The 114,343-nt window shown below is 57.8% G+C and carries 123 protein-coding genes (2 of these 123 only partly in view); 104 read left to right on the top strand and 19 right to left on the bottom strand.

Annotation, left to right across the window (positions count from 1 at the left end; translation table 11 throughout):
* Positions 1-526, top strand: the 3' portion of a protein-coding gene (gene speD, locus GXP70_RS18480) for an adenosylmethionine decarboxylase (protein ID WP_162358202.1). The gene continues 287 nt to the left of window position 1, outside the view; the window shows 526 of its 813 coding nt (coding positions 288-813); its start codon lies beyond the left edge, outside the window; its stop codon occupies positions 524-526.
* Between the two features lie 158 nt (positions 527-684).
* On the opposite strand, the gene ytxJ is transcribed toward speD, so the two are convergent.
* The 4 genes from ytxJ to GXP70_RS18460 all read right to left on the bottom strand — a co-directional run bounded on the left by ytxJ (position 685) and on the right by GXP70_RS18460 (position 3,931).
* Positions 685-1,032 (bottom strand): bacillithiol system redox-active protein YtxJ, encoded by a 348-nt coding sequence (gene ytxJ / locus GXP70_RS18475; protein WP_162358201.1) that lies wholly within the window; start codon positions 1,030-1,032, stop codon positions 685-687.
* 105 nt (positions 1,033-1,137) lie between these two features.
* On the bottom strand, positions 1,138-3,063 hold the full coding sequence (locus tag GXP70_RS18470) for a glycosyl hydrolase family 18 protein (RefSeq protein WP_225442466.1): 1,926 nt from the start codon (positions 3,061-3,063) through the stop codon (positions 1,138-1,140).
* A gap of 140 nt (positions 3,064-3,203) precedes the next feature.
* Positions 3,204-3,482 carry a YxcD family protein gene (locus GXP70_RS18465; RefSeq protein WP_162358200.1) on the bottom strand — a complete coding sequence of 93 codons (279 nt, stop codon included), beginning with the start codon at positions 3,480-3,482 and terminating at the stop codon, positions 3,204-3,206.
* Between the two features lie 2 nt (positions 3,483-3,484).
* Positions 3,485-3,931, bottom strand: a complete 447-nt coding sequence (locus tag GXP70_RS18460; protein WP_162358199.1) for a hypothetical protein — start codon at positions 3,929-3,931, stop codon at positions 3,485-3,487.
* A 131-nt stretch (positions 3,932-4,062) separates the two neighbouring features.
* On the opposite strand from GXP70_RS18460, the gene GXP70_RS18455 reads away from it, so the two are divergent.
* On the top strand, positions 4,063-4,614 hold the full coding sequence (locus GXP70_RS18455; protein WP_162358198.1) for a DUF309 domain-containing protein: 552 nt from the start codon (positions 4,063-4,065) through the stop codon (positions 4,612-4,614).
* A gap of 383 nt (positions 4,615-4,997) precedes the next feature.
* Here GXP70_RS18455 and GXP70_RS18450 read toward each other — a convergent pair whose 3' ends face one another.
* Together GXP70_RS18450 and GXP70_RS18445 are read right to left on the bottom strand one after the other, a co-directional pair.
* Positions 4,998-5,555 (bottom strand): beta-class carbonic anhydrase, encoded by a 558-nt coding sequence (locus GXP70_RS18450; RefSeq protein ID WP_162358197.1) that lies wholly within the window; start codon positions 5,553-5,555, stop codon positions 4,998-5,000.
* 73 nt (positions 5,556-5,628) lie between these two features.
* Positions 5,629-5,955, bottom strand: a complete 327-nt coding sequence (locus GXP70_RS18445) for an iron-sulfur cluster biosynthesis family protein (RefSeq protein WP_162358196.1) — start codon at positions 5,953-5,955, stop codon at positions 5,629-5,631.
* Positions 5,956-6,148: 193 nt separating this feature from the next.
* On the opposite strand from GXP70_RS18445, the gene GXP70_RS18440 reads away from it, so the two are divergent.
* Both GXP70_RS18440 and mraY read left to right on the top strand, forming a co-directional pair.
* Complete coding sequence (locus GXP70_RS18440) at positions 6,149-7,660, top strand: carboxypeptidase M32 (RefSeq protein WP_162358195.1); 1,512 nt, start codon at positions 6,149-6,151, stop codon at positions 7,658-7,660.
* 241 nt (positions 7,661-7,901) lie between these two features.
* Positions 7,902-8,852, top strand: coding sequence for a phospho-N-acetylmuramoyl-pentapeptide-transferase (mraY, locus tag GXP70_RS18435; RefSeq protein ID WP_162358194.1), 951 nt, complete (start codon positions 7,902-7,904; stop codon positions 8,850-8,852).
* Positions 8,853-9,116: 264 nt separating this feature from the next.
* Here mraY and GXP70_RS18430 read toward each other — a convergent pair whose 3' ends face one another.
* Entirely contained in the window at positions 9,117-9,983 is an 867-nt protein-coding gene (locus GXP70_RS18430) for a helix-turn-helix transcriptional regulator (protein ID WP_162358193.1), read from the bottom strand.
* Positions 9,984-10,123: 140 nt separating this feature from the next.
* Here GXP70_RS18430 and fabF point away from each other — a divergent pair, with 140 nt between their 5' ends.
* The 18 genes from fabF (at position 10,124) to glnA (ending at position 33,997) form a co-directional block, all read left to right on the top strand.
* Positions 10,124-11,365, top strand: coding sequence for a beta-ketoacyl-ACP synthase II (gene fabF / locus GXP70_RS18425; RefSeq protein WP_162358192.1), 1,242 nt, complete (start codon positions 10,124-10,126; stop codon positions 11,363-11,365).
* Between the two features lie 142 nt (positions 11,366-11,507).
* Positions 11,508-12,503 (top strand): aromatic acid exporter family protein, encoded by a 996-nt coding sequence (locus GXP70_RS18420; RefSeq protein ID WP_162358191.1) that lies wholly within the window; start codon positions 11,508-11,510, stop codon positions 12,501-12,503.
* A gap of 373 nt (positions 12,504-12,876) precedes the next feature.
* Positions 12,877-13,440, top strand: coding sequence for an outer spore coat protein CotE (locus GXP70_RS18415; protein WP_162358190.1), 564 nt, complete (start codon positions 12,877-12,879; stop codon positions 13,438-13,440).
* Between the two features lie 115 nt (positions 13,441-13,555).
* Positions 13,556-15,226 carry a putative amidoligase domain-containing protein gene (locus tag GXP70_RS18410; RefSeq protein WP_162358189.1) on the top strand — a complete coding sequence of 557 codons (1,671 nt, stop codon included), beginning with the start codon at positions 13,556-13,558 and terminating at the stop codon, positions 15,224-15,226.
* Between the two features lie 417 nt (positions 15,227-15,643).
* The gene (gene mutS / locus GXP70_RS18405) at positions 15,644-18,451 is read left to right on the top strand and encodes a DNA mismatch repair protein MutS (RefSeq protein ID WP_162358188.1); all 2,808 of its coding nucleotides are present in this window, start codon (positions 15,644-15,646) and stop codon (positions 18,449-18,451) included.
* 304 nt (positions 18,452-18,755) lie between these two features.
* Positions 18,756-21,140, top strand: a complete 2,385-nt coding sequence (gene mutL / locus GXP70_RS18400; protein WP_162358187.1) for a DNA mismatch repair endonuclease MutL — start codon at positions 18,756-18,758, stop codon at positions 21,138-21,140.
* Positions 21,137-21,907, top strand: a complete 771-nt coding sequence (locus tag GXP70_RS18395; RefSeq protein ID WP_162358186.1) for a class I SAM-dependent methyltransferase — start codon at positions 21,137-21,139, stop codon at positions 21,905-21,907. The genes mutL and GXP70_RS18395 overlap by 4 nt, the downstream gene beginning before the upstream one ends.
* A complete protein-coding gene (gene miaA / locus GXP70_RS18390; RefSeq protein WP_162358185.1) occupies positions 21,904-22,911 on the top strand; it encodes a tRNA (adenosine(37)-N6)-dimethylallyltransferase MiaA in 1,008 nt (335 codons plus the stop codon). The genes GXP70_RS18395 and miaA overlap by 4 nt, the downstream gene beginning before the upstream one ends.
* On the top strand, positions 22,908-23,147 hold the full coding sequence (hfq, locus tag GXP70_RS18385; protein ID WP_090635997.1) for an RNA chaperone Hfq: 240 nt from the start codon (positions 22,908-22,910) through the stop codon (positions 23,145-23,147). Before miaA ends, hfq begins: the two co-directional genes overlap by 4 nt.
* 257 nt (positions 23,148-23,404) lie before the next feature.
* Positions 23,405-26,164, top strand: coding sequence for a transglycosylase domain-containing protein (locus GXP70_RS18380; protein ID WP_162358184.1), 2,760 nt, complete (start codon positions 23,405-23,407; stop codon positions 26,162-26,164).
* Positions 26,165-26,214: 50 nt separating this feature from the next.
* Positions 26,215-26,916: a peptidylprolyl isomerase gene (locus tag GXP70_RS18375; RefSeq protein ID WP_162358183.1), complete on the top strand. Its 702-nt coding sequence runs from the start codon at positions 26,215-26,217 to the stop codon at positions 26,914-26,916.
* A gap of 223 nt (positions 26,917-27,139) precedes the next feature.
* Entirely contained in the window at positions 27,140-27,694 is a 555-nt protein-coding gene (locus GXP70_RS18370; RefSeq protein WP_162358182.1) for a ribonuclease FAU-1 family protein, read from the top strand.
* Positions 27,691-28,380: a YdcF family protein gene (locus GXP70_RS18365; protein WP_162358181.1), complete on the top strand. Its 690-nt coding sequence runs from the start codon at positions 27,691-27,693 to the stop codon at positions 28,378-28,380. Before GXP70_RS18370 ends, GXP70_RS18365 begins: the two co-directional genes overlap by 4 nt.
* A 115-nt stretch (positions 28,381-28,495) precedes the next feature.
* On the top strand, positions 28,496-29,479 hold the full coding sequence (locus GXP70_RS18360; protein WP_162358180.1) for an AAA family ATPase: 984 nt from the start codon (positions 28,496-28,498) through the stop codon (positions 29,477-29,479).
* A 52-nt stretch (positions 29,480-29,531) separates the two neighbouring features.
* Positions 29,532-30,824 (top strand): GTPase HflX, encoded by a 1,293-nt coding sequence (gene hflX, locus GXP70_RS18355; protein WP_162358179.1) that lies wholly within the window; start codon positions 29,532-29,534, stop codon positions 30,822-30,824.
* Between the two features lie 34 nt (positions 30,825-30,858).
* Positions 30,859-32,142: a methionine gamma-lyase family protein gene (locus tag GXP70_RS18350; RefSeq protein ID WP_404822261.1), complete on the top strand. Its 1,284-nt coding sequence runs from the start codon at positions 30,859-30,861 to the stop codon at positions 32,140-32,142.
* Between the two features lie 61 nt (positions 32,143-32,203).
* Positions 32,204-32,617, top strand: coding sequence for a MerR family transcriptional regulator (locus GXP70_RS18345; protein ID WP_162358177.1), 414 nt, complete (start codon positions 32,204-32,206; stop codon positions 32,615-32,617).
* A 51-nt stretch (positions 32,618-32,668) separates the two neighbouring features.
* The gene (gene glnA, locus GXP70_RS18340; RefSeq protein WP_162358176.1) at positions 32,669-33,997 is read left to right on the top strand and encodes a type I glutamate--ammonia ligase; all 1,329 of its coding nucleotides are present in this window, start codon (positions 32,669-32,671) and stop codon (positions 33,995-33,997) included.
* Positions 33,998-34,074: 77 nt separating this feature from the next.
* Here glnA and GXP70_RS18335 read toward each other — a convergent pair whose 3' ends face one another.
* From GXP70_RS18335 to GXP70_RS18325, 3 genes are all read right to left on the bottom strand, one after another.
* Positions 34,075-35,235, bottom strand: a complete 1,161-nt coding sequence (locus tag GXP70_RS18335) for a tyrosine-type recombinase/integrase (protein WP_162358175.1) — start codon at positions 35,233-35,235, stop codon at positions 34,075-34,077.
* A 73-nt stretch (positions 35,236-35,308) separates the two neighbouring features.
* Positions 35,309-35,800, bottom strand: a complete 492-nt coding sequence (locus GXP70_RS18330; RefSeq protein WP_162358174.1) for an ImmA/IrrE family metallo-endopeptidase — start codon at positions 35,798-35,800, stop codon at positions 35,309-35,311.
* A complete protein-coding gene (locus tag GXP70_RS18325) occupies positions 35,801-36,127 on the bottom strand; it encodes a helix-turn-helix transcriptional regulator (protein ID WP_162358173.1) in 327 nt (108 codons plus the stop codon).
* A gap of 155 nt (positions 36,128-36,282) precedes the next feature.
* On the opposite strand from GXP70_RS18325, the gene GXP70_RS18320 reads away from it, so the two are divergent.
* The 7 genes from GXP70_RS18320 to GXP70_RS18290 are packed head-to-tail and all read left to right on the top strand — an operon-like array spanning position 36,283 to position 38,500.
* On the top strand, positions 36,283-36,474 hold the full coding sequence (locus tag GXP70_RS18320) for a helix-turn-helix transcriptional regulator (protein ID WP_162358172.1): 192 nt from the start codon (positions 36,283-36,285) through the stop codon (positions 36,472-36,474).
* Positions 36,475-36,525: 51 nt separating this feature from the next.
* Positions 36,526-36,804 (top strand): group-specific protein, encoded by a 279-nt coding sequence (locus GXP70_RS18315; RefSeq protein WP_162358171.1) that lies wholly within the window; start codon positions 36,526-36,528, stop codon positions 36,802-36,804.
* On the top strand, positions 36,801-37,580 hold the full coding sequence (locus tag GXP70_RS18310; RefSeq protein ID WP_162358170.1) for a Rha family transcriptional regulator: 780 nt from the start codon (positions 36,801-36,803) through the stop codon (positions 37,578-37,580). The genes GXP70_RS18315 and GXP70_RS18310 overlap by 4 nt, the downstream gene beginning before the upstream one ends.
* A gap of 52 nt (positions 37,581-37,632) precedes the next feature.
* Positions 37,633-37,782, top strand: a complete 150-nt coding sequence (locus GXP70_RS18305) for a hypothetical protein (protein ID WP_162358169.1) — start codon at positions 37,633-37,635, stop codon at positions 37,780-37,782.
* Positions 37,779-38,027 (top strand): DUF7667 family protein, encoded by a 249-nt coding sequence (locus GXP70_RS18300; protein WP_192043368.1) that lies wholly within the window; start codon positions 37,779-37,781, stop codon positions 38,025-38,027. The genes GXP70_RS18305 and GXP70_RS18300 overlap by 4 nt, the downstream gene beginning before the upstream one ends.
* Complete coding sequence (locus GXP70_RS18295) at positions 38,024-38,293, top strand: helix-turn-helix domain-containing protein (RefSeq protein WP_162358168.1); 270 nt, start codon at positions 38,024-38,026, stop codon at positions 38,291-38,293. The genes GXP70_RS18300 and GXP70_RS18295 overlap by 4 nt, the downstream gene beginning before the upstream one ends.
* Positions 38,294-38,323: 30 nt before the next feature.
* Positions 38,324-38,500, top strand: a complete 177-nt coding sequence (locus GXP70_RS18290; RefSeq protein WP_162358167.1) for a hypothetical protein — start codon at positions 38,324-38,326, stop codon at positions 38,498-38,500.
* Here the strand turns inward: GXP70_RS18290 and GXP70_RS30340 are convergent.
* Positions 38,485-38,709 carry a YozE family protein gene (locus tag GXP70_RS30340; protein WP_162358166.1) on the bottom strand — a complete coding sequence of 75 codons (225 nt, stop codon included), beginning with the start codon at positions 38,707-38,709 and terminating at the stop codon, positions 38,485-38,487. The genes GXP70_RS18290 and GXP70_RS30340 overlap by 16 nt on opposite strands.
* Before the next feature lie 100 nt (positions 38,710-38,809).
* Here GXP70_RS30340 and GXP70_RS18280 point away from each other — a divergent pair, with 100 nt between their 5' ends.
* The 14 genes from GXP70_RS18280 (at position 38,810) to GXP70_RS18220 (ending at position 47,234) form a co-directional block, all read left to right on the top strand.
* The gene (locus GXP70_RS18280) at positions 38,810-38,986 is read left to right on the top strand and encodes a hypothetical protein (protein WP_162358165.1); all 177 of its coding nucleotides are present in this window, start codon (positions 38,810-38,812) and stop codon (positions 38,984-38,986) included.
* A gap of 46 nt (positions 38,987-39,032) precedes the next feature.
* Positions 39,033-39,959, top strand: a complete 927-nt coding sequence (locus GXP70_RS18275; RefSeq protein ID WP_162358164.1) for a DUF7666 domain-containing protein — start codon at positions 39,033-39,035, stop codon at positions 39,957-39,959.
* Positions 39,956-40,159, top strand: coding sequence for a hypothetical protein (locus tag GXP70_RS18270; RefSeq protein WP_162358163.1), 204 nt, complete (start codon positions 39,956-39,958; stop codon positions 40,157-40,159). The genes GXP70_RS18275 and GXP70_RS18270 overlap by 4 nt, the downstream gene beginning before the upstream one ends.
* Positions 40,152-40,454 (top strand): hypothetical protein, encoded by a 303-nt coding sequence (locus GXP70_RS18265; protein WP_162358162.1) that lies wholly within the window; start codon positions 40,152-40,154, stop codon positions 40,452-40,454. Before GXP70_RS18270 ends, GXP70_RS18265 begins: the two co-directional genes overlap by 8 nt.
* A 24-nt stretch (positions 40,455-40,478) precedes the next feature.
* Positions 40,479-40,904: a hypothetical protein gene (locus GXP70_RS18260; protein ID WP_162358161.1), complete on the top strand. Its 426-nt coding sequence runs from the start codon at positions 40,479-40,481 to the stop codon at positions 40,902-40,904.
* The gene (locus tag GXP70_RS18255; RefSeq protein WP_162358160.1) at positions 40,901-42,097 is read left to right on the top strand and encodes a DUF2800 domain-containing protein; all 1,197 of its coding nucleotides are present in this window, start codon (positions 40,901-40,903) and stop codon (positions 42,095-42,097) included. The genes GXP70_RS18260 and GXP70_RS18255 overlap by 4 nt, the downstream gene beginning before the upstream one ends.
* Entirely contained in the window at positions 42,094-42,477 is a 384-nt protein-coding gene (locus GXP70_RS18250; protein ID WP_162358159.1) for a beta-sandwich lipoprotein, read from the top strand. Before GXP70_RS18255 ends, GXP70_RS18250 begins: the two co-directional genes overlap by 4 nt.
* 47 nt (positions 42,478-42,524) lie before the next feature.
* The gene (locus GXP70_RS18245; protein ID WP_162358158.1) at positions 42,525-43,106 is read left to right on the top strand and encodes a DUF2815 family protein; all 582 of its coding nucleotides are present in this window, start codon (positions 42,525-42,527) and stop codon (positions 43,104-43,106) included.
* A 66-nt stretch (positions 43,107-43,172) separates the two neighbouring features.
* Positions 43,173-43,571, top strand: coding sequence for a nucleoside triphosphate pyrophosphohydrolase family protein (locus GXP70_RS18240; protein WP_225442465.1), 399 nt, complete (start codon positions 43,173-43,175; stop codon positions 43,569-43,571).
* A complete protein-coding gene (locus GXP70_RS18235; protein ID WP_162358157.1) occupies positions 43,568-44,194 on the top strand; it encodes a beta clamp domain-containing protein in 627 nt (208 codons plus the stop codon). The genes GXP70_RS18240 and GXP70_RS18235 overlap by 4 nt, the downstream gene beginning before the upstream one ends.
* The gene (locus tag GXP70_RS18230) at positions 44,191-46,155 is read left to right on the top strand and encodes a DNA polymerase (protein WP_162358156.1); all 1,965 of its coding nucleotides are present in this window, start codon (positions 44,191-44,193) and stop codon (positions 46,153-46,155) included. The genes GXP70_RS18235 and GXP70_RS18230 overlap by 4 nt, the downstream gene beginning before the upstream one ends.
* Positions 46,156-46,162: 7 nt before the next feature.
* Positions 46,163-46,651, top strand: coding sequence for a hypothetical protein (locus tag GXP70_RS29890; RefSeq protein ID WP_225442464.1), 489 nt, complete (start codon positions 46,163-46,165; stop codon positions 46,649-46,651).
* Positions 46,652-46,665: 14 nt separating this feature from the next.
* Positions 46,666-46,869, top strand: coding sequence for a hypothetical protein (locus GXP70_RS18225; RefSeq protein ID WP_162358155.1), 204 nt, complete (start codon positions 46,666-46,668; stop codon positions 46,867-46,869).
* Between the two features lie 152 nt (positions 46,870-47,021).
* On the top strand, positions 47,022-47,234 hold the full coding sequence (locus tag GXP70_RS18220; protein WP_162358154.1) for a hypothetical protein: 213 nt from the start codon (positions 47,022-47,024) through the stop codon (positions 47,232-47,234).
* Positions 47,235-47,405: 171 nt separating this feature from the next.
* Here GXP70_RS18220 and GXP70_RS18215 read toward each other — a convergent pair whose 3' ends face one another.
* Both GXP70_RS18215 and GXP70_RS18210 read right to left on the bottom strand, forming a co-directional pair.
* On the bottom strand, positions 47,406-47,768 hold the full coding sequence (locus GXP70_RS18215; protein WP_162358153.1) for a hypothetical protein: 363 nt from the start codon (positions 47,766-47,768) through the stop codon (positions 47,406-47,408).
* Between the two features lie 52 nt (positions 47,769-47,820).
* Complete coding sequence (locus GXP70_RS18210; protein ID WP_162358152.1) at positions 47,821-48,015, bottom strand: hypothetical protein; 195 nt, start codon at positions 48,013-48,015, stop codon at positions 47,821-47,823.
* Positions 48,016-48,138: 123 nt separating this feature from the next.
* Between GXP70_RS18210 and GXP70_RS18205 the strand changes: the two genes are divergently transcribed.
* The 27 genes from GXP70_RS18205 to GXP70_RS18080 all read left to right on the top strand — a co-directional run bounded on the left by GXP70_RS18205 (position 48,139) and on the right by GXP70_RS18080 (position 73,568).
* Complete coding sequence (locus GXP70_RS18205; protein WP_162358151.1) at positions 48,139-48,606, top strand: hypothetical protein; 468 nt, start codon at positions 48,139-48,141, stop codon at positions 48,604-48,606.
* Positions 48,607-48,703: 97 nt separating this feature from the next.
* The gene (locus tag GXP70_RS18200) at positions 48,704-48,934 is read left to right on the top strand and encodes a DUF3310 domain-containing protein (RefSeq protein ID WP_225442463.1); all 231 of its coding nucleotides are present in this window, start codon (positions 48,704-48,706) and stop codon (positions 48,932-48,934) included.
* Positions 48,935-48,940: 6 nt separating this feature from the next.
* Entirely contained in the window at positions 48,941-51,307 is a 2,367-nt protein-coding gene (locus GXP70_RS18195) for a virulence-associated E family protein (protein ID WP_162358149.1), read from the top strand.
* A gap of 282 nt (positions 51,308-51,589) precedes the next feature.
* Positions 51,590-51,871, top strand: a complete 282-nt coding sequence (locus tag GXP70_RS18190; RefSeq protein WP_162360540.1) for a VRR-NUC domain-containing protein — start codon at positions 51,590-51,592, stop codon at positions 51,869-51,871.
* Positions 51,868-53,244: an SNF2-related protein gene (locus tag GXP70_RS18185; protein WP_162358148.1), complete on the top strand. Its 1,377-nt coding sequence runs from the start codon at positions 51,868-51,870 to the stop codon at positions 53,242-53,244. Before GXP70_RS18190 ends, GXP70_RS18185 begins: the two co-directional genes overlap by 4 nt.
* A 15-nt stretch (positions 53,245-53,259) precedes the next feature.
* The gene (locus GXP70_RS18180; protein ID WP_162358147.1) at positions 53,260-53,679 is read left to right on the top strand and encodes a transcriptional regulator; all 420 of its coding nucleotides are present in this window, start codon (positions 53,260-53,262) and stop codon (positions 53,677-53,679) included.
* Between the two features lie 278 nt (positions 53,680-53,957).
* Positions 53,958-54,392: a terminase small subunit gene (locus GXP70_RS18175; RefSeq protein WP_318652381.1), complete on the top strand. Its 435-nt coding sequence runs from the start codon at positions 53,958-53,960 to the stop codon at positions 54,390-54,392.
* 215 nt (positions 54,393-54,607) lie between these two features.
* On the top strand, positions 54,608-56,005 hold the full coding sequence (locus GXP70_RS18170; protein ID WP_162358146.1) for a PBSX family phage terminase large subunit: 1,398 nt from the start codon (positions 54,608-54,610) through the stop codon (positions 56,003-56,005).
* Positions 56,002-56,250 (top strand): hypothetical protein, encoded by a 249-nt coding sequence (locus GXP70_RS18165; RefSeq protein ID WP_162358145.1) that lies wholly within the window; start codon positions 56,002-56,004, stop codon positions 56,248-56,250. The genes GXP70_RS18170 and GXP70_RS18165 overlap by 4 nt, the downstream gene beginning before the upstream one ends.
* A gap of 11 nt (positions 56,251-56,261) precedes the next feature.
* The gene (locus GXP70_RS18160) at positions 56,262-56,456 is read left to right on the top strand and encodes a hypothetical protein (RefSeq protein ID WP_162358144.1); all 195 of its coding nucleotides are present in this window, start codon (positions 56,262-56,264) and stop codon (positions 56,454-56,456) included.
* 15 nt (positions 56,457-56,471) lie between these two features.
* Positions 56,472-58,577 carry a portal protein gene (locus GXP70_RS18155; protein ID WP_162358143.1) on the top strand — a complete coding sequence of 702 codons (2,106 nt, stop codon included), beginning with the start codon at positions 56,472-56,474 and terminating at the stop codon, positions 58,575-58,577.
* Positions 58,578-59,003, top strand: a complete 426-nt coding sequence (locus tag GXP70_RS18150) for a hypothetical protein (RefSeq protein WP_162358142.1) — start codon at positions 58,578-58,580, stop codon at positions 59,001-59,003. It begins immediately after the preceding gene.
* On the top strand, positions 59,003-59,197 hold the full coding sequence (locus GXP70_RS18145) for a hypothetical protein (RefSeq protein ID WP_162358141.1): 195 nt from the start codon (positions 59,003-59,005) through the stop codon (positions 59,195-59,197). Before GXP70_RS18150 ends, GXP70_RS18145 begins: the two co-directional genes overlap by 1 nt.
* A 117-nt stretch (positions 59,198-59,314) precedes the next feature.
* Positions 59,315-60,076, top strand: coding sequence for a hypothetical protein (locus GXP70_RS18140; RefSeq protein ID WP_162358140.1), 762 nt, complete (start codon positions 59,315-59,317; stop codon positions 60,074-60,076).
* Between the two features lie 17 nt (positions 60,077-60,093).
* Entirely contained in the window at positions 60,094-61,275 is a 1,182-nt protein-coding gene (locus GXP70_RS18135; RefSeq protein ID WP_162358139.1) for a phage major capsid protein, read from the top strand.
* A gap of 54 nt (positions 61,276-61,329) precedes the next feature.
* Complete coding sequence (locus GXP70_RS18130; protein WP_162358138.1) at positions 61,330-61,677, top strand: hypothetical protein; 348 nt, start codon at positions 61,330-61,332, stop codon at positions 61,675-61,677.
* 14 nt (positions 61,678-61,691) lie between these two features.
* Positions 61,692-62,270, top strand: a complete 579-nt coding sequence (locus GXP70_RS18125; RefSeq protein ID WP_162358137.1) for a phage adaptor protein — start codon at positions 61,692-61,694, stop codon at positions 62,268-62,270.
* Positions 62,267-62,446, top strand: a complete 180-nt coding sequence (locus GXP70_RS18120; protein ID WP_162358136.1) for a hypothetical protein — start codon at positions 62,267-62,269, stop codon at positions 62,444-62,446. The genes GXP70_RS18125 and GXP70_RS18120 overlap by 4 nt, the downstream gene beginning before the upstream one ends.
* Entirely contained in the window at positions 62,443-63,093 is a 651-nt protein-coding gene (locus tag GXP70_RS18115; RefSeq protein WP_162358135.1) for a hypothetical protein, read from the top strand. Before GXP70_RS18120 ends, GXP70_RS18115 begins: the two co-directional genes overlap by 4 nt.
* The gene (locus GXP70_RS18110; protein ID WP_162358134.1) at positions 63,094-64,662 is read left to right on the top strand and encodes a hypothetical protein; all 1,569 of its coding nucleotides are present in this window, start codon (positions 63,094-63,096) and stop codon (positions 64,660-64,662) included.
* Entirely contained in the window at positions 64,662-65,807 is a 1,146-nt protein-coding gene (locus GXP70_RS18105) for a hypothetical protein (RefSeq protein ID WP_162358133.1), read from the top strand. Before GXP70_RS18110 ends, GXP70_RS18105 begins: the two co-directional genes overlap by 1 nt.
* A gap of 11 nt (positions 65,808-65,818) precedes the next feature.
* A complete protein-coding gene (locus tag GXP70_RS18100; protein WP_162358132.1) occupies positions 65,819-66,124 on the top strand; it encodes a hypothetical protein in 306 nt (101 codons plus the stop codon).
* The gene (locus tag GXP70_RS30090; RefSeq protein WP_263864020.1) at positions 66,124-66,255 is read left to right on the top strand and encodes a hypothetical protein; all 132 of its coding nucleotides are present in this window, start codon (positions 66,124-66,126) and stop codon (positions 66,253-66,255) included. Before GXP70_RS18100 ends, GXP70_RS30090 begins: the two co-directional genes overlap by 1 nt.
* A gap of 50 nt (positions 66,256-66,305) precedes the next feature.
* The gene (locus tag GXP70_RS18095) at positions 66,306-67,076 is read left to right on the top strand and encodes a trypsin-like peptidase domain-containing protein (RefSeq protein ID WP_162358131.1); all 771 of its coding nucleotides are present in this window, start codon (positions 66,306-66,308) and stop codon (positions 67,074-67,076) included.
* A gap of 54 nt (positions 67,077-67,130) precedes the next feature.
* Positions 67,131-69,407, top strand: coding sequence for a hypothetical protein (locus tag GXP70_RS18090; RefSeq protein WP_162358130.1), 2,277 nt, complete (start codon positions 67,131-67,133; stop codon positions 69,405-69,407).
* Between the two features lie 89 nt (positions 69,408-69,496).
* A complete protein-coding gene (locus tag GXP70_RS18085) occupies positions 69,497-69,781 on the top strand; it encodes an aggregation-promoting factor C-terminal-like domain-containing protein (RefSeq protein WP_162358129.1) in 285 nt (94 codons plus the stop codon).
* Between the two features lie 10 nt (positions 69,782-69,791).
* Positions 69,792-73,568: an LPD38 domain-containing protein gene (locus GXP70_RS18080; RefSeq protein WP_162358128.1), complete on the top strand. Its 3,777-nt coding sequence runs from the start codon at positions 69,792-69,794 to the stop codon at positions 73,566-73,568.
* Positions 73,569-73,694: 126 nt separating this feature from the next.
* Here GXP70_RS18080 and GXP70_RS18075 read toward each other — a convergent pair whose 3' ends face one another.
* On the bottom strand, positions 73,695-73,856 hold the full coding sequence (locus GXP70_RS18075) for a hypothetical protein (RefSeq protein WP_162358127.1): 162 nt from the start codon (positions 73,854-73,856) through the stop codon (positions 73,695-73,697).
* Between the two features lie 99 nt (positions 73,857-73,955).
* Between GXP70_RS18075 and GXP70_RS18070 the strand changes: the two genes are divergently transcribed.
* The gene (locus GXP70_RS18070; RefSeq protein ID WP_162358126.1) at positions 73,956-74,450 is read left to right on the top strand and encodes a phage holin family protein; all 495 of its coding nucleotides are present in this window, start codon (positions 73,956-73,958) and stop codon (positions 74,448-74,450) included.
* Positions 74,428-75,255 (top strand): glycoside hydrolase family 25 protein, encoded by an 828-nt coding sequence (locus GXP70_RS18065; RefSeq protein ID WP_162358125.1) that lies wholly within the window; start codon positions 74,428-74,430, stop codon positions 75,253-75,255. The genes GXP70_RS18070 and GXP70_RS18065 overlap by 23 nt, the downstream gene beginning before the upstream one ends.
* 49 nt (positions 75,256-75,304) lie before the next feature.
* Here GXP70_RS18065 and GXP70_RS18060 read toward each other — a convergent pair whose 3' ends face one another.
* Positions 75,305-75,628, bottom strand: a complete 324-nt coding sequence (locus tag GXP70_RS18060) for a hypothetical protein (RefSeq protein ID WP_162358124.1) — start codon at positions 75,626-75,628, stop codon at positions 75,305-75,307.
* An 84-nt stretch (positions 75,629-75,712) separates the two neighbouring features.
* On the opposite strand from GXP70_RS18060, the gene GXP70_RS18055 reads away from it, so the two are divergent.
* Both GXP70_RS18055 and GXP70_RS18050 read left to right on the top strand, forming a co-directional pair.
* Positions 75,713-75,910 (top strand): hypothetical protein, encoded by a 198-nt coding sequence (locus tag GXP70_RS18055; protein ID WP_162358123.1) that lies wholly within the window; start codon positions 75,713-75,715, stop codon positions 75,908-75,910.
* Positions 75,911-77,099: 1,189 nt separating this feature from the next.
* Complete coding sequence (locus GXP70_RS18050; protein WP_162358122.1) at positions 77,100-77,681, top strand: hypothetical protein; 582 nt, start codon at positions 77,100-77,102, stop codon at positions 77,679-77,681.
* A 127-nt stretch (positions 77,682-77,808) separates the two neighbouring features.
* Here GXP70_RS18050 and lexA read toward each other — a convergent pair whose 3' ends face one another.
* The gene (gene lexA, locus GXP70_RS18045) at positions 77,809-78,432 is read right to left on the bottom strand and encodes a transcriptional repressor LexA (RefSeq protein WP_162358121.1); all 624 of its coding nucleotides are present in this window, start codon (positions 78,430-78,432) and stop codon (positions 77,809-77,811) included.
* Positions 78,433-78,713: 281 nt separating this feature from the next.
* On the opposite strand from lexA, the gene GXP70_RS18040 reads away from it, so the two are divergent.
* The 5 genes from GXP70_RS18040 to GXP70_RS18020 all read left to right on the top strand — a co-directional run bounded on the left by GXP70_RS18040 (position 78,714) and on the right by GXP70_RS18020 (position 81,881).
* Positions 78,714-79,019 carry a LysM peptidoglycan-binding domain-containing protein gene (locus tag GXP70_RS18040; protein ID WP_162358120.1) on the top strand — a complete coding sequence of 102 codons (306 nt, stop codon included), beginning with the start codon at positions 78,714-78,716 and terminating at the stop codon, positions 79,017-79,019.
* A gap of 185 nt (positions 79,020-79,204) precedes the next feature.
* Positions 79,205-79,408 (top strand): DUF896 domain-containing protein, encoded by a 204-nt coding sequence (locus GXP70_RS18035; protein ID WP_162358119.1) that lies wholly within the window; start codon positions 79,205-79,207, stop codon positions 79,406-79,408.
* A gap of 103 nt (positions 79,409-79,511) precedes the next feature.
* Positions 79,512-80,498: an aldo/keto reductase gene (locus GXP70_RS18030; protein WP_162358118.1), complete on the top strand. Its 987-nt coding sequence runs from the start codon at positions 79,512-79,514 to the stop codon at positions 80,496-80,498.
* A 55-nt stretch (positions 80,499-80,553) separates the two neighbouring features.
* A complete protein-coding gene (locus tag GXP70_RS18025) occupies positions 80,554-81,072 on the top strand; it encodes a hypothetical protein (RefSeq protein ID WP_162358117.1) in 519 nt (172 codons plus the stop codon).
* A 23-nt stretch (positions 81,073-81,095) separates the two neighbouring features.
* Positions 81,096-81,881, top strand: coding sequence for an HAD family hydrolase (locus tag GXP70_RS18020; RefSeq protein ID WP_162358116.1), 786 nt, complete (start codon positions 81,096-81,098; stop codon positions 81,879-81,881).
* A 178-nt stretch (positions 81,882-82,059) separates the two neighbouring features.
* Here GXP70_RS18020 and GXP70_RS18015 read toward each other — a convergent pair whose 3' ends face one another.
* Complete coding sequence (locus GXP70_RS18015; protein ID WP_162358115.1) at positions 82,060-82,599, bottom strand: 1,2-dihydroxy-3-keto-5-methylthiopentene dioxygenase; 540 nt, start codon at positions 82,597-82,599, stop codon at positions 82,060-82,062.
* Positions 82,600-82,828: 229 nt separating this feature from the next.
* Here GXP70_RS18015 and metH point away from each other — a divergent pair, with 229 nt between their 5' ends.
* From metH to GXP70_RS17925, 18 genes are all read left to right on the top strand, one after another.
* Positions 82,829-86,266, top strand: a complete 3,438-nt coding sequence (gene metH, locus GXP70_RS18010; RefSeq protein WP_162358114.1) for a methionine synthase — start codon at positions 82,829-82,831, stop codon at positions 86,264-86,266.
* Between the two features lie 98 nt (positions 86,267-86,364).
* Entirely contained in the window at positions 86,365-87,303 is a 939-nt protein-coding gene (gene rnz, locus GXP70_RS18005; protein ID WP_162358113.1) for a ribonuclease Z, read from the top strand.
* 84 nt (positions 87,304-87,387) lie between these two features.
* On the top strand, positions 87,388-88,362 hold the full coding sequence (locus GXP70_RS18000) for a metal-dependent hydrolase (protein WP_162358112.1): 975 nt from the start codon (positions 87,388-87,390) through the stop codon (positions 88,360-88,362).
* A 382-nt stretch (positions 88,363-88,744) separates the two neighbouring features.
* Positions 88,745-90,994 carry a DEAD/DEAH box helicase gene (locus GXP70_RS17995; RefSeq protein WP_162358111.1) on the top strand — a complete coding sequence of 750 codons (2,250 nt, stop codon included), beginning with the start codon at positions 88,745-88,747 and terminating at the stop codon, positions 90,992-90,994.
* Positions 90,995-91,084: 90 nt separating this feature from the next.
* Entirely contained in the window at positions 91,085-92,596 is a 1,512-nt protein-coding gene (locus GXP70_RS17990) for a ribonuclease H-like domain-containing protein (RefSeq protein WP_162358110.1), read from the top strand.
* A gap of 5 nt (positions 92,597-92,601) precedes the next feature.
* Entirely contained in the window at positions 92,602-93,429 is an 828-nt protein-coding gene (locus GXP70_RS17985) for a TIGR01457 family HAD-type hydrolase (RefSeq protein WP_162358109.1), read from the top strand.
* A 16-nt stretch (positions 93,430-93,445) separates the two neighbouring features.
* Complete coding sequence (locus GXP70_RS17980) at positions 93,446-94,288, top strand: Fpg/Nei family DNA glycosylase (protein WP_162358108.1); 843 nt, start codon at positions 93,446-93,448, stop codon at positions 94,286-94,288.
* A 6-nt stretch (positions 94,289-94,294) separates the two neighbouring features.
* Positions 94,295-95,125 carry a deoxyribonuclease IV gene (locus GXP70_RS17975; RefSeq protein ID WP_162358107.1) on the top strand — a complete coding sequence of 277 codons (831 nt, stop codon included), beginning with the start codon at positions 94,295-94,297 and terminating at the stop codon, positions 95,123-95,125.
* A gap of 8 nt (positions 95,126-95,133) precedes the next feature.
* The gene (locus GXP70_RS17970) at positions 95,134-95,442 is read left to right on the top strand and encodes a cyclic-phosphate processing receiver domain-containing protein (RefSeq protein ID WP_162358106.1); all 309 of its coding nucleotides are present in this window, start codon (positions 95,134-95,136) and stop codon (positions 95,440-95,442) included.
* Positions 95,443-95,460: 18 nt separating this feature from the next.
* The gene (locus GXP70_RS17965) at positions 95,461-96,240 is read left to right on the top strand and encodes an ABC transporter ATP-binding protein (RefSeq protein WP_162358105.1); all 780 of its coding nucleotides are present in this window, start codon (positions 95,461-95,463) and stop codon (positions 96,238-96,240) included.
* Entirely contained in the window at positions 96,241-97,260 is a 1,020-nt protein-coding gene (locus GXP70_RS17960; protein ID WP_225442462.1) for an SAM-dependent methyltransferase, read from the top strand.
* A gap of 132 nt (positions 97,261-97,392) precedes the next feature.
* The gene (locus tag GXP70_RS17955; protein ID WP_162358104.1) at positions 97,393-99,075 is read left to right on the top strand and encodes a serine/threonine-protein kinase; all 1,683 of its coding nucleotides are present in this window, start codon (positions 97,393-97,395) and stop codon (positions 99,073-99,075) included.
* A gap of 343 nt (positions 99,076-99,418) precedes the next feature.
* Positions 99,419-100,117, top strand: a complete 699-nt coding sequence (locus GXP70_RS17950) for a response regulator transcription factor (RefSeq protein WP_162358103.1) — start codon at positions 99,419-99,421, stop codon at positions 100,115-100,117.
* Positions 100,114-101,472 carry a HAMP domain-containing sensor histidine kinase gene (locus tag GXP70_RS17945; RefSeq protein ID WP_162358102.1) on the top strand — a complete coding sequence of 453 codons (1,359 nt, stop codon included), beginning with the start codon at positions 100,114-100,116 and terminating at the stop codon, positions 101,470-101,472. Before GXP70_RS17950 ends, GXP70_RS17945 begins: the two co-directional genes overlap by 4 nt.
* Positions 101,473-101,513: 41 nt before the next feature.
* Complete coding sequence (locus GXP70_RS17940) at positions 101,514-102,377, top strand: carbon-nitrogen hydrolase family protein (RefSeq protein ID WP_162358101.1); 864 nt, start codon at positions 101,514-101,516, stop codon at positions 102,375-102,377.
* Positions 102,378-102,413: 36 nt separating this feature from the next.
* Positions 102,414-103,076, top strand: coding sequence for a GNAT family N-acetyltransferase (locus GXP70_RS17935; RefSeq protein ID WP_192043367.1), 663 nt, complete (start codon positions 102,414-102,416; stop codon positions 103,074-103,076).
* A gap of 35 nt (positions 103,077-103,111) precedes the next feature.
* Positions 103,112-103,780, top strand: a complete 669-nt coding sequence (locus tag GXP70_RS17930) for a GNAT family N-acetyltransferase (RefSeq protein WP_162358099.1) — start codon at positions 103,112-103,114, stop codon at positions 103,778-103,780.
* 49 nt (positions 103,781-103,829) lie between these two features.
* Entirely contained in the window at positions 103,830-104,603 is a 774-nt protein-coding gene (locus GXP70_RS17925; RefSeq protein WP_162358098.1) for an MBL fold metallo-hydrolase, read from the top strand.
* A 175-nt stretch (positions 104,604-104,778) separates the two neighbouring features.
* Here GXP70_RS17925 and GXP70_RS30085 read toward each other — a convergent pair whose 3' ends face one another.
* Complete coding sequence (locus GXP70_RS30085) at positions 104,779-104,901, bottom strand: hypothetical protein (protein WP_263864019.1); 123 nt, start codon at positions 104,899-104,901, stop codon at positions 104,779-104,781.
* A gap of 154 nt (positions 104,902-105,055) precedes the next feature.
* Between GXP70_RS30085 and GXP70_RS17920 the strand changes: the two genes are divergently transcribed.
* The 3 genes from GXP70_RS17920 to GXP70_RS17910 all read left to right on the top strand — a co-directional run bounded on the left by GXP70_RS17920 (position 105,056) and on the right by GXP70_RS17910 (position 108,333).
* The gene (locus GXP70_RS17920) at positions 105,056-107,047 is read left to right on the top strand and encodes an endonuclease MutS2 (protein WP_162358097.1); all 1,992 of its coding nucleotides are present in this window, start codon (positions 105,056-105,058) and stop codon (positions 107,045-107,047) included.
* A gap of 120 nt (positions 107,048-107,167) precedes the next feature.
* The gene (locus GXP70_RS17915) at positions 107,168-107,851 is read left to right on the top strand and encodes a trimeric intracellular cation channel family protein (RefSeq protein WP_192043498.1); all 684 of its coding nucleotides are present in this window, start codon (positions 107,168-107,170) and stop codon (positions 107,849-107,851) included.
* Complete coding sequence (locus tag GXP70_RS17910; protein ID WP_162358096.1) at positions 107,848-108,333, top strand: low molecular weight protein-tyrosine-phosphatase; 486 nt, start codon at positions 107,848-107,850, stop codon at positions 108,331-108,333. Before GXP70_RS17915 ends, GXP70_RS17910 begins: the two co-directional genes overlap by 4 nt.
* An 800-nt stretch (positions 108,334-109,133) precedes the next feature.
* On the opposite strand, the gene GXP70_RS17905 is transcribed toward GXP70_RS17910, so the two are convergent.
* Positions 109,134-109,874 (bottom strand): alpha/beta hydrolase, encoded by a 741-nt coding sequence (locus GXP70_RS17905; RefSeq protein ID WP_162358095.1) that lies wholly within the window; start codon positions 109,872-109,874, stop codon positions 109,134-109,136.
* A 325-nt stretch (positions 109,875-110,199) separates the two neighbouring features.
* On the opposite strand from GXP70_RS17905, the gene pdhA reads away from it, so the two are divergent.
* The 4 genes from pdhA to lpdA form a co-directional block, all read left to right on the top strand.
* On the top strand, positions 110,200-111,267 hold the full coding sequence (pdhA, locus tag GXP70_RS17900; RefSeq protein ID WP_162358094.1) for a pyruvate dehydrogenase (acetyl-transferring) E1 component subunit alpha: 1,068 nt from the start codon (positions 110,200-110,202) through the stop codon (positions 111,265-111,267).
* Between the two features lie 44 nt (positions 111,268-111,311).
* Positions 111,312-112,289 carry an alpha-ketoacid dehydrogenase subunit beta gene (locus tag GXP70_RS17895; RefSeq protein ID WP_162358093.1) on the top strand — a complete coding sequence of 326 codons (978 nt, stop codon included), beginning with the start codon at positions 111,312-111,314 and terminating at the stop codon, positions 112,287-112,289.
* A 61-nt stretch (positions 112,290-112,350) separates the two neighbouring features.
* Positions 112,351-113,670 carry a dihydrolipoamide acetyltransferase family protein gene (locus GXP70_RS17890; protein ID WP_162358092.1) on the top strand — a complete coding sequence of 440 codons (1,320 nt, stop codon included), beginning with the start codon at positions 112,351-112,353 and terminating at the stop codon, positions 113,668-113,670.
* 4 nt (positions 113,671-113,674) lie between these two features.
* Positions 113,675-114,343, top strand: the start of a protein-coding gene (lpdA, locus tag GXP70_RS17885; RefSeq protein WP_162358091.1) for a dihydrolipoyl dehydrogenase. The gene runs 747 nt beyond the window's last position; 669 of the gene's 1,416 nt are visible here — the first part of the coding sequence; its start codon is at positions 113,675-113,677; the stop codon falls past the right edge of the window.

Below are 114,343 nucleotides of genomic sequence, written 5' to 3'. Positions count from 1 at the left end.
GAACGAATCGTTCGAGGAATCGCCGGGACCGCTGCCGGACGCGGTCGTCATGCACCTCAGCACGAGCCATATTACCGTGCACACCTACCCCGAGTATCACCCGGACGAAGGCATCAGCACGTTCCGCGCGGATATCGACGTGTCCACCTGCGGCGAGATCTCGCCGCTCAAAGCGCTCCATTACCTGATCCGCTCGTTCGATACCGATATCATGACGATGGATTACCGGGTTCGAGGGTTTACGCGCGACATTAACGGCCACAAGCTGTTCATCGACCATGAGATCAGTTCCATCCAGAACTACATTCCGGATGAAATCAAAGATTCGTATCACATGATCGACGTCAACGTGTACCAGGAGAACATTTTCCACACCAAATGCAAGCTGCGCGAATTCGATCTGAACAATTATTTGTTCGGCTACACGAAGGATACGCTGAGCGCGGAAGAGCAGGCGGAGATCGAGAAGAGCGTCAGGTGGGAAATGGACGAGATTTTCTACGGTAAAAATATGATATTCGCCTAAGCGGGATATGGATTGGCCCGCGCACGGCGCCATACCTTCCCATACCGCTCGAGAAGGACTCTGTCCCGCGGGCGAACATGCAGCAAGCCCCGGTCACTAAGAGGCGATTACGCTTCTTCTTGACCGGGGCTTGATCATTGTGCCTGTTCGCAGTCTGCCTAGTTCATGACCGCCTTCATATGCGCTTCCGTAATGGACCAGTGCGAAGCCGTCCAGTACTTGGCTTTATCCTTCACGAGGATGATTTGCGGCGATTCATGCTTCACCGCGACGTCTTCGGCGATCTGGTTGGAGACGGGACGGGATTCGATGACTTTCACGAGCACATAGTCCGTGTCTTCGGAAGCGGCATCGCTGTTCAAGTAGTTCGCGAACTCGTTGTACGCGTTCGCGCTTACCGGACAAGTCGTGCTGTGCTTGAACACGACGAGCGGGCGGGAAGCGGAGCCTTCCAGCGCGGCATTCCATTCTTCGATCGATTGAATTTCTTTGTATGGTCGGGACATTGCGGCTGCTCCTAACTGTTATGAAATGAGTTACAGTACTCCTGTCTCAACATCATACCATAACATGCGGAGCGGCACCACTCCGAAAGATCGTCCCCAGCTTGTCTACTTCTGCCGCAGCATCTGCTGCCATAGTTCGGGCTGCTCGAATCCGAGCCGCCAGGCGGCGACGCCGGCCAAATCGTATTTCTTCGCGATTTCCACGCGCGCCTTGGTCGTGTCCGCCGATTCCGCCCAGAAGACGTGCGTATAGCCGTCAAGGCCGTTATACATGTATTTGACCTGCCCGGAAACGGCGTCGTAGCTGCCTTTCGCGCCGGTCGACAGCACCAGACCGGGTATATTTTTCATCAGAATCGCCTTGCTGTCGACGAGCTTGCCCGCAGCCGAGACCCGCCATTCGCGGACGTAGAACGGAATGCCGAGCATCAGCTTGTCGCGCGGGATGCCGTACGTCAGGAACTGCCGTACGCCTTCCTCCGTCCATGCCAGCTCCGAGACGGAACCGGCTTCGCCGCCGCCTTGCCAATGCTGGTCGTAAGCCATCATCATGATCATGTCCACAATGCCGGCGAGCGCGGTATGGTCGTAAGCGGTTTTCGCGTCCCAGAGCACGTCGCCGCGCGGCAAATCGATCGAAACCGTCAAGCCTGCCTTATGGGCGGCGCTCGTCAACGAGCGAATGAACGCGGTGTACAGCGACCGATCGCCGCCGGCCAGACCTTCGAAATCGACGTTCACGCCGGCAACGTGCAAGGCTGTCAGCCTGGCGACCAGTTTCGCGATGAATGCCGACTTGGCGGCGGAATCCCGCAGGAAGGCGCTCGTCAGCTTGGCGTCGAATTGATTGCTGACAAGCGGCGTCAGCTGGATGCCCGTTGCGCGGAGCGACTCGACGAGCGCCGGGTCGGAATGATCGGTCAGCGTCCCGCTCGCGTCGGCCAGCTCGAACCACGAAGGCGAATCGATATCGAGGCCCTGCGTCTGGCCGAGCTGACTCAGCACTGTCTGCGTGCTGTACGTGCCGTTCCATCCGAGATAGATCAGGCTCGCATTGTTCCAGATCGAGCGGTTGTCGGCCGTGACGACGAAGCTGTTCTTGTATTGGGCGGCGAACTGCACCGCGCTCTGGCGAGTATTGAAGTTCCGCAGCAGCTTGTCGCCTTGCAGAACGGACAGATAAGGCTTGTTCGTCCACCAAGTCGCGCCGTCCTGCAGCACGGAAGCGCCGGCTAACGTTTTGGCGTAGGCGATCGCGCTGTAAATGCTGAAGAACGAAGCGATCTCCGGCCCCGACTGAATGACGGTAAACAGCGGAATATTGCTATGTACGACCTGCCCGGTCTGCTCGTTGACGACCACGACGCCGGATTTGCCGGCGGATGCGCGAATGGCATCCAGCAGGAAGCCGTATGTTCCGCCGCCGAGCGGCGCGCCGTCCTTGTACAAGGCGTACTTCGCCCCGGAAGCCCGCTGCGCGGTTTCTTGAGCAGCCGACAAATTATCCCATACCCATTGGTTGGTCGCAAGCTCCATGATATGAGCGTTGGCATAGGATCGAGCCGTCTTCTTCGCGTCCGCCAATGTGGCGAACGACCAGTCGGCAAGCGTCTTGTCCCCCTGGTACAGCCGATAGTTCGGATAATTCGCCGAGACGTATCCCGCCGTTTCGAGATCGCGGATTTGGGCGAACCGCGTTTTGCTTGCGAATTGCTTGGCTTCCGCCAGCGTTCGGAATTCCCGGCCGGCCGACGATACGCCGTTCTCGTACACTTTGTATCTCGGGAAATTGTCCCACACCCATTGACGGCCCGTTATCTTCTCGACATGGGCGTACGCGAATGATTCGGCATAGTTGACGGCGCTCGCGCTGGTCTTGAATTCTCGCAGCGCTTTGTCGTTCTGATAGACGCGATAGTAGGTCGTGTTGTCCGCGGCGGCTTGCGCATTCGTAACGGCAAACGTCGTCAAGCCTGCTTGCAGTGCCAGCGAAACGGCAGCAACGGCGGTCCATTTGATTCGATTTTGCATAGGCTTAGGTGTGCACTCCTCTCCAAATCTATGCCATTAGACGCAGAGAATTGGTAGAGGTTGCGCAAATTCGACAATATTTGCGAAATAAAAAACGGGGCAGCCGTTACGCTGCACCCGTCTAGTGTTGCCATGCCTTATTAATCTTCGATATCCGCCCAGAACTCTTCGTCCGCATCGAGCGTGATTTGAGAACGGAACTTGCGAAGCTGATATTGCTTATGCAAATATTGCTCGATCGCTTCCAGCAGATTCGCTTCCACCAGGTACTGACTACGGCCGCTCACCCACACTTCGGCGGTAAAGCCGTATTGCTCCTCCCAGGACAGCTGCACTTCGACATCTGTCGGCGAGACGCCTTTGCGTTCGGCGATATGGAGACAAACGGCATTAATGATCTCGTCCGTATAAATCCGCATCGTTAGTACGGTCTCCGGTTATCCGGATGCGTCGGCCGGTTCCGGGTTCGGAAGTAGCGGACGATCCCCATAATAAGCGTGATCACGACATAGATGGCCAGAATGTTGATCAGCATGCCGAAAATATTGCCGAGGAAGCCCATGTTGCCGAACAGTCCGCCGAACAGCATGCCCGCCAGGCCGCCGATCATAAGTCCTTTCATGAAGCTGCCGCCGCTAAAAAATCCGCGCTGCGGCGTCGTCGTGCCGGATTTCGCCGTACCGGATTTCGTCGTGCCCGTGCCCCCGGACGTACTCTTGTTAACGTTGTCCGCCGGCTTGGACGGCGTCGTCGTGAAGCTCTTCTTCGGTGACGAGATTTTACCGCCGCGCGGTCTTGCGTCTGCGGCCCCGGCACTGAACACGAAGAACAGCGCGAAAGCCATGAAAACCAAAATCCCCTTCTTCATATGTCGTTCTCCTCCTGTTATTGTGAAGCTATGAAGTTAGTTTGCGCTTCAGTACAATTACGTCTAATATGATCAAAGGTTTCAATTTTCATTCCCGTCTACGAATATTGACGAAAAATTGGGGGATTAGGATGGAGAACGGACGGTATCCGGACGCATACGAGTCGTTTCTGTTCGAGTTTCACGCGACGCGGGATTATTTCGAATGCCATGAGCTGCTGGAGGAGTATTGGAAGGCGCATCCTGACGACGGCTTCGGAGATACCTGGGTCGGACTGATTCAACTGGCCGTAGGCGCGTATCACTTTCGAAGGGATAACCGGCGCGGAGCCGTGAAAATGCTCGGGCAATCGCGCCGGCGTCTCGATCCTGCGCGGCTGGCGGAGCTCGGCATCGAAGGCGGGGAGCTGCTGGAGCTGATCGACGGCGCGCTTGCAGGCGCGGAGCGGGGAGCGGCATTCGCGGATGTGAACATCCCGCTGCGGGATGAACGGCTCGCGGAGCGTCTGAAGCTTGCCGCGGCGGAGCAGGGGCTGGCGTGGGGAGCGCCGAGCGGCATGGACCCTGCGCTCGTGGACCGGCACACGCTTCGCGACAGGAGCGAAGTCGCCGCGGCGCGAGCGGCCGCCATGGCGGCGAAGAACGACGAACGCGGGAGCGGTAGAGGAGCGGCGGATGCCTGAACGGAAGGGCGACAGCGGCGTGAATCTAGCATTCGCTGACTGCGAGTACCGCCAGCTGAACGGCAATAGCGCTCGCTGAACGTAACGGCGTCTGCAGAACCGAACGTGCACGCGTGAAATAGCAGGGCATCGTTGAACGAAACACTCTTCGTCAGAAAGCCGGATTGTCGAGAAACATATAAGCTGCTTCGAGCAGACACGCGAGACCTGCGCCCTGGAACACGAACAGATCCTGTCGGCGCTTCGCCGGCGTGGCAGGACGGCTGGTACTGTTCCGAACGAACTTTCTTGACAGCCTGACCTTCGCTTGAAAGCAAACAAGCTTCGCCATGCCGGGCGCTGCCCGTGCAAGCGAAGCTTGTTGTCGTTGATTCGAACGGCGATCAATACCCGTCCACGATGAGGTCCAGCTTGCCCGTCGTCGGATGGATGATCATGCCGTGCACTGGCGTGCCCGGCGGGAGGAGCGGGTGGTTCTTGATGATGCCGACGCTTCGCACGACGCTGTCATGCACGTTGTCGAAGCCGGTCAGCCACCGTTCCAGATGCATGCCGGAATTGGTCAGGGTGCGGATCGTTTCTTCCGTTACGCCGCTGTCGCGCATATGGCCGAGCACGATTTCCGGGTCCAGGCCGGTCATGCCGCATTCGTGGTGGCCGATGACGAGCACTTCGTTGGCGCCCAGCTCGTACAACGCGACGAGCACGCTGCGCATAATATTACCGAACGGCTGCGTTACGATCGCGCCGGCGTTTTTTATGATTTTGGCATCGCCGTTGCGCAGGTTGAGCGCTTTGGGCAGCAACTCCGTCAGGCGCGCGTCCATGCAGGTGACGATGACCATCCGTTTGTCGGGGAATTTATCGGTCACGTACTTCTCGTAGTCGCGGTTCTCCACGAATTGTTCATTGAAAGCCATAATGTCCTGAATTCTGTTCAAGCTAGCTCCTCCTCCAAAATCTCTGCAGTATGATAGGGATGATACCTTCTCTGATCTGTGTACCGATCCGGCTTCAGCCATTGCCGCGCAGCAAACGCAGGTTCGGCGTGTAAATCTGATTGGCGCTCTTCAGGACGAACGCGCTGCGCGCCCTGTTGTAATCGATCGTGAGCTCCGGTTCGAAGAACACCTCGTAATTGGGCTCGTACCATACCGGATACGGCGAACCTTCTCCGAGCTTATCGGTCGGCTCCGGCTCAGGGACGACAAGCAGCGTCGGCACGCCGTTCATGACGCATCCGCAGCCTTCGGTGTCGTACAGCAGCTTCAGGCCGCGAGTGCCGTCCGCCATCGTGTCGGCCAACCGTTCCACGGCGCTGAGGGTAAACGTAAAACGCATGCGCAAGGGCTCCTTTCCGCGTAAATGGACGGCATTGACCGGCATAGCCGCACGTTCCGACGAAAGGAAGAAGGATCGCCGCGAAGGGCCGGCCCGTTCATCTTCCCGTACAGGATTAAAGTTGATTATACGGTTTGCAAAAAGTATGATCAAGTAGCAGCCGAATAACGTGAATGGAAAGGTGAGGATAGCAATGACGACAACAGGCGACACACTGGCCTTATTTACCGAGCGAATCGGTCTTATCAAGAGCTATGAGGAAGCGCTGGCCGTGCTTTATTGGGATTTGCGCACGGGAGCGCCGCGCAAAGGCATGGACGTCCGTTCGGAGGCGATCGGCAACCTGTCCGGGCAAATGTTCAAGCTGTCCACCGCGCCCGAACTGGGCGAATGGCTGACGGCGCTCGAAGAGCCCGCTACATACGAGGGATTAAGCGAGATCAACCGGAGGCTCGTCAAGGAAACCCGCAAGGAGTACGACCGCAGCGTCAAGATTCCGCCGAAGCTGTATCAGGAGTACGTCGTTTTGACGTCGCAGGCGGAGTCGATGTGGGAGGAAGCGAAGCGGAACAGCGACTATGCTTCCTTCGAGCCTTATCTCGATAAAATCATCACCTTCACGAATCAATTCATCGATCTGTGGGGCGTCAAGGGCACGCGCTACGATACGCTGCTCGATATGTACGAGCCGGGCATGACGACGGAGCAGCTCGATCGCGTATTCGGCGGCTTGCGCGAGAAGCTCGTGCCGCTGTCCGCCTCGATCGCCGCGTCGCCGCATCAGCCGGAAACGGGGTTCCTGGCGCAGACGTACGCGAAGGAAGCGCAGAAGAAATTCAGCCTGTTCATTCTGGAGCAGATGGGCTTCGACTTCGCCGCCGGCCGGCTGGACGAGAGCGCGCATCCGTTCGCGACGGGCCTCAACCCGGGCGACGTGCGCATTACGACGCGTTATCTCGAGAACGATGTGACGAGCGCGCTGTTCGGCACGATCCACGAAGGCGGCCATGCGCTGTACGAGCAGAACATCAGCAAGGACCTGGTCGGAACGACGCTGGCGACCGGAACGTCGATGGGCATTCACGAATCGCAGTCCCGCTTCTGGGAGAACGTGATCGGCCGCTCGATGAGCTTCTGGAACCGGTACTACGGCGATTTGCAGCGGCATTTCCCGGGCCAGCTGGACGTGCCGGTAGAAGACTTCTACCGCGCGACGAACGTCGTGGAACCGTCGCTCATTCGGATCGAAGCCGATGAGCTGACGTACAACCTGCATATTATCATCCGCTACGAGATCGAGAAGCAGATCTTCAACCAAGGCGTGAAAGCGGCCGAGCTGCCGGCGCTCTGGAACGCGAAATACAAGGAATACCTCGGCATCGAGCCGTCCAATGACGGCGAAGGCGTACTGCAGGACGTGCACTGGTCCGGCGGCGCGTTCGGCTACTTCCCGTCCTACTCGCTCGGCAATATGTACGCGGCGCAGTTCACCGACACGCTGGAACGCGAGCTGCCGAATTTCTGGGAGCTGGTCGGGAAGGGCGATTTGCTGCCGATCAAGCAGTGGCTGTCGGAGAAAATCTACCAGTACGGCAAGCTGAGAACGCCGTCCGAGCTGATCGAAGGCATCACCGGCAAGCCGCTCGATCCGGAGTATCTCGTTCAGTATCTGAAGAAGAAGTATACGGGGATTTACAAGCTGTAAGGAACGAAAGCGCGTGCGCTTCGCGATTCAAACGGAAACGGCGCCGCCGGGAGTAATGCCCGGCGGCGCCGTTTGTCTGTTTCAGGGCAGCAAATGTCGGTTTGAGCGCGATGGCGTAATTGACCGATCCAACCGCAAGTTGAGCGGAGGCGAGAGGAATATTTGTCCATCATGTAGAACTAGAATAGCAATAGAAGACTATTCCAAGACTTGAAATTGGAAAAGAAAGCGGTGTTCTGGCATGTCCGGCATATACGGAATTTCCGGTTTATCCTTCCTGATCGTGGCTTTATTAACGCCGCTGCTCATCCGGGCGCTGCGCGCGCTCAAGCTGACGCAGCCGATTCGGGCCGAGCTGCCCCCGGATCATCAGGCGAAGCGGGGCACGCCGCTGATGGCCGGCTTGATCCTGCTGGTCGGGGTAGCGACTTCGCTGCAATTCCATCCCGAGCCGTTGATGGTGTTCCTGTGCGCCGCGTTCCTGCTGTTCAGCTCGATCGGCTTCATGGACGACTTCAAGAAGGCGGCATGGCAGGATCCGTCGGGCATCTCCGGACGGATGAAGCTCGTGCTCCAATTCGCGTTCACCGGCATGCTGCTGTTCGTCTTGTTCCGTTCGTTCTCCCTGACCAGCGACATCGCGGTGTTCCACGGGTTCCTGCTGCATCTGCCCGTGTTCGTCTACATCGCCGTGATGTTGCTGTTCGTGGTCGGCTCCGCGAACGCGATTAATTTCACGGACGGATTGGACGGACTGTTGATCAACGTTGCGATTCCGACGTATTTCTTCTTCTTCATCATCTCGGACAAGCCCGAGGTACAAATCTTCTCGCTGATCATGATCGGCTGTCTGCTCGGGTTGTTTCTATACAACATTTATCCGGCCAGAGCGTTCATGGGCGATACGGGTTCGCTGGCCATCGGCGGTTCGCTGTCGCTGCTGGCGGTCATCGAGAAGGTGGAGATTCTGATTCCGATTCTGTTCTCGGTCTACTTGATCGAGCAATTGTCCGTTATTTTGCAGGTCTGGTATTACAAACGCACCAAGCTGCGGCTGTTCAGGATGGCGCCGATCCATTATCATTTCAGTCTCAAATACGGCTGGAGCGAAAATAAAATCGTCATGATGGCCGGATTCACTTCATGGGCCTCCGTTCTCGTATGCTGGCTGCTGTGGAAGTTCGTTCTTTGAGCTGCTAAATGATGCATGATGTTCTTGTCGGCATCGCATGGATCGAGCCTTCGACATGAATAACGGTGGGCGTCATGCCAATCGGCCTGATGGGAATTGGATTCGGAGTTGGTTACGACGATTATATGGAAACGGATGATAACGGCGTCGCGAGGTCTTGTCCTTGCGGCGCCGTTTTGCCGCCTTAAGCCTTGTCTCCCTATCGACGGCAGCGCGGTACCGACGATGCGTCGGAGAAAGCCTCGTGCGGTCGTCTGCGTCAGCCTATCGTTCGGTCGGCGTAGGCGCTTTGAGTTCTTTCTCCATCAGCCGGCGAAGCTTGGTCTCGGTCGGCGAATCCGGCGCGGGCGTATAGATGCTGCAGCGGAGGTCGGCGTTCCCTTGCAGCTGCAGGGAGGTGAGGTGGAACAGCATCTTGCCTGCCTTGGCGTGCCGGAATTCGATCAGCACCTCAGGCGCGGCGCTCACTCTGCTTTCCTCCCATAGCGGCCGAAACTCGGGATGCGCGGCCGTCATATCCCGCTGGAATGCATCGTACCAGTCGTCGTCGACGTATTGGCCGTAATATGCGCGGAAGATCGCGAGGAACCCGCCGACGAAATGTTCCCAATTGACGGCCAGCCGGCGGAATTCTTTGCGTTCGAACAGCAGGGCGATCATGTTGCGCCGCTGCTCCGGGATGCGTTCGAAATCCATGAAGACATGCGCGGCCGCTTCGTTCCAGCCGACGATATGGCAGTGACGGTCCGAGATGATCGTCGGGCACGCGCGCAGCTCGTCCAGAATTCGCCGCAGCGGCGGGCTGATGCGGGCCGTTTCCTCGCGCAGCGAGGAGGCGCCGGCGCCCGTTTCAAGCGCGAGCGCGAACAAATATTTGCGCTCGTCGGCATTGAGAAGCAGCGCGGCGGAGATGGATTCGAGCACGGAGGCGGAGACTTTGATGTCCCGTCCCTGCTCCAGCCATGTGTACCAGGTCGTGCTGACGCCCGCGAGCTGGGCGACCTCCTCGCGCCGCAAGCCGGGCGTCCTGCGGCGCGTGCCCGCCGTCAGGCCGACTTCTTCCGGCGTCAGCTTGGCGCGCTGGGCCATCAAGAAGCTGGAGAGAGCTTTCAATCGTGTCGGCTGATTCATTAAGTCACGCTCCTTTCGATGCATATATGGTACGCCAGCCTGTTACTGGTAGTGATTATACTAGGATAAACGACAACTTGTAATAGGATATCATGTATGGCAACATAGCACCACAAGGTTCGTTTAAGGAGGAAGCAACGATGGAGAAAGTAATGATCACGGGCATGGGCGTCGTGTCTCCGCTGGGCAACGACGTCGGCACGTATTGGGAAGCGTTGAAACGGGGAGAGTCCGGCATCGCCTCGATCGACCGGTTCGACGTATCGCAGCAGCGCGCGCGAATTGCGGGGCTGGTTCAAGATTTCGACGCGGACGCGCTGTTCGGCAAGAAGGAAGCCCGGCGGATGGACCGCTTCTGCCAGTATGCGCTGGCGGCGGCGGATCAAGCGTGGGCGGATGCGGGGCTGGACGCGGAGAAGCTCGATCCCGAGCGCGCCGGCGTGTACGTCGGCTCGGGCATCGGAGGGCTGGAGACGCTGCTTGCGCAGGATGCGGTGCTTCAAGGGCGCGGCCCGGATCGCGTCAGTCCGACGCTCGTGCCGATGATGATCGCCAACATGGCAGCGGCGATGATCAGCATCCGCTACCGGCTGCACGGCCCGACGATGGCGCCGGTTACCGCCTGCTCGATCGGCAACACGTCGATCGGCGAGGCGTTCCGGCTCATTCGCCACGGGTATGCCGACGTCGTCATCGCCGGCGGGTCGGAAGCGGCCGTCACGGAAATATCGCTGGCCAGCTTCGGTAACGCGACGGCGCTGTCGACGCGCAACGAGGAGCCGCGCAGGGCGAGCCGGCCGTTCGACCGCGGCCGCGACGGCTTCGTCATGGCGGAAGGCGCGGGGATTCTGGTCCTGGAGTCCGAATCGCATGCCCGCAAGCGGAACGCGCGCATGTACGCGGAAGTCATCGGTTACGGCGCAAGCTCCGACGCCTACCATATGGTAGCGACGCATCCGGAAGGCTACGGGCCGTATTTGGCGATGAAAGCGGCGCTGCGCGAAGCCGGTATCGGCACGGAGCAGGTGGACGTCATCTTCGCGCATGCGACGAGCACGGAGCTCGGCGACCGGTCGGAGACGCTTGCGATCAAGCGGCTGTTCGGCGAGAGTGCCGGCGCTATTCCGGTATCGGCGGTGAAGTCGATGACCGGCCATATGCTAGGCGCGGCCGGCGGCACGCAGGCGATCGCGCTGGTCAAGAGCCTGCAGGAAGGCATTATTCCGCCGACGATCAATCTCGACGAGCCGGATCCCGAGTGCGACCTCGACTATGTGCCGAATGAAGCGAGGCGGGCGAACTTGACGATCGGCGTCAGCAACTCGTTCGGCTTCGGCGGACATAACGCCGTCATCGTCGTTCAAGCGGTTGACGCTGAGTAAGCGCAAAGGGTACCATTGTTTGATAGACAAGGTACCGGTAACCGATAATAACGGGAATAAGCGAGCCGGAGCGACATGCTCGCGGCTCGTTTCCTATTCCGGTTCCGGTCAATAGTCGTCATCACGAGGAGCGTCGCTGCATATGGGGATTCGAGTCATCAAAACCGCGCTGGCCGCGCTCGGCGCGTTGTACACCGCCCATTATTTGGGGCTGAACCCGGCGCTGTCGGCCGGCCTGCTCGCGATTCTGGGCGTGGAAGCGACGCGGCTGAAGGGGCTGAAGAGCGCCTTCGAACGGTTCGCGGCTTCCGTCATCGGATTGTTTTTCGCGTCCTTGCTGTTTATGGCGCTGGGGTTTCAGCTGTGGACGATCTCGCTCTTCGTCCTGGTCTCCATCCCGATCCTGACGAGGGTCGGCTTGAAGGACGGCATCGCGACGAGCGCCGTCATCGTCTTCCATGTGTACGCCCGCGAAGAGGTGACGGCGAGCTTGATCGGCAACGAAATCATGCTGCTGCTCGTCGGCCTCGGCTGGGCGACGGTCATTAATATGATCTACATGCCGACGGAAGAGCATAAGCTGGCGCAGCTCCGGCATGCGACGGAAGCGCAGTTCGCCGCGATTTTCCTCGCGCTCGCGCAGACGCTGCGGACGCCGGAACATGTCTGGGACGGGCAAGAGCTGCTGAACGCGGGCCGGCTCATCAAGGAAGGGCAGCGGCTTGCGGAGACCGATCGGGAGAACCGGATTTGGGGACAGGGAACTGCGATGAGCCGCTATTGGCCGACTTACTATGAGATGAGGCAGCAGCAGCTGGAGTCGATCGGCCTTATGCTGGAGCAGGTCGCGTTCGTATACGAGCGGCTGCCGCAGGGAGAACTGACCGCCGAGCTGTTCGATCTCTTGTCCGGCGACGTGAAATCGGACGTGTACGAAGGCGGCGTGGAGGAGCGGATCACGGTGCTGGAAGCCAAGTTCAAGGCGATGCCGCTTCCAGGGACGCGCGACGAGTTCGAGATGCGGGCCGCCTTGTTCCACCTGCTGATTGAACTGAAACGGTATCTGGCGATCGCCAAACGATTCAAGAAGCAGCGGGACAGCCTGACGGATGCGGTCATGCATCGCATGGAACGATAGCCTGAAACCCTCCTTTTACCGCTGACGATAATAGTAGTTCCGAAGTCTCCTTCTATTACTAAGCCGTATTTTGGCGGTCGGCGGAAAGATTGCTGGCTGCGATTATTTTCGGCGCGCTTGCGTTCAAGTGTTATGGAAACGGGTCCGAAGCCATAAGATTTATTGAAGGCAAACGTAAAAAGCAGCCCTTTGCAAGGCTGCGATAAGCATGATTCGCGCTGACGCAAAAGCTGGAACGCACGGAGATGAAGGCGATTCCGGACAAATCGGCATGCCCGAAACAATATCTATTTGTTCTTCGAGAGTTTAATCAACAAACGCCTATGTCCTGCATACACTTTAATTGAATGATTGTATGGAGGAGGTTAGATCGATGGCTTATGCAGATAAACAGCTTAAGGCTAGAGAAATAATTACCAAAGCTGTCTGCGGAAAAGGTCGTAAGTTTTCCACAGTAACCCACCACGTTACGCCGCCTCACCACCCGACGAGCATTTTGGGCGCATGGATTATCAATCATCAATACGAAGCGGTCCGTTCCGGAGACGGGATCGAGGTTATCGGTACTTACGATATCAACATTTGGTATTCCTACAACAAAAACTCGCAAACCGACGTAGCAAAAGAAACGCTGTCGTACGTTGAGCATGTGCCGCTGTCCTATCTGGATCCGAAGCACCGGGCTTCGACCGAGGAAGTATCCGCGGAGTCAACGCAAGAGCCTAACTGCATCGAGGCGAACATTTCGTCCAGCGGTTCCGGCGTCGTTATTCGCGTGGAGCGCGAATTCGCGGTCGAGCTGGTGGCCGAGACGAAAATCTGGGTAGCGACACTGCCCGGAGCCGACGATGACGGGAAAGAATTCGAGTACGGGGACGACGGGGATTTTGAAGATTTGGATCCGGAATTGCTTGAAGACGGTGACGACGAACTGTAATTGTAGCGAATTACAGGTATGTTGTATCGTATGCGCGGGCAGTGAGAGATTCGAGGGCGAGAGCCCTCTTTTTTTTCCGAAAATATGCGGTTGCGGAAGGACGGGGCGTGGAGCCGTGGCAGGCAATGTGTGGCTGTGGGATGGCAAAGCCTGCCGGCGGATCGCCGGCATGGCGGAAGCGGGCGAGGCATCGGCAGATGATAGGCACGTCAAGTGTGATAACGGAATTGCTGAAGCGAACGGGCGGGCTGCCGAGCGGGAAGCTGGCCTGGAGACGGTGAACGGAAGAGGCGTTGGACTGACCGGGAGCTTGGGGGGGAAACGAGGAAGCGGCGATGGGCTTGCCGAGGGCTTGGTGGAGGTGCATCGCCGGGGCGCGGAGCGGAGAACGGTGCTGTCGGAAACGTCCCGGTGCGGCAACGAACCGGGAGCGGGAGATGCCATTATCGTTGCCGGTTCGGTTCCGGCGTGGCAGGTTGACGTCGGATACGGGGGACGGCGCGTGCTTGTGCTGAATGCGAACGCAGCCGATTTCGCGGAGCGGGGCCGGGACGAAGCAGAGCGGCGGATGCGGCGGGCGGGCGCGCCGGTTTTCTCGCCCGAGCAGAGGTCGCTTCGCCGATATGACGTCTCGCTGTTTCAGCTGCAGCCGCTGGCGGTCGAACAGCTGATGACGAACGGACGAGCTCCGGTTGCGGCAAGCGCCGCTCGTACCTCTGCAACCGGAGCGCCTGCAGTTTCGGTTATCCGTGCCGAATCGCGGGCTATTCAAGTGCAGGACGCGCGTTATCGCCCGCTCGCGCGCCTTGCCGCGCGGGCGCTGCACGCTTGCGGCTTGGACAACGGCATCGTCGAGCTTGCGGACGACGATGCCGGCAAATGCTATGTCGCCGGCATCCGCCTGCCGTCTGCGGCGGCTTACCGCGCCGGCATCTGGCGGGAAGCGGCGGCGTCGCTGGCGGTTCAGCTGCGGCAAGCCGGTCGCGCCGGCCGCGGCCCAGGAGCGCAAGACATTCTGCTCGGCGCGGATCCGGAGTTTCTGCTGCTCGCCGAGAACGGCCGCATCGTATCCGCCGCCCGCTACTTGGACGGCGGGCATGGCGCAGGCTGCGACGCGATGGTCGTCGGCGGGACGATCCGCCGCCCGATCGCGGAGCTGCGCCCCGCGCCTTCGCCGACGCCGGCCGGCTTGGCGCGCAATCTCCGCCGGCTGCTGCAGCAAGCCGCGCGGCGCATACCGGATCAGCCGCCGCTGCGGTGGGCGGCCGGCGGCATGCCGGCCGCCGGCTTCGCGCTCGGCGGCCACATCCATATCAGCGGGGTGCCGCTGACCGGCCGGCTGCTGCGTCAGCTTGACAGCTACGCGGCGTTCCCGCTGGCCATGATCGAAACGCCGTCCGAGCAGGCGCGGCGCCCGCGTTACGGCGCGCTCGGCGATTTCCGGCTGCAGCCGCACGGCGGGTTCGAATACCGCACGCTGCCAAGCTGGCTCGCCTCCCCGCTGGCCGCGAAGGCGGCGTTCGCGCTGGCGCTGCTCTGCGCGCGAGAGACCGACGTCCTCGCGTACATGCCTTCCGAGGACGACAAGTACGTCGCGGCTTACTACGCGGGGGATCGGGCCGCGCTGGCCGGCTGCATGGAGGAGCTCGCCGCATCGATGGCGCGCACGGCATCGTACGCAGAGCTCGCACGCTGGATCGAGCCGCTGCTGCAAGCGATCCGGGAAGGCCGCACCTGGGACACGGCCGGCGATTTCCGCCCGAAATGGCGGATCGGCACGCCATAGTCGGAACGTGCGGCGTTCGATGCGGAGGTGCGATGAATAGCGCCCCAAGATATTAGGGCTGCCAATCTGCATGATGCCTATTGGGAATCCCTTCTGAGCGTCAGAGGGCAGAAGCCCCAATGTGATCTCCTCGTTCAGGGCTGCATGAAGCTCAGTGAGAGAAGCTTATGCATCCTTATATAAATGTCAGTGTCCACTGGGCTAGTTGAAAGGCGGAAAAGCAAATGGGGGAGGGACATTGAACGTCCGCTCCTCTCCGGACCGTTCGCTAAGCGATCCCAACTAAAAATCCGCTTTCAGGCGCCTCGCCGCAGGGCGCTTTTTCTTGCGTTCCCGATGCTCCATGCGGGCTGGCTTTTCTGCTATAATGGAGTTCTGGTGTTCATAAACTAGCTATTTTACGACAGGAGGGGCCGCATGTCTGCTTATACCCCGATGATTCAACAATATTTGGCGATCAAAGAAGGCGCGCAGGACGCGATTCTTTTTTTTCGCCTTGGCGATTTCTATGAAATGTTCTTCGACGACGCGATCAATGCGTCGCGAGAGCTTGAAATAACGTTAACGGGCCGGGAAGGCGGCGGAGACCGCAAAATCCCGATGTGCGGCGTACCGTATCACTCGGCCGAAGGCTACATAGCCCGCTTGATCGAAAAAGGGTTCAAAGTCGCCATCTGCGAGCAGGTCGAGGACCCCGCGGCGGCCAAAGGCGTCGTGCGCCGCGAAATCATCCGCGTCGTGACGCCGGGCACGGTCATGGAAACGAAATCGCTCGCCGAGAAAGCGAACAATTTCATCGTGTCCGTCTCGGAGCTGAAGGGCGTCTACGGCGTGGCGGCGTGCGATCTGACGACCGGCGAGCTATATGTTACGTCGTTCGCGTCGTCCGCCGAAGCGTTGACCGATGAAATCAACGTCTACCATCCGTCGGAGATCGTCGGCGACGCTGCCGTCCTGGAACGGCTGCGCGCGGCTGCCGCGGGCTGGAACCGTCCCGTCCTGTTCACGGACCGGGAACCGATGGCGGACGAGCTGCTGCGCAAGCAATTCGGCCAGCTGGAGCTGTCGGCGCTCGCGCCGGCAAGGCATCGGGCCGTAAGCCTGCTGACGGGCTACCTGGACGAGACGCAGAAAAGATCCCTCGGCCATATGCGCCGAATCTCGGTGTACGAGCCGAACCAATACATGGTGCTGGATCCGTTCACGCGCCGCAATCTCGAATTGACGGAGACGGTGCGGGACCGCAGCAAGAAAGGCTCGCTGCTCTGGCTGCTCGACCGGACGCGCACGTCGATGGGGGCGCGGCTGCTTCGCCGCTGGATCGACAAGCCGCTGCTCTCCAAGGCGATGATCGACGAGCGGCTCGAAGCGGTGGAGAAGCTGTACTTGAGCTTTATTTTGCGGGACGAGCTGCGGCAGGAATTGAACGAAATTTACGATCTGGAGCGCCTCGTCGGCCGCGTTGCGTACGGCAGCGCCAACGGGCGGGACTTGAACGCGCTCAAGACGTCGCTCCAGCATGTGCCGGCGCTGACGGCGCTGTGCGCGGAATCCGATTCGGCGACGCTGCGCAAGCTGGTGAACGGCGTGGACGGCTGCGCGGATCTGGCCGAGCTGATCGAGACGGTCATCGTGGAGGAGCCGCCTGTTTCCGTCCGGGAAGGCGGATTGATCCGCTCCGGCTACGATGCTTATCTGGACGAGCTGCGCGAAGCGAGCGTGAACGGGAAGAAATGGCTTGCCGAGCTCGAACGCAAGGAGCGGGAAGCGACCGGCATCAAGTCGCTCAAGATCGGTTATAACAAAGTGTTCGGCTACTATCTGGAAGTGTCCAAGGCAAACGTCGGCAGCCTGCCGGAAGGCCGTTACGAGCGCAAGCAGACGCTGGCGAACGCGGAGCGGTACGTGACGCCGGAGCTGAAGGCGAAGGAAGCGCTCATTCTGGAAGCCGAAGAGAAAATGGTCGATCTCGAATACGCCAAATTCATCGAGCTGCGCGACCACCTGACGGCGCATTTGCACCGGCTGCAGAAGCTGGCCGAGGTGATCGCCGAGCTGGACGTGTACCAATCGCTGGCAACCGTGAGCGGCGAGCAGCGGTACGTGAAGCCGAACGTGACGGAAGGGTATGATTTTGTCGTAGCCGAGGGCCGGCATCCCGTCGTGGAGACGGTCATGGAGGGCGCCGCGTTCATCGCCAACGAGACGAAGCTCGTGAAGGACGGCTCTTCGATGCTGCTCATAACCGGTCCGAACATGGCCGGCAAAAGCACCTACATGCGCCAGGTGGCGCTTATCGGCATCATGGCGCAGATCGGCTGCTTCGTGCCCGCGAAACAGGCGGAAGTGCCGCTCATCGACCGGATTTTCACGCGTATCGGGGCCGCGGACGACCTGATCGGCGGCCAGAGCACGTTCATGGTCGAGATGAAGGACATCCAGATCATGACGGAGAAAGCGACGGCGCGCAGCCTCGTCATTATCGACGAGCTGGGCAGGGGAACGTCGACGGGCGAAGGGATGGCGATCGCGCAGGCCGTCATCGAGTTCGTCCATCACGAAGTCGGCTGCAAAGCGCTCGTGTCGACGCATTTTCACGAGCTGGCGCATCTCGGCGATACGCTGCCGCATCTCGCGAACGCGTGCATGGCCGTGCAGGAAACGGGCGACAACGTCACGTTCCTCCGCAAGCTCGTGCCAGGCGCGGCGGGCAGCAGTTATGGGATCTACTGCGCGCAGCTGGCAGGACTGCCGGGCAGCATCATCAAGCGCGCGTATTCGCTGCTCGATCTTCATACGGCGCACGAGTCCGCTGCAGCAGCCGCCGAACTGCCGTACGTTTCGAACGCACACGGGTCAAGCGACGTGCCGCTTGCGGAAGCCGCGCTAAGCGGCCGGGCCGAAACGAGTTTCGCCAGCCAAGCGATCGAAACAAGCTTCGCTGCAGCCGCAGCCGAGGCGGCCCCGGCCTATGCAGCGCCGGAATCGGCCATGCTTAACGCGTCGTTAACGTCGGAGCCGGCTGCGCCTGCCGCCGGAAGCGTCGTCCAGCTCTCGATCTTCGAAGAGCCCGCGCCGGCGCCCGTCGACACGGGCAAAGCGCGCAAAGCGAGCCCGCGCGCGGAGCTGTTGGCCGATCAGCTGCGCAAGCTCGACTTGTTCAACATGACGCCGATGCAGGCGATGCAGTGGCTGAACGAAATGAAACTAAAGCTGAACGAATAGCGCCGGCGCTTGATTCGAACGAATCAGTTCCGAACGAATCAGTTCCAAGCGAATCAGTTCCAAGATCCTTCGGTTACACGATAGGAAATACTTGGTTTCAAACGAAATAACAGCACAGCAATTAAGGAGCATCTCATGTACCCGTATGTGCCGGGAGAGCATCAAGCAGCATCCCGCGCACTAGTATACCGGGATCGTATTAAGCAGCCCCCGTATACCGGGACATCTAAGGCAGCATCCCGTGCACCTGTACGCCGGGATCCGAATGCCATCGATTCATCATCGCAAAGGAGGGTTCGGCTTCATGAGCAAAATCCGCATATTGGACGAGCAGCTGGCCAACCAAATCGCCGCGGGCGAGGTCGTGGAACGGCCTTCCTCCGTCGTGAAGGAGCTCGTCGAGAACGCCGTGGACGCGGGCAGCACGACGATCGACATCGTCATCGAAGAAGGCGGGCTGTCGCTGATCCGGGTAACGGACAACGGCTCCGGCATCGAGGGCGACGATATCGAGACGGCGTTCTTCCGCCACGCGACGAGCAAAATATCCTCCAGCAAGGATTTGTTCCGCATCGCCAGCCTCGGCTTCCGCGGCGAGGCGCTGCCGAGCATCGCGGCGGTCGCGAAGGTGGAATGCGTGTCCGCCCCGGACGGCGGCGGCCTCGGCCGCAGGCTGGTCATCGAAGGCGGCACGATTACGGCCAACGAAGAGACGAGCTCGCCTCAAGGAACGGATATCAGCGTGCGGGAACTGTTCTATAACACCCCCGCGCGCCTCAAATATATGAAAACGATTCAAACGGAGCTCGGCCATATCGCCGACTACGTCAACCGGCTTGCATTGGCGCATCCCGGCATCGCCTTCACGGTAAGGCATAACGGCAATATGCTGCTGCGCACGCTTGGCAGCGGCGACCGGCTGCAGACGTTCGCGGCCATCTACGGCTCCGCGACGGCCAAAGCGATGCTGCCGGTGGAAGGCGAGCATCCCGATTACGAGCTGCGCGGCGTCATATCGAAGCCGGAGCAGACGCGCTCCAACCGCAACGGCATCACCATCGTCGTCAATGGCCGGTATATCAAGAGCTTCGTGCTGAACCAGGCCATGCTGCAGGCGTATCATACGCTGCTGCCGATCAATCGGTTTCCGCTCGCGGTGCTGGAGCTCGGCATGCATCCGTCCCTGCTCGACGTGAACGTGCATCCAGCGAAGATGGAAGTCAGATTCAGCAAAGAAGCCGAACTGCGCGAGTTCATCGAGGACGCGATCAGACGCGCGCTCGGCAAGCAGCGCCATATTCCGGGGCCGGCCGCGCCGGCCGAACGGTCGAAGCCGGCATTCGTCCAAGACCGGATTTCGTTCCATCAGCCTGAGCCCGGCATCGGGCAAGGCCACCAGCCAACGGCGGCGGACGGCCAACATGCGATGCCGCAGACGGTTTCCGGCAGCACGCCGTTCGCGAGCGGCTATGGCGCAGCAGCCCGCCAGCCTGCATCCGCCGGCGCAAACGTTCCCGGCCGGCCGCCGCTCGGGCAATCCGGGCAGGCGCCGTCTGCCTCGGAAGTCGCAGCCGCGCTCGACAAGGCTGAATCGAGCTTCGGCAGCCGCATGTCCGATGGGCCTTCCGCAAGGGACAGGTTCGCCGCCGAGCCGCCGTATCGCAGCCAAGCTGCGCTTAATCGGCCGAACGGCGATGCGGCGATTCCGCGCGACGCGACGGAACGGCTGTACGCGCCGCCAGGCGCGCAGCGGAATCCATGGGGCGCGCGGGAAACGGGCATCTCCGCCGATCGATACGACGCCGCTCTTCGGCGTGCCGTCGACGCGAGCGCGGGCGCCGGCTTGCCGTCCGCCGATACCGCCCGCATGGCAGCAAGCGGCGAGACAGGTTCATCCAGCGAAGCGGCCGAGATCGCGGACTCCGTCCCGGCACACGAACGTCAAGCGTCCGAAGCTGTACTGTCCGCAGCTGCTTCGTCCGGAACCGGGCCTGTGGTAACAGTGCCTCTCGACTCCGCGCCTTCCGAAGCGGCACAGACATATGCAGCGCCGTCCGATCCGAGGCCGTCTGAATCGGCACAGCCGCATGCGGCATCGCCGGCATTCCCGGAGCTGTATTGGATCGGGCAGCTGCATGGCACCTATATCGTCGCCCAGAACGAAGAGGGCTTGTTCCTCATCGATCAGCATGCGGCGCATGAACGGATCAATTACGAGTATTATTTGGATAAATTCGGCCGTCCCGAACAAGCGAGCCAGCAGCTGCTCGTGCCGCTGACGCTGGAATTCACGGCGGCGGAAGCGGCCTCGCTGCAGAGCAAGCTGCATGTGCTGCAGGAAGCGGGCGTGGAGCTGGAGCCATTCGGCGCCAACGCGTTCCTTGTCCGGTCTTATCCGGAATGGCTGCCGTCCGGCGAGGAAGGCGAAGTCATCGAGGAGATGGCGGAATGGCTGCTGCAGGAGCGCGGGGCCGTCGATATCGGCAAGTTGAGGGAGAAGTCGGCGATCATGTGCTCGTGCAAAGCATCGATCAAAGCGAACGACAGGCTGACGCGAGAAGAAGGCGAAGGTCTGCTGCGCCGCCTCGCAGCCTGCTCGCAGCCGTACACCTGCCCGCACGGCAGGCCGATCGTCGTCCATATGACGACGTACCAGCTCGAGAAAATGTTCAAGCGGGTGATGTCATGATCGTCACGACGCCGCAGAAGCCGTCGGAGGCGCAGACCGCCTATGCCCAGCGTATCGCCCTCGAGGTCGGCGGACGCTTCGTTCCGCGCAAGCAGGACTCGCTGCAGACGCTGGGGCGCAAATACGGGGACGCCCGGCTCCTTGTTGCAGACGATCGCGGACTGCGCTATTATGAGGATTCGGAGGAGCCGTTATATTTTCACCCCAGCATGGCGTACGTCCGCGTCAAGCGGATGCGCAAAGGGGAACGGGACCCGCTGATCGCGCTGACCGGCTGCATGCCGGGCGATTCCGTCATCGACTGCACGGCAGGACTCGGATCGGATTCGATCGTCTTCTCCTACGCCGTCGGAACGGAAGGCAGCGTCATCGCGCTGGAGAGCGAACGCATGCTGTACACGGTCGTTCGCGAAGGGCTGCGCGCGTACCGGACGGAGCACGAAGACGTCAACGAGGCGCTGCGGCGCATCGAGATGCGCTGTACCGACCATCTAACCTATCTAACGCAATTACCGGACAAGAGCGCGGACATCGTTTATTTCGATCCGATGTTCCGCCACCCGCTGCACGATTCTTCGGCTTTGGCGCCGCTTCGCGGACTTGCTAACGGCTCGGCGCTCCAGGAAGCGTCGGTGCGGCAGGCATTGCGCGTTGCGCGCAAATGCGTCGTGCTGAAGGAGCACGGCGACAGCGGGGAATTCGAGCGGCTCGGCTTCGAACGCCGCCATCGCAACAAAATCGCATACGGAGTGATCTACCCAACATGAATCCAGCATCCATAGCGACTGACAAGCCGAAGCTGCTCGTGCTGATCGGACCGACGGCCGTCGGCAAGACGCGCATGAGTCTGGATATCGCCAAGGCGTGGAACGCCGAAATCATATCCGGCGATTCGATCCAGGTCTACAAGGGCATGGATATCGGCACGGCCAAAATCAAGCCGGACGAGCAGGAAGGCGTTCCGCATCATCTGATCGACATCTGCGATCCGGCGCATCCGTTCTCGGTCGCCGAATTTCAGGAACGGTGCGCCGCGCTCATTCCGGACATCGGAAGCCGCGGCAAGCTCCCGTTCATCGTCGGCGGAACCGGACTGTACGTCGAATCCGTCGCTTACGGCTATGATTTCGCCGAAGTCGGCTCCGACGACGCTTTCCGCGGGGAGATGGACCGCTTCGCGCTGGAGAATGGCGCGGATGCGCTGCACGATAAGCTGCGGGCCGTCGATCCGGAAGCTGCGGAGCGTCTGCATCCCAACGATCGGCGCCGCGTCATTCGGGCGTTGGAAGTCCATCATTTGACGGGCGTCACGTTCACCGAGCAGCAGAAGGGACAGAAAAAAACGTCCCCGTACGAACTGTGTATCATCGGGTTGACGATGGACCGCGCCGTTCTGTACGACCGGATCAACGAACGGGTCGACGCGATGATCGAAGCCGGCCTCGTCGAGGAGGTCCGGGGACTGCTCGAACGCGGGGTGCCGGCCGATGCCGTTTCCATGCACGGACTCGGCTACAAGGAGATCGCGCATTACTTGCGGGGCCATCTGTCGTTGGACGGGGCGGTCGAGCTGCTGAAACGCGACACGCGGCATTTTGCCAAGCGGCAGCTTTCCTGGTTCAGGCATATGCCGGACATTCATTGGATCGACGCCGGTGAAAATTTTAACAAGAATTTGCAAGCGATTCATGCTATAATAGCAGGAAAGTTTAGGATGGAACTTGAATATACTTTTAACCAACCTTTTGACGATGGGGGTAACGCGCAATGAACAAATCAATTAACATTCAGGATACATTCTTGAATCAACTTCGCAAAGACAGCGTTCCGGTAACCGTATATTTGACGAACGGTTTCCAGATCCGCGGTGTCATTAAAGCATTCGACAACTTTACGATCGTCATCGACAGCGAAGGCCGCCAACAAATGGTGTACAAGCATGCGATCTCGACGTTTACCCCGCAGCGCAACGTCTCCCTCATGCAGGTGCAAGACAACGAAGCGTAACCGACCGGCAGGCATATTTTGAAACCTTTTCGGAATATGCTTCGTTTAATTGGATATCGGCACGAAAGAGCAGCCCTTGCGACGTGCGGGGCTGTTTTTTCTTTGCGGGCCTGCGGCGCTATCGAGCCTGCGGCTCGGCAGACGCATGCATGGCGGGATTTGCATGTTTATAATGCCGACGTTGCCGTTTACTCATATAGGGTATAAATAGAGAGAAGAGCGTAACGCGCGATTTGAACTGGAGGGGAACCTGACCCATGACTGAAGAACCACGCAGCAGGAACAACGGAAAGCCGGAGAAGAAAGGCAAAGTCAAGAAGAAACGGAACAAGCGAAAGCTTGCCGTCTGGATGTTTTTTACGGCGGCCATTGCGGTTGTATGCGGTATCATCGGATATATGCTTATTATTCTGAACGGCGAGCGGATTCTCGCCGACAATCAAGATAAACTTACGCTGCCGGAAGCGTCGACGATTTACGACGGCCAAGGCAAGGAAGTGGCGAAGCTTGGCGCGAACCGCGAGAGCGTGGAGTTCAACGAGATTCCGGAGCTTATGCGCGATGCCGTCATCGCGACGGAGGACCAGCGTTTCGAGAAGCATTTCGGGATCGACCTCTATTCGATCGGCCGGGCGATCGTGAAGGACGTCGTCGCGCGCAGCGCCGTCGAGGGCGGCAGCACGATTACGCAGCAGCTGGCGAAGAACTTGTTCCTGACGCAGGACAAGACGTTCTTCCGAAAGGCGACCGAAGCTTCGATCGCCGTCGCCATCGAGCATAAAATGACGAAGGACGAAATCATCACGATGTACCTGAACCGGATCTACTTCGGCAAAGGCGCGTACGGGGTGAAGGCGGCGGCCGAGTATTATTTCAATACCGACCTCAAGGATCTGAAGCTGTGGCAAATCGCGACGCTCGCGGCGATTCCGAAGGCGCCTTCCACGTACAATCCGGTCAATCATGCGGACAAGTCGAAGGAACGCCGGGCCGTCGTCCTGCAGCTGATGCACGACCAGGGCTACATCACGCAGCAGGAGATGGACGAAGCGAAAGCGGTCGACTATGTCCCCGTTCAGCATGCGAAAGAAACGGAGACGTACCAGGCGTTCATCGACTACGTCATCGACGAGGCGGAGAAGCTTGGCGGGGTTTCCGAAGAACAACTGCGCATCTCCGGCTATAAGATCTACACGACGCTGAACACGCAGGCCCAGTCGGCGATCGAGAAAGAATTCGAGGACGACGGCAATTTCGAGAAGAGCGTCGACGAGCAGCAGGAGCAAGCGGCGATGATTATCGTCGATCATCGGAACGGCGAGATTCAAGGTCTTCTGGGCGGCCGCGATTACGTCAACAAAGGCTTCAACCGGGTGACGATGATGACCCGCCAGCCGGGCTCGTCGTTCAAGCCGATCGCCGTATACGGGCCGGCCATCGAGACGGGCGACTGGTCCCCGTCATCGACGCTGCAGGACGTGAAGACATGCTACGGCTCCTACTGTCCATCCGACTCCAACAAAGTCAAATATGTCGGACCGATCAGCATGCGCCAATCGCTCAAGGAGTCCCGCAACGCCTCGGCCGTCTGGCTGCTTAATCAAATCGGCGTGAAGACGGGGCTTAATTTCGCGAAAAACCTCGGCTTCGAGCTGGATAGCTCGAAAGACCGCAACCTCGCGATCGGCCTCGGCGGTTTGACGTACGGCGTGACGCCGTACCAGATGGCGGCCGCGTACAGCGCGTTCGCCAACGACGGGAAGAGCGTCGACCTGCATGCGCTCATCAAGATTACGGATAAGGAAAACGATCCGATCTATACGTACAAAGCGCCTGAAGGCGAGCAAGTGATGAAGCCGTCTACGGCGCAGAGCATGACGGATATGATGCAGGGCGTCCTGGAGAAGGGCGGGACGGGCGTCAATGCGCGCATCGACCGTCCGGTCGCCGGCAAGACGGGCACGACGCAGAACGGGATTCCCGGCCTCAGCAACGGTTACAACCGCGATGCATGGTTCGCGGGATATTCGCCGGAATGGACAGCCGTCGTCTGGATGGGCTATGATCAGACAGACAAGAATCATATGATCAAGAAGAGCAGCGAGCAAGCGGCGGCCATGTTCGGCAAAGTCATGCGCCAAGCGATGAAGGGCGTTCCGAAGGGCAGCTTCACGAAAGCGGCCGAAGAGAAGCCGGAGGAGCAGCCGCCGGCGGGCATCGCGAATTTCAGCGCCGTCTACAACGAACAGAAAGCAGCCGTGCAGTTGGCCTGGTCGCCTGTAGTAGGCGAAGGAATGACTTACCGGATCTATCGCAAAGCGACGGGAGAGACGGAATTCACCAAGCTGCTCGATTCGTTGACGACGACCGGGGTCGACGACTTGAACATCGCGCCGGGCATGGATTACGAGTACTATGTTCTGGCTTACGATCCGGCGAAAGACTTGGAAGGCGCGCCGTCCGCCACGGTGAAGGCGAATATTCCGGCCGCCGAGATCGAGCCGCCGCCGACGGACGAAGGCAATCTGCCGGGGAATGGCGGCAACCCAGGCAACGGCAATAACGGGCAAAGCAATAACGGGCAAGGCAACAACGGCGGAGGCGGTATCGAACAGCCGCCGGGCAGCGGGAACGGCGGCCAGGGCAATGAAGGTACGCCTCCGGATAATGGCAGCGGCGGCGGCCCGTTGCCGGGGAACGGCGGCGAAGGAATGCCGGCTCAGCCGGGAGCCGGCGGCGGAACGAACGGCGGTTCCGGGAACGGCGGCAACGGAGGAGCGGGAACCGGTACCGGAACCGGTACAGGAACAGGGAACACGCCTGCTACGGGAACGGAAGGCGGGACTTCCGGAACGCCGGACAATAGCGTGAATAATGAATCGAGCGGTCAAAGCAATCTCGTCGACAGTGCCGCTGACGGGCCGGCCGACGGCTCCGTTCCTGCGGACACGACGCCTCAGGGTCCTGCCAACGGCACGAAGAACGCGGGCGACAAGCCGGCGATCACCGCTCCTTGACCGGCAAGCAGCGCGACCATCACGAACTTAAATGCGGAGGTTAATCGAAGATGAATATGAAGAATCGGACGGCGCTTACCGTCGTCCTGTCCGCCATGCTGCTCGTAGCATCGGCATGCGGAACGAAACCAGACAACGCGGCACAAAACCAAAACGCAGCGAACTCCCAGACGGAAACGTCCGCCAGCGGCAGCAACGCAGGTCAATCGGGTACGCCGAAGCAGTGGTCGGAGAAGCCGAAAATGGCGATTGACACGAACAAGTCGTACAGTGCCGTATTCAGCACGAACAAAGGCGACTTTACCGTAGAATTGTATGCCAAGGACCGGCCGGAAACGGTCAACAACTTCGTCTTCCTGTCCAAGGAGAAGTTCTATGACGGCGTGAAGTTCCACCGGATTATCCAGACGTTCATGATCCAGGGCGGCGATCCGACCGGCACCGGAGCGGGCGGTCCGGGCTATAATATCCCGGATGAGCTGGACGACAAGTACAAGTACGACGAGGGCGTCATCGCGATGGCGAATACGGGGCAGCCGAATTCCGGCGGCAGCCAGTTCTTCATCTGCACCGGGGCGGACGCAGCCGGCTTGAACAACATGCCGAACTATACGATTTTCGGCAAGGTGACCGACGGCATGGACACCGTGAAGGCGATCGCCGCCACGCCGGTCACGACGAGCGCGCAAGGCGAAGCGAGCGCGCCGACGGAAGACATCGTGATCAAGACGATCACGATTTCGGAGAAATAAGCTTGACCAAGGGGAGAACGGATGAATGCCGTTCTCCTTTTGTCGTTCATCCGGCCGGCCGAACGTCTGCCGGACAGGCCGGGCCTGGTTTATTTGCGGGGTTCGCTGGTGATGGCCGTTAGATTGTGGTAATCTTTTTTTAATGAGGGAAATCTGCCCTGCCTGCTTGTTTACATGTCCGCGCAGCAACTGAAGCGAGATCCTAACGGAAAGGTCGTTCCGTATGAAACGTAAATTTTCTGACCGAGCCAACTGGCGCCGCATTCTGCGTAGAAGCTATACGTGCTTGACCATGGACGGGGATGAGTTCAAAGGACTGGTGACGTTCTACCGGATTCATGAATTGCGCGAGCCGTTGTGGAAAGAATACAACGGACGCAAATTATGCCTGGCCGACCGTGGATATTTGTGGATGCAGCATTTTCCCCGGGGCGAGCATTTCGTCGTGACGACGATGTTTGACGATAAGAACCGCGTTGTTCAATGGTACATCGATATTTGCAAGACGCAAGGACTGACCGATCAGCAGGTGCCGTGGTTCGACGATCTGTATCTCGATGTCGTCGTGCTGCCGAGCGGAGAAGTGTTCCTGCTGGACGAGGATGAGCTGGAAGAAGCGGTTATTCAAGGCGCGGTGACGAACAAGGACGCCGCTCTGGCACGGAAGACGGCGGGCAGACTGCTCTCCACGATACGAAACGGACGGTTTCGTTATTTCACGCTTAGTCTGAAGCATCGCAAGACGCTGGCGCAGAGCGGGGAATTAAGCGAGTCGTGAAATCGGCCGCGGTTCCGAAGCGCACGCCCAAACGCCCGAAACGCAGCTCCCGCAGACGATTCCGTCCATTCGTCCTTCTTCTGCGGATCTGCGCTTGGGTCGCGGCGTTGGGCGTATTCTGGTGCGCGTATCTGCTGTGGCTGATAACCAGCTACGATGCGCCGAATCCGGTCCCGAAAGCGGATGCCGCCATCATACTCGGCGCGGCGCTATGGGACGATCAGCCAAGCCCCGGCTTGCGAGAGCGGCTGGAGAGCGGTTACGAATTGTACAAGCAGGGCACGGTGCGGCATTTCATCTTGACCGGCGGCCTGGATCATAACGGCTCCACCCTGACAGAGGCGGAAGGCATGCGCAATTATTTGCGCTTGAAAGGCGTGCCGGATAGCGCGATGGTGCTCGAGAACGATGCCCGCAGCACGTACGAGAATTTGCTGTTCAGCAAGCCTCTTGCGGCTAAGCGAGGCTGGACGAAGCTGCTGATCGTGACGCATGATTATCATGCGCCGCGCGCGGGCGATATCGCGAGCTACTTGAAATATCCATCCGGCACGACGGCCGTCGGCTACAAATCGAAAGTGCTGAACTTGACGTTCAACTACTCCCGCGAAGTGCTTGCCTTCACCAAATGGAAAGCCGACGAGCTGATCATGCGAATGGGCTTCCATCTTCCGGATTCGTTCTGAAGCAGCTCCGCTTCGCGGCGGAAATCTGTTAATATGGCTGTCATCGCTAGAATACAATGGATTATATGCGCAGCAGTTGCTCATGATCCTTTGAAGGATAGGTGATGAAGCAGATATGGACGATCGAGTCGTAACGTCGGGCGGAAGCGGAAGCGGCCGGCCTGCCCGTCAAATCAATATTGTCCTTCGAAGCAGCGATACGCTCGCCCTTACGGGCAGTTCGCCCCCGCAGCTCGAGAGCGAGCCCGCGCACTCGGCGCGGCCGCTGCCGCCGGGCGACCCGTATCTGGACATTCAGCGCGAGCTGGAACCGATGGTCGGACTGGAGAACGTCAAGCAGCTGATCTATGAAATCTATGCGCTGCTGCAAATTAGCCGCATGCGTTCGGAAGCCGGTTTGTCGGGCGGCTCGCATGTGTATCATATGATTTTCACCGGTAACCCGGGCACGGGCAAGACGACGATCGCACGGATCGTGGCGAAGCTTTTTCAGAAGATGGGCGTTCTCTCCAAGGGCCATATGATCGAAGTGGAGCGCGCGGACCTGGTCGGCGAATACATCGGCCACACGGCGCAGAAAACGCGGGATCTCGTGCGCAAGGCGCTCGGCGGCGTGCTGTTTGTGGACGAAGCGTACAGCCTGGCGCGGGGCGGGGAGAAGGATTTCGGCAAAGAGGCGATCGACACATTAGTCAAGGCGATGGAAGATTACAGGAACCAGTTCGTGCTCATTCTGGCCGGGTACCCGCTGGAAATCGAGCAGTTTCTGATGACGAATCCGGGCCTGCCGTCGCGGTTCCCGATCCAGATCGAATTCCCCGATTACTCGGTCGACCAGCTTATTCAAATTGCCGAGCTGATGGCCAAGGACCGCGATTACACGCTGATGCCGCAGTCGATCTTCAAGCTCCGCCAGCATTTGATGCTGGAGAAGACGATGTCGATGTTCGCCTTCAGCAACGCGCGGTACGTGCGCAATATTATCGAGAAGGCGTTCCGCTATCAGGCGGTTCGGCTCATGACGCAGTATCCTACGGGATCGCCCGGCAAGCAGGAATTGATGTCGGTGCGTCCCGAGGATCTGAAGTGGGAGAAGTAACGGCGTCCGGCATCGCGATAGACGTGAAACAAAGGAGCGGTACGATAACTGCATGCGCCAACCATCTTACGATACCGATACGGATCTGCGTGACCGGGCAATACTGGTCAGCCTCGTGACGCCGGATATCAAGCGCGGTTCCGGAGATCCGGAGCACTCGCTGCGCGAGCTCGTCAATCTGGCGGAAACCGCGGGCGTCGAGGTGCTCGCTTCGATGACGCAGAACAAGGACAGCGTCGATGCGAAATGGTTCATCGGCAAAGGCAAGGTCGAAGAGCTTCGCCTGGCCGCGGATGAACTTGGCGCCACGACGGCAATCTTCGATCAGGAGCTGTCGGGCGCCCAGGTGCGCAATCTGGAAGAAGCGCTCGATTTGAAGATCATCGACCGGACGCAGCTCATTCTGGATATTTTTGCGCAGCGAGCCAAAACTAGAGAAGGCATTATTCAAGTCGAGCTGGCGCAGCTCAGCTATCTGCTGCCGCGTCTATCCGGGCACGGACGCAATTTGTCCCGTCTGGGCGGCGGGATCGGTACGCGGGGACCGGGCGAATCGAAGCTGGAGACGGATCGCCGCCACATACGCGGACGGATCACGGATTTGAAGCATACGCTGGAGGAGATCGTCCGCCATCGCACGCTTCACCGCGAGCGCAGACGGAAGTCCGGCGTCCAGCAGGCCGCCTTGGTCGGCTATACGAATGCCGGCAAGTCCACGCTGCTGCGCGAGCTGACCCAAGCGGACGTCTATGTGGAGAACCAGCTGTTCGCCACGCTGGATCCGACTTCCCGTCTCTTGGAGCTGCCAAGCGGCAAGGAAGTCATCCTGACGGACACCGTCGGCTTCATACAGAATTTGCCGCATGATCTGATCGCCGCTTTCCGGGCGACGCTGGAAGAGGTGTGCGAGGCGGATCTCGTTCTTCACGTTATCGACGGTTCCTCCGCAATGCGAGACGAGCAAATCGCCGTCGTGGAGCGCATTTTGGGGGATCTTGGCGCCGCGGATAAGCCGCAGCTCAAGCTGTATAACAAGATCGACCTGTGCGTGCAGGACCGCCCCGGGCTTGTTCCGGCCAATGGACCGGGTGTGCTGGCCATTAGCGCGTATAACGCGGGTGATCTGTCCCGGCTTCGCCAAGCCGTTCAGGACAAGCTGGTCGGCAGCACGCTGACATTCGCCGTCCCCGCCGAACGCGGAGACCTGATCGCGCTCGCTTATCGAACGGGCGAGGTGCTGGAGCAGTCGGTCGATCAGGATCGGATGGTATTGAAAGTGCAATTGAATAAGCAGGACTACGAGGTGCACGGACATAAGCTGGAAGCTTATGTGCTTCACCGTTGACGCAAGCTTGCGATTAAGAGGAGAGACTTGGACAGTGAAACGTCAAGGTGACAACTGGTTGGCTTTAACGAAGTGGGCGGAGGCTGCGGAGCAGCAGGCCGCCCCTGTTTTTCGTTCCATTGACGGTATCGCCGAACGCAATCAATGGAAGGTGATCGATGCGTTCCAGCAGCATCGGGTAAGCGATTTTCATTTCAACGGCTCGACGGGCTACGGTTATAACGATACCGGCAGGGAAGTGCTCGATCTCGTATACGCGGACGTAATGGGCGCCGAGGCGGCGCTCGTCAGGCCGCATTTCGTATCCGGCACGCACACGATCAGCTGTGCGTTATTCGGCCTGCTTCGGCCGGGGGACGAACTGCTCTATATCACGGGCCGGCCGTACGACACGCTGCATAAAGTCATCGGCGAGCCAGGGGACGGCAAAGGCTCGCTGCAGGACTTCGGCATCGGCTATGGCGAAGCGGCGCCGCTGCCGGATGGCTCGATCGACTGGGAAACCGTCGCGGCAAAGATCACCGGCCGGACGCGCGTCATCGGCATTCAACGCTCGCGCGGCTATGATTGGCGCGCCTCTTACACGGTCGCCCAGATCGGGGAGATGGTCGAGCGGGTCAAAGCGTTGAAACCGGACGTCTACGTCTTCGTAGATAACTGTTACGGCGAATTCACGGAAGAGCTGGAGCCGACCCAGGTCGGCGTCGATCTGATGGCCGGCTCGCTGATCAAGAATCCGGGCGGCGGCCTGGCGCCTACGGGCGGATACGTGGCCGGCACCAAACACGCGGTGGAATTGACGTCTTACCGGTTAACCGCGCCGGGCATCGGAGGCGAGGTCGGCGCAACGCTCGGAACGCTGCGCGCGATGTACCAGGGCTTGTTCCTTGCTCCTCATCTCGTCGGACAAGCGCTCAAGGGCAGCGTCTTCGGAGCGGCGATGTTCGAAATGCTCGGCTTCGAAAGCAACCCGCGCTACGACGCTCCGCGAACGGACCTGATCCAGGCGATCCGCTTCAAGGAAGCGGAGCAGCTGATCGCGTTCGTGCAGGGCGTGCAGCGCGCATCTGCCGTCGATGCCCATGTCGTTCCCGAGCCGTGGGACATGCCGGGGTACGAACATCCCGTCATCATGGCTGCCGGTACGTTCATGCAAGGCGGCAGCTTGGAGCTGTCCGCGGACGCTCCGATTCGCGAACCGTATATCGCCTATATGCAAGGCGGTCTCACCTATGCCCATGTCAAATATGGTGTTCTGAATGCGTTGTCCATGCTAGCCGACCGTAAGTTAATTGTAATTAAACCTTACACAACTTGACATGTTTTTGGCGTAGCGTTACAATGGAAGCATATATCAGACACTGGAAGGTTGATGCGATATGGGTGACGAAATACGCAGAAATATGGCGCTTTTTCCGATCGGCATCGTCATGAAGCTGACGGATTTGACCGCACGGCAAATCCGTTACTACGAACAGCATGAGTTGATCGTGCCTGCACGTACGTCCGGCAACCAAAGGTTATTCTCGTTCAATGACGTGGAGCGGCTGCTCGAAATCAAATCGCTGATCGAGAAGGGCGTTAACATTGCCGGCATTAAGCAAGTCATGAATCCGGTTTCCAAGGAATCGGAGGATGCAACCGTCGTGAGCGAGCTTTCCGAAGTGAAGCGACGCGAGCTGTCCGACGCCCAGCTTCACCGCCTGTTGAAACAACAGCTGATTGAGAAGAGGCCCGGGAACAAGGCCTCGCTTATCCAAGGTCAATTGTCCCACTTCTATAACAAAAGATAATCGAATGCCATTCGCCATAATTCCAACCACCACTATTAAGGAGCTGATCGCGTGAGCTACACGAAAGATGACATCAGACGTATCGCACAGGAACAGAATGTTCGGTTTATTCGACTGCAATTCACGGATTTGCTCGGCACGATCAAGAACGTCGAGATTCCCGTCAGCCAGCTGGAGAAGGCGCTTGACAACAAAATGATGTTCGACGGCTCTTCGATCGAAGGCTACGTGCGTATCGAAGAATCCGACATGTACCTGTATCCGGATTTGGATACGTGGGTCGTATTCCCATGGGTAGCGGAAGACCGCATTGCCCGTTTGATTTGCGATGTGTATATGCCGGACGGCACGCCGTTCGCGGGCGATCCGCGCGGTATCCTGAAGCGCGTGCTGAAAGAAGCGGAAGAAATGGGCTTTACGTCGATGAACGTCGGTCCGGAACCGGAATTCTTCCTGTTCAAAACGGATGCGAACGGCAATCCGACGACGGAGCTGAACGACCAAGGCGGTTATTTCGACCTTGCGCCGATGGATCTCGGCGAGAACTGCCGACGCGAAATCGTGCTGACGCTCGAAGAGATGGGCTTCGAAATCGAAGCTTCCCACCACGAAGTGGCGCCGGGCCAGCATGAGATCGACTTCAAATACGCGGACGCCATCAAAGCGGCCGACCAAATTCAAACGTTCAAGCTCGTCGTCAAGACGATCGCGCGTCAACACGGCCTGCACGCGACGTTCATGCCGAAACCGCTGTTCGGCGTAAACGGCTCCGGCATGCACTGCCATCAGTCGCTGTTCCAAGGCAATGTCAACGCGTTCTATGACGAGAGCGACAAGCTCGGCCTGAGCCAAACGGCGCGTTATTACATGGCTGGCGTGCTGAAACACGCCCGTGCTTTCGCGGCTGTAACGAACCCGACCGTCAACTCGTATAAGCGTCTGGTGCCCGGCTACGAGGCGCCGTGTTATGTGGCATGGTCCGCGAGCAACCGCAGTCCGATGATCCGTATTCCGGCTTCCCGCGGACTGAGCACGCGGATCGAAGTGCGCAGCCCGGACCCGGCGGCGAACCCGTATCTCGCGCTTGCCGTTATGTTGAAAGCCGGCTTGGACGGCATTCAGAACAAGACGCCTCTTCCGGCGCCGACGGACCGCAACATCTACGTTATGACCGACGAAGAGCGGATTGAAGAGGGCATCCCGAGCTTGCCGGACGACCTGAAAGAAGCGCTCTCCGAGCTGCTTCGCAGCGAAGTCATCTGCGACGCGCTGGGCGAACACGCGCTGTCTCACTTCTACGAGCTGAAGGAAATCGAATGGGATATGTACCGCACCCAGATTCATGAGTGGGAACGGGATCAGTATCTGACGCTGTACTAGAATGACGAATGCAGTAATGGCGCGGGTTTGAGGGGCTTTTTATTCTGGGGGCATTTTGGAGTGTGCAGGTTGTACTATCAATCTGCCCCCGAAATGCCCCCCGTCTTTTGAGTCAGACCATCTACGTAGGCATCAATTTTATCGGTGTTTTTCGCCTCGAGTTTTTTGGAGATGTGTGAGTAGACGTCGGATGTGATCTGAATGCTCCCGTGTCCGAGCTGCTCCTGGACATACTTCATATCGGCTCCGGCCTCGAGCATGAGGACCGCGCGTGTATGGCGCAGCGCATGGATCGGTAGAGCTGGAAGCTTTGCCCGAATAAGTATCCGTTCAAATGCGTTAAATAGGCTGGAGTTTCGCATCGGCGAGCCGTCTGGTCGGCACAGGACCAGATTAAGCTTATGGTAGTACAAATCACCCGAGTTGAGTTTGTTTTGGTTTTGCCAAGCAAGATGGAACCGCAAGTCGCTCGCGAGCCCCTCGCTGATTTTTACGATCCGCTCGGAATGCATCGTCTTTGTATCCCCAAACATCGCTTCATTAATCTTTGCTTTGAAGTCTAATGTCTTATTTATGCGAATCGACAGGTTTTTAAAATCGATATCGCTCCATTGAAGTGCCCCGGCTTCGCCTTTTCGCAGACCTGTTCCAATGAGCAGCCGGAAAAATATCCAGTAGATATAACCGTAATTGTGAGCTGCTTGCAGAAAATGAGGGACATCCGATGACTCGATAAACTGCACTTCTCGTTTTCGCTTGATGCCTTTGTTAATAGCGCCTACGCAAGGATTACGATCGATCTTACCCTGAATTAGCGCCCGACTCATCGCGGAATTGACTGTAGTATGGATGATCTCGACAGTCCGACGACTCAATCCTTTGCTCAGGCAGTGATCGAGGAATTTCTGGTACATGTCCGGTTTCAATTCTCGAAGCATTAGTTTTTTAAAATACGGCTTAATGTGATTTTTAACGTTTAATTCGTGCAGTGCCGCCGTATTTTTTCTTTTTACACCCTTTTGGTAATTCTCAATCCAGTGATCCAGATAATCGGATAGCGGCAGATCAGATTGCTCCGAACCCTCCTTAAGCTTCCGTAAAAACTCCGCAGCCGCCAGTTCGGCCTCAGGTTTTACCCTAAAACCTCGTTCCGATTTCTCGCGGACTTTTTTTGTAAAAGGGTCTGTGTACTTTAAACGGTACTCCCATCCGGTCGAGTGTTTCTTGTAACTTGCCATTTCTTTTCCACCTTTCAGAACATATGTTCGTTTTGTATCTATAGTAAACCGCCTCACGGCAGGAAAGCGCGAGTCAGCAAACAAAGCATGTATAGTCAAACAGGTCTAGCACTCCCAATGGCTCAAAAACTACGGTTCGATGACCGACCTGTGCGGACAGGCCGTACTTATCTATGTAGTAGCTGATGGCCTGTTGCAAAAAATCCTCGGTGACACCTAAAAATGCTGCGAGCTCATGTCGGCTCCGTACACCTTTATGGTGGGCTTGTGCAATTGTAGAGAGCGGAACGAGGCGCTGGTACGCCCAGCCTCGGGCGCGGCGCTCTTGCTTACGGTTTCGAACGTCTGCCTGGTCGAGGATATTGCCGAAAGAAGTGTGGTGGTGCCCTAGTTCCTCAGCGAGGACACAAATGCGCTCTTCTTTGCTGCAGACCGCTGCCGCATTGATGGTTATGACATTGTCTGAGTACAATCCCTTAATCCGTTTGGATTTAAACCGGTAATCGACCACTTTAATCCCTTCGCGCTCGGCCTCGGCGTAAAGCGGGAGAAGATGCATAAGCATTCAGTCCTTCCGCTTGGATTTGATATATTTTGCGTATTCCAAGATCTCGTCCATTTCTTCTTTGGTATAATCTTCGCCATCAAAATGAGCTGCCAGCGTTTCTGGCTTGTCGTCAGTGATCAGGTCCAAGCCGTTTTCTTCTATAATGTTACTCTTTTTTATTCCGAAACGGTTCGCGATCTTCTCGATTGCGCCCATTCTCGGCTCCTTTAGGCCTGTCTCCCATGCGGAGACCGCTTTATTCGTTACACCAGCAATCTCGGCGAGCTGCTGTTGGGTTAGATCATATCGCTCCCTTAACTTTTTGATGTTATCCGCGATACTCACAATCATCACTCCAAATTGGTTTATGTCCAGAGTATACATAGTATGTCGATAAAAATCAACTCAAAGATAGATTAATTGTGATTTAGGTCGTTGACATTCTACTTTAGGTAGATTATTATTGGATTCAACGGCAGCAGAGAGGAGGTGTTGCAGCGATGACACTGACCGTTAAACAAGCAAGACAGCTAAAAGGCTGGACGCAGAAAAGAGTCGCCGCCGAACTTGGGGTGCACCGCCAAACTTTTAGTAAATGGGAAAGCAATCCTGACGAAATGCCTGTCGGGAAGGCAAAGCAGTTCTCAAAACTTGTTGATCGCAGTGTAGATGAAATTTTTTTTATCGCATAGTCTACTTTAAGTAGACAATTATCGCGAAAGTAGAATGAAAGGAGGAGCAAAATGATCTCTGTGAGTGTAGATGCGGCAGAAGCAAAAGCAATCATCCATAAACACATCGCTGAGCTAATCAAAGAGGTCGACGCCGAGAAAGTATTTTGGGACACAGGAGAGCTCAAACGGCGCACTTGTATGAGTTGGGAGACGATCCAGAGTCAATTTTTTTACGACTCGCGTTTTCCAAAATTCAAGCTTGGCGGGAAGTGGTACTTCCCGACTAAGGCCACTAGGGAGTTCCTGCTGATGTGGCTACATGAACAAGGAGGCAACGAACTAATATGACTCAACTCGTATTTATCGACAATGGTAAGCCTGTCACGGATAGCCTGGCGGTGGCCGAGACGTTCAGCAAGCGGCACGATGATGTGTTAAAAGCAATTCGAAACTTGGAGTGTAGTGATGATTTCCGCCTCCGCAATTTTGCGGAGACCCCCTACACTCACCCGCAGAACGGTCAGACCTACTCGAAATACCTCATCACACAAGATGGATTCTCGTTCCTGGTCATGGGTTTCACCGGCAAAGAGGCGGCACGCTTCAAGGAGATGTATATCGGAGAGTTCAACCGGATGCGCGATCAACTTTCCGTGCCGATGCCTAAAGTGCCTCTAGCCAACATGGAGCACGACAAGATTACGAAGCTGCTCCAAATGGTTCGGATGGCAGAGCAGGGAGATCTCTTTACCCCTGAAACGGATCGTGCGATTCGGAAGCAGATTGCGGAGATGATTACGGGGCAACCGAGAGTCGAAACGGCTCCACAGCCCGCTAGATTACCTCGCCCTGCTGGTAACTGGTATACGACAAAGGAAGTCGCCGCGATTGCTAAAGTAACGGTTCATCTGATATCAAAGCTTTCCAGTGAACACGGGCTTCGAACTGAGCAGTTTTGCCGCCTTGAATCCAACCGCTCTGGAGAGAACAGCACCGGGCTGACCTGGGTCGTATACAACGAAACGGCCAAAGACCTGCTCGTAGAGTATGCGAACGAGCGCATTGCTCTCGGGTACACTCCTCGGCTTGGTCAGAAGTGGAGCCGCAAGAGGGCTCGGGGATAAGCGGACTTCGTAACTGTCGCTCAAAGCAACCGCGTAAGGAGGGAATTGCATCGTGCGCATTAAGATCAACGGCAAGGATATTGACCCTGGCGACCGCGTCACTTTTGAATCGTCTGACTATCCAGACAGCCTGGCGCTCGTAATCGCGCTAATCGGCTTGGGTATCATCTTTTGGATTGCGTCGGGAGGGCTGCTGTTATGATCGGCATCCATCCCGTGCACCGCCGCCTGGCGGAGCTGCTTGAAAAGTCTACCAGGCTGGGCGGGCTCATCTACCTGTCAGGTGCAGAGCAGGCCGAGATCAGTCATTGCCTGCACATCAACGCCAAACTCGTCCGCGAGCTCGATCAGCTTAAGCAATTGGCGTGGATCGCCTGCGAGGCCGGGGATGTGGAATGGCAATACGAGCTGTGCGAGCGGATCGACAAATTGGAGGCAACGCTGTGAATGGGACGGAATTCGGAGCCTACTTGAAGCAGCTGCGGAAGCGTAAAGGGCTGACAATGATGGATGTAAAGGATCTGTGCGGCATATCTACCCCCTACATGTCGCAGTTGGAAACAGGATATAAAGGCGTACTACCGTCACCTGAAATCCTCCGCAAACTATCCGCCGCTCTTGGCGTGACTCACATCGGCATGATGATCAAAGCCGGCCACGTCACAGAAGACGAAGTGCTGACGATGCGTCGGGAGCACGGCATCTATGATTGATTGTAGTAACGAGAGGAGGTGTGAGGAGAGATGGACCTTTCTAAAGTCAGCATTGCCGATCTAGTTGCAGAGCTGGCAAGCCGAGATGGGGTTGATCGGATTTCAGTCGGAGCGTATCAGCAGTATGAGTTGCGGAAGAAGTACGGCGCCGACCGCGATCAGATCAGCGCCGAAACGGTTCTGGTTGTAAATTACTTGGAGACTTGATAGAAGCTCCAAACAAGCGCGAACGTCTCCAAAACGTTAGAATTCCCCTTTGACTTGGTACTCAGGTGTTCGAGTATTAAGCCGAAATCGTCTTCATCTGGAAAGCTCGAATCGCGAAGTATGTCGTCTGCTAGGTCGCCAATTGGGAGATCAACGCCCTTAAAGCAGGCAATCCAGGTTTTAAACGTCCAGGGAATAGGAGTGGGCATATTGACTCGCCTCCTTTCTGCAAGAATCTGATTACGCATCTATCATTTTACAGTTAAACAGGATTTCCGGGAAGAAGCACGAGAGGAGGTGAGAAGAAAGGTGAACGAAGCTCAACGGCCTCAGGATGAAATACCATGGGTCAACATCGTGTGTGACGGTGATGCAGATCGGAGCACGATGGGCCTGCTGACTGTAGGGGATATGCAAGTACTGTACAAGGTGCAGGAAATGAAAAACGATCATCGCGGGGTAGGAGCCGCAATGATCGCACGATAATCAAAACATATTACCGCTATTTTACCTTACAAGGAGGCAATTATCAATGGTTAAAGGCGTAAAAGCATTTGGCGCGGGGTTCCAGTGCCGCGGATTTCAGTTCAAGGAGAATGAAGTATTCGAGGTGACAGACCTTCCGAGGGCTTGCCGAAGAGGTTTCCATTTCTGCGAAAACCCTCTCGACACGTTGGATTATTACCCACTGATCGACGATGCCGGCATTGTCACGGAGTTCGCCGAAGTTGAAGCGCTTGGCGATGTCGATACGGAAGAAAACAAGATTTCTACCAATAAAATCCGCATCGGTGCAAAGCTCGGCCTGGCCGGTTTTGTAAAAGCTTCGTTCGACTTCCTGTGGGAAAAGTGCTGGACCGATCCGCGAGCCATCACCAATGAATCCGGCGATTCCGAGGGCAACCATACCCAGCTCGCCAGCAGCGGCGACGGTGCCCGGCTCGCCAGCAGCGGCAACCATGCCCAGCTCGCCAGCAGCGGCAACCATACCCAGCTCGCCAGCAGCGGCAACCATGCCCGGCTCGCCAGCAGCGGCGACGGTGCCCGGCTCGCCAGCAGCGGCGACGGTGCCCGGCTCGCCAGCAGCGGCGACGGTGCCCGGCTCGCCAGCAGCGGCGACGGTTCCCAGCTCGCCAGCAGCGGCGACGGTGCCCGGCTCGCCAGCAGCGGCGACGGTGCCCGGCTCGCCAGCAGCGGCAACCATACCCAGCTCGCCAGCAGCGGCAACCATGCCCGGCTCGCTCTGCAAGGTACGCAATCTGTCGGCGCGGCGATCGGCCGGGGCAACAACCTCATTCGCGGTAAAGTCGGCAGCTGGATCACTCTTGCGGAATGGGCGCGGGCCGGCGCTACCTATAAGCCCGTTTGCGTTAAGTCCGCGCTGATCGATGGCGAGACCATCAAGGCCGATACCTGGTATGCATTGCGAGACGGCGAGTTTGTCGAGGTGCAGCTATGATCGCCGCCAAGCGGTCGGCGCGGCCGCTCGAACGGCAGCTCCGCGCGATGGTAGCCAAGGTCATTCTGCTCGATGCAGAGTGCCAGGTGTGCGGCGGCCGGATGCATGACAAGTTTCTGCAACCTTTCCCCGGCGCGCCGGAAGTTAAGGCATGCCATCACTGCATCGACGAGACGGCGGGGGTGGATGTCGATGCTTAAAGACCAAGCACGCGATCTTGAGGAGGACCTTGCGCTTTGTGAGGCAGCGACACCGTCTCAATGGAGCTCGATTCCGTGCCGGTGCGGTGAATGCAACATGCAGTTTATCAGTGTGGCATGGTCCGAAGGAAGATTTGAGCCGGCGGACGCTCGATTCATTACTGCCGCACGCGAGGGCTGGCCGTACGCGATCCGCCGCGCGCTGGAGCTGGAAGTCGAAAATGATCGGTTGCGCGAGGAGATCAGCTTAATGCAAGAGCAGGTGCAGCAACACCGTAGCCTTTGCTACGACTAACATACACCAGGAGGCAAGATCATCATGTCCGTACAAATCATCATTAACAGCGAAACCGCCGAAGAAGCACTGCTTAAAATCGCCGCTTTAGCGGCAGGGCTGACAACTGGCCGTGTGGAGCCGATCACAATCCCTGCGCCAGCGGCGGAGCCCGAGAAGCCGAAACGGCAGCGTCAGACGAAAACGGAAACTCCAAAGCAGCCAGAACCGCCTGCCGAGGAAGACGACCAGGCAGACGATGTCGAAGAGCATCTCGACCAGCAGGACGCAGGTGACAACGAGGACGTCCCGACCGATGTCGATCTGCGCGCGGCAGCGAGTGAAGCCGGCAAGCGTGTCGGCGCTGCGCAGGTCAAGGGGCTGCTGAATAAATATGGCGTTCCGAATGTGACAGCCATTCCGGCATCGGACCGGAGAGCGTTCCTGAGAGATTTGGAGGGCTTGAAGTGAGTCAGGCGCATGCGCAGAGAGCACACGCCCTGCTCGGCGCGTCCAAGGCGGCGCAGTGGATCAACTGCCCGCCGAGCGCCCGGCTGCAGGAGAGCATACCTGACAAGCGCAGCGATTACGCAGACGAGGGTACGGCGGCTCACGAGTATAGCGAGTGGAAGCTGCGGCGACAGCTGCTGCCGTGCGATTCGAAACAGCGCGCGAAGCTCCAGACAGCGATGCAGTATTTCGTAGCCGGCAACCAGTACTATTCATCCGAGATGGAAGACGCCGTCGAGTCCTATGTCGAGACGGTAAGTGAGCGCTTTATGGCCGCGCTCGCCCGCTCGCCGGACGCGGTGCTGTTGCTGGAGGAGCGATTGGATTTTAGCGAGTGGGTGCCTGACGGCTACGGCACTGGCGACGTCGTCATCATCGCCGATCAGGTCATGGAGATCATCGATCTTAAATACGGCAAGGGAGTGCCAGTCAGCGCGGTTGGTAACTCGCAGATGAAGCTGTACGCGCTGGGAGCCTTGTCCGCTTACAACTATCTGTACGACATACGGGAGATCCGCATGACGATCGTGCAGCCGCGACTTGACAGCGTCAGCACGGACACGATCCTGGTTGATGATCTGCTGGCGTGGGCTGAGAGCATCGTCCGGCCGGCGGCCGCGCTGGCCGATGCCGGCGAAGGCGATCTGGCGTCGGGCGATCACTGCCGCTGGTGCAAGGTCAAGGCGACCTGCCGCGCCCGCGCCGACGCCGCTATGTCGGTCCTTGCTCACGAGTTTCAAGATCCGCGTCTCATGACACTGGAGGAGATCGGCAACACCCTGTATATCGTTGAGCAGATGCAGACGTGGGCCAAGGACGTGCAGGAATACGCCTATGAGCAGGCCAAGAGCGGCACGGCCGTACCGCGGTGGAAGCTGGTCGAGGGTCGGAGTGATCGGAAGATCGCCGACATCGAGGCGGCGAAGGCCAAGCTCACAGCAGCCGGCTACGACGAGACGAAGCTGCTGAAAGACCCGGTGCTGCGCGGGATCGGCGAGCTAGAGAAGCTCGTAGGCAAGAAGCAATTCGCAGAGCTGCTAGAGGGCATTGTGATTAAGCCACCAGGCAAGCCGGTCCTCGTGCCGGAGACCGACCCGCGGGCGCCGGTGAACAGCGTCGAAAATGATTTCGCTGGGGAGGATTTCGAAAAATGAAACTAGTTTTTGTCCTTTTAATGAGCGTACTCCTGTTGTCTGCATGTTCTGAGGCCGATACCGTCTCCAAAAACATCTCCAAGTCAGCCGATTCGTTCGAAGTGCAACGCAGGATTGTCTTCTTCAACGGCATCACTGACAAGTACCTTTTGACGATCGAGGGATTATGCTCGCTCGGGAATGATGACGATCCTCGGGAGCTAAGCGTCACATGCAAAGTTGGCCCGAAATCTTACAAGAAGCACTTCTTGGGATTAAGTGACAACGTGAGCTACCTGGTGGAACAGACTGACGCAGTTAACGTGGATCCGTTTCACTACCGTATCGTGTTCCGTCCTGAGACCATCGTTCCAGACATCGATTTGCAGACCAGTAAGTAAGCGCGGTTGATTTTTAATCTGATTCACTACAAGGGAGAGCTGACAACATGGCAAACGATCAATCGACGAAAGTAGTAACGGGCAAGGTGCGTCTGTCCTACGCAAATATCTGGGAGCCAAAGGAAAATGACCAGGGGCAGCTCAAGTACAGCTGCGCGCTGCTCATCCCGAAGACGGATAAGGAGACGCTCCGCAAGATCAAAGCGGTCGTCGACGCACTGAAGGCTGAGGCAATGACGAAATACAAAGGCAAGCTGCCTGCAAATTTCAAGTTGCCCCTGCACGACGGCGACGAGGAGAAGCCTGACGATCCAAATTACGCCGATCATTTCTATGTAAACGCGTATGCCAACACGAAGCCTGGTATCGCGAAGCCCGTCGGTAAAGACGCTGTGGGCAACACCAAGTTTGTTGAGATTACGGACACGACGGAGGTCTACTCGGGCTGCTACGCTCGCGTCTCCCTTAATTTCTACAGCTACGACAACAAGAGCAAGGGGATCGGGGTCGGCCTTAACAACATCGTCAAAGTCCAAGATGGGGAGTCTCTGGCAGGACGCAGCAGTGTAAACGAAGACTTCGCCGAAGAAGAATTCGATGTCGACGGCGAAGACGACTGGATGAATTAAGCTTCTATTAACTATGCATAGGGGATTGGGTAACTGATCCCCTTTCCTATACAGGAGGGTTTGACAATGAGTGAAAGCCCAGTTCAACCATTTATGATCAGCACGTTGGTCGAGGCCGCACACCGCAACGCCGTAAGCAAAGGATGGCACGATGAGCCGCGAAGCTTCGGCGACATTATCTCTCTTATTCACTCGGAGGCATCCGAGGCGTTGGAAGATCACCGGAACGGTCACGAATACACCGAGGTTTGGTACACCAAGAAAATCAACGGTGAAGAGATTCGGACCTATGAGCAGCCGGACGAGACATGGAAGCCCTGCGGCATCCCTTCCGAGCTGGCCGACGTCGTGATTCGCGTGTTCGACGCCTGCGGGCTGTACGGCATCGATCTGGAGACGGCGATCCGCGAGAAGATGGCCTACAACGCGACGCGGCCGCATCGGCATGGAGGCAAGGTGCTATGAGCAAAACACTTTCTAAAGTTGATATTCTTAGTAAATTTGGAAAGCTGTTTGCTTATACCGGAGAATCTCGTCCCATATTACAGGGGATTCACTACGGGACGAACGGGATAGCTTTTGTGACAAATGCTCATTTCGCGCTCCGGGTATCAGGCATGCACAACTTTCAGCAGCCAGTAACACTTAACGCTAAGACAGGGCAACCGATCGAAGGTGTATATCCGGACCTTAGCCGGATTTTTCCTACAGACTTTCTTGAGGAGTTCGAGATCTCGCAGGCAGAGGTTCCGGAAGCGCTGCTCGCCGCGCAATGCACTGCCGCGGTCGCTGTGAGGCTAAGCAAAAAAGTGCCAACAGCCAGATTGGAGATCGACGACGGAATCATTTATCTTAGCGTTGATAGTCAATATCCAGACCTTACTCTGTCCGCTAAGATAGGCGACGCTCCAGTGAAGAGTAAATCGCTTAGAACGTTCAATGCTGAATACTTTTCGACCGCGCTTGCTGTATTTGAAGCCGCTAATACAGCCGTTACGCTGAGACTTCGTGGGCCGAACGACCCGATCGTTCTTTCAAGCGATACAGGAATCGACGTCCTGATTCTTCCATATCGGGTATCTTCATGACCGTTCTCCGCATCGACATCGAGACATACAGCTCTGTCGACTTGATCAAATGCGGTGTTCATCGGTACGTCGAGGCGCCGGACTTTGAGATTCTGCTGTTCGCGTACACCTACGACGACGAGCCAGTGCAGGTGGTCGATCTGACAGCCTTCGAGGACGTTCCTACTCAGGTTATGCGGGACATGGTCGACCCGAACATCATCAAGTCAGCTTTTAATGCCGCATTCGAGAGGACGTGTATCCGGAGGCATTTCGGCATTGACTGCGACCCAGCCCAATGGCGCTGCTCCGCCGTCCACGCGCTGACGCTCGGCCTGCCGGGGAATCTCGGCGGCGTCGCTGAAGTGCTGAAGCTGTCAGCGGAGAAGGACGCCAAGGGCAAAGCGCTGATCAAGTATTTTTCCGTTCCGTGCAAGCCGACGAAGGTCAACGGGCAGCGCACCCGCAATCTGCCGCACCATGAGCCAGAGAAGTGGGCGCAGTTCGTGGAGTACTGCCGGCAAGACGTTGTCGTTGAACGGGAGGTCGCTCGGAAGCTGGAGCGCTTCCCGGTGCCGGAAAGGGAGTGGCGGCTCTGGGCGCTCGATCAGCGCATCAACGATCAAGGTGTCCGGCTCGACCCGGAGCTCGTCCGACAAGCGATTATCTGCGCGGAGAACTACACGGAGCGCCTCACGCAAGCGGCGAAGGAGCTGACCGGGCTGGATAACCCGAACAGTCTAACACAGCTGAAGGCATGGCTCGCTGACCGCGGGCTGGAGACGCCGGACGGCCTCGGCAAGGACTTCATGCCTGTACTGCTCGACGCGGCGCCGGACGAAGACACCCGTCGCATGCTAATGCTCCGGCAGGAGATGGGTAAGACCAGCAACAGCAAATACGACGCCATGGCGCGCACGATCTGCGCGGACGATCGGGTTCGCGGCATCCTGCAATTCTGCGGCGCGAACCGGACGTGGCGGTGGGCTGGCCGGAACGTGCAGATGCACAACTTGCCTAAGAACGAGCTGGAAGACCACGGCGACCTGGCACTCGCGCGGGAGACACTGCGGAGTGGCGATCATGAGATGCTGGAGCTGCTGTACGGAGCGCCGCCGTTCATCCTTTCCCAGCTCGTGCGCACCGCGCTTATTCCATCGGACGGCTGCCGCTTCCTCGTCTCGGACTTCAGCGCTATTGAGGCGCGCGTCATCGCATGGCTGGCCGATGAGCAATGGGTGATCGACGTTTTCCTCGGTCACGGCAAAATCTATGAGGCGACCGCGGCGCGCATGTTCGGCGTCCCGTTTGAGACGATCGTCAAGGGACACGCCAATTACAGCTACCGGGCGCCGGGCAAGGTGGCAACGCTCGCCTGTGGCTTCGGCGGCGGCCGGGCCGCGCTGGAGAAGATGGATAAGAAGAAGGAGATCCCGCCGGACGATTATGACGGCCTTGTGCGGCAATGGCGAGAGGCAAACCCGAAGATCCGCAAGCTATGGTACCGTGCCGAGGAAGCCGCGATGCAAGCAGTTCGGGAGAAGCGGACGGTTAAGCTGGCACACGGTGTCCAGTACCGGTATGCTGCCGGCTTCCTGTTCGCCGACTTGCCGAGCGGTCACAGCCTCGCCTACCCGCAGGTCGAGATTCAACACGATAAGAAATTCGGCAAGGACGGCCTGACGTTCTTCGCGCAGGATGATCGAGGTCAATGGAGCCGACAGCGGACATGGGGCGGGACTCTCGTGGAGAACCTGGTGCAGGCGATCGCCCGTGACTGCCTCGCCGAGAACATGCTTCGGCTGGACGACGCCGGCTACCCGATGCCACTCCATGTGCATGACGAAATCGTCGGCGATTGCCCAGTAGGCTTCGGCGACGTGGATGAGATGACGACGATCATGGGGCAACCAATCGACTGGGCGCCCGGACTGCCGCTGAAGGCCGCCGGGTTTGAGACCTCATTTTACTGTAAGGACTGATGACATTATGACCCGTCACTATTACATCACGCCGGAGGATTACGCCACGGCAGCCGAGTGCGGGATCTGCGCGCGAACGCTGGAGAGTCGAGTGCGCGGGCTTGGCTGGGACGTCGATCGGGCGATCAGCGAGCCGCCGAAAGTGCAACGCTCCTATCCGGAGTGGCGCGAGCTGGCAAAGCAAAACGGAGTATCGAGCGACACATTTTACTACCGGTTTGGGCGCGGCTGGGAGCTGGAGAGGGCGGCTACAACGCCGCCTCTCACTCGCCAGGAGGCAATGACGAGGGCAGCGAGTACCCGGCGCAAAATCCCGGCTAAGATCAGGGCGCTTGCTGACGCCAATGGCATCAAGCGGAGCACGTTCTATGGCCGCATCCGCGATTGTGGCTGGACGCCTGAGCGAGCAGCGACGGAGCCGGTATGGACTCAGGAGCAAGCCAGTGTGTATGGCAATGCCCGGCTCCGGGAGCTTCGCTATCATACAACATATTGAATAGGAGGCTGTACATGCCAAGCTGGGAATCTCTGATTAAGAAACGCATCCGTGAGCTTGAGGAAACACTTGATTCTCCTGTCTGTCGATCCGAGAAAGATAGATCCGGAGTCCAGCAGCAATTGTTTTGCATCTATGGTTTAGCAATCGATAAGGGCGACAAGGTTATCAAACAGCGAGCTGGTGAAGTACTGAGGCGAAAGTTTGTAACAAAATGAATAATCAAATACATGGGAGGGTGAATTTGGATGGAAGCGAAACAATGCGGCCAATTGTATGTATTTGGAAAGTGAAGAATGGCGGGAAAAATATGTGGCCCTATCAAAAAACGCCAAGGACATGAACATTGGATGAACACGGAGGAACATGAGTGGAAAAATTCATAGTCAAGCTGCAACGGGCACTGTTTCCTGAAAATTCGTCTTTGCTTATCAGTAACCGCGATAAGACATTATACCAGCAGCTTCCGTACGAGGGGCCGCTTGTAAAAGCTATTGGGGACAGAGACAAGGTTTATCTTGAAGTAAGTCAGCGAGCAGACGGCGTATTGGTTTTGCATCGTGAAGTCAAAGCAAAATGGTGAATACGGAAGGACATGAGGTGGCTTTGATCGTGAATTGGATTAAGCGATTATTTTGCCGTCATGAATGGGAACACAATCTCGAAGAAAGAAATAAAACCTGCCGCAAATGTAGAAAGACAGAAGAAGTATTCATGGGCTGGGTCTGAATACGGAAGATCATAAGAAAGACGCTCAGCTACGAGCGTCTCGGTATTTTTCAATTTGCTCAATGGTCCAAAGTGGGCCGCTGGCAAGTCTCAGGGCAGGCTCTGGAAACTTATCGCGTTTGATGTATTCAGAGACTTGTTGCTTCGACCATCCAAGCATTGCAGCAGTTTCCGCCAGGCCGACGACCAAAGGCTCCATCCTGTTGGCGATTAGTCGGTTTTGTGGATCGACGTATACGACGCGACCGAGTCCATTACCAAAGTCCTTGACGACATTCCGGATAGCTGTTTTGGGGAGTTTCATTGACTCGTAGAGAGGGCTCAAACCAGTCAAGGAAAGGCCGTACTCTTGGTTCAAAGAGTTAATGTAATCTTCCGCTTCGCTCATTTTATGTTACGTCCTTTCGACCTCATCCGGTTTCCCCGGCTTGTTGGTTAGATCAGTAATATTCGTCAACAAGTTTGAAAGCGACGTGGTGGATAACGGAATCTCTGCCTTTTTCTTTAATAGCGGACTGAGCCTCCTCACTATTTAGTACACGTATTCCCTTTTCAAGCATATTAGGCAATGCGCGTACGGCCCAATTTGCATTCTCTGTCATTCGAAGGATATGTGCTTTCAGTTCTTTTTCCACTTACAACCATCTCCTTTGTTTAACTTTATAAATCAATAATACAACAATTGTTTTACTTTGTCAAACACTTTAATTTAAGAACATGTCCGAATAAAACGCTACGTAAAGGAGAGTCAGTCATCCATGAGCATCTATATTTCTCCTGAGCATTACGAGCAAGCGGCAGCGATCGGCATCTCCAGCAAGAATGTATATCAACGTGTGCACCAGTACGGATGGAGTGTCGATCGGGCGATCAGCGAGCTGCCTATGAAGCGCAGTCTCGAGTTACCCGAACACTGGCTGGTCGTCGCGGCGGCCAACGGCATCAGCCGCCGCAAGTACGCCCGCCGGATCGCGGCCGGGTACACCGAAGAGGACGCGGCCACGCTTACTCATGAAGAAGCGATTAAGCTCCGGGCGGAACGTCAGCGCAAGGTATCGCTTGCGGACATCGAGCGTGCGGAGGCGTTGGGTCTGACGGCACACAGCCTGCGAGAGCGCCTTCGCAATGGCTGGAGCAAAGCGGACGCGTTGACGCTGCCCAAGTTTGAACGGTGCGCCCGCGGAGACTTTGGCGGTTTACGCCGCAAGGAGGCAAAGCATTTGTGAGACGTGTGAACTGGATTTTGCTGGTCGCTCTCGTGTACTGTGCCGGCTTTTGGTTCTTTATGATCCTATTAATCTTACATCTATGGAGGTTAGCATCATGAACGATCCAGTAAATCACCCAGCGCATTACACGGCCGGCGGCATTGAGTGCATCGACGCGATCGCCGCAGCGACGACTGGCCTGACGGGCGAGGAAGCGTATGACACCGGGGCGGCGATTAAATACCTGTGGCGCTGGAAGCGCAAGAATGGTGTCGAGGACTTGCGTAAGGCCCGCTGGTATATCGACCGATTGATCAAGAAAGCGAGAGAAGCAGAGCAGAGGTGACAAGACATGAACGATCTCGAACTGGATATATCGATCGGCAAGCACCGGGCGGATCTCAACTGGAAGGCGCAGTACATGACCTGGCCGGAGCTCTGCGACCGGCTGCGACAGGTCCGCCGGACAGCGGAGAGCATGGCGGAGTACGACAAAATGGACCGCAACGCCCGTGGCAACGCCAAGGACGGCCCCGGCTTCGTCGCCGGGATGCTCGATGGCGGACGCCGGAAGAAGGAGGCGGTCAGCTCGCGCAGCGCGATCACGCTCGACGCGGACTTCGCCGACGACGGCTTCTTGTTCGCCGTCGAGCTTGTCCTTGGCGGCTATGCCTACGCGGTCTACAGCACGCACAGCCATCGCCCGGAGAAGCCGAAATACCGCGTCATCGTGCCGACGGACCGCCCGATGAGTCCCGACGAGTATGCGGCCGCCGCGCGCAAGCTGGCGGAGCAGATCGGCATGAGCTATTTCGACAAGACTACATTCCACATCCACCGCCTCATGTACTGGCCGAGTTGTAGCAGTGATGCCGACCCTGTCCTCGAGATCGCCGATGGCGCCGCGCTGCCGGTCGACAGCCTGCTTGACCAGTATGCGAACTGGCAGGACGTCATGTCATGGCCGCGGCACGCCGATGACAAGGCGCCGGTGCTCGCCGGGAAGCGCGCGCAGGATCCGCGGGAGAAGTATGGCACGATCGGCTTGTTCTGCCGGGCTTACCCGGCCGAGGACGGCATCGCTGAGTTCTTGGACGACGTCTACTCAGTCGGCACGATGCCGAACCGATATACGTACGTCCGCGGCAGCTCCGCGAACGGCCAGGAGCTCTACCCCGGCCAGGAGCTGGTCTACTCGCACCAGGACTCCGACCCGATCGCCGACGGCCGGACATACAACCTGTTCGACCTGGTCCGCGTACACAAGTTCGGCCATCTCGACGAGCGCGTGAAGGATCATACGCCGGATGCCAAGAAGCCAAGTCACATGGCGATGGAGCACTGGGTGGCGAGTCTGCCGGAGGTCAAGCGGATGAAAATGGGGGAGCTCGAGGCGGCGTTTGCTGACGACTTCGGCGACGAGGAGTACGACGATACGCCGGACGCCGCCACGGCCGAGCCGGAGGATAGTTGGAAGGATCAGCTGGAGGTACACCACAAGACGGGTGTACCTCTTGGCACCGCCGGCAATGTCGAGCTATTGCTATCGCACGGCCCGTGGCATGGCGTTCTCGGTTACGACGCGTTCGGCAACGCTGAGGTCGTACTGCGCAATCTACCGTGGCGCGCGCGGGATCGCCGGACCCGTTCGTATGAGCCTTGGCTTGGCGCGGACGACAAGCGCCTGCAGCACTGGCTCTCGAAGACGTATGGCATCAAGGGGGCGGCGATGGTGCAGAATGCCTTCACGGAAGTCGTCCACCGCAATACGTTTCATCCGATCAAGACGTTTTTGGAGGCGACGGAGTGGGACGGCACCGCGCGTGCCGAGCGCTTGTTTATTACGTACCTCGGCGCCGCCGACGCGCCGTATACGCGCCAAGTGACGCGGAAGATGCTGCTGGCGGCCGTGACGCGGCTGTATCGCCCCGGGTGTAAGTTCGACCAGATGCTTGTCCTTGTCGGCCCGCAGGGCGCCGGCAAGAGCTCGCTGCTTGCTAAGCTTGGCCGGGAGTGGTTCTCGGATAGTTTACGGACGTTTGAGAATAAAGAGGCCGGCGAGCACCTGCAGAGCGGCTGGATCTTCGAAATCGGGGAGCTGTCGGCGATGAAGCGTTCAGAGGTCGAGGAGGTCAAGGCGTTTTTATCGAAGACGGAGGACCGGTACCGCGTGGCGTACGATCGCCAGGTGTCAGAGTTTCCGCGGAAATGCATCTTTTTTGGGACCACGAACAACCGGGAGTTTTTGAAGGACGCGACAGGGAATCGCCGTTTTTGGCCAGTGGACGTTGTGCCGGAGCAAGCGGGGCGCAGCCATTGGGACGATTTGACCGACTACGAGGTCCGGCAGATCTGGGCTGAGGTGATGTGCTGGTACAAGGCGGGGGAATCGTTGGAGCTGGATCGCGAGGCCCGCGAGGAGGCAGATCGGCGGCAAGCCGCGCACATGGAGTCCGATCCGCGGGAGGGGCTTATTCAGGAGTGGCTGGAGTCCGAGGAGGTTGACGAGCTGGACCGGCCGACCGGCCAGCAGCGGGACCGCGTCTGTGCGGCCCAGATTTGGACGGAATGTCTCGGCAAACGCCGCGGCGATATGAAGCCATGGGACTCTAAAGAGATCATGGATCTGATGCGGAACATGCACGGGTGGGCTGAACGAAAAGGCAAGGTGCGAGTAGGTGAGTACGGCGTTCAGCGGGTATTTGAACGATCGTTATGACGTTGCCGTGCGTTGCCGTGCGTTGCCGTGCGTTGCCGTGCGTTGCCGTGAGGTGTTGCCGTTGTTGCCGTGATGTTGCCGTCAAACAGAGTTCACGGCAACGTCTCAACCCCTTGCGTGCCAAGGGTTTCAGCGGTTTGTTGCCGTTGTTGCCGTAAAATCCCTAGTAGTAGTAGTAGTAGTAGTATTTAACTATATAGCGGAGCCCGTGAATATAAGTTAAACGCGTAATACAGGAGTACGCGCGAAATGACGGCATCGGCAACAGGAGGAAAAGACATCATGAGAGAATCCCCACTGGAACGAAAGGCGCGGCTGGCGGTGGAGCGGATCGGCGGTAAAATGCCGAAGTGGGTGAGCCCGGGCAACCGAGGAGTGCCTGACCGCCTGGTCATCCTGCCAGGTGGCCGCACCGTTTATGTCGAGATGAAGGCACCGGGTAAGCCGCTGGAGCCGATGCAGCGGAAATGGCGAAAGACGCTTTTGGCAATGGGCCACACCCATTACAAACTGGACTGTGAAGCCGACATCGATCGGTTTATTGCGGAGGTGATGCCGAAATGAAGTTCACCCCACATACCTACCAGCAGCACGCCATCGAGCGGATCCTGGACACACCATACATCGCCTTGCTACTTGAGATGGGCTTGGGTAAAACGGTATCCACGCTGACCGCGATCGACATGCTGATCAACGACTACTTCGACGTCGCGAAAGTATTGGTCATCGCGCCGCTGCGGGTAGCGGACGACACCTGGCCGCGGGAGGTCGGTAAGTGGGATCACCTGAAGCACCTGCGAGTCTCCAAGGTCCTGGGTGGCGCGGAGGCGCGGCGGAAGGCGCTGCGAGCGGACGCCGACATCTGGGTCATCAACCGCGAAAATGTGCCTTGGCTGGTGCAGGAGTACGGCAGCAAGTGGCCGTTTGACATGGTTGTCGTCGACGAGATGAGCAGCTTCAAGAGCCACCAGGCCAAACGGTTCAAGGCGCTAAAACGCGTCCGGCCGCTGATCAAGCGGCTCGTCGGATTGACTGGGACGCCGGCGCCGAACAGTCTGATGGACCTGTGGGCGCCGATCTACCTGATCGACCAAGGCGAGCGGTTGGGTAATACGATTACCGCCTACCGGGACCGGTACTTTACACCCGGCGAGCGTGACGGACATATCGTCTACCATTGGCGGCAAAAGCGTGAGGCCGAAGAGCGGATCTACGAGGCCATCGCCGATGTTGCCGTGAGCATGAAGGCCGCCGACTGGCTGGAGCTGCCTGAGCGAATCGATCGGATGATGCCGGTCAAGCTGGACGCGAAGGCGACGGAACTCTATCGGACTCTCGAGCGAGATCTGCTGCTGGAGTACGTCGATGCGGACGTCGTAGCGGCCAGCGCGGCCGTGCTGAGCAACAAGCTGTTGCAGATGGCGTCTGGCACCGTCTACGACGAGCAGCGCGGGATGAAGTGGATTCATGATGCGAAGCTGGACGCGCTGGAGGACATCATCGAGGCGGCGAACGGGAAGCCGGTCATGTTGTTTTATAACTTCAAGCATTCCCTGGCACGCATCCAGCAGCGGTTCCCGCAAGCACGCATTCTTCGCAAGGGTAGAGACGGGAATGACGACATCGCCGCATGGAACAACAACGAGATTCCGCTGCTTCTGCTGCACCCGCAGTCGGCCGGCCACGGCCTGAACCTGCAGGAGTCGAGCTGCCAGACGGTCGTATGGTTTGACCAGATCTGGAGTTTGGAGTACGAGCAGCAGGCGAATGCGCGCGTTCATCGCCAGGGCCTCCGGCAGAGCGTCGTCATTATCAAGCTGATCGCCGAAGGCACGATGGACATGGACGCTGCGGCCGCACTGGAACGTAAAGCAGCAGGCCAAGAAGAGCTGATGCAAGCCTTGAAAGCCCGCATCGACAAGATCAAAGCAGGATAGAGAGGAGCAGCACGAATGCTTAAAATAAAACGAGGGACCTTTTTACACGTCGAGTCCGAGCTGTACGCCTACCACGACACGCTACGAGAGATTGTTCGGATTAAGAACGATCTGTTGCAAGGCAAAACGTCAGAGGACGAGAATGTCGGAGGTGGCAAGAGTAATCTGCCAGGCGACCCCACAGGACGAACGGCTATACTGCTTGTCAGCCATAAACGTTTAGAACAGATGATGAACGTCGTGGATGCCATTGAGTCGGTTGTCAGCGGACTGCCTGATGACCGGCAAAAACTCATCCAGTTGCGATACTGGACGCGGCCGCAAACCTTGACGTGGGACGGAATTGCGGCGGAGATCCCCGCGCACCGGGCAACAGTGTTTCGGTGGCGGGACGGGATCATTACGGCGATTGCTGCGCGAGCTGGCTGGAGATAAATGCTACACCGATGCGACTTTTGGCCCCGAAATCCGTGTTATTATGCTAGTATCGAATAATTTAAAGCGAGCCGTCCATTCGTGGGCGGCTTTGTTCATGCAAATAAAAAGGGCCGCGGGGATGCCTTCCCACAACGGCTTAACGTCATAGTACCATATTGTGGAAAAATAGTAAAGTGAGGTGGCCCTGGTGGTGAAAGGCAATTATCATGAATGGCTGACAGCCGAGGGGCTGCTGAAACTTGAAGGCTTGACTTACGACGAGAGAGCGGGGCGAGGTGAGCCATGTGAAACTGACGGAGAAACAAAAACAGTTTGCGGATTTTTACCTTGAGACTGGAAACGCCACGGAGGCGGCCGTCAGAGCAGGGTATAGCGAAAAAACAGCAAGAGTCATCGGGCAAGAGAACCTGCTAAAACCTGCCATTAAGACCTACATCGACGCCGCAATCGCCGAGAAGGACGAGAAGCGCATCGCCAAGCAGGACGAAGTGCTGGAGTTTCTGACGAACGTGCTGCGCGGCCAAGTCAAAGAGCAGTTCCCGCTCGGCATGGGCATGGGCGAGCAGTCACTCGTCAAGAAAGAGCTCGACGGCAAGGACCGCCTTCGGGCCGCGGAGCTGCTCGGTAAACGGTACAGCATGTGGGTGGATAAGCAGCAGGTCGAAGGGCAGGTTGTCGTCTTCAAGGGAGAGGAGAGCCTGCCGGATTAGGCTACCTCGCAAAATGTGTATTTTGACGTAAAGTCCGAAACCTTGACATATAAGAATCAGCCGTATTCGACCGTGAGCGCCGATTAGCTAAAAATCAAGCGCTCTTTTTACTGTCCAGATGGCGGCGAATTCGCGCATCCCGTGCGAAATGACGATCTCCGTTTTACTCGCGATTTCTCGTGTTTACGCATAGGTCCATTTTGAAGGTGATTAGCATGGAAATAAATCTACCTGACATGGTTGGCCGCGGATACGGCTCTTTCTGGCGGTCGAAGAAGCGGTACCGCGTCCTGAAGGGCGGCCGGGCGTCCAAGAAGTCCCGGACGGTGGCGCTTTGGTACATCTACAACATCATGAAGCACCCCCAGGCGAACGCCGTCGTTGTCCGCAATACGTTCAACACGAACAAGGACAGCACGTATGCGGTGCTGAAGTGGGCAGCGCGCCGGCTGGAAGTATTCCATCTCTGGAAGTTTACCGAATCGCCGCTGGAGGCCAAGTACCTGCCGACAGGGCAGAAGATCCTGTTTCGAGGCTTCGACGATCCACTTAAGATAACGTCGATCACGGTTGACGTCGGGGTGCTCTGCTGGGCCTGGGTGGAGGAAGCCTTCGAAATCGAGAAGGAAGAAGAATTCCGAACCTTCGATGAGTCTATTCGTGGTGAGATGCCTGACGGGCTCTGGAAGCAGGTGACGCTGAGCTATAACCCGTGGATCGACTCGCATTGGACAAAGAGCCGTTTCTTCGACAATACGGACCCGGATGCTGACACGTACACGACGACCTATAAGTGCAACGAGTGGTTGGATGACGCGGATAGACGGCTCATTGAAGACCTGGAGCGCACGAATCCAGCGCGGTACAAGGTTGTCGGCCTGGGTGAATACGGACTGCCTGGCGGCACGTACTTCGAAGAGTTCAGCGAATCGGTACATGTCATCCAGCCGTTCGTTATCCCGGATGACTGGCAACGGTTTAGAGTGCTCGACTACGGATTGGACATGCTGGCTGCGTACTGGATTGCCGTCGATATGCAGGGCTTCGCCTACGTGTACAAAGAGGTCTACGAATCGGATCACATCATCAGCGCGGCGGCCAAGCGGCTGAAAGAGATGACGCTGCCGTCCGAGCGAATCAAGCTCACCTACGCGCCGCCCGATCTGTGGAACCGCAGGCAGGACACTGGCAAGAGCGCGGCGGAGATATTCCAGAACAACGACGTGACGCTCATCAAGGCGGGCAATGAGCGCATCCAGGGCTGGCTCAACCTTAAGGAGTGGCTGGCACCATACGAGACGTTCGACGAGCAAACAGGCGAGGCCAAGAAGACGGCACGGATTAAGTTCTTCTCGAACTGCAAGAACATCATCCGCACGCTGCCGGCCGTGCTAAAGGACGAGAAAGACCCGAATGACGTGGCTACTGAACCGCATGAGCTGACACACGGGCCGGACGCGATCCGGTACTTCTGCGGCATGCGGACGTTGCCGTCGAAGCCGAGCGGCGCGCCGAGGCATCCGACGAAGGAAGAACAGGTGCAGCAGCATATCGACAAGCTGGACAAGCAAGCGCGGTCGAAGCGCAAGCGGAAAGGGGAGTATGCGGGATGATGAGTACGATCATTATCACGATGGGAGCTATCGTGTTTCTGCTCTTGTGCCAGCTGCACATCGAGCGTAGCCGCGCTGAGCGGAAGCTGAGCGAGCTTGAGGCACACTGGGCGGCAGAGCGACGCGACTTGCTCGACCGCATTCAGGCGCCGAGCTTCGAAGCCTACGCGGGCAAGGTGATCCGTGAGAAGCGCGCCGAGCAGCCGCCAGAAGGAAAGGAAGAGCCAATTGATTTTATCTCATAGGAGGATGACCCATGAAACTATTTGAGCTAGCAATCGGCACAACGCGCAGGTATGTCGCATCTGAGAGTGAAGACGCCGCATACGCCATCGGCACGGACCCGGTCAAGCATCCAGACATCAGCTTTTTGCCGTTTACGATTACGGAGGTCACGGTGCCGGGATACGCGATCAAGCTGACCAAGCAACGCGAAACAGGCGACGGATAAGGTAGGTGTTGGCACTTGGCAAAGGGCAAGAAGCAAGACAGCATAACATTCGTGAAGGAACGCTTCGAAGAAGCAGAGGACTGGTCGATCTTGCGGCAGGTGCAGATCAACCGGTCCTTTTATTCGTCCAAGCAATGGATTAGCTGGGACAGAGTAGCCCGGCAGGTGTACGTTCCCGAGCTGCGGCCAGGCGAGGTGCGGCTGACGTTCAACAAGATCAAGCCGGCCATTCTGACGCTGCTCTCCAAGTTGTGTAAGAACCGTGTGCAGCTTGAAGTCAAGCCGGATACCAACGATATTGACCGGATCGAGACGGCGAAGGCGGGCTTCAAGTATCTGACGTTCCAGTGGACAGAGGACAAGATGGACGCGAAGACACGACGGTTGAAGTTCTTCATGCTACTGGACGGCTTCCCCGCGCTTAAGGTCTACGTCGATAAGAACCAGGGCGACGACATCGCCGTCGAGCCAGACATGTTGACCGGGATGGAAGATGCCGAGGTGCCGACGAAGACAGGTAAGATCGTTACTGTCGTTCGGGATCAGTTCTCGCTTTACGTCGATCCGAACGCCGAGAGCCCCGAGGAAATCAAATGGGTGGTCGAACGAATCCCCGTTGACGTCGACCAGATCGAGGATGATTGGGGCGTCGAGGTAGCGCCGGAAGGCGATATCACGGTCCGCAACTCGTTCGACGGCGGACTCGGCTCAGCCAAGAATAAGACGTACAAGCATCACGCCTGGCTGTACGACTACTGGGAGCTGCCGTGCCGCCGGTACCCGAATGGCCGTCGGATCGTCATCGCCGGCGATAAGGAGCTCGAGAACAGCACAGACCCCGGCGAGTTCCCGTACATCCTATTCCCGGCCATTCCGCTCCCCGGTACAGCGGTAGCAACGGGCATGGTGACGGACCTGACCACGCCGCAGAAGTCCTACAACATCAAGCGCACGGCAGAGGCACGCATCCTCGAAGAGATGGGCAATCCGCTCTGGCTTAAGCCGGAGGGGAGCGTGGATGACGAGGAATTGGTCAACGAGATCGGCGGCATCGTCACGTATACGCCGATTGGTTCTTCGAAGCCTGAACGTGTCCAGGGCGCATCGGTAGACAACGGCTGGCAAGCAGCCATGGAGCGCGACGAATCGGACATGGAGGACATCTCCGGCGCGCATGAGATCAGCCAGGGCGCGACACCGAGGGGCAATAACACGCTTGGCGGGCTGCAACTGCAGGTGGAGCAGGATGAAACTAAGCTCGCGCTGCTGGTGCAGTCGTATGAGGACGGCATCAAGATTTGGGGCGAGAAGGTGCTACGGCTCGTACAGAAGCATTTTCCCGAAGAGCAGCAGTTGTCCATCACTGGAGAGAATGGAGAGATTGAAGCATTTTCGTTCATGGGTGCCGACTTGACCGGTGGAGAGGTCGTTGACGTCGTGCCGGGATCCAGCATGCCGACGCTGAAAGCCGTACAAGACGAGAAGGTCATGCAGATGTACGGTGCTGGCCTGTTCAACAACCCGCAGACCGGCCAACCGGACAGCCGCCGCGTCGTCCGCATGCTCGGCGAGTCGATCGCGACTCAATATTTTGACGATACCGAGCAAGACGAGAACAAGGCGCTGACCGAGAATCGGCTGTACCAGCAGGCATTCGGCGATGAGGCGACGGTTCAAGCGCTCATTCAGTACCAGCAACAGATGCAGGGGTATCAGGAGCAGGCGGCCGCTCTGGCGCAACGGGGGATGGACACGTCGATGTTTCAGCCGCCGCAGCCGCCCGTGAAGCTCCCGGTCGTGCGGGATTTCTACGATCACGAAGTGCATATCGCCGCGCACAACCGATACCGCAAAAGCGACGAATACGACGAGCTTCCGCCGGAGTTGCAGGCGCTGGTCGATCAGCACGTCGCTGAGCACCAGCAGGCGCTCCAAGCGCCGCAGATGCAAGCACAGCAGCAACAAGCGGCAGAGGCTGAGCAGCAGGCCCGACAGCAAGCCGAGGAAGCGGACAAGCAGCATCAGCATGAGCAGGCTGCGAAGATGCAAGATCATCATATTCGGATGCAGGAGATGGCCGCTCAAAATGACGCCGCGCTCCAGCGGCAAGGAGGGATGTAGGTGCACAAGATACAGAATGACGGCAGCGTGCAGGATGAAGTCTGGGTAGTTGGTAGAAATATTCCGCTAGGCGTTCAGTATTACGAGAACGCCTTTGCGATTCGAGATACCAATAACTATCGCCCCAATCTCGATCTGTCCGGGTTTCAAAGATTTCAGATTTGGGCATTCAACTCCATGGATCAAGATATCTCAGTGACGCTACAAAAGCTTGATTTAGGAGCGCCCCAGAACATTCAGCAATGGAATGGGACAGCATGGGCGGTGGCACAAATAACTGTTCCAAAAGGCAGCACTTATTATCTTCTTAATACCGCGTTGCCTTGTCTTGACAGGCCGTTCGAGTCGTTGGCATTGAGAATCTCCGCATCCGTCGCCCCAACTTCGGGTTCTATAACAATAAAAGTCGTGGGGGTGCCAAACTAATGCCAGAAGAAACAGCCGAGGCGGTAGCGTGGGCTCTACAACAGAGCATTGTCGTTGATGGAGATGCATATCCGGTCAAGAAGGATACTTGCCAGATGCTGGTTGATAAGGTGAGCGAGTATTTTAATACCAATCACATCGATTACGGGTCTTTCAGTTATGCGGACATAGACGACAGAGGATTTTTGAATTAACGAAGTTCAATAGCACGACAAGGCTAGGCCATCGCTGAGACTGCGGTGGCCTTTTCTCATGCCATTTATTCGTCGGCGTTGATGGTGGAGTTGCGCCGCCCACTAGGAGGATTTCTCATGACAAAGTATCGTTTCCCGCTTAACCTGCAGCTTTTCGCCGATGGTGAAGAGGCTGCTTCGGGCGTTGATGACGTGTCTGCCGCCGGGACACAAGAGGAAGTTTCAACCGCCGGTGAACAGGATGCCGGCCAAGGAGCCGACAAGGCATTCGCGAAACGACTGGCCGCTGAGCGTGCCAAGATCGAGAACGAGTACGCCGAACGGTTCAAGGACTACGACACGCACAAACAGGTCAGTGATTACTTCGCCCAGCTTAACGGAATGGACGCGCTGACGTTGCGAGAGCGTGTTGAGTTGGAGCGTCTGCAAGAGCAGGCTGATCAGCAGCAGGTTCCTGTCGAGGTCATGCGCAGGCTGCAGGAGCTTGAGGCCAAGGCTGCGCAAGCGGACGAGTTGACCCAGCAACAGCAGCGGGGGCAGATGGAGCGCACCTATTGGGACGGCGTGAATGCATTCGCTGCCGAGAAGGGCGTCGATGCCAAGGCGCTCAATCAGTTTCTCGTGGACAGCGGCATTCCAATCGACCCAGGCAACATGCAAAAAGCTTTGGACATCGCGTTCAAGGCTGTTCGGCATGACCAGCTCGAGAAGCAGATTGCCGACGCGGAGAAGAACGGGATGAAGAAGCTACTCGGCGCAAAGGGCAGCATCCCAACAGTAACAGGCTCCATGGCTCAGGGGCAGGCGGCCAGCACGGCGCCGAAGACGTTTGCGGAAGCGCGAGCCCGCGCGATGCAGCGCATGAGCACAACCGATTAATTGGAGGATGGACAACTATGGCATTTGATTTGGCAGCCGCGAACGCGGTATTTAAAGAAGATTATCATGGCCCTGTACGCGAACAACTCAACAACGACAACCCGGTCACCAAGCGTCTGGTGCAGAATAAGCAGGAAGCAACCGGCAAGCGGTTCTTCGTGCCTCTCCACTACGGCCGCAACAATAGCGTCGGCTACCGTGCAGAGGGAGCGGCGCTTCCGACGGCCGGCAACCAGAAGTACAAGGAGACGACGGCTAACGTCAGGTATTTGTACGGCGGCATCGAGATTTCTGGCCCGACGATCAAGGCGATGCGCAACGACAAGGGTGCATTCATTCGCGCGGTCGAAAGTGAGATGAAGGGACTGGTCCGCGACCTGAAGGACCAGCGTTCCCGCGCACTGTTCGGCGACGGCACGGGCCGCATCGGCACGTTCGCGGTCAACACATCGGTTAACACGCTGACGGTCGACAAGATCAAGTACTTTCAGATCGGCATGAAGATCGACATCGTCAACAACAGCGGTACCGTCACGCAGACAGGGCGTACGATTACCAACCTCGACAAGGCGAACAAGACCATCACGATCGATGGCGCAGCCGTAACGACGGCCGCGACCGATTATGCTGTCGTTACTGGCGACCTGAATAACGAGGCGATGGGGATCGGCGGCATTATGAGTGCTTCCTTGCAGCTTCAAGGTATCGATCCGGCAAGCAATCCGTGGTGGAAGCCTTCTGTTCTTGCAAACGGCGGCACGCCGCGCGCTATTTCGCAGCTGCTGATGCGCCAGGCGATTGACACAGCCGAGTTGGAAGGCGGCAAGATCGATTGGATCACAACGTCCTACGGCGTCCGCGCAGCGTACGAAGCTTTGCTGCAGCAGAACGTACGCTACACCAAACCGATGACGCTGGAAGGCGGCGAAAACGTCCTGGAGTACGACGGCCTGCCGATCTTCGTCGATCGCTATCATGAGAGCAATCGCATGTTCTTCGTCGACTCTGGCGAAATCGACCTGTATCAGCTGTCCGACTTCGAATGGATGGAAGACGACAAGGGTGCAGCTCTGGCACCGGTACCTGGTTACGATAAGTACGCCGCGACGATGTTCTGCTACGAGACGCTTGTCACGTACAAGCGGAACGCGCACACGGCGCTGATGGATCTGACGGAGGCACCAGGCTACGCGGTGTAATTCATGTTAGGGGAGGGTCTGCGGGCTCTCCCTTTTCTTTTTAGGAGGGATCGTATGGCTCAATACGATGTACACGATATCGAGCGGCGGCTTCGGGAGATTGATCCGAAGATCATCCGCATCGACTTTGATCACAGGCGCGCCCTGCACCGCATCATTGCCGTAGATCGGCTCGGCGACGAATACACGGCATGGACGGTTCCGCTCGGAGAGCTGGACGCCCGCCAAGAGCGCGAGGCGTACCGGATCAATCCGGAACGGTATAACGCCTTCGACGAGCTGCGCGCGGCAGAGGCGGCCAAACAGCGCCGCCAGGATGCGAAGGTAACAGATATGGCAACGGACATGGCCGAGAACCTGATCAGCTCATTCAGTCATAAGCCGAGCCGGAGCATTGCGTAAAGGAGGGATGGCCGATGTTTCTTCGCGAGTTGAAAGACCGCGTGATGCAATTGACCGGCGGCGCGTACCGCGACCAGCAGCATATGCGCGTTCTTCTCAATGACGCCGTCATGCAGATGGCCGGCGACGCCAAGCTGCAGGCGAAGCAAACCGTTACGACGGTTCCCGGCACGAGCAGATATCCATTGCCGGTTGATTTCAAGTCGCCGATCGCTCTAACGGAGCTGGAGAATCCGAGCTGCAGCTACCCGCTGATCGATCCTCTCGATGGCCGTTACGGCTTCGGCGTCTATGGGAACGAGCTAGTTATCTCGCCGACACCGGGCAGCGCTGTGACGCTGAACCTCTACTATTACGCTTATCCATCTGAGATGGTCGCGGAGACGGACACCTTGCCGATTGATGCCCGCTATGCGCAGGCGGTTGCGTCGTATGCCGCAGCGATGATTCTCGCGCTACCGAACGTCGGCGGAAGCCAGGGATTGATTGAACGTTATTTTGCCGTATGGGACGATGCACAGCGACGCTTCAAGGTGGACATGCAGAAGCGGCACAAACAGGCGAGCGTTCGGAAGGCGGCGAGGAACTGGTGAAGCCTTATCAATTTACATGTGCTGTCCGCATCGAAGAGACAGGCGAGCTGATGCCGATTTACGGCTTGATGACGCCGGTTGTCGAGACGGAGACGCCGACCGCGGCGATTCGGCATTCGTCCACGGTCAATTATTGCGCAGACAATAAATGCACCGTCTATGAGGTGGTTCGATGAATACTTGGAATGCGGGTCAAATTCTGTCCGTTGTACGGACAGTAAACAAGATGGATATCGACTATCTGGGATCTGACAGCACCAGCCAGAACCAGACGTTGCTGCAGTTCATGAACGTCGCGCTCTGGAACCTTGCACGGCTCTGCTACAACGCGGAGACGAGCGATACCATAGCGATCAGCGCGGACGGCAATGCCTCCTTCACAAGGGGGAATGCCGCCATCACGAACATGTTCGAGCCGCTGCGCCTGATCAAGGTGAACGTCGACGGCTCGGAAGAAGAGGCACCGCAGCGCTACCTGGACACGTCGGCCGTCGGCTGGTACTGCGAGGGGCCGAACCAGCCGATTCATATTCGCGGGCTGTCCGGGTCGTTCAAGCTGAAGTATCTGCGGTACCCGCGTATCGTAACGCAGGAGTCGGACCCCGTGGATATGCCGGAGAGCGGATACAAGCCGCTGATCATGGAGATATCGGCGCTCGTGAAGAACGTGAAGAACTTCTACGAAGAAGCGAACGCGATGGAAGGCGCGGCGCGGTCCGGTTACGCCGAGATCGTGCAGGCGGCAATCTCCGCCAGAGGCGCGGCTCCCGGCGGCAGCCCGCCGAGCTTCGCTGACGTGCCGAAAGCCAAGGGGGACGGATAGATGCCAAGCGGGATTCAACAGCCGCTGACCGTTAATCTGAGCGTCTCCGGCGGCGTCAATACCGTCTCCCAGCCAACCGCACTAGCGCAGAATCAAGCCCGCTTGCTGCTCAACAGCGTTCAGCCGCAAGGCCGGATCGGGCCGAGCGCCAAGCGCCCCGGTAGCGTCCCTGTGACGGTGACGCCGCTGGGTAATCCGATCAAGCGCCTGACGGTCTATCGCACAGGGGCGACAGATAAGGTTATCGCGACGGCAGGCACGACGCTGTATCGCTTCAATGGCACGGCGCTGCAAGCGGCATCCGGCGCGTTGGCGAGCGCCGACATGTCCGATGTTGACTTCACGGACGCCAACAGCGTCAGCCGCAAGATCATTACGGACACCGGGACAATCAAGGCCTACAACGACACGGCATTCAGCGTTGCGCAGATTACGCCTGCCGCCGATGACCCGAGCCCGAACCCGCCGAACATTCTGTCGACGCTTCACGGTAAGGGGATGAAGTACTGCTGGAGCTACCAAGGGCACGTCATGGTGAGCGACGGCAGCGATACGGTGTGGTACAGCAAGCGCTACACGTTCGACTACTACCCTTCCGTCCAGTGGGAGCGCTGGGTGCGACAGAACGATTATGTGAACGGCACCGGCATTGCGTTCGACAATGTGCTGATGCTTCCGATGCGCCGCGGCTGGGGCGTATTGTTCGGTTCCAGCTTCGACGACTTCGAGGGCAACCAGTTCCTCAATACGAAGGCCGGCGTCGTTGCGCCGAGGTCGATCGATCGTTTGACGTATCCAGACGGCACACAGAGCGTCGCGTATTTATCGGATGACGGCGTCTATGAGATCTACGATACGCAGCTTATGGATACCGGTTCCCGCCGCTATGCGACGCGATCCATCACCGTCGACAAGCTGGACTGGGACGCGATCGGCCTGACGGATGCTGAGAAGGCAGGCGTTGTCGGGTACTTCGATGCCATCACAAGCCTGTACCTGCTTCAGATCAATCGTGGCACAGAGCGTCTATGCTACGCCTACGACGTCCGCAACCGTGAATGGTACCCGTGGACGAACATCAAGGCGGCCGGTTTCGCGCGCAGCGGCGTGCTCTATTATGCCGGTGAAACAGGGCTTCTGCATAAATTCGATGCCACGCTGGGTACCGACTGGAACGACGCGGCGAAGACAAGCGGAACGCCAACCGACATGATACGGGTGTCGGACATGATCAAATTCGAGTCGTCAGGTAAGATGTCCGTCTTGGATGAACTGATCATCAATGCGCGGCAATATGCGACGAAGTCCAGCCTAGATGTCTCGATTATCTTCTACAGCTCGCGAGCCGACGTCGCCAGCGCGCTGCAGAATCAGTATATGACCTGGGACGTGACGCAGTGGGACAGGGCTGCATGGGCGAATTTGGATTACACCGATTTGGTCAGCGCGCCGACGCCGCTGATTTTCTGTAAGAATTCGTACTACTTCCAGATTATCTTCCGCAACAACCGGGACGAGCTCTGCGAAGTGTACGACATGACGATTAAGGGGAGGGCGTCCGGTTACTAATGGCGAATCTACCATCCAATCGAACGAAATTGAATACGGCCATTGCGAACCAGCAGCCGTCAATCGTCGCTTCATCGCAGGCGAACCGTGAGGCTCTTATAGAAGCCTACGATACCATTGATCTGCTGAATCAGAAGGCCGATAGCCTGGTTGCTGGCGGTCTGCTCGTGCCGTTTCCTCCTGATTTTCAAAGCAGACAAGCCATCATCAATGGTAATTTTGACATCTGGCAACGAGGCACAAGCTTTACCGGGTTGAATGGATTCTCCGCAGATCGGTGGACCATTCAATTTGATGGCACGTTGGCGGCAGACGTGAGCCGACAAAGCATCACGCCAGGGCAAACGGACGTGCCAAACGAACCGACCTACTACCATCGCATTAACGTTACAAGTGTAGGAACCGGAACGCGAGTTGGAATTCAACAACGGATAGAGGACGTCCGAACGTTCGCAGGGAAGAAAGTGACACATACATTTTGGATCAGATCAAACCGGACAGGCCTCAACGTACGGAAAGATATCTACCTTCAGAATTTCGGTAGCGGCGGAAGTACGCAAGTTTCGGCGACAACCGGACAATCCCAATCGCTTGCCGCGAATGTGTGGACACCGATTACATTTACAGCCACATTACCTAGTATCTCAGGTAAGACGGTAGGGGCGAACAGCTACCTAGCCTTTGAAATTCGCTGCTTAACCCCGCAGACAGGCGACGTGATCGACATTGCCCAAGTGTCGATCAATGAAGGAAGCTCGGCTCTACCATTTCAAAGCCGCCCTATAGCAGATGAGCTGATGCTATGCCAACGGTATTACGAAAAAAGCTACGCATATGGAACAGCGCCGGGCACCGCAATTAGCAATGGTTGTGTACAGTCCACGTCATTGACAACATTCTTGCTTACTCGGAATGATGTTGGATTTAGGGTGAACAAGCGAGTACAGCCGACAATGACGATTTATAGCACTCAAAATGGGACGGTGGGATCCTCGACAGAAATTACTTCCGGCGGGACATTTGTAGCAGATCGAGCCGTCACCGCAACGGCAGTAGAATCTTCGTTCTCCGTAGGTGCATCCGCCGGCGCATTCACCGCGAATAACTTCCAGCGCTTCCATTGGACGGCAGATGCAGAATTGTAAAGGAGGATATCATGGCAAACCATTATGAAAGAACCAATGAAGCCGGGGTGATTATCCTTGGCTTTTCTGATGCCTTCGTTCAGCCATTGGAGACCGATATTCTTGTCGCCGAGGATGCGGAACGGCACTACAACCCTGTGCTCACGAACGAGCGGGGGCAATTCCTTTACCATCGGATGTACGGCCAGCGTGCCGAGCGTACGCAGGAAGAGCTCGACGCGGAGTGGGCTGCGCGACCGCCCGACCCGCCATCGATGGAAGAACGGCAGATTGCAGCCGAACAAGCGATACTGGCGATTATGGAGGCGTTGTCCTGATGTACGAGTTCATTCTAACCCAGTGGATCATGCGTAAGATTGATGCTGCCAAAGTCATTAGCTACGCCCCGAAATGGATTACCGTCGAACAGGCGGAAACGATCCTGGCAACGCCGCAGATAGCTGATTAATACCTCTATCTTGTGTTACTATGGAATTATCTTACTTATGAGGTGATTCTATGAAACGGAAGATAGCTATCATCGCCACGTTGTTTCTATTAATCTGCGGCACGGCCTATGCCGCGAACGGATCGCTCGTCAAAGTCTTGGTCAACGGGAAGGCGGTACAGTCCGGCCAGATCATCAACGGCTCCACGATGCTGCCGCTGAAGGCCGTCGCGGAGGCGCTAGGCGCTCGTGTCGATTGGGACAACATCAAGAAGCAGGCGACCATTACGACGGCTCCCGCGCCGGTACAGCCCGCACAGAATGGCTTGTCGCTGGCGCAGCTGAATAAGATCGGCGAGAGCGTCGGCCTCGTCTACGCCTACGCCGGACAGCAGGCCATCGCGCAGGGCAGCGGCTTCATCGTCAATACAGACGTGTTCGTCACAAACTGGCACGTCGCCAAAGGCTCGGATACGCTGACCATTAACTTCGCCGATAAACAAGAAGTCGTGAAGGTAGCCGACGCGCTGTTCAAGAATGAAGATGAAGATCTGATTGGATTCCGCGTGAAGGGGTATCCGTCGCTTACGCTGAATACGGGAACGCCGGTTAACAAGGATAAGGTGTACGCGCTGGGGTATCCGAGCTCCAAGTTCACGATCACGGAAGGCATGTTCGTAAGTGAATGGAACGATGATCGGTGGAGTCATTACCCAGATACAATGCCTGGAGCAAGCGGTGGGGCGTTAATTAATAGTACTGGAGAAGTCATTGGGGTTACGTCAACGGTGGGTACCGCTGTCAGATCCTCAATACTTCGACTCGAACTAAATAAAATTTAGCAACAGGACGCTCTTAATGGGCGTCTTTTTCGTTGCCATCAGAAGGAGATGCCTATGGCGAGCTTACTTACGAAAGACCCTGTCACGGGACTGAATAAATTGCAGCAAGCACAGGTCGATGCTCGGCAGGCAGCGGGGCAAGCGGCACCGTCGTATGCGGCGAATCCGGCAACACCGACGTTCGTGACGTCTACGCCTGCCCCATCTACAACCGGCACACCAAACTTCACGACGGCGGGGGCCGGCGTGCTGCCGGCAGTATCCGCTGCATCGAAGCCCGCCACACCGACATTCGTTAAAACACCTACGACGCCGACAACGCCATCGACGACGGGCACGCCAACCTTCACGCCGTCGACATCATCGCCGCTCGCGAAAGACCCTGTTACAGGCTTGAACCAGTTCCAGGCAACGCAGAAGGCGAACCAGGCGATTACGGCTGCTGGCGGCACGCCGTCATACGTGGCAGAAGTTTCCGCACCGTCGAAGCCTGCGACGCCGACATTCGTTACGACGCCGAGTACTCCTTCGACGAATCCTACGATTCCGAAACTCGTTTATAACGAAGCGTCGCAAACCAATTATGGCGGAAAAGGCGATCCACTTAATGAAATTTTGTACTCGAAGAAGCAGTACGACGCTGGGAACACAGCATGGGCTGCACAGAATGCGCAGCAATTTTATGCGCAGTTAAGTCCTGAAGAGGCTGCCGCTGTAAAGAACATGAATACCCAGCAGTTGATTGATTACATCAATAATAAGAATACAGGAACTAGCAAAACACCTACAACCCCGAATTTCGTACCGTCTACACCGACGCAAACGTCTACACCAACGCCTGCAGCAGTACCCGGCACCGGAAACATGCCTGTATTCACGGGGCCGGCCAAGTCGGACGTCCCGACCGTTGATCAGTACAAACCAGCGATCCCGGTTATGGACGAAGCCGCGATTCGGAAGTACGCGGAGGATCAGACGGCGCGCAAGCTCTCCGACGCCCGACTGACGGCCGATCAAGCCATCGCGAACAGCCAGTTGACGGCCAAGCAGCAATCGGACGCGCTGAAAGGCAACTTCGACAAGATGTACGAGACGATCAACGAAGACCGGTCGACGGAGGACGTGCAGAACCAGCGCCGGCTCAGCCCGTTCAGCGGCCGCAGCGACTATGCGCTCGGCATGATCGAACAGAACCGCGCCCGGACGGACCGAGAGAATCAATCGTCGCTGCAGACGAACCAAGCGAACATCGCGGCACAGGCCGCACAGCTGCAGCAGCAGATCAACGACAAGTATACCGCGCTGGCGAACGCGGCGCCGGATGAGCGCGAGGCGTTGTTCCAATCGATCAAGAACGACGAGCGGAATTACGACCTCATGGTCCATGGTCAGCTGACGCAAGATGCTTTGACGAACAGCCAGCTCGGAAACACGGCGTTCAACCAGGCGCTGCAGCAGTTCCAGACGAACTACCAGGTCGGCCAGGATCAGATCCATAACGACGCGCAGTACGCAGGAACGTACAATGGACAGCAGACGGTGCAGCAGCAACAGCAGCAGATCCAGAATGATGCGATCTACGGCGGCACGTACAACGGCGGCCAGTCCCTGCAAGGACAGCAGCAAGCGCTCGCGGATAAGAACGCGAATTGGGGTGCCTACATGGACATGGTGAACCAGACAGGCAACCTCGGCAAGGGCCCGACACAGACCTGGGGGAACCTGGTGAACAACGCGAACGCAGGCGCGCAGACGATGGCCGGCCAACAGAACCAGTTGAACCAGACGCAGGTCATGGCACAGCTTACCGGGACGCTGCCAAACGGGCAGAAGACGACGGCGGAGCAACAGCGTCAGCTGCAGAACCTGTGGCAGCAGGCGGATATGACCGGCACGATTCCCGACCAGTTGGCGACGATCTACGGCATTCCAAAAGGCACGCAGACGCAGGCAGCGAAGCAATGGGCCATGAGCTACAGCCTCCAGCAAGATCAATTCCAATCGGGCGTCGATCAGGACATTTACAAGCTTCAGCAGCAACAAAACCAACAGCAACAAAGTCAGACGCAAGCAGGCCCGACGTCGGCTGACATCTCGAAGGCGATCAACAGTTCGCCGCTGCTGCAAGGGTCGAAGGACCAATACGGGAATCCGATCCCGGTCAATTTCGCAGATCCGGCGGTGCAGAAGCAGATCGAAGCGATGATCATTACGCAGACGCAGGATCCGATCGTCGCGGTGCAGCTCTATAACATGTACGGCATTCCCGTACCGGATGAGCTGACCAAAGAGTACAAGGCGGCGCTTGCGGCGGGAAAGCCGGCCAAGTAGAAGGGGGGACTGGTAACTATAACAATTACGCGAAGACGGCATCGGATAGCAAGGCGAACCCGGCAGCCTACAAGGCGGCGAGCACAGCGGTGTCGTCAGCGCTGCAGTCTGGCGGCTACCCGGCGAGCTGGTTGCAGCCGATGTTGGAGCTCGCCGCGCGCGAGTCGAGTTTCAATTCGTCGGCGAAGAACAGCAAGTCATCTGCCAGCGGGCTGTTCCAGTTCCTTGATTCGACCCGGTCGGCTTACGGCGGTAACAGTGTGAATTGGAGCGATCCGACGCAGCAGGCGCTGGCAGCGGCCAAGTACATCAAGGACCGCTATGGCGATCCGGTCAAGGCGCTGCAGTTCTGGGACGCGAACAAATGGTATTAAGGAGGCGGCCATGAGCTATTTTACGGAAAGGGCGAAACAGTTGGGGCTTACCGGCAGCCCGCCGGATGACGGTCATTCGCAAGCAGGCGAGTCGTATTTCCAGCGCCACGCGCGTGAGCTTGGCCTGCAACCCGCCGCGCCAGCACAGCAACCCGCCTCCGCGCCGGTCAGCAACTTCTTCACGAATCGCGCGATGGATCTCGGGATCATTCCGGATGAGCGGCACGCGGATTACCACAACAAGATCGATACGACCGACCTGACGATCCATCCGAAAGGCGAGCCGGTCATGCCGCCGTTCTCGGGGAATACACCAAGCCAGGCGGCACCATCGGTACAGCCGGACTATTTGAAGCCGCAGGCGGCACCGGGAAGCTTTCAGGCGATTCAGGACTTCCAGCAGCGGACGCCTCTTCCAGAACCGACGTCGGCCAAGCAGCAGTTCTACGAGCAAGAGGCTGCGGCACGAGATAAGCAGCTTGCGGGCGCGCCGGGATTCATTAAGAAACCGCTGGAATTACTCGGCCACGGGCTGGATGTCGTGCAGGCTAACATTCCCGGCCTTGCCGACTTTCAGCAGGGCGCAGGCCGTACACTTGGCGTAGAGGCAGATACAGCGCCAACCACGGGCGGACTGTTCGGGAAGGCGGCCAACATCGCCGGGCAGTTCGCGGGCGGCGCGGTTAACCCGGCTGCATTGGAGCAGAGCGCCGTCACAGGCGCGGGCCGAGTGACAACCGGAGCGTTGCAGAAGCTCAAAGGCAACTTGGGTGAAGCAGCAACCTTAGGTCAGCGGCTGGCGGGCAACGCCGTCGAGGGCGCGGCGCAGAACGTGGCAAATACGGCAGCGGCCGGCCATACATCTGCGCGGGACATAGCGGAGGCTGCGGCATTGGGCGGGCTAGGCGGCGCGGCGTTCGAGGCCGCTGGTACTGGCTTGAAACGTCTAATCGGAGGGAAGCAGCCGGCTGCCGGAGCGGTGCCGGAACCAGCGACACCGCAGCCTGAGCCGCAAGTACAGTCCATTCGTGAGATTGATCCGGCGCTACATGCTACAGATGCACAGGAGCCATTACGCAACATTCCGCAGGCCGAGAAACCGGTCGCCATGGAAACGCCTCTGCCTGAACCGCGCCCATTGCCGCAACAGCCCAGCTCACAGAGTTTGGGTTTTTCGGCATTTGGTGAGAAGGCAGGCGCTTACGACAACCTTCGGACGTCGACCAAGTCGCAGCTCGTCTCGCGCCAGAAGCGAGAGAAGATGCCGGCGAAGGCGCTTCGCGGTAAATTGTACACGGATTGGGTAGACGATCTGCATCCGATGGATCGTTTCGACAAAGAGGTTGAAGCCGTGACCGGCGAAAAACTTGATGCCGCGGACAAGTCGCATACGCTCGCGCTGAATAGTCGCGGGGCGGACGTTGTCGCGAAGCAGATTCTGACGGCACGGCAGGTGGACAGCCAAGGTAAAGATATCGGTAAGTCGCTGAAGGAGATCCTCGCGCCGCTGCCGCAGCACGAGCACTCCTATGTCGACTTCGAGGATTATTTGGTTAACCGGCATGCAATAACGAGGATGGAGAAGCGCGGCGAGCGGGTATTCCGCGAGGACTTGCACTGGACGCCGGACGAAGGTCGGCAGATCCTCGCTGACTATGAAGCGGCCTATCCGCAGTTCAAGACGATGGCTGATGGGATTGACCAGTTCCAGCGTAACATGGCGCAGCACTGGCTCGTCGACACAGGTCTACTGCCGCAGAAGTCTCTCGACCAATGGCTCGACGAGAACCCGACATACGTCCCGAACAAGCGGTACTTCTCGGAGCTTGAGAAGACTGGATCGGCCAAAGGCGGCGGGAAGAAGAAAGGCTACGGCAATCAGTCCGCGCCGGTTAAGGGTTACACGCCTGGCGGTTCGGAGCGCCTTATCATCAGCCCAATCGAGGCGATGATCGAGAACGTTGACGCCTTCGTCAAGGCGGCCAAGCGTAACGAGGCGATGCAATCCTTTGTGAAGAATTTGGAGAGGGACCCGGAGGCGCTGTCTCACTTCGCCGAGCTCGTGCCCGAGGAGCAGATCGCCGGTTCGCACTCGCTTAAAGGGTTGAACGAGACGCTGAACAAAGAAGGCATCGAAGGCGTGATCGCCAAGCTCGGAGAGGACTTCGACCTGTCGTTCCGGAAAGCGACACAACGCGGGCTCGACAAGGATAACATTGTGCGCGTGATGGTTGGCGGCGAGCCGAAGTACATCCAGGTCAATGACAAGCCGCTGCTTGAAGCCATTACGGCCCTGGGTCCAGATGCTTCGAACGTCGTTATGGACTTCTTCGGCAAGGTGACAAGCGCATTTAAGACGCTCACGACAGGCGTCAACCCGGTGTTCTCGCTGACGCGCAACATCATGCGGGACATTCCGCAGGCGTATGTCGCGAGCAAGTCGACACATAATCCAGCGCGCTTCATGGCTGATCTCGCCCAGTCAGCGTGGGCGATCGCTAGGAACAAGGACCTGTATCAGGATTACCTGAACCTCGGGGGCGGGCACGCTTCGCCGGCGGCCGCAGACCGGAATCTACTCGCGCAGTCCAAACGGCAGATTCTCCCGCAACGAGGTAGCAAGCTGAAAGGCATTGTCCCTCGTGGATATGACAAGCTGCAGAACATGCTGAACGCCGTAGAGAGCGCGCCGCGGCTCGGGGAGTTTAAACGGTTAGGCGCAAACGCAGAAGGCGTGGCCGCGGCGCAAGACGTAACGGTCAACTTCAAACGGCGAGGGCGTCACGGCAAGCAGTTCGATAAGGCGCTGCCGTACTTCAATGCCGCTGTGCAGGGACTGGATAAGACGGTGCGCATGTTCAAGGATGCGCCGCCGCAGGCTATCGCGAAGACTGCGCTGGCCGTCAGCCTTCCCGCGATGATCTCGTATGCAATCAACCATAACGACCCCGATTACCAGAAGGTCAGCAAGCGGACGAAAGACAATTTCTACTTGCTGCCGAAAGGCGGTACGTTCTTCAAGATCGCCAAGCCAAAGGAGCTCGGAACCGTGTTCGCGGATATCCCAGAGCGTCTGCTTCAGGTATTCGCGCACCAAGACCCTGACGCGTTCCGTGACTTCGCGGATCAGGTCCGCACAACCTTTACTGTACCCGGCGTGCAGGGTGCGCTGAAGTCAGGTGGTATAACGGACCGGCTTCTTGGAGCGGTTGGCGATACTGTCGGTGGGCCGATCGCGGACGTCGCGGCGAACCAAAACTTCGCAGGCGCGCCGATTGTGCCGGGTTACCTCCAGAATCTATCGCCAGAGCTACAGTCCGATCCGCGAACGTCGATTGTGGCGAAGAAGGTCGGCGAATGGACAGGCACGTCGCCGAAGGCGCTCGATTATCTATTCAAGCAGTATACAGGTATTCTCGGACAGCTGGGACAGCCGCTGCTGTCGCCAGGCGGAAGCGTCGGTAACACACTGGTGCAGCAGGTAACGACCGACCCCGTGTACAGCAACGACATCAGCGAGAAATTCTACGATTCGAAGGGCAAGCTTGACCAGGCGAAGGCAGACTTCCCAGTCAAAGGGGAACTGCCAGCCGGGTACAACGACGGCCTTCGTAAGCAACTGGGTAAGGTATCGGATGCCATGAGCGGCGTGCGGAAGCAGATGCGCGACATTGAAGCCGATATGACGATACCAGCAGCAACGAAGCGGAAGCAGCTCCGCGATCTGCAGGAGCGAATTAACCAAATGGCGCAGGACGGCAACGATATGGTGAACCAATCGAAGTGAGGTGATGAAAGTGGAGGAAGACAAGAAAGAAGCCGCCGAAGAATCGACGGCTCCAGTTGTTCCGAACGATGTAGACCCCTATATTAATTGGGGCGATAACTGGTCTGACGAAAAGAAATGGCGCCCTTAAGAAAGAAGTGACTTGATATCCTTTAGGAGCTGCTCATTGTTTTTCTCAATCGCTTTGGCTATAGCATCTCGTAATGCAGACGCCGAGATCTGCTTATCCGCGTCGATGCCTTCAAGCAAAATGTACGAGAGCTGTTCAGCATTCAATCCGATTTTCATATTTTTTCACCTCCCTCTTTTTCCAATTATCGGGTATAGAGAGGGTGTATGTGAAGCCCTGCCAAGCGCGGGGCTTATTTTATTTAAGGGGTGGAGCAAATGAATAGACAGTTACTCGCTTTCGACGTTACTACTAGCAAAGCCGTTGTCGCGGCAATTGGCGCATGCTTGGGGCCGTGGATTGAGGCCCTTTATGGTACCGGGCGGATCGCTCCGATCAGCGTGCTGCTGGTTGCCATTCTGCTGGACTGGATTACCGGTATCGCCGCGTCGCACAAGGACAAGACGTATTCGTCGGAATATGGCCGGCGTGGCGTATACAGGACGCTTTATCTGCTCGTGTTCCCGGTGCTCGCGAATGGACTTGATAGGATGCTGGAAACGCCGGGGCTACTGTTTTACGGCATCACCTTCGCGCTCATCTACCACACATGGCAATCCTTAACCGCCAATGCGGAGCGCGCCGGGTGGGGTGCGATTATACCAGGCTGGGCGTCGAAGATGGTAGAGAGCGAACTGCAAGCAAAAATCCAAAGGGCGGATGATCGCCGGCAAGGGGTGGACGAGGCAGATGCAAGCAAGACAAGCGAGTGACGTAAAGGGGATCGATGTATCGCATTGGCAAGGCTCTATCGATTGGAAGAAGGTTGCGGCGGATGGCGTGAAGTACGTCTTTATCAAGGCGACGGACGGCGCGAGCAAGATCGATCTTAAGCTATCGTCTAACGCGCCCGGCGCGGCCGCTGCTGGGATCAAAATCGGCTTTTACCATTACGCCCATCCCGAACTCAATGCGCCGGAGACGGAGGCCGCTAACTTCTTCCGCAACGTGAAGCAGTACAAGGCAGACTTCCCTCATGCGTTGGATGTCGAGGGCGAAGCGTTGAAAGTCGGCGCGGCCGCGCTCACGACTTGGTGCATAAAGTTCCTCCGGGAGGTCGAACGGCTCACGGGGCACCCGGCGATGATTTACACCGGCGCGAGCTTCGCGAAGACATACCTGGGTACGGATAAGTCGAGGGAGCTCGGCAAGTGGCCGCTATGGATCGCGCACTATAAAACCGATAAGCCGATGGCTAACCCGACGTGGGATAGGTGGGCAACGTTCCAATACAGCGACGCAGGCAAGGTGACAGGCATCTCAGGCAACGTCGATATGAATGCTATGGATCGATCGTTTTACGACAAGTATGTTCTGGCACCGCAACCGCAGCCGGCGAAGGAGGAGGTGGACGAATTGGAACTTACGAAATATCAACGTGACACGCTCGTCGCGGGATTGGAAAAGCTGCACAAGGATGGCAAGTTGAACGATGCGAGCTGGATCGCGAAAGCGAAGGACGGCACGCTTACGGTATCTGAGCTGTCGTGGCTCGGCTTCATCCTGGCAACCCGATAATGTCAAAGCCCCGCCGGGATATATTCCAGCGGGGCTTCTTCTTTTTACGTCAGACTTGCTTAAATACTTGCTCGAAGTTGTTAAGAACCATCTTTATATGCAAATCAATATCTGCCTGACTCGCCTCGTATTCGTGACGCCTTCCCTGGAACGAATACTGGTAGCGCATCCCCCTGATCGGCACCTCGTCAACCCACATCTTATTATCCCGCATCGAACGTTTGGACTCGGCCAGCTTGTGCGTGATTACTTGGCCGACCACTTTGCCGATCGCTTGATTCAGGCCGCGCGTGGAGTCGACGTATTCCGCGGCGTTATCCCGAGCGACCAGCAGCGCTATGTGACGGTTCAACGCTATTTTAGGGTCAAACATACTCTTCATCCTTCCTCAAACTATTTACGAACAGGTGTTCTTGTGTATAATAAGAATATATGTTCGCATAGGAGGGTGTCAAGAATGTTGAAGGACAAGCACATCGGGCAAACGATCACGATCATCTATCTGGACAGCGCCGGGAAGATCACGCAGCGGCGCATTCGTGTAGACGCTTTAGCTGGCGGCAAGGTCAAGGCCTATGACTGGGATAAGCGGGCGCCGCGGGTGTTTGTCGCTGCAAACATCTTGGCCGTGGGAGTAGGACGGGGTGTTGGGTAGCTGTAAATTCGACAAATTGTTACAGAGGGTTGGAATGCATTTTAATGAAGCGCTGCGTAGAAACTGGACGATTTTACCTGCAATTCGTTTACAATATTCGACATTTAATTCGTGGATATTGTCTTATAATGGGGTAAATAGCCGGAATTTTGGGAGCATATTGCTCCCAAACGCTCAAGGGAGTGCGGACAAGCCCGCAACTGCCTACTTCAGCTCACTGTTAAAATGTAGATGTTATGCATGCTGCACCCGACATCGCCCAGAATCAGTTCAGCTTGGTACATATCTTCAGGCTTCATAGTTCTCTCGTCTCTGCACCAATGAGATACGAGCCGCCTGGATTGTCCAGCTCTCTCTGCATATTCCAGGTGAGTCCATCCCTTAATGTCAAGAAAGCGCTGAAGCTGGCATCTCCCTCGAGAGACGCGCAAATGGTAAGCTCCTTTCATCTTTTAGGAAAGAAGGTGTGAATGCAGAAAATTATACCATTTATTACGCGCTTCGTCTCTAAGTCGGACAAACATCATAAAAAGGGGCCGATGTTAACTATGGGTAAAATAAACAGAATGATGTCGATCAGGGAGCACCGCAAGATCGCGGGACTAACTATCCGAGAAGCGGCGCATCTGATCGACATTCATGTAGATGACCTTATGAACTTTGAGGCGGACAGTAGAGATGCGCCTTGTAGCATCGCATTAAAACTTTGTCGGCTATATAGCATCGCTACAGTTGATCAGTTTTACGTGGGCGTCGATCCCATAGCAAAGGCATTCAAGAACTACCGTCTAGCATCTCAGACATTGCCCACCAAGTTACCCACCTAATGCCCCCAAATGCTCCATATCGTTACTGATTTTTGCATTTTCCCTATTTATCTCTACTATTAAAGTGCTAGTGTTACCGCCTGTTTCCTCTCATTACGGTTCATAGTATTTAAACCGCACCCAGATTCATGAGTGGGAACGGGATCAGTATCTGACGCTGTACTAGAATGACGAGCTTGACTCGCGCATCGCATTTCCGCGATGAATAACGAACGGGCATGATACGGGGCTTATTAGAGCCTGCATCATGCCCGTTTTTTATGTGTATCCACATTGTTGGAATCCTCGCCCATTCCGCACTAGGACGCTTGCCCGCGCATACAATGCCATCATAGCGACGAACGAAAGGGTGTGCCGCATGCATGGCTGGGAAAATCGTGCGGAGGAACGAGGCGTTTCGGGTAAGCGGCCCGATTCTCGCTCAAGTGGCCTCTTATATGATTCCTTTCTACCGCAAAATCGCCGGCAGCCGGAGTTATGCGCTGCGTTGGTCAAAGGCGGTTAGGCAAGGCGATTTGGATACGCTGATCAAGATGTTCAAAAAGGTCGCGCCGATGGCGAAGTATGACAGCTTCTCGGTGAACGGCATCGGGTATTTCATTGATTTCGCGTTTCCGGCACCGACCGTACTCTATTCGAACGGCACGACGATTCCCCCGGGCACGGTCCAATTTACATTCTCGACGCCCGTTCATCAAGCCCTCGCAAGAGCCGTCCTGCCGTTCTATTGCAAGCTGTCTAATTCGACAACGTATGCGAATGCGCTGGCTGCCGCGATTCGCGCGGACAATGCCGCGCGCGTTCGCTGCCTCGTTCGACAACAAGTGAGGACGACGGCGTTGAAGAAGATACGGATCGACTTCTCGGGCGTGGAATTGAACTTTAAGTTTACGAGGTGCTCGTATACGTACCGTAATTTATTATTCCGGGAAATCGCAGGTTAGGTGACATGAAGAGGCACGGTATCCGGAGTTCGAAATGCGGAGTATGATGAGCGATAAATGAATCCTGACAATAAAAGAGCCGCCGTGCATATGAGCCGGCGGCTGCGCTGCTATAGCGTGCGTGATATTAATGGATATCGCGGAAGAGTCCGATGACCTTGCCGAGAATGCTGACGTTGCGCAGTCGGATCGGTTCCATTGTGGAATTCTCCGGCTGCAGACGAATGTGGTCCTTCTCCTTATAGAAGGTCTTGACCGTCGCTTCGTCGTCTTCCGTCATCGCTACGACGATGTCGCCGTTGGAGGCGTTCTGCTGCTGACGGACGATGACGTAATCGCCGTCATGAATGCCGGCTTCGATCATGCTCTCGCCGATAACGTTAAGGATGAATACCGTATCGTCGCCGACCTTGTCGGCAGGAAGAGGGAAGTAGTCTTCGATGTTCTCCGTCGCGGTGATCGGCACGCCGGCGGTAACTTTGCCGACGACAGGCACTTTGGCAATGGCGAGCGGGAACGGAATCTCGTTGTTGTCTTCGCCGTCCAAAATCTCGATTGCGCGCGGCTTCGTCGGATCGCGTCGAATCAGGCCTTTCTTCTCCAAGCGGTCCAGGTGGCCGTGAACGGTCGAGCTGGAGGCGAGTCCTACGGCTTCGCCGATCTCGCGGACGGAAGGCGGGTAGCCTTTATCCTTAACTTCCGTCTTGATGAATTCTAGTATCGCCTGTTGGCGGTTTGAAAGTTTCGACACCGGAATCACTCCAAAGGTTCATTTGTGTAAAATTATAGCACAGAACCGGAGTTCGTACAAACATAAGTTCGAGAAAACATAGGTTCGCATATGCGTGCGAACAAACGTTCTAAAAGTTGTTGACTGCAAACGGATGTTCGTGTTATTCTGGATTCACGATAACAGAACAAACGTTTGGGGTGCTGATCATGATGCAAACAATATCTTCATACTCAACTGCTTATACAGAACAACCGGCCGCTGTGCGTAGAACCCGCAGCTCGAAGAATAGCCGTAATACGATGAAAGACCGTGCAGTGGAGCGCGTGCTTGTCCGTCTCGCGGCTGCTTCTCTCTTCTTCGTACTGCTCTTCGTCGGCTTCTCTTTATTGACAGGACATGCCGACGGCGAACGTCCTGCCGAACCGGGCGCGAATGAACAAGTGATTATCGTAGGCTCGGGAGATACGCTCTGGCAGATCGCGAGCAGCGTACGGAAGGATGGCCAGGATATCCGCCGCATCGTATTCGATTTGCAGCAGCGCAACAACTTAAGCTCGAGCGAGCTGGAAGTCGGGCAATCGTTAATCATACCGGCAGCCAATTAATACGGCGGCTGGCCGATAGGGATGAGAGACTGAACGGATGCCGTTCGGTCTTTTTCTATTTCTTCCGTCAATCCTTGTACCGACGGCGCTTCGGCAGACCGCTTCACCTTGACAATGGGCGAATAAAAATGTCAAAGTAAAGAATGTGATGTTGGCCTGAAAGACGAGAGGAGATAGTAGGCAGGATGGAGAAAATCATCGCTCGGATCAACGAGCTTTCCAGAAAAAATAAAACCGTCGGATTAACGGACGAAGAGATCGCGGAGCGCGACGAACTGCGCCGCATTTATTTGGACAACTTCAAGCGTAATTTCCGCAATCAGCTCGATACGATCAAATGGGCGGAAGACGAGGAAGCGCAGGATAACGGCGGTTCGATCAAACATTGATCGCATCGCATGAAGCCGGGTAGGATTGCCTGTCGCTGCCGCTTCCCGCGCGGCGTTAGCGAACGGCACTACGATATGATCTAAAATTGGGAGGGGAACCCGAATGCAATATCGGCGACTGGGCCGCAGCGGACTTGCGGTTTCGGAACTGTGCTTGGGCACGATGACCTTCGGCAATACGACGAATGAAACGGATTCCATTACGATGATGCACGATTTCCTGGATCGGGGAGGCAATTTCCTGGACACGGCCAACGTCTACGTGCAGGGCCGATCGGAAGAAATCGTCGGGAAAGCGATCAAGAACCGGCGTTCGGAAGTCGTGCTCGCTTCCAAAGTGCGAATGATGACAGGCGAGCATCCGAACAGCGGCGGCGTCTCGCGCAAGCATATCATGGACGCGATCGATGCAAGCTTGAAGCGGCTGGATACCGATTATCTCGACCTCTACCAGGTCCATGTCTGGGATCAGGCGACCCCGATCGAAGAGACGCTGCGCACGCTGGACGATTTGATATCGGCGGGCAAGGTTCGCTATATCGGGTGTTCGAATTTCTTCGCCTGGCAGCTCATGAAGTCTCTTGCCGTCAGCGACCGCGACCGCTACGCGCGGTTTGTTTCCATTCAGCCGCAGTACAGCCTCGTCAGCCGAGAGATGGACCGCGAGATGCTGTCGCTCTGCTTGGAGGAGAACGTGGGCATTATTCCTTGGGCTCCGCTCGGCGGCGGGTTCCTGACAGGGCGCTATACGCGCGAGGAGCCGACAAGCGGCCGGTTGACCTCGAAGCAAGGCGAGAGCTCGTGGGCGCTTCGCAACACGGATAAGAACTTTGCCATCCTCGAAGCCGTGCAAGCCGCAGCCAAGGAATTGGACAAGACGCCGGCACAGGTTGCGCTCGCCTGGCTGCTGCGGCGCGAAGGCATTACGTCGCCGATCTTCGGGGCAAGCACGCTGGCGCAGTACGAAGAGAATATGGGCGCGGTCGGCTGGGCGATGCCGGAATCGGTCTGGAACCGGCTGAACGAAGCCAGCGCGCTTCCGAGCGAATATCCGAACCGCTTTATCGCCAAGTTTGCGCGTCCGTTATAATCCTGCGCATGCAGGCGAAATGCAGAATGTATAGAGATTGTTAGGGGGACCATCCGTGTCAAGATCGTGGCAGCGTAAAGTACAGAAAAACCAGTCCGACATCAACAAGCAGCGCAAGAAACGGGGACAAGCCCCGCTTATGTCGGCGGCGTCCGGCAAGGAAGCGCTGGATACATACAAGGGACGCAGCTATCTCATGCCGGCGTTCCTGCTGCTGTTCATTCTCTTCTATGTTATCGTGACGCTCAATGCAGAAGCGTTTAAGCCGGACGATACGATGTTCTGGGTTACGATCGGGTTATATATCGTGCTCGCCGGCGTGTTCACGCTGCGCAGGCCGTATTTGGCGGTGGGCCGGGATTTCGTGCGTTCCCGCCGTTTCACCGGTGACCGGAGCGTGAGCGCCGGCAGCATCAAGGGCATTACCACGCAGAAGGGCTACGTGATCATCGAGCAGCACAAAGGCGGCAACTGGGTATTCTCCCGCGTCATGAACCGTTTCCCGACCGAGGCGATGGCCGTGCGGCTGAAAGCTTTTGCCGAGCAGCATGGAATCCCGTTCACCGACAAATAAGAGAGTGGAGTGCAGAAGATAAGATGGCAAAACTAGCGGTTCTATTTGATTTGGACGATACGCTGCTGTGGGACGACCGCAGCGTGCAGGAAGCGTTCGACGCGACCTGCGAAGCGGGCGCGGCGGCGGCCGGCGTAGACGCGAAAGCGCTGGAAGAGGCGGTCCGCCGCGAAGCGCGCGCGCTCTACGAGTCGTACGAGACGTTCCCGTTCACGAAGATGATCGGCATTAACCCGTTCGAAGGCTTGTGGGCGAATTTCCTCGAAGGCGAGCAAGAGGAATTCCGCAAGCTGCAGCAGCTTGCACCGGGATATCGGAAGGATGCCTGGACGCGCGGACTGCTCGCTCTTGGCATCGACGACGCCGGGCTCGGCGCGAAGCTCGCCGAGCAATTCCCGGCCGAGCGCCGCAAACGTCCGTATGTGTACGAAGAAACGTTCGCCGTGCTCGACAAGCTGAAGGGGAACTACAAGCTGCTGCTGCTGACGAACGGTTCGCCGGATCTGCAGCGCGAGAAGCTTGCAGGCGTGCCGGACATCGTGCCGTATTTCGATCACATCATCATCTCCGGCGAATTCGGCAAAGGGAAACCGTCCGCGGATATTTTCCGCCACGCGCTGGAGCGCCTCGGCATCGAGCCGGAACACGGCGTCATGGTCGGCGACAAGCTGACGACGGACATCCTCGGCGCCAACACGATCGGCATGACGTCGGTATGGATCAACCGCCACGGCATGCAGCGCAACGATGAAATCATTCCTACGCATGAAATCAAGCATTTGGAAGAGCTGCTGCCTCTGCTGGTCTAAGCAGTTAGACGGTCAGGAAATAAGGGTGGCTGTGCATTATTGCAGCTGCGAATAGCTCACAGCATTATATAACGAAACAAAAAGGAGACCTATCCACAGACAGGTCTCCTTTCTCTTATTGTAAAACAAGCGAATAGCAAGAGCGAGGAGCGACCGCAGGTCGTTCCTTCCGCGAATGCTATTTCGCGAACGCCGGATCTTCGACGTTATGCGCGATCCAGCCGTCCTTCTCGATGAACAGACGAACGGCGATGATTTCGCGGTTGTCCATCAGCGTGAAGAAATGGTTCTTGTTCTCCGGCACGGAGATGACGTCGCCGGCTTCCAGCTCAACGTCGAAATAACCGGTGTCCTCGTCGCCTTTAATAATGAAGATGCCGCGTCCGGATACGATGCCGCGGATTTCGTCTTCGGTATGCGTATGGATCTGCTCGAATTTCTTGAGCAGTTCGTCGATGTTCGGCGTTGCGTCCGACAGCGAAATGACGTCCCAGATTTGATAACCGCGGCGTGCGGCCAAATCGCGGATTTCGGCGTCGAATGTCGCCAGAATCGTCGCTTTCTCTTCGTCGTTCAGCACGAATTTGTCCTGAAGCTCAGCCGGAAGCTTGGATGCATCCCAGTGTTCGTAGAGTACTTCTTGCTTGTCAAGAAAAGCACGGACGTTTGCTTCGCCAGTGATGCGCTCGTTGGTGTTGCGTACACGTATTTCTGCCACTCGAATCCCCTGCTTTCAATATGAAATCGTAATTCCGATCAGAATAATTATAAAGCATTCCGATTGCGCTGTCGACAGACGGACGAAGCTTTCGAACTGGGGCGGAAATGCCTTTTCACAAGGGTCGAATTCTGGTAGAGTATAGGGAAATGATTTTTAGCCGGACCTTGAGCAGGGCCTGAAAGACAGGTCCGGCTGCGGGCGGCAGCTTCGGAAGGGAAGTGCATCGATGACGAAACCGACGATACAGGAAATGCTGGCGAAGCGCATTCTCATCTTGGACGGCGCAATGGGAACGATGATCCAGCAGCGCGACTTGGGTCCCGATGATTTTGGCGGGGAGGAGCTGGAGGGCTGCAACGAGATGCTCGTGCTGACCCGTCCGGACGTTATACAAGACATCCACGAGCAATATTTGGCCGCAGGCGCGGATATTCTCGAAACGAATACATTCGGCGCGACGAGCGTCGTGCTGGCGGAATACGACATCCCGGAGAAAGCGCGCGAGATCAATCTTGCCGCGGCGCGCCTGGCGCGCGCGGCGGTGGAGAAATATTCGACGCCGGACAAGCCGAGATACGTCGCCGGCGCGTTCGGACCGACGACCAAGACGCTTTCCGTTACCGGCGGCGTAACGTTCGACGAGCTGGTCGAGAGCTATTACGAACAGGCGCTGGCGCTGATCGAAGGCGGCGTCGACGCGATGCTGCTCGAGACGTCGCAGGATACGCTCAACGTCAAAGCGGGCACGATCGGAATTCACAAGGCATTCGAGGAAACGGGCATCACGCTGCCGCTCATGATTTCCGGCACGATCGAGCCGATGGGCACGACGCTTGCGGGACAGAACATCGAATCGTTCTATATCTCCCTGGAGCATATGAAGCCGATCTCGATCGGCCTGAACTGCGCGACGGGCCCGGAATTCATGCGCGATCATATCCGCTCGTTGTCGGAAATCGCGCGTACGGCGGTCAGCGTCTACCCGAACGCGGGGCTGCCGGACGAGAACGGCCACTATCACGAATCGCCGGCTTCGCTCGCGAAGAAGGTTGCGGATTTCGCCGAGAACGGCTGGCTGAACATCGCCGGCGGCTGTTGCGGAACGACGCCTGAGCATATTCGCGCGCTTGCCGAGACGCTGGCGAATTACGAGCCGCGCAAGCAATATGGCGATCATGCGCCTGCCGTATCCGGTATCGAGACCGTGTTCATCGAAGAGGACAACCGGCCGATCATGATCGGCGAACGGACGAACATTTCCGGCTCGCGGAAGTTCAAGCGTCTGATCAAGGAAGAGAGGTTCGACGAGGCGTCCGAAATCGCCCGCGCCCAAGTGAAGGGCGGCGCGCATGTCATCGATATCAACCTGCAGGACACCGATATCGACGAGGCGTACGCGGTGCACCGGTTTCTGCCGGAAGTCGTGAAGAAGATCAAAGTGCCGCTCATGCTCGATTCGACCTACGATCATATCATCGAGCTCGGCCTGAAATATTCGCAAGGCAAAGCGATCATCAATTCCATCAACCTCGAAGACGGCGAAACGAAAATCGAGAAAATTTTGCCGCTCATTCACCGTTACGGCGCAGCGGTCGTCTGCATTCTGATCGACGAACGCGGGCAAGCGGTTTCGCGCGAAGCGAAGATGGAAGTGGCGACGCGCTCGTACGAGCTGCTGACGGAGAAATACGGCATGCAGCCGGAGGATATCATTTTCGACCCGAACATGTTCCCGGTCGGCTCCGGCGATCCGCAATACATCGGTTCCGCCGTCGAGACGATCGAAGGGATCAAGATGATCAAGGCCAAGTATCCGCGCGCCAAGACGATTCTCGGCCTCAGCAACATCTCGTTCGGCTTGCCGGATGCGGGCCGCGAGGTGCTGAACTCGGTCTACCTGTACCATACGACGAAGGCCGGGCTCGATTACGCGATCGTGAACACGGAGAAGCTCGAACGTTACGCGTCCATTCCGGAAGAAGAGCGCCGTCTGGCGGAAGACCTGATCTATAACACGAATGACGAGACGCTCGCCGCGTTCGTCGCCGCGTTCCGCGAGAAGAAGGTCGAGAAGAAGGAGAAAGTGTCCACGCTGACGCTGGAGGAACGGCTGGCTTCCTATGTCGTGGAAGGCACGAAGGAAGGCTTGTTCGTCGATCTGGACGAGGCGCTCGGCAAATATCCGCCGCTCGATATCATCAATGGCCCGCTCATGCGCGGCATGGAAGAGGTCGGACGGCTGTTCAACAACAACGAGCTGATCGTCGCGGAGGTGCTGCAGAGCGCCGAGGTCATGAAGGCGTCCGTTACGCATCTGGAGCCCCATATGGAGAAGGCGGAATCCGCGGTCAAAGGCAAAATCATGCTCGCGACCGTCAAAGGCGACGTGCACGACATCGGGAAAAACCTGGTGGAAATCATTTTGTCCAACAACGGTTACAAAATCATCAACCTCGGCATCAAGGTGCCGCCGGAGCAAATAATCGAAGCGTACCGCAAAGAACCGGTCGACGCGATCGGCTTGTCGGGTCTGCTCGTCAAGTCGGCGCAGCAGATGGTCGTGACGGCGCAGGATTTGCGCAATTCCGGCATCGACGCGCCGATTCTGGTCGGCGGCGCGGCGCTTACGCGGAAATTCACCAAAACACGGATCGGTCCGGAATACGATGGCCTCGTGCTGTACGCGAAGGATGCGATGGACGGACTGGATATCGCCAACAAGCTGATGGACAAGGATCACCGCCGCTTGTTCGAGGACGAATTGGCCGCAGCCAAAGCTTCCGGCGTCTGGGAAGAGGAAGAGAAGAAGCCGCTGCCGGAACTGACGCGCGCGGTCAAATCGAATATTTCGCCCGACGCGCCGGTGTATATCCCGCCCGATCTGGACCGGCATGTGCTCCGCAATGTGCCGATTCCGCATATCGTGCCATACGTGAACATGCAGATGCTCCTTGGGCATCACTTGGGTCTGAAAGGCAATGTCGAAACCTTGCTGAAGGAAGGCAACGAGAAGGCGGTCAGCCTGAAGGAGACGGTCGACGGCTTGCTGAACGAAGCGGCGAAAGGGATGCTGAACGTTAACGGCATGTATCAATTCTTCCCGGCGCAGTCTTCCGGCAACGACATCATCATCTACGATCCGAAGCAGCCGGGCACGGAAATCAAGCGCTTCACGTTCCCGCGCCAGCTGGTGGAACCGTACCTCTGCCTGGCGGATTACTTGAAGTCCGTGGAAAACGGCGTCATGGACTATGTCGGCTTCCTCGTCGTCACGGCGGGCGAGGGCGTTCGCGAGAAGGCGAGCGAGGCCAAAGACAACGGCGACTATCTGCGCATGCATGCGCTGCAGTCCGTAGCGCTTGAAGTGGCGGAGGCGATGGCCGAGCGCGTCCATCATATCATGCGCGATACGTGGGGCTTCCCGGATCGTCCGGACATGACGATGAAGCAGCGGCACGGCGCCCGCTACCAGGGCATCCGGGTGTCGTTCGGTTACCCGGCCTGTCCGAACCTGGAGGATCAAGGGCCGCTGTTCGAGCTGATGCGTCCCGAGGATATCGGCGTGCAGCTGACGGAAGGGTTCATGATGGAGCCGGAAGCTTCGGTATCCGCGATGGTGTTCGCGCATCCGGAAGCGCAGTATTTTAACGTCGAGAAGGTTTAAGCGAAGGCAAGATACCCTCCGAAGCATGGTATGAACCGTGCCCTTCGGAGGGTATTGCTATAGAGATGCCTGGCAGCATCAGAATGGGAGGGAGTAGCTTGCAGCTCATATTTCTCGGGACCAGCGCAGGAAGGCCGACACGCTCCCGCAACGTGACGTCGATCGCCTTGTCGCTGCCTGAACCGCATTGCGGCTTCTGGCTGTTCGACGCGGGCGAGGGCACGCAGCACCGGATGCTCGGCAGCAAGCTCAAGCTGAACAAGCTGGAGCGGATTTTCGTCACGCACCTGCATGGCGATCATATATACGGTTTGCCCGGTCTGCTAAGCAGCCGGAGTTATTTCGAAGGCGCGGGTCCGTTAACGATCTACGGGCCTCCCGGCATACGGTCGTACTTGGAACAAACCTTCGAGTTGACCGGCGTTCATCTGGGCTATGAGCTTCATATCGTCGAGATTGCCGAAGGCGAAGTCGCCGCCGACGAACGTTATCTCGTGGAAGCCGCCGCGCTCGAGCATCGTCTGCCGTGCTTCGGCTACCGCATTACGGAGCGTCCGCAGAGCGGTCAATTGAACCTGAAGCGGCTCGCCGAGCTCGGCGTTCCGGCCGGGCCGCTGTTCGGCAAGCTGAAGCGCGGAGAAGACGTAACGCTGGAATGCGGCACGACGATATCGGCAGCCGATGTCGTCGGCCAACCGCATCCGGGCCGCGTCGTGACGATCCTCGGCGACACGCGGCCCTGCGAGAATGCGGTGAAGCTCGCCTGCAGCGCCGATCTGCTCGTGCACGAAGCGACGTTCGCCGGCGGGCTCGAGGAGAAGGCGGCCGCGTACGGTCATTCGACCTTCACGCAAGCCGCCGAAATCGCCAAAGCCGCGAACGCCAAACGGCTTGTGGTGACGCATTTCAGCTCGCGCTACGACGACGAGGAAGTCGCGGAGCTGGCGAATGGCGCGAAGGCGATTTTCGAACGGATCGAGCCAGCCGTCGAAATGGCGGAAATCAACGTGCCGAGGCTGCCGCTTACAAATTCGTAACGTACTCCGAATCTTCGCCTGACAGTCCGCTGGTACGATGATGGCGCAATCATCAACGTACAGCAGACGAAGGGATGAGGAGACATGGATACCGGAAGTCATCTGTTGTTTGGCGCTACGTTAGCGGGTTTGGCCCTTGCGGACCCTGCCGTCGCCGCTCATGCCGAGCTGCAGCATGCCGTTCTCGCGGCCGCGCTGCTTGGCAGCCATGCCCCGGATTTCGATTCCGTCATGCGGCTGCGCGGGCCTTATGCTTATATTCGCAACCACCGGGGCATCACGCATTCGCTGCCTGCGCCGCTCGTCTGGGCTCCCTTGCTCGGCTTGCCGATCGCATGGCTGTTCGGCGCGCAAGCGTGGAGCGGCACCGTCATGCTGTGGACGTTCATTGCGGTCTGCTTCCACATCATTCTCGATTTGTTCAACGCATACGGCGTACAATGCCTGCGGCCATTCACGCGCAAATGGCTGCATCTCGACGCGCTGTGCCTATTCGATCCTTATTTGTTCGCCGCGCACGGGATGGCCGTCCTCCTGTGGCTGTTCGATTATTCGCGCGCGACGGCGGTATTCGAGTTCGTCTATGCCATGACCGGCGCGTACCTCCTCTGGCGGCTGGTCGTGCACCGCAAGGTGCTGGCCAAGTTATGCGCCTATTATCGGACGGAGGCGTCGCAGGTGACGATGCTGCCGACGTTCCTCGGCACCGCCTGGCAGTTCGTGATCGACCGCGGAGACGAGTACATGACCGGCTACTATCAATTCGGCCGCGTCAACGAAGCGGCGTACCTCCCGAAAGCTAAGCCGGACAGCTTGACGGAAGCGGCGAAAGCGACGATGGCCAGCGAAGGCGTGCGCGCGTTCCATCGCTTCTCCGATCGAATCCACGTGAACGTGCAGGATTTGGTCGACGGCTATCTCGTGACGTGGAGCGACGTGCGCTTCTGGCATCATCGCCGGATGCCGTTCAGCGCAGCGGTAACGCTGGACCGGAACCTGAACGTGCTCAGCGACCGGCTGGCCTGGAACAAGAAGTCGTGGGAGCCGCCGTTCGTGTAATCGGACCGCAGCTAAGACCCTGAGGAAAGAGGCGAAATTCCGCCGAACTTTCCTTGAGGGTCTATTTTCGTTAAAAGTAAGTTTGGGCATTAAGCCTAGGAAGATCGCCGCCTGAAAAGTGTGTCCGCGCCAGCGGACGAAAACGAGCCGACGCTGAAGGAAACTTCGAAGACGGCCCAAGGGGAAGGCACGCTCCATCCGGGTCCAGGGGCGGAGCTCCTGGGGTCCCCCTTAAGAGAAGGGGGATTTAGGGGGTTGTGAAACGCCTTTTGAACTGAACCCCTTTAGGTTATGAGAAGGTTAGGGGTAATGGAGGCGGACGAGACTCTAGCCAAGCGAACAGATATTCGCTAAAATGGTGCATATAAGAGGTGAGCCGTCCATGTTCAAAAAGAAATCGCTGCCGGAACTGATCGACGACCTGCGCAACAACGAGAACGTCATCCACTGGCATGAAATAAATCCGAAAGAAGCGAAGACGAAGCCCATGCCGGAAAGCGTCGATCCCCGTATCCGGGAGGCGCTCGCGAGAAGGGGCATTAACGAGCTGTATACGCACCAGCATTCCGCCTACGAAGCGGTCGGCAAGGGCGAGAACATCGTCGCCGTCACGCCGACGGCGTCCGGCAAGACGATGTGCTACAATTTGCCGGTGCTGCAGGCAATCGCCGCGGACAGCACGAGCCGGGCGCTCTATATCTTCCCGACGAAGGCGCTGGCCCAAGACCAGAAGAGCGAGCTCAACGAAATCATCGCCGAAATGGGCATCGATATCAAAAGCTACACCTACGACGGCGATACGTCGCCGGCGATCCGTCAAGTCGTACGCAAAGCAGGCCACATCGTCATTACGAATCCCGACATGCTGCACTCGGCGATTTTGCCTCATCATACCAAATGGGTGAGCCTGTTCGAGAATTTGAAGTTCATCGTCATCGACGAGCTGCATACCTACCGCGGCGTATTCGGCAGCCATGTCGCCAACGTCTTGCGGCGGTTGAGACGGATCTGCAATTTCTACGGCAGCAACCCCGTCTTCATCTGCACGTCGGCGACGATCGCCAACCCGCGGGCGTTGGCCGAGCAGCTCACGGGCAGTCCGATGCGGCTGGTCGACGACAACGGCGCGCCGAGCGGGAGGAAGCATTTTGCGTTCTACAATCCGCCGATCGTCAACAAGCCGCTTAACATCCGCAAGAGCGCAACGGCCGAAGTCAACCAGCTGGCGCGCGATTTTCTGCGGAACAAAATCCAGACGATCGTGTTTGCCCGCAGCCGGGTGCGCGTCGAAGTCATTTTGAGCCATATACAAGATTTGGTGCGGAACGAAATAGGGACGAAATCCATTCGCGGCTATCGCGGGGGCTACCTCCCGGCGCAGCGCCGGGAAATCGAGAAAGGGCTGCGAAACGGCGATATTCTGGGCGTCGTCAGCACGAACGCGCTGGAGCTTGGCGTCGATATCGGGCAGCTGCAGGTATGCATCATGACCGGTTATCCCGGCAGCATTGCCAGCACGTGGCAGCAGGCGGGCCGGGCGGGCAGGCGGCACGGCGAGGCGCTGATCGTCATGGTCGCCGGCTCGACGCCGATCGACCAATATATCGTACAGAACCCGGACTACTTCTTCGAGCGTTCGCCGGAATACGCGCGGATCAACCCGGAGAACCTGATCATTCTCGTCGATCATCTCAAATGCGCGGCCTACGAGCTGCCGTTCAAGGAAACGGAACAATTCGGTCCGCTCGACGTGGCGGACATTATGGAGTATCTGGTCGAGGAGCGGGTGCTGAACAAGAATAAGGACACGTTCTATTGGGCGAACCTGGCGTTCCCCGCGAGCAACATCAGCCTGCGCTCCGCTTCGCAGGAGAACGTCGTCATCGTCGATCAGACGCAGACCGGCAACGTCGGCATCATCGGCGAAATGGACCGCTTCAGCGCCATGACGCTGCTGCACGACGAAGCGATCTATCTCCATCAGGGCGTTCAGTACCAGGTCGAGAAGCTCGATTGGGAACATAAGAAAGCGTATGTGCGCGAAGTGGACGTCGAATATTATACGGACGCGAACCTGGCGGTGCAGCTCAAGGTCCTGGAAATCGACCGCACCAGGGACAGGGACTACGCCGCCATCCATTACGGCGACGTGACGGTCAACGCGATACCGACGATTTTCAAGAAAATCAAGCTGTCCACGTTCGAAAATATCGGGTCGGGGCCGATCCATCTGCCGGAGGAGGAGCTCCATACGAGCGCAACCTGGCTCGAGCTGAAGGAAGTCGACCCGGCGATCGGCACGAAGACGCTGGAGCAGCTGCTCCTCGGCATCGCCAACGTCATGAACCACATCGTGCCGGTGCTCGTCATGTGCGACCGCAGCGACGTGCATGTAGCCGCGCAAATCAAGGCGAACCACACGGGGCTGCCGACGATTTTCATCTATGACCATTATCCGGGCGGGATCGGTCTGGCCGACGATGTCTACAAACGGTTCGACGAGGTCAAAGCGGCCGCGATCGACTTGATCCGCAGATGCCCGTGCGAAGACGGCTGCCCGTCATGCATCAGCTCGGAAATCGAGGGCATGAACGCGAAGAAGAAGAGTTTGCAGTTATTGGAGGGATTGTAGTATGCCGCGTCTTGCATTCGTCTATCATCCATGCGAGCTTCCGGTCAGTACGCAGCCGTTCCGCCCCGCGCGGAAGGCAGGCAATCCGCGATGAGCGGGCTGAGAGACAAGCTGCTGCGCCTGCGCAGCGCGCAAGCCGCGCAGGCGGAGCGGTTGGCGGGCATGGTCGAGACGCCTGCCCAGGCAGCCGAGGCGGGCGCGGACGGCGGCGCAGCAACGGGCGTAAGCATGAGCGGAGCTAGAGTCGTCGTTGAACCGCAGGCACAGCAAGTACAAGCCATCGAAAGCGCAACCGCCGACTCGCCTGTTGGCGAAGGCGCTGGCGCGTTCGCCGGCGATATGTCCGCCTCCGTCGACCTAGCCGGCAGCGACGAGCGAGAGGATGTGCTGGAGCCGGCATGGGGCGAGATCGGGGTACGGCTCGTGCGGACGCCGGAAGGCGATTTGCTCATTCGGGAATGCCGCTATCCGTTAGCGCACCGTCATGGCGCGCATGCGCTGGAGGAGCTGCTTGAGGCGCAGCCTGCGCTGTCAGCATTCGACGAGGCGAACGCCAAGCAAAGCAAAGGCGTCGAGGCCGGCCGCGTATCCGGCGATAGAGCCGTTCGCGAAGGCATGAACATGCTCTTCCTCGACCTGGAGACGACGGGGCTTGGCGTCGGCGCGGGCAACGTGCCGTTCATGGTCGGGCTGGCTTACATGCAGGAGGAGACGTTCGTCGTCGAGCAAATTCTGATCCGGCATCCGGCGGAGGAGCGGGCGATGATCGGCTATTTGAGCGCGCTTCTTCCGCGCTTCACGCATCTCGTGACGTATAACGGCCGCACGTTCGACTGCCCGGTGCTCTACAATCGGTTCGTGCTGCACGGGTATCGATCGTTCGACTGGCAGCCGGTTCATATCGATTTGCTGCATCCGTCCCGGTCCGTTTGGCGCAATACGCTCGTTTCCTGCAAGCTCAGCCATGTGGAGGAGGAACGGCTCGGCATCAAACGGAACGACGACGTGCCGGGCTCGCTCGCGCCGGCGATCTATTTTCAATACCTGGCTGACGGGAACCCGGAGCCGCTGCACGGCGTGTTCAGGCATAACGAAATCGACATGCTTTCGCTGGCAGCGCTTGCGATCCGATTCGGGCATTTTCTCGCGGGCGGGGTAGGGTCGCGGCTGCCGCTCCCCGAAGAAGCCGAGGAGCTGCTCCGCACGGGATTGTGGCTGGAGCGCATGGGGAGAACCGACCTGGCCGAGCCGCTGTACGCGCGGTTTGCGGTTCATCCGCGACCAACCTTCAAGAGCCTGTGCCTGCTGGCGGAACGCGACAAGAAATGTGGAAATTGGCATCGGGCTGTGTTATTGTGGCAGAAGGCTGTTTTGTTGGCGAGCGAGACGGCAAGACCGGGCTACGAGGCCCATATCGAGCTTGCCATGTATTATGAGCATAGGACCAAAGAGCTCGAGCAGGCGCTGCAGCTTGCCGAGCAGGCATTCGAGCTGGCGGCCATGCGGCACGCGGGCTTGCGCATGGACGGGAAGCGCAGAGCCGAACTCGATGTCATACGCAAACGGATCAACCGACTGCAGCTGAAACGATCGAAGGGGTGAGCGACATGGGGAACAACGACAATCACCTCCGCGGATTGCTGATTGACCTGGATGGCACGCTGTATCATGGGGGCAGGATGATTCCCGGTGCGGATGCGTTCATACGCATGCTGCGCGAAGAGGAGCTCCGCTATTTATTCGTAACGAACAATTCGTCGGCTGCGCCGGAGACGGTCGCGGAGCGGCTGAACGGGATGGGCATCCCGGCCGCTGCCGATGACGTATGCACGTCTGCGCAAGCGGCGGCCGCTTATATCGCGGAACGCAATCCCGGGGCGCGCGTGCATGTCGTCGGCGAATCCGGACTCAGGGCTGCGCTGCTCGAAGCGGGGCTGCAGCTTGTCGACGAGAATCCGGAGCTTGTCGTGCAGGGCATCGACCGTTCGCTGACGTACGACAAAGCTGCCGACGCCGTCCGGCATATCCGGGGCGGCGCGGCTTACATATTGACCAATCCCGATTTGCTGCTGCCGTCGGACAACGGGCTCGTTCCCGGCGCAGGATCGATCTCCGCCTTCATTCAAGCGGCTTCCGGCGTCAAGCCGGTCGTGATCGGCAAGCCTTCCGCCATTCAGATGCGCTTCGCCTTGAAACGGCTCGGACTGGCGCCGGAGGAGACCTGGGTAGTCGGCGATAACCCGGCGACGGATATCGCGGCGGGACAAGCCGTAAATTGTCCGTCGGTGCTGGTATTAACCGGGCTGGCAACAGGCGACAATTATACTGAGCTGCTCGAATCGGCGGGCTGCGAGGCCGACGAGGTCATCGCCGATCTGCACGGTTTGCGGGAGTGGCTGGACAACAAGCTGACCGAACAAAGACAGCGCCGATAGGAAGGAAGTTGCACGCATGCCGGAATATCCGGAAATGGAACATTACCGCAGGCTGCTGGCGGAACGCATCGCCGGCCAGCCGATTACGAAAGTGCTCGTGACTCGGGAGAAATCCATCAATGTGCCGGTAGAAACATTCGAGCGGGAGCTTGTCGGCCGCGTCGTATGGTTCGTGGAGCGTCGCGGCAAAATGATTCTCTTCCATCTCGATAACGGCAAACGGCTGCTCCTGCATCTGATGCTGGGCGGCCTGATTCGATATGAATCCCATACGCTGCTGACGCCGGAAGGACTGCCGTACGAACGGCCGGAGCGCAGCGTTCAGGTGACGCTTGGCTTCCCGGGGGGCGACCTGTGCTTCATCGGCCTCAGGCTCGGCTATCTTCACTTGTTGACCGTGAAGGAGGCGAACGCGCAGCTTGCGGCACTCGGGCCGGAGCCGTTCGATCCGAGGTTGACGCTCGAAGCGTTCAAGGCACGGTTCAAGGGCAAGCGCGGTTCGTTCAAGAACGCGTTCGTCGACCAGCATGTCATCGCCGGCATCGGCAATTGCTACGCCGACGAAATCGCGTTCGAAGCCGAAATTCGTCCCGATGCGAAGCTGTCGGTTATCGAGCCGGATTCGTGGGAGCGGATGTATACTGCCATGCATACGGTGCTGGAGGACGCGCTGGCGCACGGCGGATATATGGAGCTTCCGCTGACGGGCGACGATACGTTGACGGGCGGCTATAACGACCGCTGCCGCGTATACGACCGCGGCGGCGAGAGCTGCCTGCGCTGCGGCGATACGATCGTGCAGACGGAGCTGAACGGACGCAAATTGTTCTATTGCCCATCCTGCCAGAAGGAACGGTGATCGCGCATGCGGGCCGGCGTTCACGTGTCCACGCGGGGAGGCTATCGCGAAGCGGCGAGAAGAGCGGCCGCATACGGCGCACAAGCCTACCAGTACTTCCCTAAGAACCCGCGCAGCCTGACGGTCAAGTCATTCGACCGCGCGGAGGCTCAACGCTGCGCGGCGTATTGCGAAGAGCACGGCATCGTGTCGATCGCGCATTCTCCATACCCGACGAACGTCGCCGCGGAGGATGCCGAGCATCGGGCGCGAACCGTCCTGTCGCTGCTTAACGATCTCGACATCGCCGAAGCGTGCGGATCGCTCGGCGTCGTCGTTCATTTCGGCGTCTACAAAGGACCGGATCCTCTAGAAGGCTATCGCAATGCGGTCGTTACGCTGAGCGCGGTCACGCGGCAGTGGAACGGCAAAGCGAAGCTGCTGATCGAGAACCAGTCCGGCGAGCATACGTTCATGGGCACGACGATGGAAGAGCTAGCGCAAATCCGCGGCTTGTGCGCCGACGCGGACAAGATCGGCTTCTGCCTCGATACCTGCCATTTGTTCGCGAGCGGCGTCTGGGACGGAAGCCCGGATGCGCCGTGGCTGGTGAAAGCGGCGGAGCTCGGCGTCACCCGGCATCTTGCCGCCGTTCATTTGAACGATTCCGTGTATCCGAGCGGCGGGAAGAAGGACAGGCATGCCGTCATCGGGGAAGGGCACATCGGGGAACCTGGCTTAACATGGCTTCTGCGGCATCCGTTGCTCGCGGATACGCCGTTCGTATTGGAAACGCCTTCGGGGAACGACGGCACGCATAAGGGACAATTGGCGCTTATTCGGCGTATGGGAGGCTGAACAGCCGCATGATCAATGTCTATCTGGATGATTACCGGCCATGCCCGCAAGGATTCGTCCTTGCGAAATCGGCGGAGGAATGCAAGCTGCTGCTGGAGCATGAGGAGGTCGGCGTGCTTTCGCTGGATTACGAGCTCGGATGGGGGCAGCCGAACGGGCTGGCCGTCGTGCAATACATCGTGGACAGCGGGCGCTATCCGCGCGAATGTTTTTTTCATACCTCGAGTCCGGCAGGAAGGATCAACATGATCCATCTGCTCACGCAGCATGCGCCGCCTGGCGTCGTCATCCACCATGGACCGATGAAGCGGGAGTAACCTTGGGAGGGGATAAGCATGATCGCATTGCAGGGCATTACGTTTCGTCGCGGGGACAGGCAAATCCTTAATGGCGTTAATTTAACGATGAACAAAGGCGAGCACTGGGTCATTCTCGGCCGCAACGGCTGCGGCAAGACGACGCTGCTCGAAATGATGAACGGCTACGAGTTTCCGAGCTCGGGCACGGTAGAAGTGCTGGGCAACCGGTACGGCGAATGCGACGTGCGCGAAGTGCGCAAAGCAATCGGCTATATCAGCCAATCCATCATGGAGAAGCTGACGCTGCGCGACCCGGTCTGGGAAGTGGTGGCGACAGGCGAGTACGCCTTCCTGCGTTTCTATCAGGAGATCGACGAGGCAGTCCGGTTAAAGGCGCTGTCGCTGTTGGACGAAGTGGGCTTGCTGCATGTCGCCGAGCAGTCGCTTGGTTCGCTGTCGCAAGGCGAACGGAAGAAAGTGATGCTTGCCCGCGCGTTGATGCAGAATCCGAAGCTGCTCATCATGGATGAGCCTTGCGCCGGTCTTGATCTCTACGAGCGCGAGAAGCTGCTGATCGACCTTGGCCGGCTCAGTGAACGAGATATGATGGTCGTGTACGTCACGCACCATATGGAAGAAATCATTCCGCTGTTTACGCATGTCGCCTTGGTGCAGAACGGCGAAATCGTGGCGGCCGGACCGAAGAAGGACGTATTGAGCGCCGAATGGCTGAGCGCCGCGTACGATTGGCCCGTGGAAGTCCAATGGGCGGATGACCGCCCTTGGATCCGGGCATTGTCAGGAGGAAGAAATTAAGTGACGGAATGGATTGGAACCGCGAATCACGGCTTCGCCTCGCTTGCGATGGAAGAGCTGCGCAGAATGATTCAAGGGATTAAAATTACGCAGCTCGTCGCCGGCGAAGTATTTCGGATGGAAGTATCCTTAAGCCGCGAGGAGCTGCTCGAATTGCTGCAGCGTCAAGAACCGATCTTCCTGCGGCATATACAGCCGATCGACCGCATGCTGCCGATTCAAGGCGGATCGGACGATCTGCAGGCGCTGGCCGAGCTTGTCCGGAACGCCCGGATCCGCTGCGAGAACGGAACGACCGCCATCCATCTGCGGCGCGTCGACGGCACGCCGTATCCATACTCCGCAGCGGATACGAAATCGGTGCTCGATGCGGTCATTATGGAGCTCGGCGGAGAAACCGCGATGCAGTCGCCGGATCAGATCCTGTCGATCTTCGCCGGGCGGGACGAACTGTACGTCGGCTGGGGGACGCCGTCCGAACAGCTGTCGGATTGGCCGGGAGGCGCCGTTCGCTTCCAGCGCGAGGAAGGCCAGATTTCGCGAGCGAAGTTCAAGCTGCTCGAAGCGGAGCGGGCTTTCGGACTTTACCTGGAGACGTTCCGGGAGGCGCTCGACATCGGTGCGGCGCCCGGCGGATGGACGCAGCTGCTGCTTGAACGCGGACTTCGCGTCACGTCGATCGATCCTGCCGAGCTTCATCCGAAGCTCGCGGCCTATCCGCGTTTAACGGCCTTAAAGAAGAATGCGTCGGATGTGCGTTTCCCGCCGGACACGTTCGACCTGCTCGTCTGCGACATGAGCTGGAGCCCCATGCAGATGGCCAAGCTCGTGCTCGAGAAGGCCGATGCGCTGCAGGACGGCGCGACCGCGATCATCACCGTCAAGCTGATGCACAAGAAGCCGCTGCAGACGATCCGCGACGTCGTGGCGAAGCTGGAATCGGCGTTCGAGCTGCGCAAGGCGAAACAATTGTTTCACAACCGGGATGAAATTACGCTATACTTAGTCAAGAATGGCTAGCGGATGCTCAATCCGATACCGCCTATAATGAATCATTCCGCACAGGAAAGCATCCTGAACGGACGGTCTCCAGGACTCTGGCACCGTCTTCGTTCAGGATGCTTTTTCGATGTTAGGGGGAGGAAAACGCTTATGGGACAGAAGGAGTTTCGTCTATTCGAGAACGGCGCGGTCGTCGGAGACCGTTACCGGATTCAAGGATTGATCGGCCAAGGCGGCATGGGCGAAGTGTATGCGGCCGAGGACCTGCGGCTGCAAGGCAAGATTCGCGCCTTGAAGGCAAGCCGGGCGTCCGCCGGGTGCGGCCTGCGCACCGCCGAGGAAGCGGGGCTGCTGATGGAGCTGAACCATCCGCATGTGCCGCTGATCGTCGACTATTATCCCGCGGACGAGCGCGACGGCTATGAAATCATGGTCATGGACTATATTGACGGTTTGACGCTGCAAAGGTACTTGGAGCAGCAAGGAGGCCTCGTTCCGGCGGCGAAAGCCGTAGAGATCGGCCTGCAGCTGGCCGAAGCGCTCCGATACTTGCACGGCCGGCAGCCGCCGATCATCCACCGGGACTTGAAGCCTACGAACGTGATGATCGACCGGAGCGGGTTCGTGCGTTTGATCGATTTCGGCATTGCCCGCGTATTCAAACCGGGACAGGAGATGGATACGGCGAGGCTCGGAACGCCCGGGTTTGCCGCGCCTGAGCAGGAGGGGGAACGTCAGAGCGACGAGCGTACGGATATTTACGGCCTTGGCGCGCTGCTGTATTATCTATTGACCGGCGGCGGCAGGATCGATTCTAATGCCGGAGCAAGCGGTCATGGCCTGCATGCATCGAAGGGCATGCAGGCCCTGCTGGGCGGAATGCCCGCGATCGCGGCTGCGATCCTCAAGATGACCGATCCCGATCCGGCAAGCAGGTACGGTTCGATGGAGGAAGTAAGCAGGGCGCTGGGAGATTGCCTGCAAGGCGCTGCGGCGACGGCGACGGCGGCGGCTGGCTCCGCCTCGTCTGCGTTCGACGGCCCGAGCAGGGGAATGGCAGCGCCGGCGACAGGATCGCTTGCCCGCCTAATGTCGCATCGGAATCGTCAGCGCTCCGTAATTGTCGCCTCCTTGTCCCCGGGAGCAGGCGGCACGTTCATAGCGATCACGCTTGCGCATCTGCTGGGTCAAATGAACGGCGCGACCGTTGCGGCCGTCGAGCATCCCGCCCTGGAACCGGAGTGGCACGCGCTTCTCCCGCTGACCGGCAGAGACGGCTATAGCGATTCGCAGCCGGAGGCGGACAACAGATATGCCAAGCTGACTGCAAGCTCTGGCGGCCCGGAGTGGTACCGGCTCGAGCCTTCGGTCCATTCCGCTGCCGGACAATCGGCCGAATTGCAGCTCAAGCATCGCATGATGCTGCAGGCGATTCGCGCCTCGGTCGTCGTGACGGACGTCTCCGGCCGCTGGCTGTCGCCGGAGATGGAGAAGCAGCTTGCAACCTGCGATTGCCTGCTGTTCGTCGTTGACCCATTTCCGTCCAAGTGGACGATCGAGCGGCTGGCGACGGCTGGCCGGATATGCGGCGAGCGCGGCGGAGGCGGACGAACGACGCACTGGATCGCCAACAAGGACGGGAAATTCGGCGCGCGAGCCGAATGGCTGGCGGCGATGCCTGCTAAGCCGAGCTGCTCGGTACCGCTGCTGCCGGCGCAGGAATGGGCGGACGAAATGTGGTGCGGCCGGTGGGCGACCGCGAACAAGCGCTGGCGTTCGCAGCTCGAGCGGGCGTTAGCTCCGGTGCTTGGCTCGTTGGCGGCCAACGTTTAATCACGTTAGAAGGTTCGTCGAGCGTGTTCGGCATTCGCGAGCGTGTTCGGCATTCGCGAGCGTGTTCGGCATTCGAGCTTGGCAAGCTTTTGGCCGGACGCCTGCACGCCGATATGAGCCGTAGTCTATATGGTCAACCAGGATATGGCGCACAAGGATTCAATCGCCTATCGTCGCCCGAGTCTTGTCATTGCGCATGCGCCAGCCGAAGTTCAACGCCGTCAGACTTCTTCCAAGCGCGCCTACTATATCGCTTGCATTGACGGACATGCTTAATTATGATTATGGGAACGGGTCCGCCGGGAACCGTTATAGATTAGAGCAAGGTAGGTGCAGACCAAGTATGAACGAACGCATTCTTGTCATCGAAGATGAAGACGGCATTGCGCGGATTCTCCAGCTTGAGTTGGAGCATGAAGGCTATATCGTCGGCCGCGCTTCGGACGGCAGGAGCGGCCTGGAACAGGCGACGAACGGCGAATGGGATATGCTGCTGCTCGACGTCATGCTTCCGGAGCTGAACGGCATCGAGGTGCTGCGGCGCATCCGGCAATCCGGCAATCCGATTCCGATTATCCTATTGACGGCGCGCGATACGATTCCGGACAAAGTGAGCGGATTCGAGCACGGCGCCAATGATTATATAACGAAGCCCTTCGCGATGGAGGAGCTTCTCGCGCGCGTGCGCAATTTGCTCCGCATTTTCCAGCAGCAGCCGAAGGAGCCGGAAAGCCCGGACGTGCTCAAGGCGGCCGATCTCTCCATCGAGCTCCGCACGCGCAAAGTGTTCCGGAAGGACTTGCCGATCGAGCTGACGCCGAGGGAATTCGAGCTGCTCGTCTATTTGGCGGAGCACCGGAACGAGGAGAAATCGCGCGAAGACATTTTATCCGAAGTATGGGGCTACGATTTTATCGGCGAGACGAATCTCGTGGACGTGTATATTCGCTACCTGCGGCAGAAGGTCGACAAAGGCTACCGGCATAAGCTGATCCACACCGTTCGCGGCGTCGGGTACATGCTGAAGGAGCCCGACGCATGACGCTTCGCCGGCGCTTTACGTTTTTCACCATATTCTGGTTAATTTTTATTTTGATCTTGTTTAATATTTTCGTTTATTTGTTCGTGATCAAAATCACGATCCGCAGCGAAGACCAGCTGCTGACGAATAAAGTGAATATTTTGCTGGAGGATCCGCGCATCAACGACCCCGATCAGCTGGCCAACATGGATTTGCTGCGGGATTACTACAACGTGAGCGAACTGATGCGCATCGTCGACATGAACGGCAAGGTGGTCAATACGCAGGGCTCGGATCCGGAGCTGCTGGCGCTGAAGCCGGATTTCTCCACCAGGCACGATACGGGCATGTTCTTCATCGACGGCCGGCGCGTGCTGTACATGAAGGTGCCGCTCTTCCACAACAACGAAGTGATCGGCACGCTGGAGCTGTATCGCAAGCTGACGCTGCTCGACAGCTACTTGAAGGTGCTGGTCATCGCGCTGACGATTACGAGCATCGGGGCGATACTGTTCGCGATCTTCGGCACCTACTGGTTCACCTCGCGCCTGACGTCGCCGATTCAGCATATGGTGCAGACGATGCGGGAGATCGACCGGAGCGGCAAGCTGCGTAAGATCGAGCTTGCCCAGCGGGATCAATCCGCCGAGCTGCTGCAGCTCGCCAGGGCGTTCAATCAGATGATCGACCGGCTGGACCGGACGTTCGAGCGCCAGAAGCAGTTCGTCGCCGATGCCTCGCACGAGCTGAAGACGCCGCTGACGGTCATCAGCAGCTATGCCGGCATGTTGAAGCGCTGGGGGCGCGACGACGCGAACATCCGCGACGAAGCGATCGAAGCGATCGGCAAGGAATCGCAGCGGCTCCAGAACTTGACGAAATCGATGCTTCAGCTGGCGCAGGCGGAGCAGGAAGACTGGCTCAAGCTGGAAACGTTCAACCTCGTTCAGCTGGCCGACGAGACGGCGGATATGCTGCATATGACGTTCCAGCGGATGATCCGCGTCCATACGCCGAGCAAGCAGGACATCAAACTGAGCGCGGACAAAGAGAAAATCCGTCAGCTGCTCGTCATTCTGCTCGATAATGCGATTAAATACAGCAAGGAGCCGATCGACATCAGCCTGTCGCTGCACAAGAACGTCGTCCGTTTCTCCGTGACCGACAAGGGGATCGGCATTCCCGAGGACGAGATGCCGTATTTGTTCGAGCGCTTCTATCGGGTGGACGGCGCCAGAAGCCGCACGACGGGCGGAGTGGGACTCGGCTTATCCATCGCGAAGCGGATCGTCGATCTGCACGATGGCCAGATCGACGTCTTCAGCAAGCCGGACCAGGGCACGACGATTTCGATCGCGCTTCCGCAAAGAAAATAATACATGCCATTAAATTACGCACGTCCAAGGGGAGAGAGAGCATGAAAGGGTTACGCGTCTGCGCGGTGCAATACAAGCTTGAGGACATCGGCCGTTTCGACGATTTCGCGGCGCAGGTGCGCCATTACGTGAGGAACGCGTCGGAATACGGCGTGCATTTTATATTGTTTCCGGAATTTTTCACGACGCAGCTGCTTTCGATCGGCGACGATTCGGGCGCGGCGCTCGGCATCGGCCGGCTGCCTGAATTCACGGACAAGTACGTCGAGCTGTTCCGGTCGCTGGCGGCGGAATACAACATGCATATCATCGGCGGCACGCATGTCGTATCGACGGGGGACGGCAAGCTGAACAACGCGGCGCATCTGTTCTACCCGGACGGACGGGTGGAGCGGCAGGCCAAGCTTCACATGACGCCGACGGAGCGGGAAGAGTGGAATATGTCGCCGGGCGAAGGCCTCGGCGTGTTCGATACGGAGTTCGGGACGATCGCGATGCTGACCTGCTACGACATCGAGTTTCCGGAGATCGTACGCATGGCGCGGGCCAAGGGAGCGGATATCGTCTTCTGTCCTTCCTGCACCGACGACCGTCACGGGTTCTACCGGGTACGCTACTGCTGCCATGCGCGGGCAGTCGAGAATCAAGTGTATATCGTGACGACCGGCACGGTCGGCTCGCTCCGCAAGGTCGACTTCATGCGGGCGAATTTCGGCCAGGCGGCCGTCATCTCGCCGAACGATATCCCGTTCCCGCCGGCAGGCATCATGACGGAAGGCATCATCAACGACGATATGCTCGTTGTCGCGGATATCGACGTCTCGCTGCTGCACGATGTCCGCGCGGCCGGTTCCGTCACGACTTGGCGCGACCGCCGTACCGATCTGTACGGAGATTGGTCGTAGCCCGCAGGCCCTTCGGCCCTCATGGAGGTATATCGCATGCGCAAGCAAATGATCGTCTATGCGGAGGGCAAACCGGTCGAGATCGTCATCCGCAACTATACGCAGTCGGACTTTGCCGGGATGATCGCCATTCAGGAGGCATGCTTCCCGCCGCCGTTTCCTTCCGAGCTGTGGTGGAATGAAGCGCAGCTTCGCGAGCATGTGGCGCGGTTTCCGGAAGGCGCGATATGCGCGGAGCGGGACGGGCGGCTGATCGGCTCGATCACCGGGCTTCGGGTCGACGACGCGCAGCTGGCGGGCAGCCATAGCTGGGAGTCGATCACGGATGGCGGCTACATCCGCAATCATGCGCCGGACGGCGACACCTTGTACATCGTCGACATCTGCGTCGTACCGGAGATGCGCAAGTCCGGCGTGGGCAAATGGCTCATGCAAAGCATGTACGAAACCGTCGTTCACCTAGGCCTCAAGCGGCTGCTCGGCGGCGGCAGGATGCCCGGCTACCATCGTTATGCGGACAGCGTATCGCCGGATGAATATTTGGCCGGTATCGTCGCCGGACGCTACAACGACCCCGTTATTTCGTTCCTGCTGCGCTGCGGCCGCATGCCGGTCGGAACGGCGGAGCATTATTTAGAGGATGAACAATCGTGCGATTACGCCGCGCTCATGGAGTGGCGGAATCCTTTTATGCGCTAAACCATTCACAGGATGAACGATAAGGAGCGAGATTATTGGACTACATACGCATTCAATCGATTGATAACCCGCTGTTTGCTAAGATGCACGGCCTGATGCAGACGGTTTTTCCGCCCGAGGAGGTGCTGGCGTATGAGAAGTGGCAGGCGCCGCTGAAAGACGCGAGCATCCATGTCTATGTCGCGGTGCATGAAGGAGAAGTCGTAGGGACGACGGAATATCGCTATTACCCGGCAATGAAAGTTGCGATGACCGATTTCACGATCGTCGGCCGTCCGGGGCTGGGCATCGGACGTTTCCTGCTGCGCAGCCGCGCGCGAGATCTGCAGCGTCTCGCCGAGCAGAGCGGTACGGTCTCTATCGGCATGTTCGCCGAAATATACGATCCCGTGCAAGCGACCTACGAGTTCGGCGGTATCTACCCGATGAATCCGTACGTCCGCCGCGAAGTGCTGTCGCATATCGGCTATATGCGCCTGGACTTCCCTTACGTTCATCCGTCGTGGGAAGAGGACGGCTCGGCGGTGAGCGGGCTCAATCTCTGCTTCCTGCCCGCGGACGAGGACCGCACCGAGCTTGACGCGTCGCTCGTGACCGCGTTCCTGACGCAATATTATTCCGCGCTGCCGAACAAGCCGGACGAGTGGTACGGCATGATGGAGCAGCTGAAAGGCAAGCAAACGCTAGCCCTTCTACCATTGTAGCACCGTTTTCATTGCGACGGAAAACATCACGGAAGGAGGTCGAAATAGGATGATCGTTACATTCTGGGGAACGGGGGACGCGATGGGCGTTCCCCGCGTCTACTGCTCCTGCGACGTCTGCGAGGAAGCGAGAGCCGAGGGAAGGAACCGGAGATATCGTTCGCTGGTGCAGCTGACCGACGCTTCGTTCGGCACGATGCTGATCGATTGCGGCCCGGATTGGCGAAACGGCATGGAAGCGTTCGGTCTGCGCCATATCGAGACGCTGCTCGTTACGCATGCGCATTTCGATCATATCGGCGGACTGCCGGAATTCGCGGATATGTGCAGATGGCTGGGTCGCAAAGGCAAGGTATACGCGAAACGGGAAGTCGTCGACGAAATTCTGGTCCGGTTTCCATGGCTTCGCAGACAGATCGATTTCAAGCCGATTGACGGGAAGCTGACCTTCGGCGAGTGGGAAACGGTCTGCTGGAAGGTCAATCACGGCAAGAACGGACACGCGTACGCGTTCCGGTTCACGCATATCGCGAGCGGCCGCTGCTTCGCTTACTGCTCGGATGCCATCGCTCTGCAGGGTGAAGAGCTGGAACCGCTGCGCGATCTGGACGTGCTCATCCTGGGGACGAGCTTCTACGAAGAGCCTTATCCGTTCGAATCGCGCTCCGTTTACGACGTTCGGGAAGGGCTGCAGCTGATCGAACGGTTAAAGCCCGGCAGAATGATCTTTACCCACATGTCGCATGACATTGATCTATCTCGCAACTACGATCTCCCGGCAGGCACGGCATTCGCGCGTACGGGCATGTTGATCACGATTTAGCCGAATGGCCGCTTGACTTCGGCAGCGGTCAGGAGCTATGATGAAGGTAACTTTATGCAGCAAGGGGAAATTTTAATGCGTGTCGGTGTTCTTAACTTCTAAATTGGATATTGCCTGGGGCCTGAAGCGCCGCCAGGTGCGGAACTGAATTCGTATTGCAAGCGAACTTGCCCGGTTAGCGCAGGTTTAGTTTGTTATCGGCGAATGCAGCGTCCGCAGCCAATGAGTTAAGAACATGACCATTTCCCGCCTGCTGGACGGCAAAATGAGCGTGCTCTTCGAGCACGCTTTTTTTCATGCCGGCCGACGGCCGCCTCTCAATCGGCGGCGTCTGCCTTCGCATGGCTGCCGATGTCCTTGAACAGGAACGGAATGCGTTTATGCGCTTTCCGTTCCTGTTTTTTTTGTACCCTTTCGCATGGCCCAATCAACGATAAAAGGTGGATTCCGCAATGAATCAAACGACGATGAACGCGTTGGAATTTCAAAAAATCAAATCGATGCTCGCAGCGTACACGGTATCGGAAGCAGGGAAAGCGCTGGTTGAACGGCTCGAACCGAGCAGCCGGCTCAAGCAAGTAACGGCATGGCTGAACGAAACGGAAGAGGCGGCGAAGCTGCTTGCGACGGGAGCGAGCGTTCCGCTTTCGGCGATGGAAGGCATCGGCCCGTTCATGGCGCTGCTCGGCAAAGGCCGGATTTATACCGAACAGGAGCTCGGGCAGCTGGCGGCCTGGCTGACATCGGTCGCGCAGATGAAGCGTTACATGGACAGCAAGCGCATGACGGCGCCGACCATCAGCAGCTACGCCGACTCGATGCATGATTGCCCGGAGCTGATCCAAGAGCTCGCAAGATGCATCCGCCACGGCGTGCTGACCGATCAAGCCAGTCCTTATCTGGCTGATATCCGCCGCCACATCGCGGCGGCCGAAGACCGGATCGAGCGCAAAATCAATCAATTGCTCGGCAAATACAAGCATGCGCTGCAGGAGCAGCTGGTCAGCAAACGGAACGGACGCTTCGTTATTCCCGTCAAACGCGATTTGCGCAGGCAGGTGCCGGGCACCGTCTGGGATGAGTCGTCCAGCGGCCAGACGCTGTTCGTCGAGCCCGCCGACGTGGCGGACCTGCAAGGCGAGCTGCAGCTCTGGAAGAGCGAAGAAGAACGCGAGCGGATGCTGATCTTGTCCCGCCTGTCGGACGAGGCGGAGGCATATGCCGCCGAGTTCCGATGGAACGTGGAGGCGATGGCATCGTTCGATTTTATTTTCGCCAGGGGCAAGCTTGGCCGCACGTACGGCGGCATAGCGCCGGCCGTTACCGATCGGCCGTACATCCGCTTGACGGGCGCGCGCCATCCGCTGCTTGGCGAGAAGGCGGTTCCCCTCACCGTGGAGATCGGCGGGGATTGGCGGCAGCTCATCATTACGGGACCGAATACCGGGGGCAAGACCGTCGCGCTGAAGACGATCGGCCTGTTCGCGCTGATGGTGCAGTCGGGCTTGCTGCTGCCCGCGGATAAAGGGACGGAGCTGGGATTGTTCGAGACCGTGCTCGCGGACGTCGGGGACGGGCAAAGCATCGAACGGTCGCTCAGTACGTTCTCGGCGCATATGGACAATTTGAGCGGAATGCTCCGCAAGGCGAACGGCCGCTCGCTGCTGCTGCTTGACGAGCTGGCGGCGGGCACGGATCCCGGCGAAGGCATCGCCTTGTCGATCGCCGTGCTGGAGGAGCTGCTGCAGCGCGGTTCGCTTGTGGCGGCGACGACGCATTTTAACGAGATTAAACGATTCGCTTCCGTCATGGAAGACTGCACGAATGCAAGAATGGCCTTCGACGCGGAGACGCTGAAGCCGCTGTACCGCTTGGAAATCGGCGAGGCCGGGGACAGCTACGCTTTCGCCATCGCCAGACGCTTCGGATTGCCGGAGAGCGTCGTGCGGCGAGCGGAACAACGGGTGAAGCAGGCGGCGGCACCGTCGGAGACGGATAGCCCCGAAGGCCAGCGCGGCCAGTACGCGGATTCGCAATCGTACGAATTCCCGCAATACAATGCGGTGCAACGCGAACGCAAGCAGCAGCCTGCGCGAATGAAGCCGGCCGATCCGGTAGAAGCACTCCCCGACACGGAAGGAAAGAAGCGCCCGTTCGAAGTCGGCGATTGCGTCTGGGTGTACCCGCTCAAACGAACGGGCATCGTCTTCCGCGCGGCCGACGAACGCGGGGAGGTCGTCGTGCAGGTGCAGAAGTCGAAAATGACCTTCAACCGGAAACGGCTGTCGCTTTACATCCCGAACACCGAGCTGTACCCGGGCGGCGAGTACGATATGGATATCGTGTTCGAGTCCAAAGAGAACCGGAAGAAACGGAAGCTCATGGGGCGCAAGTACTCGCCGGGGGTATCGATTGTCACGCCGTCGGAGAAAAAGGACGAATGAGCCGGCGCAATGCGCCCATTCATGCAAAATCCGCTTGAAGTATAGGGCCGCCGCGGCTAAAATAGGAAAGGATTTAGAATAGGGCGGAGCCGGCGGAGGCAACATGAGATGAATGCAGCGATGGATATGGACATTTTCACGGTTTTCAGCATTATCGGCACGATCGCGTTCGCGGTGAGCGGCGCGATCGTGGCGATGGAGGAAGAGTACGATATTTTGGGCGTATACGTGCTCGGACTCGTCACCGCCTTCGGCGGCGGGGTCATCCGCAATCTGCTCATCGGCGTGCCGATTCCGATGATCTGGACGCAGGGCATGCTGCTCAAGACGGCGGTCATCGCGATGACGGTCGCTTTCGTCCTGCCGATCAAGTGGATCAAGACGTGGAAGAAAAGCGAGGCGTTCTTCGACGCGATCGGCTTATCGGCGTTCGCGATTCAGGGCGCCTTGTATGCGACCGGCAAGTATCCGCTCAGCGCCGTAGTCGTCGCCGCCATGCTGACCGGTATCGGCGGCGGCATGATTCGCGACGTGTTGGCGGGCCGGAAGCCGCTTGTCCTGCGCGACGAGATCTACGCGGTATGGGCGATGAGCGCCGGCGCCGCGATCGGACTGGGCTGGTTCGACTCGCCGGTGGAGCTGCTCATTCTGTTCGCCATCGTCATCGTATTCCGCATGTTGTCCGTTCACTACGGCTGGCGCCTGCCGCGCAGATCGCTCAAGTACGCGCTATCGCAGTCGGTGTACGAGGACGAGAACCGGGAAGCGGCCAAGAAGGAGCACAAGGAAGGAGAACGGCAATGATTCGGGTTTTATTCGTATGTTTGGGCAATATATGCCGTTCGCCGATGGCGGAAGCGGTTTTCCGCCATCGCTTGAAGGAAGCGGGATTGGCGGAGCGGATCGAGACGGATTCCGCCGGAACGGGAGATTGGCATCTGTGCAAGCCGCCGCATGAAGGGACGCGCGCGCTGCTGGACAGCCGCGGCATTTCGTATGAAGGCATCCGGGCGAGGCAGGTGCTGCTCGACGATTTCGACCGGTTCGACTATATCGTCTGCATGGACAGCAATAACGAGCGCGACGTCAGAAACGTGTTCGGCAGCAAGGCGGACGGGAATACGAAGGTGTTCAAGTTCATGGATCTGCTGCCGGAGCAGGAGAACGACGACGTGCCGGATCCGTATTACACTGGCAATTTCGAAGAAGTGTACAAGCTCGTTGCCGAAGGCTGCGACAATTTGCTCGTCCGCATCCGGGACGAGCATCCCGATCAAGTCCGATAGGCGCGCGAACAACAAAACGGTAAGCCCCTCCGCGAGGGCGCTTTACGGTCAGGCTGTCGAGAAACTACACGAATCTTCAAGTCGCATCGCCTGAACGAGATAACCCCTGTGGGCAACGGACACAGGATCCGCTATTTGTATTGAAATCGGTGTTTTGGGCTGGAGATCGGACACAGGATCCATTATTGCCTCCGGATAGCACTGAATGGCTGCCATGTTGGGCGAAATAGCGCATCTCCTGTCCGCAAGCACACGGTAAAACAAGGAAAACCGGCCAATAACGCATCTCTTGTCCGCTTCCTTGCATCGACGGCAGTGCTGCTGCCCAGCCGGGCAAAAAGCCGATTGATCAAAGCGGTTTCGGCAGTTATGCCGGGGAAGCGGCAGCCTGAGCGCTTCTTTCTGCATTTCACGCAGCTACCTGTGCGAAGTGCGACGGCGCGTGATGGCTCCAACCTTATTCCTGCGGGGAGCCGCGGGAAGCTCGCAAAGAAGTAGTCACCCATTGATCACACGACTACCAAAAGGCCTGCCCCCAGGCAGACCGCAGGCTGGAGAGACCCTTCAGTTTTTTTATAGAGAGTTATAAATTGCCGATATCTCATTCGAAAAGTCGTGCTCAGATTGGTTTTAATCGATTTTTTAATTAACGAGATGTGGGACCGCCACTAAACAAAAATAAAAGTGCCGAAAAGTCCGCTGGACTTTCTCGGCACTCTAACCGTAAGCCCCTCCGAGAGGGCGCTTACGTTTTTTGTTTGTACGTCATGCTCGGTTCATGAGCGAATGCATACGGGGCATCAGCTTTCGGCGTGCAGGAAGCAGCGCAGCGCGTCCGGAATGAACCGCTGCCAGAAGCCCCATACGTGATCGCCGTCATGCTCGCCGTACATCGTCGACGCGCCCTTGCTTTCGAGGATCCGGCGCATCTCGCGGTTCATCGCGACGAAATCGAATACGCCGCGGTCGGATTTGAAGGCGGTCTCCTGCAGGCCCACGATCATATAGAGCGAGAGGTCGCTCAGGTCGCCGGCCGCTTCGGCGATTTCCCGCGATGCGGGATAAAAGGCGCCCGACAAGGCAATAATTTGATGGAACAATTTGGGGAAGGCAAGCGCGATATGGAAGCTCACCGAGCCGCCGAGCGAATCGCCGGCCAGGATGCGCGACTCCGACTCGCTGCGGATCGGATACTTGCCTTCAATGAAAGGAATCATTTCCTCGCCGAAGAAGGACACGTATGCCGCATGCCGATCGCCGTCGGGCGCATATTCCGCGGTGCGGCGATCGAGGTCGACGTCGACGCCGACGATGATGAAGGGCTCGATTCCTTCATCCAGAATGAGCTGATTCGCGATCGTCGCGATCCGGCCGAAGTTGAAGAATTGCTCGCCGTCCTGGCAATAAACGACGGGATAGCTGAGCAGTTCATTATACCCCGGCGGCAAATATACGCGAAGATTTCGGGAGCCCTCCGGCAAATAACGGCTCGGCACGACCTCCTTCACGATTGTTCTTTTTAAATAGCGTTCATCCGTCATGCGATGAAATCTCCTTTCGCTTGCATGCATTGCGAGTCGATTGGGTAAACAAAGGGGAGGCGTAATGTCGGCCGCGATCCGCGATAACACTGCGATTACACGGTGATAACACGGAGATAACCGCAAAACTCTTGCTGTTGTATTATACTGTACTATCACTATTTAATATCTGTTACATATACAACTTAGCAAGGTTAAACATAAAAAATTGCCGAGTTCAGCGGATTTCGGTGCATTATGCTTTGACCATTTCGGTTAAACAGGTTTATAATCATTCTATAACAGAGCTACTCGTTTTTTCAAATATTCAACTGAGGTGAACAATATGAGCAAGCTGCCTTACGAAGTTCATTCGGAACCGGTAACACCGCTTTCCGTCTTGTCTCCTGAAGGGGAAGTCATTAACGAGGCTTACATGCCGAATTTGACTGACGAGCAATTGAAAGAAATTATGTACCGCATGGTCTTCACCCGCACTTGGGACGAGCGCGCGGTCAATCTGGGCCGCCAGGGCCGTCTTGGCTTCTACGCGCCCGTATCCGGTCAGGAAGCATCCATGGTCGGCAGCGAGTACGCGCTGAACAAGGACGATTTCGTCTGCCCGGGCTACCGCGACATGCCGCAAATCGTATGGCACGGTCTTCCTCTGTACCAAGCGTTCCTGTACTCCCGCGGCCATCAGCACGGCGGCCAAATTCCGGAAGGCGTCAACGTTCTTATGCCGCAAATCATCATCGGCGCGCAGATCCTGCACGCGACTGGCGTTGCGATGGCCTTCAAGAAGAAGGGCGAGAAGCGCGTAGCGATCACTTATACGGGCGACGGCGGTTCCTCCGAAGGCGATTTCTACGAAGGGCTTAACTTTGCGGGCGCGTTCAAACTGCCCGTTATCTATGTCGTGCAAAATAACGGCTATGCCATTACGACGCCGTTCGCGAAGCAAACGGGCGCGCAATCGATCGCGCACAAAGCGCTGGCGGCCGGCATCCACGGCGTGCAAGTCGACGGCATGGACGTGCTTGCCGTTATCAAAGCCGTATCCGAAGCGGCCGAGCGCGGCCGCAACGGCGAAGGCGCAACGCTGATCGAGATGCTCACGTACCGTTTCCGCCCGCACTCCATGGCGGATGACACGTCGAAGTACCGGACGAAAGACGAAGAGGCCGAATGGAGCCTGAAGGATCCGCTGACGCGTTTCGGCAAATTCCTCGAGAAGAAAGGCCTGTGGACGGAAGAAGACACGGCCCGCGTGAAAGAGGAAGCGAAGGCGGCCGTCAACGAGAACATCAAGAAAGCGGAAGCGACGGAGAAAATGACGGTCGGCGGTTTGATCGACTCCATGTTCGAAACGACGCCCGCGCACCTGGAAGCGCAAAAAGCCGATTTTCAATAATGGGATGAATATAGAGAAGCTAGCTTAAGGAGGAACTCGCGACAATGGCTCAAATGAATATGAAAGAAGCGATCCGCGACGCGATGCGCGTGGAGCTTAAGAACGATCCGAACGTAATCGTCTTCGGTGAAGACGTCGGCAAAGTCGGCGGCGTATTCCGCGCGACGGAAGGTTTGCAAGGCGAATTCGGCGAAGAGCGCGTATTCGATACGCCGCTTGCCGAATCCGCGATCGCGGGCATGGCTGTCGGCATGGGGATCCAAGGCTTCCGTCCGGTGGCGGAAATCCAATTCGTCGGCTTCATCTATGAAGCGCTCGACCAAATGTTCGTGCAGGCGGCGCGCATGCGTTTCCGTTCCGGCGGACGCTACAACTCGCCGATCGTGTTCCGTACGCCGTTCGGCGGCGGCGTCAAGGCGGCCGAGCTGCACACGGATTCGCTGGAAGGCCTCGCGATCCAAACGCCGGGCATCAAGGTCATCGTGCCTTCGAACCCGTACGATGCGAAAGGATTGCTCGTCGCGGCCATCCGCGACAACGATCCGGTGTTCTTCATGGAACACTTGAACCTGTACCATGCGTTCCGCGCGGAAGTGCCTGAAGAAGCGTACACGGTCGAGATCGGCAAAGCGAACGTCGTTCGCGAAGGCGCGGACGTCACGATCATCGCATACGGCCTCATGGTGCACACGGCGGTGAAAGCGGCCGAGGAGCTGGAGAAGAGCGGCGTGAAAGCCGAAGTCATCGACCTGCGCACGCTGCTGCCGCTCGACATCGAGACGATCGTCGCATCCATTCAGAAGACGAATCGCGCGATCGTGGTGCAAGAAGCGCAGAAAACGTCCGGCGCCGCGGCCGAAATCATCGCGCAAATCAACGAGCATGCCATTCTTCACCTGGAAGCGCCCGTGCTTCGCGTTGCCGGTCCGGATACGGTGTATCCGTTCGCGCAAATCGAGGACGCTTGGCTGCCGAACGTCGATCGCATCGTGAAAGCCGCGAACCAAGTGCTGAACTTTTAATGGATGACAACGCAAGAGGACAAATGGGCAGGTTGTGAGACCTGGAAGGAGGTCACGGGACGTGGCGAAGTTTGAATATCGTTTCCCGGAGCTGGGCGAAGGCTTGCATGAAGGCGAAATCGTAAAAATGCATATCAAGCCCGGCGATACGGTGACGGATGAAGATATCATCATGGAAGTGCAGAACGACAAGGCGATCGTGGAAGTTCCTTGTCCGGTGAACGGCAAAGTGCTCGAAGTGCTTGTCAAGGACGGACAAGTTTGCCACGTTGGCGACGTTGTCGCCGTTATCGACGCCGAAGGCGAAGTGCCCGAGCAAGCGGCTCCGGCGGGCGGAGGCCATAGCGCTCCGGCACCGGCAGCGGAAGCGCCTAAGGCGGTCGAAGCGCCGAAAGCCGAAGCGCCTGCGGCTGCAGCGCCTGCAGCGGCTCCGGCAGCGACGAAACCGGCCGGCGGCCTTGTGCTGGCGACGCCGAGCGTGCGCAAATTCGCGCGCGAGCAGGGCGTAGACATCGCAAGCGTGGCGGGCTCCGGCAAGAACGGCCGCATTACCCGTGAAGACATTACGGCCTTCGCATCCGGCGGCGGCGCGGCGGCTCCTGCAGCGGCGGAAGCTGCGGCGGCTCCTGGCGGCGAAGCGAAAGCGGCTCCGGCGGCGGCGGCAGTTCCGTCGGGCGACCGTACGGAAGAGCGCGTGCCGTTCAAGGGCATCCGCAAAGCGATCGCGAACGCGATGGTGAAATCCGTCTACACGGCGCCGCATGTTACGATCATGGACGAAGTCGACGTTACGGCACTGGTCGAGCTGCGCGCGAAAGCGAAGCCGCTGGCCGAGAAGAAAGGCGTCAAACTGACGTACCTGCCGTTCATCGTGAAGGCGCTCGTCGCGGCTTGCCGCCAGTTCCCGATCATGAACGCGACGTTGGACGAAGAGAAGCAAGAGATCGTCTACAAGAAGTACTACAATATCGGCATCGCGACCGATACGGATAACGGTCTCGTCGTTCCGGTCATTCCGGACGCCGACCGCAAGAACGTCTGGATGGTTGCCGACGCCATCCGCGACCTCGCGGTCAAAGCGCGCGACGGCAAGCTGGGCGCGCAAGAAATGCGCGGCAGCACCATCAGCATCACGAACATCGGCTCCGCCGGCGGCATGTTCTTCACGCCGGTCATCAACTTCCCTGAAGTCGCCATCCTTGGCACGGGCCGCATTTCCGAGAAGCCGGTCGTCAAGAACGGCGAAATCGTCGCCGGTTCCGTTATGGCTCTGTCCCTTAGCTTTGACCACCGTCTAATTGACGGCGCGACAGCTCAAAACTTCATGAACTACATCAAACAGCTGCTTGCTGATCCGCAATTACTTGTAATGGAGGTTTAAAACTATGGTCGTAGGTGACGCTTCACTCGATATCGATTTGCTAGTCATTGGTGCGGGACCCGGCGGCTACGTGGCCGCGATCCGCGCCGCGCAGCTTGGTCAGAACGTACTGGTCGTAGATAAACAATACGTAGGCGGCGTGTGCTTGAACGTGGGCTGTATCCCGTCCAAGGCGCTGATCTCCGCATCCCATCAATACGAATCCATCAGCCATGCTTCGGATTTCGGCATCACGGCATCCGACGTCAAGGTGGAATGGAGCAAGGTGCAGGAATTCAAGAACGGCGTCGTCAAGAAATTGACGGGCGGCGTGGCATCGCTTCTCAAGGCGAACAAGATCCAGTTCTTCGCCGGCGAAGTGATGTTCATCAACGAGAACGAAGCGCGCGTCTTCAACGATCAGGAAGCGCCGCGTTACCGTTTCAAACACTGCATCATCGCGACGGGCTCCCGTCCGATCGAGCTGAAAGCATTCCCTTACGGCGGCCGCATCGTGTCTTCGACAGAAGCGCTGTCGCTGCCTGAAATTCCGAAGAGCCTCGTCGTTATCGGCGGCGGCTACATCGGCATCGAGCTTGGCCAAATGTATGCCAAGTTCGGCACGCAAGTAACGATCATCGAAGGCTCTGACAGCATCCTGCCGGGCTTCGATTCCGATATGTCCTCGCTCGTC

The organism is Paenibacillus lycopersici (assembly GCF_010119935.1).
GTDB lineage: Bacteria > Bacillota > Bacilli > Paenibacillales > Paenibacillaceae > Paenibacillus_Z > Paenibacillus_Z lycopersici.
Note: the sequence above shows the minus strand (reverse complement) of the source record. Positions and strands in the feature narration are given on the sequence as shown.

Coding starts and splice junctions, on each gene's coding strand:
- fabF (WP_162358192.1), top strand. CDS start 10,124: ATGGAGAAAGTAATGATCACGGGCATGGGCGTCGTGTCTCCGCTGGGC.
- GXP70_RS29890 (WP_225442464.1), top strand. CDS start 46,163: ATGACCCGTCACTATTACATCACGCCGGAGGATTACGCCACGGCAGCC.
- miaA (WP_162358185.1), top strand. CDS start 21,904: ATGAATCCAGCATCCATAGCGACTGACAAGCCGAAGCTGCTCGTGCTG.
- GXP70_RS18145 (WP_162358141.1), top strand. CDS start 59,003: ATGCCAGAAGAAACAGCCGAGGCGGTAGCGTGGGCTCTACAACAGAGC.
- GXP70_RS18300 (WP_192043368.1), top strand. CDS start 37,779: ATGATCGGCATCCATCCCGTGCACCGCCGCCTGGCGGAGCTGCTTGAA.
- GXP70_RS18360 (WP_162358180.1), top strand. CDS start 28,496: ATGGACGATCGAGTCGTAACGTCGGGCGGAAGCGGAAGCGGCCGGCCT.
- GXP70_RS18225 (WP_162358155.1), top strand. CDS start 46,666: ATGCCAAGCTGGGAATCTCTGATTAAGAAACGCATCCGTGAGCTTGAG.
- GXP70_RS18040 (WP_162358120.1), top strand. CDS start 78,714: ATGAAAGACCGTGCAGTGGAGCGCGTGCTTGTCCGTCTCGCGGCTGCT.
- GXP70_RS18370 (WP_162358182.1), top strand. CDS start 27,140: ATGAAACGTAAATTTTCTGACCGAGCCAACTGGCGCCGCATTCTGCGT.
- GXP70_RS18140 (WP_162358140.1), top strand. CDS start 59,315: ATGACAAAGTATCGTTTCCCGCTTAACCTGCAGCTTTTCGCCGATGGT.
- GXP70_RS18230 (WP_162358156.1), top strand. CDS start 44,191: ATGACCGTTCTCCGCATCGACATCGAGACATACAGCTCTGTCGACTTG.
- GXP70_RS18100 (WP_162358132.1), top strand. CDS start 65,819: ATGGCAAACCATTATGAAAGAACCAATGAAGCCGGGGTGATTATCCTT.
- GXP70_RS18115 (WP_162358135.1), top strand. CDS start 62,443: ATGAATACTTGGAATGCGGGTCAAATTCTGTCCGTTGTACGGACAGTA.
- GXP70_RS18330 (WP_162358174.1), bottom strand. CDS start 35,800: ATGCTTATGCATCTTCTCCCGCTTTACGCCGAGGCCGAGCGCGAAGGG.
- GXP70_RS18090 (WP_162358130.1), top strand. CDS start 67,131: ATGGCGAGCTTACTTACGAAAGACCCTGTCACGGGACTGAATAAATTG.
- GXP70_RS17995 (WP_162358111.1), top strand. CDS start 88,745: ATGTTCAAAAAGAAATCGCTGCCGGAACTGATCGACGACCTGCGCAAC.
- GXP70_RS18180 (WP_162358147.1), top strand. CDS start 53,260: ATGCTTAAAATAAAACGAGGGACCTTTTTACACGTCGAGTCCGAGCTG.
- GXP70_RS18275 (WP_162358164.1), top strand. CDS start 39,033: ATGGTTAAAGGCGTAAAAGCATTTGGCGCGGGGTTCCAGTGCCGCGGA.
- GXP70_RS18095 (WP_162358131.1), top strand. CDS start 66,306: ATGAAACGGAAGATAGCTATCATCGCCACGTTGTTTCTATTAATCTGC.
- GXP70_RS18240 (WP_225442465.1), top strand. CDS start 43,173: ATGAGTGAAAGCCCAGTTCAACCATTTATGATCAGCACGTTGGTCGAG.
- GXP70_RS18170 (WP_162358146.1), top strand. CDS start 54,608: ATGGAAATAAATCTACCTGACATGGTTGGCCGCGGATACGGCTCTTTC.
- GXP70_RS17925 (WP_162358098.1), top strand. CDS start 103,830: ATGATCGTTACATTCTGGGGAACGGGGGACGCGATGGGCGTTCCCCGC.
- GXP70_RS17910 (WP_162358096.1), top strand. CDS start 107,848: ATGATTCGGGTTTTATTCGTATGTTTGGGCAATATATGCCGTTCGCCG.
- GXP70_RS17920 (WP_162358097.1), top strand. CDS start 105,056: ATGAATCAAACGACGATGAACGCGTTGGAATTTCAAAAAATCAAATCG.
- GXP70_RS18375 (WP_162358183.1), top strand. CDS start 26,215: ATGAATATGAAGAATCGGACGGCGCTTACCGTCGTCCTGTCCGCCATG.
- GXP70_RS18135 (WP_162358139.1), top strand. CDS start 60,094: ATGGCATTTGATTTGGCAGCCGCGAACGCGGTATTTAAAGAAGATTAT.
- GXP70_RS18445 (WP_162358196.1), bottom strand. CDS start 5,955: ATGCGTTTTACGTTTACCCTCAGCGCCGTGGAACGGTTGGCCGACACG.
- GXP70_RS18345 (WP_162358177.1), top strand. CDS start 32,204: ATGGGTGACGAAATACGCAGAAATATGGCGCTTTTTCCGATCGGCATC.
- GXP70_RS18125 (WP_162358137.1), top strand. CDS start 61,692: ATGTTTCTTCGCGAGTTGAAAGACCGCGTGATGCAATTGACCGGCGGC.
- GXP70_RS17965 (WP_162358105.1), top strand. CDS start 95,461: ATGATCGCATTGCAGGGCATTACGTTTCGTCGCGGGGACAGGCAAATC.
- GXP70_RS18110 (WP_162358134.1), top strand. CDS start 63,094: ATGCCAAGCGGGATTCAACAGCCGCTGACCGTTAATCTGAGCGTCTCC.
- GXP70_RS18415 (WP_162358190.1), top strand. CDS start 12,877: ATGGCTTATGCAGATAAACAGCTTAAGGCTAGAGAAATAATTACCAAA.
- GXP70_RS18185 (WP_162358148.1), top strand. CDS start 51,868: ATGAAGTTCACCCCACATACCTACCAGCAGCACGCCATCGAGCGGATC.
- GXP70_RS18030 (WP_162358118.1), top strand. CDS start 79,512: ATGCAATATCGGCGACTGGGCCGCAGCGGACTTGCGGTTTCGGAACTG.
- GXP70_RS18035 (WP_162358119.1), top strand. CDS start 79,205: ATGGAGAAAATCATCGCTCGGATCAACGAGCTTTCCAGAAAAAATAAA.
- GXP70_RS18190 (WP_162360540.1), top strand. CDS start 51,590: ATGAGAGAATCCCCACTGGAACGAAAGGCGCGGCTGGCGGTGGAGCGG.
- GXP70_RS18315 (WP_162358171.1), top strand. CDS start 36,526: ATGATCTCTGTGAGTGTAGATGCGGCAGAAGCAAAAGCAATCATCCAT.
- GXP70_RS18335 (WP_162358175.1), bottom strand. CDS start 35,235: ATGGCAAGTTACAAGAAACACTCGACCGGATGGGAGTACCGTTTAAAG.
- GXP70_RS18105 (WP_162358133.1), top strand. CDS start 64,662: ATGGCGAATCTACCATCCAATCGAACGAAATTGAATACGGCCATTGCG.
- GXP70_RS18465 (WP_162358200.1), bottom strand. CDS start 3,482: ATGCGGATTTATACGGACGAGATCATTAATGCCGTTTGTCTCCATATC.
- GXP70_RS18000 (WP_162358112.1), top strand. CDS start 87,388: ATGGATACCGGAAGTCATCTGTTGTTTGGCGCTACGTTAGCGGGTTTG.
- GXP70_RS18065 (WP_162358125.1), top strand. CDS start 74,428: ATGCAAGCAAGACAAGCGAGTGACGTAAAGGGGATCGATGTATCGCAT.
- GXP70_RS18455 (WP_162358198.1), top strand. CDS start 4,063: ATGGAGAACGGACGGTATCCGGACGCATACGAGTCGTTTCTGTTCGAG.
- GXP70_RS18460 (WP_162358199.1), bottom strand. CDS start 3,931: ATGAAGAAGGGGATTTTGGTTTTCATGGCTTTCGCGCTGTTCTTCGTG.
- GXP70_RS17990 (WP_162358110.1), top strand. CDS start 91,085: ATGAGCGGGCTGAGAGACAAGCTGCTGCGCCTGCGCAGCGCGCAAGCC.
- GXP70_RS18250 (WP_162358159.1), top strand. CDS start 42,094: ATGAAACTAGTTTTTGTCCTTTTAATGAGCGTACTCCTGTTGTCTGCA.
- GXP70_RS18080 (WP_162358128.1), top strand. CDS start 69,792: ATGAGCTATTTTACGGAAAGGGCGAAACAGTTGGGGCTTACCGGCAGC.
- metH (WP_162358114.1), top strand. CDS start 82,829: ATGACGAAACCGACGATACAGGAAATGCTGGCGAAGCGCATTCTCATC.
- GXP70_RS18430 (WP_162358193.1), bottom strand. CDS start 9,983: ATGAATCAGCCGACACGATTGAAAGCTCTCTCCAGCTTCTTGATGGCC.
- mraY (WP_162358194.1), top strand. CDS start 7,902: ATGTCCGGCATATACGGAATTTCCGGTTTATCCTTCCTGATCGTGGCT.
- GXP70_RS18215 (WP_162358153.1), bottom strand. CDS start 47,768: ATGAGCGAAGCGGAAGATTACATTAACTCTTTGAACCAAGAGTACGGC.
- GXP70_RS18130 (WP_162358138.1), top strand. CDS start 61,330: ATGGCTCAATACGATGTACACGATATCGAGCGGCGGCTTCGGGAGATT.
- GXP70_RS17985 (WP_162358109.1), top strand. CDS start 92,602: ATGGGGAACAACGACAATCACCTCCGCGGATTGCTGATTGACCTGGAT.
- GXP70_RS17940 (WP_162358101.1), top strand. CDS start 101,514: ATGAAAGGGTTACGCGTCTGCGCGGTGCAATACAAGCTTGAGGACATC.
- GXP70_RS17950 (WP_162358103.1), top strand. CDS start 99,419: ATGAACGAACGCATTCTTGTCATCGAAGATGAAGACGGCATTGCGCGG.
- GXP70_RS17905 (WP_162358095.1), bottom strand. CDS start 109,874: ATGACGGATGAACGCTATTTAAAAAGAACAATCGTGAAGGAGGTCGTG.
- GXP70_RS18310 (WP_162358170.1), top strand. CDS start 36,801: ATGACTCAACTCGTATTTATCGACAATGGTAAGCCTGTCACGGATAGC.
- GXP70_RS18055 (WP_162358123.1), top strand. CDS start 75,713: ATGTTGAAGGACAAGCACATCGGGCAAACGATCACGATCATCTATCTG.
- GXP70_RS18320 (WP_162358172.1), top strand. CDS start 36,283: ATGACACTGACCGTTAAACAAGCAAGACAGCTAAAAGGCTGGACGCAG.
- GXP70_RS17975 (WP_162358107.1), top strand. CDS start 94,295: ATGCGGGCCGGCGTTCACGTGTCCACGCGGGGAGGCTATCGCGAAGCG.
- GXP70_RS18235 (WP_162358157.1), top strand. CDS start 43,568: ATGAGCAAAACACTTTCTAAAGTTGATATTCTTAGTAAATTTGGAAAG.
- GXP70_RS18420 (WP_162358191.1), top strand. CDS start 11,508: ATGGGGATTCGAGTCATCAAAACCGCGCTGGCCGCGCTCGGCGCGTTG.
- GXP70_RS17915 (WP_192043498.1), top strand. CDS start 107,168: ATGGATATGGACATTTTCACGGTTTTCAGCATTATCGGCACGATCGCG.
- GXP70_RS18290 (WP_162358167.1), top strand. CDS start 38,324: ATGGACCTTTCTAAAGTCAGCATTGCCGATCTAGTTGCAGAGCTGGCA.
- GXP70_RS18265 (WP_162358162.1), top strand. CDS start 40,152: ATGCTTAAAGACCAAGCACGCGATCTTGAGGAGGACCTTGCGCTTTGT.
- GXP70_RS17935 (WP_192043367.1), top strand. CDS start 102,414: ATGCGCAAGCAAATGATCGTCTATGCGGAGGGCAAACCGGTCGAGATC.
- GXP70_RS18260 (WP_162358161.1), top strand. CDS start 40,479: ATGTCCGTACAAATCATCATTAACAGCGAAACCGCCGAAGAAGCACTG.
- mutS (WP_162358188.1), top strand. CDS start 15,644: ATGTCTGCTTATACCCCGATGATTCAACAATATTTGGCGATCAAAGAA.
- GXP70_RS18020 (WP_162358116.1), top strand. CDS start 81,096: ATGGCAAAACTAGCGGTTCTATTTGATTTGGACGATACGCTGCTGTGG.
- GXP70_RS18195 (WP_162358149.1), top strand. CDS start 48,941: ATGAACGATCTCGAACTGGATATATCGATCGGCAAGCACCGGGCGGAT.
- GXP70_RS30090 (WP_263864020.1), top strand. CDS start 66,124: ATGTACGAGTTCATTCTAACCCAGTGGATCATGCGTAAGATTGATGCT.
- GXP70_RS18380 (WP_162358184.1), top strand. CDS start 23,405: ATGACTGAAGAACCACGCAGCAGGAACAACGGAAAGCCGGAGAAGAAA.
- pdhA (WP_162358094.1), top strand. CDS start 110,200: ATGAGCAAGCTGCCTTACGAAGTTCATTCGGAACCGGTAACACCGCTT.
- GXP70_RS30340 (WP_162358166.1), bottom strand. CDS start 38,709: ATGCCCACTCCTATTCCCTGGACGTTTAAAACCTGGATTGCCTGCTTT.
- GXP70_RS18165 (WP_162358145.1), top strand. CDS start 56,002: ATGATGAGTACGATCATTATCACGATGGGAGCTATCGTGTTTCTGCTC.
- GXP70_RS18075 (WP_162358127.1), bottom strand. CDS start 73,856: ATGAAAATCGGATTGAATGCTGAACAGCTCTCGTACATTTTGCTTGAA.
- ytxJ (WP_162358201.1), bottom strand. CDS start 1,032: ATGTCCCGACCATACAAAGAAATTCAATCGATCGAAGAATGGAATGCC.
- GXP70_RS18245 (WP_162358158.1), top strand. CDS start 42,525: ATGGCAAACGATCAATCGACGAAAGTAGTAACGGGCAAGGTGCGTCTG.
- GXP70_RS17970 (WP_162358106.1), top strand. CDS start 95,134: ATGATCAATGTCTATCTGGATGATTACCGGCCATGCCCGCAAGGATTC.
- GXP70_RS17895 (WP_162358093.1), top strand. CDS start 111,312: ATGGCTCAAATGAATATGAAAGAAGCGATCCGCGACGCGATGCGCGTG.
- GXP70_RS18470 (WP_225442466.1), bottom strand. CDS start 3,063: ATGCAAAATCGAATCAAATGGACCGCCGTTGCTGCCGTTTCGCTGGCA.
- GXP70_RS30085 (WP_263864019.1), bottom strand. CDS start 104,901: ATGAAAAAAAGCGTGCTCGAAGAGCACGCTCATTTTGCCGTCCAGCAG.
- GXP70_RS18070 (WP_162358126.1), top strand. CDS start 73,956: ATGAATAGACAGTTACTCGCTTTCGACGTTACTACTAGCAAAGCCGTT.
- GXP70_RS18160 (WP_162358144.1), top strand. CDS start 56,262: ATGAAACTATTTGAGCTAGCAATCGGCACAACGCGCAGGTATGTCGCA.
- GXP70_RS18270 (WP_162358163.1), top strand. CDS start 39,956: ATGATCGCCGCCAAGCGGTCGGCGCGGCCGCTCGAACGGCAGCTCCGC.
- GXP70_RS18440 (WP_162358195.1), top strand. CDS start 6,149: ATGACGACAACAGGCGACACACTGGCCTTATTTACCGAGCGAATCGGT.
- GXP70_RS17945 (WP_162358102.1), top strand. CDS start 100,114: ATGACGCTTCGCCGGCGCTTTACGTTTTTCACCATATTCTGGTTAATT.
- GXP70_RS17980 (WP_162358108.1), top strand. CDS start 93,446: ATGCCGGAATATCCGGAAATGGAACATTACCGCAGGCTGCTGGCGGAA.
- hflX (WP_162358179.1), top strand. CDS start 29,532: ATGCGCCAACCATCTTACGATACCGATACGGATCTGCGTGACCGGGCA.
- GXP70_RS18060 (WP_162358124.1), bottom strand. CDS start 75,628: ATGTTTGACCCTAAAATAGCGTTGAACCGTCACATAGCGCTGCTGGTC.
- GXP70_RS18050 (WP_162358122.1), top strand. CDS start 77,100: ATGGCTGGGAAAATCGTGCGGAGGAACGAGGCGTTTCGGGTAAGCGGC.
- hfq (WP_090635997.1), top strand. CDS start 22,908: ATGAACAAATCAATTAACATTCAGGATACATTCTTGAATCAACTTCGC.
- mutL (WP_162358187.1), top strand. CDS start 18,756: ATGAGCAAAATCCGCATATTGGACGAGCAGCTGGCCAACCAAATCGCC.
- GXP70_RS18200 (WP_225442463.1), top strand. CDS start 48,704: ATGAACGATCCAGTAAATCACCCAGCGCATTACACGGCCGGCGGCATT.
- GXP70_RS17955 (WP_162358104.1), top strand. CDS start 97,393: ATGGGACAGAAGGAGTTTCGTCTATTCGAGAACGGCGCGGTCGTCGGA.
- GXP70_RS18395 (WP_162358186.1), top strand. CDS start 21,137: ATGATCGTCACGACGCCGCAGAAGCCGTCGGAGGCGCAGACCGCCTAT.
- GXP70_RS18205 (WP_162358151.1), top strand. CDS start 48,139: ATGAGCATCTATATTTCTCCTGAGCATTACGAGCAAGCGGCAGCGATC.